The organism is Flavobacterium sp. MFBS3-15, from assembly GCF_026107645.2.
Lineage (GTDB): Bacteria > Bacteroidota > Bacteroidia > Flavobacteriales > Flavobacteriaceae > Flavobacterium.
Window position 1 is genome coordinate 1 of record NZ_JAPCHV010000020.1, and the last position, 88,997, is coordinate 88,997.

The 88,997-nt window shown below is 45.6% G+C and carries 66 protein-coding genes and 3 tRNA genes; 30 read left to right on the forward strand and 39 right to left on the reverse strand.

Features of this window, described 5'->3' with window-relative positions; genetic code table 11:
• Nucleotides 1-129: 129 nt before the first annotated feature.
• Nucleotides 130-3,420, reverse strand: coding sequence for a S41 family peptidase (locus OGH69_RS15775; RefSeq protein WP_265175456.1), 3,291 nt, complete (start codon nt 3,418-3,420; stop codon nt 130-132).
• 145 nt (nt 3,421-3,565) lie between these two features.
• Between OGH69_RS15775 and OGH69_RS15780 the strand changes: the two genes are divergently transcribed.
• Nucleotides 3,566-4,399, forward strand: coding sequence for a DUF2807 domain-containing protein (locus OGH69_RS15780; protein ID WP_265175457.1), 834 nt, complete (start codon nt 3,566-3,568; stop codon nt 4,397-4,399).
• A gap of 99 nt (nt 4,400-4,498) precedes the next feature.
• On the opposite strand, the gene trxB is transcribed toward OGH69_RS15780, so the two are convergent.
• Nucleotides 4,499-5,452, reverse strand: a complete 954-nt coding sequence (gene trxB / locus OGH69_RS15785; RefSeq protein ID WP_265175458.1) for a thioredoxin-disulfide reductase — start codon at nt 5,450-5,452, stop codon at nt 4,499-4,501.
• A gap of 230 nt (nt 5,453-5,682) precedes the next feature.
• On the opposite strand from trxB, the gene OGH69_RS15790 reads away from it, so the two are divergent.
• On the forward strand, nt 5,683-5,886 hold the full coding sequence (locus OGH69_RS15790) for a hypothetical protein (protein ID WP_265175459.1): 204 nt from the start codon (nt 5,683-5,685) through the stop codon (nt 5,884-5,886).
• A 58-nt stretch (nt 5,887-5,944) separates the two neighbouring features.
• On the opposite strand, the gene OGH69_RS15795 is transcribed toward OGH69_RS15790, so the two are convergent.
• The 5 genes from OGH69_RS15795 to OGH69_RS15815 all read right to left on the reverse strand — a co-directional run bounded on the left by OGH69_RS15795 (nt 5,945) and on the right by OGH69_RS15815 (nt 8,412).
• The gene (locus tag OGH69_RS15795; protein WP_265175460.1) at nt 5,945-6,772 is read right to left on the reverse strand and encodes an endonuclease/exonuclease/phosphatase family protein; all 828 of its coding nucleotides are present in this window, start codon (nt 6,770-6,772) and stop codon (nt 5,945-5,947) included.
• A 485-nt stretch (nt 6,773-7,257) separates the two neighbouring features.
• A tRNA-OTHER gene (locus tag OGH69_RS15800) sits at nt 7,258-7,331 on the reverse strand.
• Nucleotides 7,322-7,573 (reverse strand): GIY-YIG nuclease family protein, encoded by a 252-nt coding sequence (locus tag OGH69_RS15805; protein ID WP_265175521.1) that lies wholly within the window; start codon nt 7,571-7,573, stop codon nt 7,322-7,324. Before OGH69_RS15805 ends, OGH69_RS15800 begins: the two co-directional genes overlap by 10 nt.
• Nucleotides 7,574-7,627: 54 nt before the next feature.
• Nucleotides 7,628-7,702, reverse strand: a tRNA-Pro gene (locus OGH69_RS15810).
• A 170-nt stretch (nt 7,703-7,872) separates the two neighbouring features.
• Nucleotides 7,873-8,412 carry a hypothetical protein gene (locus OGH69_RS15815; RefSeq protein WP_265175461.1) on the reverse strand — a complete coding sequence of 180 codons (540 nt, stop codon included), beginning with the start codon at nt 8,410-8,412 and terminating at the stop codon, nt 7,873-7,875.
• Between the two features lie 206 nt (nt 8,413-8,618).
• Here OGH69_RS15815 and OGH69_RS15820 point away from each other — a divergent pair, with 206 nt between their 5' ends.
• The 4 genes from OGH69_RS15820 to OGH69_RS15835 all read left to right on the forward strand — a co-directional run bounded on the left by OGH69_RS15820 (nt 8,619) and on the right by OGH69_RS15835 (nt 10,786).
• Nucleotides 8,619-9,470, forward strand: coding sequence for an alpha/beta fold hydrolase (locus OGH69_RS15820; RefSeq protein ID WP_265175462.1), 852 nt, complete (start codon nt 8,619-8,621; stop codon nt 9,468-9,470).
• A gap of 27 nt (nt 9,471-9,497) precedes the next feature.
• The gene (locus OGH69_RS15825) at nt 9,498-9,950 is read left to right on the forward strand and encodes a VOC family protein (protein ID WP_265175463.1); all 453 of its coding nucleotides are present in this window, start codon (nt 9,498-9,500) and stop codon (nt 9,948-9,950) included.
• A 129-nt stretch (nt 9,951-10,079) separates the two neighbouring features.
• A complete protein-coding gene (locus tag OGH69_RS15830; RefSeq protein WP_265175464.1) occupies nt 10,080-10,322 on the forward strand; it encodes an iron chaperone in 243 nt (80 codons plus the stop codon).
• Between the two features lie 89 nt (nt 10,323-10,411).
• The gene (locus OGH69_RS15835) at nt 10,412-10,786 is read left to right on the forward strand and encodes a hypothetical protein (RefSeq protein ID WP_265175465.1); all 375 of its coding nucleotides are present in this window, start codon (nt 10,412-10,414) and stop codon (nt 10,784-10,786) included.
• A 22-nt stretch (nt 10,787-10,808) separates the two neighbouring features.
• Here the strand turns inward: OGH69_RS15835 and OGH69_RS15840 are convergent, their stop codons facing one another.
• The 7 genes from OGH69_RS15840 to OGH69_RS15870 form a co-directional block, all read right to left on the reverse strand.
• Entirely contained in the window at nt 10,809-12,188 is a 1,380-nt protein-coding gene (locus tag OGH69_RS15840; RefSeq protein ID WP_265175466.1) for a serine hydrolase, read from the reverse strand.
• 67 nt (nt 12,189-12,255) lie between these two features.
• Nucleotides 12,256-18,468 (reverse strand): T9SS type B sorting domain-containing protein, encoded by a 6,213-nt coding sequence (locus tag OGH69_RS15845; RefSeq protein WP_265175467.1) that lies wholly within the window; start codon nt 18,466-18,468, stop codon nt 12,256-12,258.
• Nucleotides 18,469-18,646: 178 nt separating this feature from the next.
• Entirely contained in the window at nt 18,647-24,511 is a 5,865-nt protein-coding gene (locus tag OGH69_RS15850) for a GEVED domain-containing protein (RefSeq protein ID WP_265175468.1), read from the reverse strand.
• 432 nt (nt 24,512-24,943) lie between these two features.
• On the reverse strand, nt 24,944-27,853 hold the full coding sequence (locus OGH69_RS15855; RefSeq protein WP_265175469.1) for an autotransporter-associated beta strand repeat-containing protein: 2,910 nt from the start codon (nt 27,851-27,853) through the stop codon (nt 24,944-24,946).
• A 289-nt stretch (nt 27,854-28,142) separates the two neighbouring features.
• A complete protein-coding gene (locus OGH69_RS15860; RefSeq protein WP_265175470.1) occupies nt 28,143-42,368 on the reverse strand; it encodes a GEVED domain-containing protein in 14,226 nt (4,741 codons plus the stop codon).
• A gap of 449 nt (nt 42,369-42,817) precedes the next feature.
• Complete coding sequence (gene ribH / locus OGH69_RS15865; protein ID WP_265175471.1) at nt 42,818-43,309, reverse strand: 6,7-dimethyl-8-ribityllumazine synthase; 492 nt, start codon at nt 43,307-43,309, stop codon at nt 42,818-42,820.
• Between the two features lie 2 nt (nt 43,310-43,311).
• A complete protein-coding gene (locus OGH69_RS15870; protein ID WP_265175472.1) occupies nt 43,312-44,097 on the reverse strand; it encodes a tetratricopeptide repeat protein in 786 nt (261 codons plus the stop codon).
• Between the two features lie 145 nt (nt 44,098-44,242).
• On the opposite strand from OGH69_RS15870, the gene OGH69_RS15875 reads away from it, so the two are divergent.
• The 8 genes from OGH69_RS15875 (at nt 44,243) to OGH69_RS15910 (ending at nt 52,382) form a co-directional block, all read left to right on the forward strand.
• The gene (locus tag OGH69_RS15875) at nt 44,243-45,322 is read left to right on the forward strand and encodes a DNA replication/repair protein RecF (RefSeq protein WP_265175473.1); all 1,080 of its coding nucleotides are present in this window, start codon (nt 44,243-44,245) and stop codon (nt 45,320-45,322) included.
• 62 nt (nt 45,323-45,384) lie between these two features.
• A complete protein-coding gene (locus OGH69_RS15880) occupies nt 45,385-46,056 on the forward strand; it encodes a DUF2461 domain-containing protein (RefSeq protein ID WP_265175474.1) in 672 nt (223 codons plus the stop codon).
• A gap of 135 nt (nt 46,057-46,191) precedes the next feature.
• On the forward strand, nt 46,192-47,205 hold the full coding sequence (gene murB, locus OGH69_RS15885; RefSeq protein ID WP_265175475.1) for a UDP-N-acetylmuramate dehydrogenase: 1,014 nt from the start codon (nt 46,192-46,194) through the stop codon (nt 47,203-47,205).
• Nucleotides 47,206-47,470: 265 nt separating this feature from the next.
• Nucleotides 47,471-48,115, forward strand: a complete 645-nt coding sequence (locus tag OGH69_RS15890; protein ID WP_265175476.1) for a hypothetical protein — start codon at nt 47,471-47,473, stop codon at nt 48,113-48,115.
• On the forward strand, nt 48,112-49,623 hold the full coding sequence (locus tag OGH69_RS15895) for a LytTR family transcriptional regulator (RefSeq protein WP_265175477.1): 1,512 nt from the start codon (nt 48,112-48,114) through the stop codon (nt 49,621-49,623). Before OGH69_RS15890 ends, OGH69_RS15895 begins: the two co-directional genes overlap by 4 nt.
• Nucleotides 49,624-49,706: 83 nt before the next feature.
• Nucleotides 49,707-50,813 (forward strand): glycosyltransferase, encoded by a 1,107-nt coding sequence (locus OGH69_RS15900; RefSeq protein WP_265175478.1) that lies wholly within the window; start codon nt 49,707-49,709, stop codon nt 50,811-50,813.
• Nucleotides 50,804-51,364, forward strand: coding sequence for an RNA polymerase sigma factor (locus OGH69_RS15905; RefSeq protein ID WP_265175479.1), 561 nt, complete (start codon nt 50,804-50,806; stop codon nt 51,362-51,364). The genes OGH69_RS15900 and OGH69_RS15905 overlap by 10 nt, the downstream gene beginning before the upstream one ends.
• Nucleotides 51,365-51,545: 181 nt before the next feature.
• A complete protein-coding gene (locus tag OGH69_RS15910) occupies nt 51,546-52,382 on the forward strand; it encodes an energy transducer TonB (protein ID WP_265175480.1) in 837 nt (278 codons plus the stop codon).
• Between the two features lie 34 nt (nt 52,383-52,416).
• Here the strand turns inward: OGH69_RS15910 and OGH69_RS15915 are convergent, their stop codons facing one another.
• Complete coding sequence (locus OGH69_RS15915) at nt 52,417-52,887, reverse strand: protease complex subunit PrcB family protein (protein ID WP_265175481.1); 471 nt, start codon at nt 52,885-52,887, stop codon at nt 52,417-52,419.
• Between the two features lie 144 nt (nt 52,888-53,031).
• On the opposite strand from OGH69_RS15915, the gene lipA reads away from it, so the two are divergent.
• Both lipA and gap read left to right on the forward strand, forming a co-directional pair.
• Nucleotides 53,032-53,922: a lipoyl synthase gene (lipA, locus tag OGH69_RS15920; protein WP_265175482.1), complete on the forward strand. Its 891-nt coding sequence runs from the start codon at nt 53,032-53,034 to the stop codon at nt 53,920-53,922.
• A 39-nt stretch (nt 53,923-53,961) separates the two neighbouring features.
• Entirely contained in the window at nt 53,962-54,963 is a 1,002-nt protein-coding gene (gap, locus tag OGH69_RS15925) for a type I glyceraldehyde-3-phosphate dehydrogenase (protein ID WP_265175483.1), read from the forward strand.
• Between the two features lie 9 nt (nt 54,964-54,972).
• On the opposite strand, the gene OGH69_RS15930 is transcribed toward gap, so the two are convergent.
• The 4 genes from OGH69_RS15930 to lpxK are packed head-to-tail and all read right to left on the reverse strand — an operon-like array spanning nt 54,973 to nt 57,288.
• Entirely contained in the window at nt 54,973-55,275 is a 303-nt protein-coding gene (locus OGH69_RS15930) for a type II toxin-antitoxin system RelE/ParE family toxin (RefSeq protein WP_265175484.1), read from the reverse strand.
• The gene (locus OGH69_RS15935; RefSeq protein WP_265175485.1) at nt 55,263-55,445 is read right to left on the reverse strand and encodes a hypothetical protein; all 183 of its coding nucleotides are present in this window, start codon (nt 55,443-55,445) and stop codon (nt 55,263-55,265) included. The genes OGH69_RS15930 and OGH69_RS15935 overlap by 13 nt, the downstream gene beginning before the upstream one ends.
• A 36-nt stretch (nt 55,446-55,481) precedes the next feature.
• Nucleotides 55,482-56,294, reverse strand: a complete 813-nt coding sequence (locus tag OGH69_RS15940) for a purine-nucleoside phosphorylase (RefSeq protein ID WP_265175486.1) — start codon at nt 56,292-56,294, stop codon at nt 55,482-55,484.
• Nucleotides 56,266-57,288: a tetraacyldisaccharide 4'-kinase gene (gene lpxK, locus OGH69_RS15945; protein ID WP_265175487.1), complete on the reverse strand. Its 1,023-nt coding sequence runs from the start codon at nt 57,286-57,288 to the stop codon at nt 56,266-56,268. Before lpxK ends, OGH69_RS15940 begins: the two co-directional genes overlap by 29 nt.
• A 239-nt stretch (nt 57,289-57,527) precedes the next feature.
• Here lpxK and OGH69_RS15950 point away from each other — a divergent pair, with 239 nt between their 5' ends.
• The gene (locus OGH69_RS15950; RefSeq protein WP_265175488.1) at nt 57,528-58,121 is read left to right on the forward strand and encodes a hypothetical protein; all 594 of its coding nucleotides are present in this window, start codon (nt 57,528-57,530) and stop codon (nt 58,119-58,121) included.
• A gap of 91 nt (nt 58,122-58,212) precedes the next feature.
• Nucleotides 58,213-59,307, forward strand: a complete 1,095-nt coding sequence (locus OGH69_RS15955) for a Nif3-like dinuclear metal center hexameric protein (protein WP_265175489.1) — start codon at nt 58,213-58,215, stop codon at nt 59,305-59,307.
• Here OGH69_RS15955 and OGH69_RS15960 read toward each other — a convergent pair whose 3' ends face one another.
• Nucleotides 59,308-59,847: a DUF6584 family protein gene (locus tag OGH69_RS15960; protein ID WP_372339343.1), complete on the reverse strand. Its 540-nt coding sequence runs from the start codon at nt 59,845-59,847 to the stop codon at nt 59,308-59,310.
• Between the two features lie 194 nt (nt 59,848-60,041).
• Here OGH69_RS15960 and OGH69_RS15965 point away from each other — a divergent pair, with 194 nt between their 5' ends.
• Nucleotides 60,042-60,821 carry a zinc ribbon domain-containing protein gene (locus OGH69_RS15965; RefSeq protein ID WP_265175491.1) on the forward strand — a complete coding sequence of 260 codons (780 nt, stop codon included), beginning with the start codon at nt 60,042-60,044 and terminating at the stop codon, nt 60,819-60,821.
• Nucleotides 60,822-60,860: 39 nt separating this feature from the next.
• Complete coding sequence (locus OGH69_RS15970) at nt 60,861-61,709, forward strand: alpha/beta fold hydrolase (RefSeq protein ID WP_265175492.1); 849 nt, start codon at nt 60,861-60,863, stop codon at nt 61,707-61,709.
• A gap of 5 nt (nt 61,710-61,714) precedes the next feature.
• On the opposite strand, the gene OGH69_RS15975 is transcribed toward OGH69_RS15970, so the two are convergent.
• A complete protein-coding gene (locus tag OGH69_RS15975) occupies nt 61,715-63,370 on the reverse strand; it encodes a S8 family peptidase (protein WP_265175493.1) in 1,656 nt (551 codons plus the stop codon).
• Nucleotides 63,371-63,460: 90 nt separating this feature from the next.
• Here OGH69_RS15975 and rluF point away from each other — a divergent pair, with 90 nt between their 5' ends.
• Nucleotides 63,461-64,336 carry a 23S rRNA pseudouridine(2604) synthase RluF gene (gene rluF, locus OGH69_RS15980; RefSeq protein ID WP_265175494.1) on the forward strand — a complete coding sequence of 292 codons (876 nt, stop codon included), beginning with the start codon at nt 63,461-63,463 and terminating at the stop codon, nt 64,334-64,336.
• Here rluF and OGH69_RS15985 read toward each other — a convergent pair whose 3' ends face one another.
• Nucleotides 64,337-65,320, reverse strand: a complete 984-nt coding sequence (locus OGH69_RS15985; RefSeq protein WP_265175495.1) for an SMP-30/gluconolactonase/LRE family protein — start codon at nt 65,318-65,320, stop codon at nt 64,337-64,339. It lies immediately after the preceding gene.
• A gap of 100 nt (nt 65,321-65,420) precedes the next feature.
• Here OGH69_RS15985 and OGH69_RS15990 point away from each other — a divergent pair, with 100 nt between their 5' ends.
• The 3 genes from OGH69_RS15990 (at nt 65,421) to OGH69_RS16000 (ending at nt 68,273) form a co-directional block, all read left to right on the forward strand.
• Complete coding sequence (locus OGH69_RS15990; protein WP_265175496.1) at nt 65,421-66,317, forward strand: helix-turn-helix domain-containing protein; 897 nt, start codon at nt 65,421-65,423, stop codon at nt 66,315-66,317.
• Between the two features lie 80 nt (nt 66,318-66,397).
• Nucleotides 66,398-67,240: an SDR family NAD(P)-dependent oxidoreductase gene (locus OGH69_RS15995; protein WP_265175497.1), complete on the forward strand. Its 843-nt coding sequence runs from the start codon at nt 66,398-66,400 to the stop codon at nt 67,238-67,240.
• 196 nt (nt 67,241-67,436) lie between these two features.
• On the forward strand, nt 67,437-68,273 hold the full coding sequence (locus tag OGH69_RS16000; RefSeq protein WP_265175498.1) for an oxidoreductase: 837 nt from the start codon (nt 67,437-67,439) through the stop codon (nt 68,271-68,273).
• A gap of 257 nt (nt 68,274-68,530) precedes the next feature.
• Here the strand turns inward: OGH69_RS16000 and OGH69_RS16005 are convergent, their stop codons facing one another.
• The 4 genes from OGH69_RS16005 to OGH69_RS16020 all read right to left on the reverse strand — a co-directional run bounded on the left by OGH69_RS16005 (nt 68,531) and on the right by OGH69_RS16020 (nt 73,942).
• Nucleotides 68,531-69,775, reverse strand: coding sequence for an aspartyl protease family protein (locus OGH69_RS16005; RefSeq protein ID WP_265175499.1), 1,245 nt, complete (start codon nt 69,773-69,775; stop codon nt 68,531-68,533).
• Between the two features lie 282 nt (nt 69,776-70,057).
• On the reverse strand, nt 70,058-70,942 hold the full coding sequence (locus OGH69_RS16010; protein ID WP_265175500.1) for a bifunctional 5,10-methylenetetrahydrofolate dehydrogenase/5,10-methenyltetrahydrofolate cyclohydrolase: 885 nt from the start codon (nt 70,940-70,942) through the stop codon (nt 70,058-70,060).
• Between the two features lie 259 nt (nt 70,943-71,201).
• Nucleotides 71,202-72,542 (reverse strand): signal recognition particle protein, encoded by a 1,341-nt coding sequence (gene ffh / locus OGH69_RS16015; RefSeq protein WP_265175501.1) that lies wholly within the window; start codon nt 72,540-72,542, stop codon nt 71,202-71,204.
• A gap of 326 nt (nt 72,543-72,868) precedes the next feature.
• Nucleotides 72,869-73,942, reverse strand: a complete 1,074-nt coding sequence (locus tag OGH69_RS16020) for a LamG domain-containing protein (RefSeq protein WP_265175502.1) — start codon at nt 73,940-73,942, stop codon at nt 72,869-72,871.
• 274 nt (nt 73,943-74,216) lie between these two features.
• Between OGH69_RS16020 and OGH69_RS16025 the strand changes: the two genes are divergently transcribed.
• Nucleotides 74,217-74,468 carry a hypothetical protein gene (locus tag OGH69_RS16025; RefSeq protein ID WP_265175503.1) on the forward strand — a complete coding sequence of 84 codons (252 nt, stop codon included), beginning with the start codon at nt 74,217-74,219 and terminating at the stop codon, nt 74,466-74,468.
• Between the two features lie 73 nt (nt 74,469-74,541).
• Here the strand turns inward: OGH69_RS16025 and OGH69_RS16030 are convergent, their stop codons facing one another.
• The 3 genes from OGH69_RS16030 to xerA all read right to left on the reverse strand — a co-directional run bounded on the left by OGH69_RS16030 (nt 74,542) and on the right by xerA (nt 77,421).
• Nucleotides 74,542-74,937, reverse strand: coding sequence for a response regulator (locus tag OGH69_RS16030; RefSeq protein ID WP_265175504.1), 396 nt, complete (start codon nt 74,935-74,937; stop codon nt 74,542-74,544).
• Nucleotides 74,924-76,441 carry a PAS domain-containing sensor histidine kinase gene (locus OGH69_RS16035; RefSeq protein WP_265175505.1) on the reverse strand — a complete coding sequence of 506 codons (1,518 nt, stop codon included), beginning with the start codon at nt 76,439-76,441 and terminating at the stop codon, nt 74,924-74,926. Before OGH69_RS16035 ends, OGH69_RS16030 begins: the two co-directional genes overlap by 14 nt.
• 80 nt (nt 76,442-76,521) lie before the next feature.
• Nucleotides 76,522-77,421 carry a site-specific tyrosine recombinase/integron integrase gene (xerA, locus tag OGH69_RS16040; protein WP_265175506.1) on the reverse strand — a complete coding sequence of 300 codons (900 nt, stop codon included), beginning with the start codon at nt 77,419-77,421 and terminating at the stop codon, nt 76,522-76,524.
• 90 nt (nt 77,422-77,511) lie between these two features.
• Between xerA and OGH69_RS16045 the strand changes: the two genes are divergently transcribed.
• Complete coding sequence (locus OGH69_RS16045) at nt 77,512-78,129, forward strand: porin family protein (protein WP_265175507.1); 618 nt, start codon at nt 77,512-77,514, stop codon at nt 78,127-78,129.
• A gap of 62 nt (nt 78,130-78,191) precedes the next feature.
• Here OGH69_RS16045 and OGH69_RS16050 read toward each other — a convergent pair whose 3' ends face one another.
• Both OGH69_RS16050 and OGH69_RS16055 read right to left on the reverse strand, forming a co-directional pair.
• A complete protein-coding gene (locus OGH69_RS16050) occupies nt 78,192-78,935 on the reverse strand; it encodes a LytR/AlgR family response regulator transcription factor (RefSeq protein WP_265175508.1) in 744 nt (247 codons plus the stop codon).
• A complete protein-coding gene (locus tag OGH69_RS16055; protein WP_265175509.1) occupies nt 78,932-80,752 on the reverse strand; it encodes a tetratricopeptide repeat-containing sensor histidine kinase in 1,821 nt (606 codons plus the stop codon). Before OGH69_RS16055 ends, OGH69_RS16050 begins: the two co-directional genes overlap by 4 nt.
• Before the next feature lie 152 nt (nt 80,753-80,904).
• On the opposite strand from OGH69_RS16055, the gene OGH69_RS16060 reads away from it, so the two are divergent.
• Complete coding sequence (locus tag OGH69_RS16060) at nt 80,905-81,108, forward strand: hypothetical protein (RefSeq protein WP_265175510.1); 204 nt, start codon at nt 80,905-80,907, stop codon at nt 81,106-81,108.
• A 50-nt stretch (nt 81,109-81,158) separates the two neighbouring features.
• Here OGH69_RS16060 and OGH69_RS16065 read toward each other — a convergent pair whose 3' ends face one another.
• Both OGH69_RS16065 and OGH69_RS16070 read right to left on the reverse strand, forming a co-directional pair.
• The gene (locus OGH69_RS16065; protein ID WP_265175511.1) at nt 81,159-82,577 is read right to left on the reverse strand and encodes an AMP-binding protein; all 1,419 of its coding nucleotides are present in this window, start codon (nt 82,575-82,577) and stop codon (nt 81,159-81,161) included.
• Nucleotides 82,570-83,406: an SDR family NAD(P)-dependent oxidoreductase gene (locus OGH69_RS16070; RefSeq protein WP_265175512.1), complete on the reverse strand. Its 837-nt coding sequence runs from the start codon at nt 83,404-83,406 to the stop codon at nt 82,570-82,572. Before OGH69_RS16070 ends, OGH69_RS16065 begins: the two co-directional genes overlap by 8 nt.
• Before the next feature lie 100 nt (nt 83,407-83,506).
• Here OGH69_RS16070 and OGH69_RS16075 point away from each other — a divergent pair, with 100 nt between their 5' ends.
• The gene (locus tag OGH69_RS16075) at nt 83,507-83,707 is read left to right on the forward strand and encodes a hypothetical protein (protein ID WP_265175513.1); all 201 of its coding nucleotides are present in this window, start codon (nt 83,507-83,509) and stop codon (nt 83,705-83,707) included.
• A 126-nt stretch (nt 83,708-83,833) separates the two neighbouring features.
• Here OGH69_RS16075 and OGH69_RS16080 read toward each other — a convergent pair whose 3' ends face one another.
• The 5 genes from OGH69_RS16080 to OGH69_RS16100 form a co-directional block, all read right to left on the reverse strand.
• A complete protein-coding gene (locus tag OGH69_RS16080) occupies nt 83,834-84,331 on the reverse strand; it encodes a hypothetical protein (RefSeq protein WP_265175514.1) in 498 nt (165 codons plus the stop codon).
• A gap of 2 nt (nt 84,332-84,333) precedes the next feature.
• Nucleotides 84,334-85,038, reverse strand: coding sequence for a hypothetical protein (locus OGH69_RS16085; RefSeq protein WP_265175515.1), 705 nt, complete (start codon nt 85,036-85,038; stop codon nt 84,334-84,336).
• Between the two features lie 74 nt (nt 85,039-85,112).
• Nucleotides 85,113-85,820: a hypothetical protein gene (locus OGH69_RS16090; RefSeq protein WP_265175516.1), complete on the reverse strand. Its 708-nt coding sequence runs from the start codon at nt 85,818-85,820 to the stop codon at nt 85,113-85,115.
• A gap of 61 nt (nt 85,821-85,881) precedes the next feature.
• Nucleotides 85,882-86,475, reverse strand: coding sequence for a hypothetical protein (locus tag OGH69_RS16095; RefSeq protein WP_265175517.1), 594 nt, complete (start codon nt 86,473-86,475; stop codon nt 85,882-85,884).
• A gap of 125 nt (nt 86,476-86,600) precedes the next feature.
• Nucleotides 86,601-86,674: transfer RNA gene (locus OGH69_RS16100), tRNA-Met, on the reverse strand.
• 150 nt (nt 86,675-86,824) lie between these two features.
• Here OGH69_RS16100 and OGH69_RS16105 point away from each other — a divergent pair.
• Nucleotides 86,825-87,217 (forward strand): START-like domain-containing protein, encoded by a 393-nt coding sequence (locus tag OGH69_RS16105; RefSeq protein ID WP_265175518.1) that lies wholly within the window; start codon nt 86,825-86,827, stop codon nt 87,215-87,217.
• A gap of 53 nt (nt 87,218-87,270) precedes the next feature.
• Nucleotides 87,271-88,113 carry an aminotransferase class IV gene (locus tag OGH69_RS16110; RefSeq protein WP_265175519.1) on the forward strand — a complete coding sequence of 281 codons (843 nt, stop codon included), beginning with the start codon at nt 87,271-87,273 and terminating at the stop codon, nt 88,111-88,113.
• Here the strand turns inward: OGH69_RS16110 and OGH69_RS16115 are convergent.
• On the reverse strand, nt 88,110-88,670 hold the full coding sequence (locus OGH69_RS16115) for a YqgE/AlgH family protein (protein ID WP_265175520.1): 561 nt from the start codon (nt 88,668-88,670) through the stop codon (nt 88,110-88,112). The genes OGH69_RS16110 and OGH69_RS16115 overlap by 4 nt on opposite strands.
• Nucleotides 88,671-88,997 lie beyond the last annotated feature (327 nt).

The following is an 88,997-nucleotide window of genomic DNA, read 5'->3' on the forward strand; positions in this document are numbered from 1 at the left end:
CTACTTTTGATTTATTATACACACCGCAAGTTAACAAACTTGCAGAATATAGGGAGCCCTCGGGCTCCCTTATTTGTTTAAAAAATTAGAGCTGCCTCACTTTTGAGACAGCCCCTTTTATATAGCGGTTTATTTCCTCAAAAGTTCTTCAACGGCTTTTTGCAATTGCTGGTCAGTTCCGGTATTCACATATCCAGGATCATTTTTCACTTTGATATCCGGCTCAAGCTGGAAGTTTTCCATTAGCCTGTCTTCTTTCACGGTTCGCATTCCTATTTGCGGTATACCGAATATGGTGCTGCCATCAATCATGCGTTCCCACCACACCGCCGTACCGGTACCCGGAACCGGCATACCAATAAGCTTACCTATTCCCAAGGCCTTATAGGTGTACGGGAACATATGCGCATCGGAATAATTACCTTCACTGATAAGTACAGCCGAAGGTTTTTGCCATTTAAATTGTGGTTCCGACCCCATCTTCTGCCCTCTTGGCTCAAATGTCATATATGGCTTACCACTAAGAAATGTCGCCAGGTCGTCATGAAGCCATCCTCCACCGTTAAAACGGGTATCTACAATTAATGCTTCACAGTCATTGTATTTACCCAACGCCTTTTCGAATACAACACGAAAACTTTCAGAGTCCATCCCCCTAACATGCACATAGCCAACTTTACCACCCGAAAGGCGCTCCACATCTTTTTCCCTGTTCTTCACCCAACGCTCGTAGGCCAACTGGCCTTCTCCTCCAAGAGATATGGGTTCAACAACCTCTTTCCAACGCTTTGCTGACTTTTCGTCAAACAGCGCTACCTGGATTTTCTTATCTGCCTTCCTGTTCAATAATGCATAATAATTTTCAGACTGGGTTATTTTAACACCATCGATAGCTTCTATGACCATCCCTGGCAGAATTTTCTGTTTTGCTTTGTGCATCGGGCTTTTGTCCATCACTTCAGCAATCCTGATACCATTGCCTGTATACGAATTATCAGGATAAATGCCCAATGATGCTGTTCTGTCATCAGATGGTTTTGGCTGTGGGCGGAAACGTGCCCCCGTGTGTGATGCATTTGTTTCACCCAGCATTTCACCTAAAAGGCTTGCAAAATCAACAGAGTTGTTGATATAAGGCAAAAACTTCGCGTACTCCTTCTTATAAAAATCCCAATCTACACCGTGCAGGTCCTCCAAATAGAATTTCTTTTTGAACTGCCTCCAGGCGTGCTCAAACATATAGGCACGCTCCGCTGTTTCGTTTAGGTTCATGTCTGAAGAGAAATTTACATTTTCCTTTTTACCTTCCTTCACGCTTATCTTTGCTATCTTCCCTCCTTTTTCGATAAGGAACAGGTTTTCCTCTTTGTTATCTAATACTAATTTAGAGTCACCACTGTTCAGGTTTACAAAAAGTTTAGTTTCTTTTTCCCTAAATTTTGTACGCCACAAATTAGTCCCCTCTTCAAAACGGGTCAGGTAGTAAATATTCTCCCCTTCCTTATCTACCACAAAATCTGAGAGCTTTGAGGAATGAATGGTTAGCTTTTCCTTACGGTCCTGCAGGCCTTCAAAGTCAATTTTCATCGGCTTTACAGGCTTTATACCTTCATCTTCTTTGGGACTGTCCTTTTCTTCCTTACCCTTATCCTTTTTGTCCTTCCCGTCATCTTTGCCTTTGTCCTTATCTTTTTTAGCATCATCCAGCTCTTTCCAAAGTGCATACTCAGCTTTATTCAACTGGAATTTCTTGTGCGCGTCCTCCGTCAGGAATATGGCATATACATCGCTTTCGGAACCCCAGCTTCCGTGTGAGCGGTAACCTTCCTTGTCCGATGCCCAATATACCATGCCCCCCTCCATGCCAAACTTTGGCTGACCATTGTTATAACCACTTTGGCTCAGGTTAATGGGGGCATTACCATCATTGACATTAACGAGCCCAATGTCACTGTTCCATCGGCTGTATGCCAGATAGGTTACCAAAAGCCACTTACTGTCAGGGGACCATGTAAAATACTGGTCACCGTCGCTATAGGAATAATTAAACTTACCCTCCAAAACGGTCCGGGTCTTTTTTGATTCTTTATTATATACTCTAATAGTAGTGCGCTCCTCTAAAAATGCTATTTCCCTGCCATCGGGCGAATATTGACCCTGGAATGATTCTTTTCCTGAATTAACAAGCACTGTCTCCGTAATTTGCGAAGCATCGAACATATATTTCTCATCCTTATTCATTATAGTCGATTCGTAGAGATTCCAGCAGCCGTCACGCTCTCCGGCATACAGTACACTCCTGCCATCCGGGCTAAATTCTATATTGCGTTCCTGCTCCGGCGTGTCGGTTATTCTTTTGGTAACCCCAAATTCTACTGACGCGACAAATACTTCGCCATGTACTATGAACGCAACTTCTTTACCATTAGGAGAAACAGAAAACTCATCTGCATCGTTGCGTACCTGCTCCATTACCTTTTCGTTATAGCGCTCATCCGACTGTATCGCTATCGCTACCTTTTGTGCCTGCCCTCCTTCAGTCATTGTATAGATTTCGCCATCCCATACAAAACACAATATCCCGTTGGCCGACCTGCTCAGGAAGCGTACCGGGTGTTTGGCAAAGTTAGTTACCTGCCGGGAGTTGCTTTCCTTATTACCCGAAAGCACAGCCTTCCATATATTGAAGGTTCCATTCCTTTCGCTCAGGAAAAAGTAATCATTGTTATTGCCGAAAACCGGATTGCGTTCTTCGGTCGTAGTTTCGGTTACCTGGTAGTAGTTTTTATCTTTTGCATCGAATAGCCACAGATCGCGTGTTACTGAAGATGTATGGTGCTTCCGCCACGGATCTTCATACCCTTTCCTGTCGTGGAAAAATATCAGGCTGCCATCCGAATTATAAACCGCATCTTCTGCCGGAGTTCCTATGACGCGCTTTTCCTGGCCGCCTTTTACTGCAATTTCATATAATTCCGGCAATACTCCTGAAGGGAATATTACCGTAGCCACATCATCCAGGCGTGAAGTAGAAAAGATAATCTTATCTCCTGATGGCGAAAATGCTGACGGCACATCATCCGCAGAATGATACGTTAGCCTATGTGCCACACCACCTGTTGATGGCAAAACAAATACATCCTTATTCCCATAGCGCATCGACGAGAAAGCAATCAGTTTTCCGTCCCGGCTCCACACCGGGTCGGCATCATAGGCATCATGGATGGTAAGGCGTATGGCCTGACCGCCTTTTGCCGGCACTGTAAATATATCCCCCTGATAAGAAAAGGCGATTTGTGAACCGTCGGGCGATATTGATGCATTGCGTAGCCATTTTGGGGCGCTGTCAATGCTTTGCGGTGCCTGGCCGGCTACTCCAATAGCAGATAGCAACAACCCAAACAAGATACTTTTTTTCATTTTTTGATTGATTTATGTTTCAAATATAAAGCTTTTGCAAAGTCTTGCCAATTATTACTCCTAAATCCATTTACTGCACATAAGGGCATTTTGCGAAACGCGTTTTTTATATATTTGCGATAACCAATAAACATCGTACCGCATAATGAAAAACTTCTATCCGCTGGTAATAGCAATCCTTTTTACCACAATAGCATTTGCACAAAAAAGGGAAAAAATAAAAGGGTCTAAAACCGTGACCGTTGCTCAAAAAGAAATTCAGGCTTTTGAAAATATTGAGGTAGAAGATAATCTCGAAGTATTCCTTGTAAAAGGCGGTGCACAGGGATTGGAAATTGAAGCCGATGACAACCTGCATGAAGTAATAATGGCTGAAGTTTCCGGAAATACACTCCGTATATATACATCCAAAGAAGTGAGCGGCGCAAAAAAGCTGAGCATCAGGATAACCTATACCGATGCGCTAAAATCAGTAACCGCGAAGCATGAAACTGTGCTGAATGCGCTGTCTGACCTTGAAGTACCGATTGTAAGCATAAAGGCGATTGACTTTGCCAAATGCTACCTCAATGTAAAATCAGGGAATTTTACCATCCAGATGAATGATAAAGCCAAGGGGGAATTAAATCTTAAATCAGAAAATGCCACAATTGAACTCAGCAAAAATGCAGAGCTGAAGGCTCTTATTGCCAGCCCCACACTTAAGTTCGACATGTATCAAAAAACAATTGCCGTTATCGAAGGGGATACCGCCAATGCACAGTTGAGGATTGACAATAATGCCAAATTCACCGGCAATAAACTCACAGCAAAAAACATGGTATTGGTTGCCGAAGGTTATACCACCTGCAAGGTTATGGCTGCAGAACTCATAAATATTACTGCAACGGGTAAAGCAGAAATAGAACTATTCGGCACACCAAAAGTAGAAGTAGGCAAGTTTGCTGACAGCGCGGTAATTTATAAGAAGGAGCAGTAAGCGGCTCCGGTTTTCACATAAAAAAAGCAGTACATTATAAAGTACTGCTTTTTTCATTTTAATCCGTCACTACAAACCGTGAAGGTTTGGGTATACTAGTTAGTGGCTTTCAAGTGTCGCAAGGTAGCGCTCGGCATCAAGTGCGGCCATGCATCCTGAGCCGGCTGCAGTGATAGCCTGACGGTACTCTTTGTCCTGTACATCGCCCGAAGCGAATATTCCCGGAAGATTTGTCTTCGTGGTTTTGCCCTGTGTAATCAGGTAGCCGGTTTCATCCATGTCCAACTGCCCTTTGAAAATGTCAGTATTCGGCTTATGGCCAATAGCAATGAACAGCCCTGTAATCGGAATATCGTGCTTTTCCTGTGTCTGATTATTTATAATACGCAGGCCTTCTACAACCTGGTCACCTAAAACCTCATCTACCTCACTGTTGTAAAGTACCCGAAGATTGGCCGTGTTTTCAACCCTGTGCTGCATGGCTTTTGATGCTCTCATGAAATCTTTACGCACCAACATGGTAACGCTTTTGCAAATGTTTGCAAGGTAGGTAGCTTCTTCGGCAGCGGTATCCCCCGCCCCAACAATTGCTACATCCTGACCACGGTAAAAGAACCCGTCGCACACTGCACATGCCGAAACCCCGCCACCCCTTAGGCGCTGCTCACTTGGCAGGCCAAGGTATTTTGCCGTGGCACCTGTAGATATAATAACGGTTTGCGCATGCACTTCCTTATTGCCGTCTATGGTTACTTTGTGCCATCCGCCGGCTTCTTTACTGAATTCTACAGCGGTAGCCATACCAATGCGTACCTGAGTGCCAAAGCGCTCGGCTTGTTGTTGAAGTTGTACCATCATTGTTGGCCCGTCGATACCTTCGGGATAACCGGGAAAATTATCAACTTCGGTAGTTGTAGTAAGCTGCCCCCCCGGTTCCATACCGGTATATACTACGGGATTCATATCGGCCCTTGCGGCATAAATAGCTGCGGTATACCCTGCTGGACCAGAGCCTATGATAAGGCATTTTATCTTTTCAATTGAATCTGACATGATTATATATGGTGATTTTTAATGCTACGCAAATGTAACATTAAATTAAAAACCGGACTACATAAACGTATTAGTTTTGCCTATGGAAAAATAAATTTCCGCAATTGGATTTTAAAACGTGCTAAAGTTTTATTAAGGCGTTTCTTCACAAAAAAACAGATTGCTAATTTTATATCGAAAGTTCAACAAAAACCTATAGTACCTAAATATTCAACTAAAATCAAAAAGCTATGTACATCTCTATTTTCAGGACACTTTACAAAAACGTAACTGACCACAAAAGGATTGAACGCCTACTTATGCGCAATGGCATCTCGTTTGAAAAAACCAATAACGAAATCGGCTCCCGCTATAAAATTGCCTACGACAACGAAGAAACATTACAAAACTTCAGGAAAAACCTGAGGATTATTTATCCGCAGATCTGCGTATAATTTTAATTCAAAATATAAAGCCTTCCTCAACGGGAGGCTTTATATTTTGGAATCTTCGTCATTGCTTGGCTTTCTTCTCCTCAGCCAATGCTATATCTTCACCATCTGCAAGCATAGGTTCCTGCTCAAGATGTGCTGAAGGCTCATATTGCAGATGAATGTATATGGGAAAATGATCCGATTTGAAATTTTTCAGCCTTTTTATCCCGATAAGCTTAAAATCAGTCGAGATAAAAGCGTGGTCCAATGGGAAACGAAGAAAAGGATAGTGCGCATGAAAAGAATTGAAAAATCCCCTTCCCCGCCTCGGGTCGAGCAGGCCACTCATTTTTAAGAACAATTTAGTTGTATAGCTCCATGCAACATCATTAAGGTCTCCAATAACCACAACGGGCAACTTGCTTTCTTTAGCACGATCTGCAATCAGCAATAATTCTTTATCCCGCTCTGTCGACCGTGGGTTTTCATTCGGCACAGGAGGAGTAGGATGGACTGCATAAAGCTGTACTTCGCGGCCACTTTTTAATACAACAAGAGTATGGATACTTGGGACATCCTCTTCCACAAGGTATTCTACTGTGCTGCATTTAAGCTCCAACCTTGAATACAATAGCATTCCATAAGTATTTTGCATGGGGACTTTAATGCTATATTGATAAATAGCAGAAAGTCCGGCCGTAGCCTGATGCCACGCCTCATCGGTTTCCAAAAGCAATATAACATCAGGATTCGCACTTTTTATCTCAGATAAACAGCCTTCATAATTCCTGTTATCCTGGTACACATTGGAAATTATTATACATACCTGGTCATCGGGCTTGCTATATTCAGCACGCAATACCTGTTTGGCAGAAAATATTGTAAATGGCCAAATGAGCCAACACAAATAAATAAGGTTTAAGCCTGTCAAACAAATAAATATTAAATATACATTTGAATGGGCCTCATAAAAATAAACCAGCAAAGCGAAGCATATTACAGAAAGTGTAAATTTCTGTAGCCGCGGATAATCGAAAATCCTGAAAACCCAGTAATCATTTTTAATAAGCGGTATTACCGTAAACAAAAGCAGCAAAGACGAGAAGATAATGAGAAAAATAGTCATGTAAGTAGTTTTGAAGGTAACCGTAAAGCTGTAAATTTAGGGTTTTACATCCAGGATTTATTTAAAATTAAAATTTGCAAATTAATATCAGGGATAGTATATAAAGCAACACTTCTGTCTTCCCCAAATGAACCGGAAGTAATAAACAGAGATGCTAAAGATAGATATTATAATTTGGATTTTAATTTGCTGTATAATATCTAGAGTGTGTACATTTAAAATTTTTCATAAACAAAAAAAGCCGGACATTACTGTCCGGCTTTAAGTCGGGGTGGCAGGATTCGAACCTGCGACCTTCCCGCTGAGGCGGGACGCGATGACCGGACTATGCTACACCTCAAAGTTGAAATTTACATCTTCTAGGTATCTCCTGATGCCTCTTTTCTTAATTTTTGTTTCGAGTACTACTGCTTCCGGGCGTGACCTAAATTCAATGGTGTGAATTAAAACCCATAGAATACCGGATTTTGTTGATTTGTTTTGTCCTGAATTGTGCCTGTGTAATCTATCTTCTATATCGTTTGTCTGCACTACATAAAATTTGGACTTTGACTTGCTGTATAAGATATAAACTGTGTACATAGGCAGGGCATTAAGTATAACAAAAAATCCTTTCTGCAAACAGAAAGGATTTTGTCGGGGTGGCAGGATTCGAACCTGCGACCTCCTGGTCCCAAACCAGGCGCGATGACCGGGCTACGCTACACCCCGATTCTATGCGGTATCGCATTAAGAGGGTGCAAATATACTATTAAAATTCATTTTTCAAAACAGATTTAAAAAAATTATTGCCCTAACAAAAAAACATACTATACAAAGTCAAAATAAAAAAAGCCCCTGCATTCGCAAAGGCTTCTCCTTCAATACAATTGAAAGGTTAGTTACTCTTTAGGAATAAACTTCATGATCATGTCGCCGGCATCTTTTGACGAAAGCTCAAGCGCATCTTCGGTAAGTTTGATTATAGTAGCATCTGACTTTTTGCTTTTATCCCGTTGTGAAACTGTAGTAAGTAGCTTACCATCATCGCTCAGCGTCCAACTTCCTTCATTTTTTATTTCCTGTCCGGCATTTTTAGTAATGTTTGTAAACGAACCATCCGGCTTAAATTCGAAAGTCATGTTGCCTTTTACTTTTGATATATTTTCAGTAATGGTCTTTTTCATTTGTTCCTGATCTTCTTTAGGCAATTTTGCAACCATTGCAGAAGCATCAATCTCGTCAATCACCCATATTTTGGCAATCATGTGTTTAAGTTCACGGACGGGGACCTGTTTTGTTGCAGCAACACCTCCAGTTTTAGGAATGTCAGTCGTTGTAGGTTCTGTGCCTTGAACATTAGTATCACCTTTTTGCATGTCATTGCATGATACCATAAACATTGTTGCAGAAATCGCAAGGACTATATATGTTAATTTCATAAATATTATTATTGGTTACAGATGCAAATGAAATAAAAATAATGACGCAAAAAAAATCAATAATAAGTTTATTAAACGATTTAATTAATAAGACAGCATTTATTAACCAAAACTAAAGTTGTCGCAATCGACCCCTCTAGTTGTCGGTTTTACCCCTTAATTTATATTTCAATACCAGTACTTTTACTTAATCAATCTATGTTATCATGAAAAAATTCATTTATGCAGGACTTACTTTAATTTTAAGCTTTGGCGGATATGCCCAAACTAAAAAAGGGTATGCACCTGTAAACGGCCTGCAACTTTATTATGAAATACATGGCAGCGGTAAACCTATAGTGCTACTCCACGGATCATTTATGACTATTGGCCTTAATTGGGACAAATTGATTCCCGAACTGTCCAAAACACAACAGGTAATTGCCATAGAAATGCAAGGCCACGGCCATACAGCTGACATCGACAGGCCTTACTCCTTTGAAACGTTGGCTGATGATGTTTCCAAGCTCCTTAAATACCTCAAAATAGAAAAAGCCGATATATTGGGCTATAGCCTGGGAGGTACTGTTGCCCTTGAATTTGGCATAAAGCATCCTGAACAAACCGGTAGGCTTATTATTATTTCGAGTGTCTACCAACACTCAGGCTGGTTGCCAGAGGTTAATGCAGCCATGAAGGAATTCAAACCCGATTTTTTTGATGCAACACCCCTTAAGCCTGCCTATGAAAAAGTAGCGCCTGAACCAAAAAACTGGAGAAAATTTGTATCAAAACTTATGGAATTTGACACAGAAGATTTCGATATAGGCCAGGCAAATTTAAAAGCGATGAAATCTCCGGTGCTTTTTATCATGGGTGATAATGATGGCGTTGACCTGAACCATACCGCCGAAATGTACCGGCTTTGCGGTGGTGGGGTATTTGCGGACATGACGGGGCTTCCAAAATCGCAATTGGCCATCCTTCCCGGTCAAACGCATGTTACCCTGATGATGGAAACTGAAAAAATAGCATATCTTATAAATACCTTCCTTAACGGGCAAAAAGCTAATAAATAACGAACCTATAACATAATATCAATCGTCATGAAAAAGATAACACCATTCCTTTGGATTAATGCCAACCTGAAAGAAGTAATGGAGTATTATACTTCCATATTCAAAAACTCAAAAATTACCAGTGCGCACGAAATGGGCGACGGTTCCTTCATGACAGTATCTCTTGAGCTTGAAGGCCAGCACCTGATGCTACTGAACGGCGGGCAATTTGAACTCAACGATTCATTTTCATTGTTTGTACGATGCGAAACCCAACAGGAAGTCGACTACTACTGGAGCAGCCTTACTGCTAATGGCGGTTCGGAAAGCATGTGCGGCTGGCTAAAAGACAAATACGGCCTGTCATGGCAGATCATCCCGAATGTACTGATGGAACTTATGTCTGCCGGTGGCGAAGGATCAAAACGTGTAATGCAGGCTATGATGCAGATGCGTAAGATTGAGATTTCAAAACTGGAAGAAGCCTATAATGCCAAATGATATGAAGAAGCCCGAAAACATCGACGAATATATAGCATCTTTTTCCGAGGATATTCAAAAAATATTGCAGCACGTGCGGAAAACAATCCAAAAAGCTGCACCCGAGGCTAAGAAAAGATCAGTTACGCATTGCCAACATTTCATCTTGATGGCAACCTTGTGCATTTTGCGGCATTTACCAATCACATCGGATTTTATGCATTACCTTCCGGAAACAGGGAATTTCAGGAAGAATTATCCCACTATAAAACCGGAAAAGGCTCCATACAATTCCCGCTTAATGAACCTATGCCCACTGCACTGATAGAGAAAATAGTAAAATTCAGGGTGCAGGAGAACAAGGCAAAAGCATCAATTAAAAAGAAAAAGTAGAGTCGACGCTCATTAATGCGTAAACATATAATAACCCACAAGCAACACAGTATTAAACTGCAAAGGATACTTTTGGGCAAAATCGAAATGTGAAAAAGAAAACATTCCGCAAGCTCGAAGTCCTTCTGCACATCCTGACTGCAGCCATACTGCTTTTAAAAGGGTTTGATGAAGTTGTAAAGCGCCTGTATTTTCCAGGATGCATTCTCCTTGGGCTGGGCCTTTTAGTACTCATTATAAGCCTTTTTTGGAGAAAGCTGGGCATAAAACCGAAACAGGCACGTATCATGTGCTATTATATTGAGGCACCTGCCTTATTTTTAATTTCTTACATGCTTCATCTTGAGAAAAAAGGTGCGCTGCCACAGTTCTTTCTCTTGGCAGGCATGCTTTACCCTATGCTCGGGTTCATTTCATCTAAAAAATTCAAGAAAATAAATAAGTCTATTGGGAATATGCTATGAAACCATTCTTATTATTCCCCTTTTACTTTCTCTTTTTAGCAGGCATTTCACGGCCATTCTGATAAAGCACAACACGTTCAATGTTCCCTGAATCATCTTTAAAAAATTCAAGTTGCGCATCGACTACTTTCAGAAAGAATTTAGTTTCGGTTTCGGGGAACAGCTCAAAGCGTTGCTGTCCGGGCAGCTGCGTTTTAAGGCCGTTATCATATGTAATCTGCATAACATACCCGGGTGCCAGCTCATACTCACCTACATATGATTTCATTATTTCTTCTGATACAGCTACTTCCTTGCTTTTTACATTAAGAGGCAACTCATAAAGCAAGCGGCGGATAGTGTTTACCGGAATCCTGGTTTCAGTGTCATTATTCCTGAGTACAATGATTGTCTTATCATTATCCATCTGCCTTTCTATGTAGGTAGAGTACCCTGGCCAGCCTCCGCTATGCTGTGCAATTTTACCAAAGTCTTTGTTGACATCAATCATCCAGCCGAAACCATAATCTGTTTTTTCTCCATTGGGCAAATGAGGAATACTAAATATCAATTCACGTGATTTCTTCGAAACAAGCTTGTCAGCATACAGTGCACGGTCCCACCTGAGCAATTCTGTGGTAGTAGAGTTCACCGTACCATCCCCCACTATTCCATCCAGCCAAACCACCATTTTAGTCTGGGAAAAGTTATCAGGAAGCACTTTCTTACCGGTAAAATCAGTAATGTATCCGTAAGCGTAATTTTTAATCTCTTTTGGGGCATACCTCCTGGTATAGACAAAGGTATTGTCCATTTTGAGCGGAATGAAAATGTTCTTTTTAAGAAAGTCAGCATAACTCATGCCGGAAGCCTTTTCTATAATGGAAGCCAGTAGCGCATAGCCGGTGTTGCTGTATTCATACTTTGTTCCGGCAGGAAAAACTATAGCTGGCTTATAGGTAGCCATCATACTAATGATGTCCTTGTTAGTAGCAATATGGTTATGGTCCCATTGCTTATCCATTAACTCCATATAATCCGGCAAACCACCCGTATGGTTCAACAGGTGCCTCACTGTCACATCTTTATAATAACCAAGCTCAGGAAAAAATTTTGAAAGCTTGTCATCATATTTCAGCTTGCCTTTCTCTTCAAGCATTACGACTGCCATGGCCGTAAACTGCTTGGAAACAGAGGCCAACTCAAATATCGAATTCTCATCCAGCGCTTCCCTTGTTTCCTCATTACGAAGGCCAAAACTCTTTTTATATACCGGATTGCCTTTTTCGGCGATGAGTACGTTACCATTAAACTGGCCTTTGGCGTGCATTGCTGTGAACAGGCTGTCAATACGTGAAATTCGATCCTGGGCGTTAACAGCAACCGAAAGTGCTATAGTTAGGCAAATTATTACTTTTTTCATTAGTTTGGGTTTTGTTCTTTCCTCTAAGACGATTCCTTTGTCCTGATAGTTGTACAGACCCAAAAGATTATCGTATTAACGAGAAATGCGCTTTAAATTCCCTGTCCAGGCCGTTAGTACGGTATTTAACTACAAACCAGTAATCCGTTGCCGGCAATGGGGCACCATTAAAAGTACCATCCCATCCTTCATAGCCCGGTTTTACGATAGCTATCACTTTACCATACCGGTCAAATATCGAAATTTCGGTTGTATAGTTATTTAGCCCGGTTATGTTCCATGTATCGTGTTCCCCATCGCCGTTAGGGCTGAAGAAATGAGGATAATTGAGCGCGCTCACTATTGTCTGGCCATTTCCGCATCCATTCACATCGCGTATGGCAACCGTATAAACACCCTGCGCAATATTATGGAAGTACGGTTCTGACTGCCATGGACCGCCATCAAGACTGTACTCGTAATTGCCCAACCCGCCTGTTGTACTGATACTTATTGTTTGGTTATTGCTAAACGCCGGGCCCGCTTCGGCCATAATTACGGGTGCCGAGGAAACACCAATGGTTGCTGTTGCCTGCCCTACACAACCTGTGGCAGTATTGGTTGCAGTAACACTGTAAACCCCAGGTTCAGCAATGACAATGCTCCCCAGTACATTTGCCTGCACTATATTATCCTTTTTCCATTCAAAGGTATAACCTGCCGAAAGCCCGGTATTCAGTAAAATTGCTCCATACTCGCCGGTTGTCAAGTCCTGGCAAAGGTAATCATCAGCAATATCAAGCTCAGGAAGGCCATTGACAGTAAATAACATACTAGCTGTATTTTCGCACAGTCCGGGAGCAGCGGGCACAGTATACGAAATCATGGTTACACCCGGTGCCAGGGCAGTAATCTCACCGGTTGCACTAATTGTAGCTACCGTTGTACTGCTGCTTGCCCAGGTTCCTCCGGTTACCGTATTGGCCAATTGAAGCGTTTCACCCTCGCAAACTTCCGTGCCGCCTGTTATGGTTCCCGGATCTACAGCTGCAGGGGGATTATTGATGACTATCGGAGGGGTTATTGAGGTACATCCTGAGGCATTTTTGACCGTTATTTGGTAAGTTCCGGGTAACAGATTGGCGAAATAAGTTCCCGTCTGGAAACTCACACCATTAATGCTGTAGCTCAACCCCTGCCCTGTCGGCGAATTTATCGTAACTGTACCTTTTGTCTCACCGCAACCGGGGTCTGCCACGGTTAAATCGGCGATTGCCGGCAAAGCCTGCGGTGGGTTTATTGTTATGCTCTTGTTAGAAGTACATCCATCGGCATTTTGTACAGTAAGGACATAGCTGCCCGGTGCAACATTGGCAAACGAAGTTCCTGCCTGGAACGCACCGCCAATACTATAGGTATACCCCGGGCCTGTCGGATAATCCACTGTAACGGTACCGGTACCAACACTACAGAACGGCTGTGTAACCGTAACCGATGCCAGGGCCGGTACCACCGGGGCCGGATTCACTGTATATGGTGTGGACACAGACGTACATCCAAAAGCTGTTTTCACCGTTATGGTATAGGTTCCGGAAGGCACTGCGAAGAAAGTTGTCGCTGCCTGGAAGTTGACCCCGTCAATACTATAGGTGTAACCTGCCCCAAGAGGCGATGTTATCACGATATTGGCTGCGGTAGTACAATTTGCCGGTGTAATTAAGGCTATTGCCGGAACTGGAGTTACCGGCTGTGGGTTGATGGTTACGGGTACGCTTACTATACAGCCATTGGCCGCTTTCACATAGATGGTATAGTTTCCGGAAGCCAGGTTTGGGAAGTTTTTCTCCGTATCATAAGTAACACCGTCTATACTATAGGTAATTCCGTTGCCTATCGGGGCAACAATCAATATCCCGCCTGTAGCAGATGTACAGGTAGTTTGCGTTACAGAGAGCAATGGTGTCCCCGGCCCGGCAAGGCCCGGTTGTATGGCATAGGGCCCTGAAGTTGCCGTACATCCGCCGGCGCTTTTTACTGTTACGGTATAATTGCCTGCAGGCGGATTGGTAAATACCGGATTGGTTTGGAATGTGGTTCCGTTGAGGCTATACATAAAACCGGCGCCTACCGGCGAAGTCACAGTAATGGTTCCGGGGGTGCCGCAATTGGGTTGTACCACTGTAACCAATGGAGCCGTAGGAACCACCGGTGCGGTGCTCATAGCAACAGGAACAGTTATAGAAGTACAACCTAACGGGTTGCGTACCGTTACACTATAGGCAAAGCCTCCTGTCAATCCGCTAAACACAGTACCCGACTGAAAGTTTAGCCCGTCTATGCTGTACTCATACTGTGGCCCAAGCGGTGCCAGTACAGTAAGTGTACCTGTAGCCGAAGTACAATCCGGGTGGTCGTCTTCCAAAGTAGCAACAGGAGGGGGGAGGGCTGCTGCACTTACCGTAACCGGATATAGTTGCGAGACACATCCTGATGCATTTTTTACATATACAGTATAATCTGCAGGAACAAGGTTGCTGAACATGGTTGATGCCTGGTAAGAGATGCCGTTGATGCTATAGGTATACCCGGTCCCGACAGGCGAATTGATGCCGATGCTACCCACCGGGGTGTCGCACACGGGCTGTACAACTGTTACATCGGGAACGGCAGGTATGGCAGGCTGCGGATTGATGGTTATGGCGGAAGTGGTAGAAACACATCCCGCTGCATTTTTGGTCGTTATGGTATAGGTTGCCCCGCCGGCCAGGTTGGTAAAGGATGTACCCGCCTGAAAGTTGGTACCATCAATACTATAAGTGAAACCGGTTCCTGTAGGGCTGCTTACCGTTATGGTGCCGGTAGCCGATGTACAGGTTGGCTGTATTACATTAACCGTAGCAACAGGCGGTGTGAGCGGTGAGGCATTGATAACCACATTGCTCAATGTAGAAACGCATCCCGTACCGCTTTTTACATATACGGTATAGGTTCCCGGATTCACATTTGAAAATTGCATGCCGGGTTGGTAGGTTGTCCCGTTTATGCTGTAGGTATAACCAGGGTTAGCCGGAAAATCAACGGTAATAGAACCCAAAGGCGAGCTGCATGAAGGCTGTGCTGTGGTTACGCTTGCCACTGCAGGCATTTCGGGTGCAGCGTTAAGGGTTATCGGCCCTGTAGTGGAAAGGCACCCCGAAGCATTTTGCACGGTAATGGCATACGAGGGAGCAGCCGGAAGATTGGTAAATGCGGCAGATGGCTGAAACGTTGTACCGTCAAGGCTGTAACTGTAGCCTGTACCCACAGGTGTGGTCACGGTTATTGTGCCGGTAGCCGAAGAACAGCTGGGCTGTGTTACCGTATAGGTAGCCACTGGCGGGATAACCGGTACAGGATTGACTACAACATTACCCAATTGGGAAATACATACGCCGGCCGCTTTTACATATACAGTATAAGTGCCGCCTGTCGTAACTGTAAACTGCGTACCCGGCTGATAGTTGGTACCATCGATGCTGTAAGTAAGTGCAGGGCCAAGCGGCGAATCGACGACAATGGTACCGGATGGTGCCAAACATTCCGGTTGCGTAACACTAACGGTTGGAACGGCAGGCACTTCCGGAGCAGCATTCAGGTGAATCGGCGCCGTCTGCGAAATACACCCTGACGCATTTTGCACTGTTACTACATAATCGGCGTCAGCAGGGAGGCCGGTAAATGAAGTACCCGCCTGAAAATAGCTTCCGTCCACACTATACATATAGCCGGTCCCTACCGGTGTGCTAATGCTAATGCTGCCGGTCGCAGAAGCACAGTTGGGCTGGGTAACCGTGTAGGTCGCAACCGCAGGTAATACAGGAACAGTGTTGATTATAATGTTGTCCTGCTGTGAAACGCATACGCCATCCGCTTTTACATATACACTATAATTACCGCCCGTAAGTCCGGTAAACTGCGCGCCGGCCTGGTAATTAGTGCCATCAATACTATAAGTAAGATTTGCGCCCAGTGGCGAATCTACAACAATTGTACCCGATGGCGCTGTACACTCCGGTTGGGTGACTGTAACTATCGGTACAGCAGGGACTTCGGGTGCAGCATTGATGTGTATCGGCCCTGAGTATAAAATGCATCCTGAAGGGCTCTGTATTGTCACCACATAATCTGCATCGGCTGCAAGGCCTGTAAATATTGGGGCTGCCTGATACGTTGTTGAAGGGTATAAACTATAACCATACCCCGTGCCTACTGGTGAATTAACAGTAATGCTTCCCGTAGAAGATGAACAATCTGGTTGGGTGAAGGTTACTAATGTAGACGTTGGAGCTATCGGCGCGTCATCAACCTGTATGTCATTCAGTTGCGAAATGCAATCGCCCGCACCTTTTACATATACTGTATAGGTACCACCAGAAAGTCCTGAAAACGAAGTACCTGACTGGTAATTGATATTGTTAAGGCTGTAAGTGAACGCTGCACCTAAAGGCGAATCAACGGTTATGGTTCCCGACTGTACGGTACAAGTGGGTTGGGTTACGGTTACCACAGGCACATCGGGTGTGTCATTTATAACAATGGGGGCACTGCTGCTTCCTCCTACAAGGCAAATGCTCAGGTCTTCCTCAATTTCGTAAGTAACGGTATAGTTACCCGGCGTGCTTGCCGCTATGTCAATTTCTCCGGTGGTGGTGTTGATTACAAGGCCGCTTCCACCGCTGAACTGCCCTCCTGTTGTAAAACCGCCTGCCAACACCGGCGAAACATTTCCGTCATCATTGCAAACTGTTGCCGGCAGCGTGAATGTGGTTACCGGCGGAGTAGCCGAATTCACAACGTTTACATCTATTGCCCCAACCACGCTTTCGCAACCGGAGGCCGATGTCTGGCTCACATAATAAGTCACGGTTCCTGTATCGGTAGTTGTTGGCACAGGCGCTCCCCCGGCCCCATCATCAGGATACCAGTTGAGTGTGTGTCCGGGCAGCGCAATTGCCGTTAGCGGCACTGCCGTCTGTCCCTGGCAATAGGTAACTGTTGCCACCTCCGGTGGGGCAGGATCCGCCCCTGCATAATTTATGCGCAGGGTGCTGGTACAATAGGCCGTAGTCCAGTCGTAATAATAAGCTCCCTGCTGGCCAAACCCTGTAATCGTTGTGGTGTTGCCTGTAGGACTGCCTATTACTGTAGCCGTAGGGTTATCGGCATGCGCCGACCAGGTTCCTGTACCGGCAGCAGATACATTCGCCGTACCTGTGCCGCAATTCATATTGTACGGGTTGGAAGAAAGTATGCCGTTATTGGCAGTAAAGGAAATCGCATCAAGGTAGTTGCCCACACTCGCGCCGCCCACACTGGAAACCGACTGGAATATAAACCGCGTGGTAGTCTGCCCTGAAGGAACAGTATAATTGCCGGTATAATATACCCATGCCGTATTGCCCGTAGTAGCAGTATGCACCGGGGTATATGGGCCTCCCGGAGGGCCTGCAAGCAGCTGGCAGGTATCAGTACCCTGCCTGCCCCTGTGTGCAAAGCCATAGCTGAAAACCGTTGGCTGCGGCGTAGCATAATCCTGGTATACGCCCGACACCAGGTTGGCGTTAAGCTCTATGAACTGGACACCATCATACGACGGTACATTCTCATAATTGGGCACGACCCAAAATTCCATCATCTGGTCGGATGCCGTAGTACGCCAACCCTGTACTGCATTATGGTTGGCAAACACCGGAAAGGTAGTTGGCGCAGGTGGTGGTGGCGATTCAAAACTGTAGTTGATCGTTGTTACCAGGCAGTTGGTTTGGTTGGCGCTCGAAGGTGCCGGCGGCGTAGTGACGCATACTGTAAAACCAAGGTTGTTATTTGGCGAGGCAAGATTATAAAACAACCTGAGCTTATATACGGTTCCGGCAGTTAGGCCGGTAGCCATGATAACATTGTTCACACTGCAGTAAAGGGGTGTCAGTGAAGCACAGTCCCCACTATACAGCCCCATAATGGCCGGCTGGGCAGTATTTAAGTTGAAGCCGGAAAGCGCAATGTTGTGCGCCGTCGAAGTTGCCGTAAACTGGTACCAGACATCACCGCCGTTCAACGTACTGCAGGTATTGGGCTGCGAAGAAACCGTAGCTGTGGAAAGCGATACTGCAGTGGTTGCAGTACACACCTGTGCTGTATTCACAGTGAGCCATGAGGCCGTAGCGCATTCGTCATTTACAGGAGGAAGCGCCAAACCCGCAGAAGCGTGTGCGATGGCAAAACTAAAGAGCAATGAAAAATACAGAAAGGTAATTTTTTTCATAAGCAGTTTTTTAGAACTTTAAAAATATGTTAATTTTTCTTAAGAAAAAAACCTGTTTTTGTTACTTTTCTGCGAATAAAACAGCGAAAATACCTCTATTAAAATAGTATAACAAATAAAAAATCCCCTGCCGCAATGCGGCAGGGGATTTCTGTAAATACATTTTGGGGGTATGCGCTTAGAATATTATTTTCTTGCTCACCTCGCCTTTTTGTGTGGCGATGGTAACAATAAGCACCTGCTTTTCTGCCTGAAGGCCGCTGATCACTGTTTCGGTAGCGTTGATGTTATCGCCGCTGTACAGCATCCTGCCCCTTGTGTCGTATACCTTAACCGAAGTCATGTCGGTAACGCCGGTACTGATATTGATGTTTCCGCCGTCTTTATACACCATTACGCTGGCAGTGCTCCACGCAGGGTTGCCGGTGCCTAGCGGCTGGGCATATATTACGTCGAACCTTCCGTTGATGGTTCCTGCCTCAGAAGTGAACTCATAGGCACCTCCCTTTAGGTCGTGCGTTGTTCCCAGCAAATTGTCCCTTAGGAAGATGTCCTGCCCCTGGGCAAACACACCGTCAAACTGGTCAAGTGTTATGGTATAGGTACCGGCAGCAGTAGCTTCATAGCTCATCGGAACCTCATCGGTATCTTCAAACGATGCCCTTGCCTGGATACCCAACTTGTTATCTTCAACTACAGAGTACAGCGTTACCGGGCCATCGGTCATTGCCTTACCGTCCCAACCGTAGTCAAGGCCTGTGGTGGTATTAGCCGTGTAGGCAATCATTGCCGGGCTGGACTCGCCAAGGGTATTTTTAAGGCTCAGCCAAAGGCGTGACGATGTTACCGTTTCATCCTGTGCCGTCCTGAACTGGAAGTCGTGGTTTTTGCCAAAACGCATCTCGTTGTCAAAAACAACACTGCCTGATTGCGCCTGTACGATGAAGCCTTGGCCTGTGTTTAGCACCCACTGGCCATTCTCAGCCACAGTAGCATATTCGCCATCGCTTGTATCGCCATTGTTGTTATCATTAGGTACGTTCAACCCGGCCATGGTGAGCTGTACATAACTTGATGTACCAGTTTCGTTCTTCTTCCTCCACAGGAAGATAGGCGAACCATTTACAAGATTGCCGCTGTTGCGTGCGAAGAACTCAGACACCTTGATTGGTGACGGATAAGGGTTACCCACAGCATTAAAGCCACTGTATGTTCCCGGGTTCCTTGGGGTTACGGCTACGTTTACATCGCCATTGAATGGTGTACCTACATAGGAACCTTCCCAGCGTTCCGCTGTCGAGGTTTCATCCACATAGGCAGGGTGGTTGTTGGCCACACGGATAAGGTAGCTTTCACCTTCTGCAAACGTAATTGTACCCTGGCTTGTCATTGAATTATTGTAGGCATCGGTCAGCGGGTTGTACTTGTAGAAACGGTTCGTGAGCGTTTTCGGTGAGAAGCCTATCAGCGTTTCACCTGCAACAGGCGATGACCAAAGGGCATAATCAAGCCTGAACATCGGCGCCGATTTCCTGTCAACCTTAATGAAGCCGGAATTGTTGGTATCATCTACCTGGATAAGGCCGGCATTGTTCTCTACCACGATCTTAGGGCCAACGATTACCGTTTCGCCCACCGGAGCACCGTAGGTTGCCTGTTCACCCTGAGCTACCACATGGGTAGTGTTGTTGATGGTTATCTGCTTCGTGATGGTAACGTTGTCACCTTCCTCAATGGTCAGCGTACCGTTTAGCACTTCAAGCTCCAGCGCTGTAATTTCGCCATCGGTGCCTGTATTATAATCATAGTTGATAGTCGCTTTATCAATCACTGTCGGCGCAACACCTGCAGACCATCCTGTAGACGTCCAGATGTTTTCGCGGCCGGTTTTAACCGGTTCAGTACCCGAATTCGCAGATGTAGAATTTACACCTACAGCCCTAACCCTATAGTAATACTGTGTATTTTGTGTAAGGCCGGCAACGGGTGCCGATGTGCCATTTATTTCAAGATCTTCATAGTTGGTTACAAAGTCAGGGACATACCCATGTGTACCCAAGTGAGACACATCATCCATATCATATTGCTCCCATTCTGTAGCCAGGGTAGGAAATCCAGAAACAGGACTAACGGTAACTCCCGAGGTTACAGTTGGTTTCCTAACCAAAGTTTTATTTTCCGTGGTAAAGCTTCCACTAGTCCAAGAGCTTCCCGGATCACTGCCAATGCTTCCAAAAATATCGACAAATGAACCGGTACTGATTTTATATAAAGCGATTGCGTCATCACCCCCGAAGCTTGTAGCGGCAATAAAAGTTGATGGACCAGAATAGATAGTTCCTGAATTACTGTATACCGCAACATCACCACTAGCAAGAGTACCACTCAATTGTATTGATTGGGTTACAGAAGTTGAGCCGTTAGCGTAAAGTCTTACTTGGTAATTGCTAAGGTTTATTGCTGATCCTGTACCGTTATAAATCTCTATATATTTATTACTAGACGAACCTTCAACATATTCTGATATAATTAAGTCTGTTGTTGTTGTCAAAAGGCCAAAAGTCGGCGATGTACTTACATCTAATCTGTAGCTTTCCGCGCCTTCAACTGATGACCAGTTTGCTTCGAAACTCACTGTGCTCACTTCAGACGCTGCGGTTACTTCGGGCGCAGGCATTGAAAGCGTAGTAAAGCTCAACTCCTCGCCATAAGCTGTACCATTGCCATTTATAGCAAAAGCACGCACGTAGTAAGTACTATTATCCTGCAAGTCCGTGATTACACCGCTGAAAGATCCCGTTCCCGAACCGATATTTTCACGCGTTACACCTGCTCCGTCGATAGCAGGATTAGCCGTAAGGCTGTATACCACACCTCTTGAAGTAATGGCGGATCCACCATCTGACGTAACATTACCACCTAATGTAGCAGTTGTAGCGGTCTGATCTGAAATTACTGATGTTGTAACTGTAGGGTAAATATTATTGGTTATCGTAATTGTATAATCTTCCGTTTCACCATATCCGTAATTTGAACACGGGTCAAGCGTCAGAAGGTTGCCATTTCCATTATCAGCTTCTCTCACACGTACCCTATGCTCACCTAAGGTCGCGTCGGCAGGTACCTGAATCGACAACACAAGTGTTTCGTTGGCGCCAACTAATGATGTATTCCTGAATCGTTCCGATGTGCTGAATGTCCCATCATTGTTAAAATCAATCCATACAGCAATGTTACCAGAAAAGTCTCCATTTTTAATTTGGGCTTCATAAGTAAGCCCCCTGAAAAGCGTTGTAGTGAACGAAGTGACAGGATAGTTTACATAAGCCTCAGGATTGCCATTACAGCCGGAGTCGATATTATTTATTCCATTCAACACAAATGATTCTATACCATCACCAGAATTGCAATCGTTAGTATACGTTGGAGAGCAATAAACCAGTACCGGCACCCCTGTAACACCCGTTCCCGAGCTCCAAAGGCTTCCCTTACGGGTAAACACTGTAAAATGGTAGGTAGACCCATTGGTAAGGCCGGTAACCGTTGTTGTGGCAGCCGAACCTTTGTACACTACATATTCGCCTGTAGCAATAGCTGTACCCGACCCAAAAGCTGGGTTTACCGTATAGGCTGTACCGTCACCCGAAGGCGTTGCCGTTACAGCACTGCCCAGTTTTGCCACAACAAGCACCTCGTCAAAACACGAACTGTTGGTCCAGTTCAGCTGAAGCTGCGCACTTGCCGGTAGCGTAACCGAAAGCGATGCAACGTTTACAGGCGTTACACACTGTGTAGTAAACGTACCCTGCGAAGAATATACCGTACCACCGTTATTGGTAGCAAATGCTTTATAAAAATATTGTGTTGACGGCGTTAATGAGCCAACGTTTACCGTAAAGGTACCTGTTCCAAATGAGCCGCTTTCAGAAACCTGCGTACCCGAACCGTTAGTAAAGTTATTGGTAAGACTGTACTCGATACCGCGCACGGTAGCGTTAGAACAGCCTATTGAGGTGATGTTGCCGCCCAGTACTGCTGTAGTTGCCATAACCGAAGTGCTGGTTGGCGTTGTTACCGTAGGCGCTGTATTTACTGCCGTACCCGTAACCGACTTGTTCAGGTTGGTATTTACTCCTACGCCCGAAATAACGATGGTTCCGTTATAATTGTCTGTCGTATTGAGTGGCGAAAACTTCACATATACGGTCTGGTTAACGCTACCGCCTGCGTGGCTGATGTTTAGTGTAGGGTTATATGAACCGCCCTGCGTAGCCGAATACGTATATCCTGTTACCGCTGCCAGGCTGATGTTGCCCGCTTTCGCATTACCCGTTATAGTAAAACCAACGCCTGTAGCAGTGGTGGTATTGATACACTGGCTGCCCAGTGCCACGGCATTGGCCGACGTAAGCGTCTCAACCACTGCCGTAATGGTAAGGTTGCCCGACACTAGCGGCTCGCTGGCCGTGATGTGCGACGATGGAATGGTAACGTTGATGGATGCATTGGTATCAAAATCACTATTGTCATACGCCAGGGTTACCGTAGCGTGGGTATCGTCGACCCTTGTAACGCTTGCTATAGATACGCCTGCCGGCGCACCGCCCAGTATAAACCCTTCACCGTTAAATGTTGGTTCTTCTATAAACAGTTCGCCTGCAAGGTTAATGGTAAAGGTATTGCTTGTCGTCAATGTGTCCTCATTTAGCGTACCGCTAAGGTTAGCCTGCGGGTTTTCGGTCAGAAAAGTGGTTGCTGCGCCATAAGCATAGCTGGTACCGTCATATACGTAAGCCGCATAGGTGTAATCGGTACCCGGCGTAAGGCTGCTGATTCCGGTTGAATAAGCTCCGGTAGTGATAGACGAACCGCCTACTTGTACCTTAGTGACACCTGTACCACCCACCTGCGGGTTAGCATTTGTAGCAGTAACCGAATATACAAATCCTTTTTCGATACTGTTGGCCGGGCATACCGCCGCGGTAACCGAGCCGTTAAGTGTAGCCGTTACAGCACCTGCCGTAAACAAGCCGGTTGTAGCTGCCTGGGCTACCGAAGCCGTAAGCACAATATCAGAACCATTGTTTGTGGAACTTACCACAGGTGTTGGGCTTGTATAAACAATACGTACCCTGTAGTTACCGGCAGTCAGGCCGGAAGGCAGTGTTGCAGTAACCGAAGTACCTGTAGACGATACCGTAGCCAGCATATTACTTGTAGCATCGGCAAAAGTACCGCCTGCTGCCGAACGCTGTACCGCAAAAGAACCGCCGCTGAATGTACCCGTGCTTGTGTACGGTACTGTTATGTCATTCGAAGTGTTGGCACAGAAAGAGCCAAAGCTCGTTGTTGTGGTAGATAAAGTCGGACCAGAAAGTGTACCGGTTACTTGAACATCATCAATACACCAAACTTCATTACTCGAATCATTCTTTACATTCAATCTAAGACCTAGACTAGTTGTACCATCAGGTACTGTAATAGTCAAAGTAGAATAAATAGTGCCACTATTTGTTGCTCCTCCATTTGTATTTCCAGTCCCTGATACAATAGTATTTGTTCCTACTGCTCCTGTTACCCCAGAATTACTATACCCCCACCTTGCATTATTATCACCCTTTACTACAATAGTTGCATTTGACTCAGTATCACTTAGAAAGTTATTTGAATTAAGTTTAACAAATGCTCTGACATAATCACTCGCTTCTGCTCCATTTCCTGTAGTTGTTGAAATACTAGAAATCCTTACAATAACTTTCACATCTGAATAACCTGAAACAGAAACGTTGTCAAAAGTAATTTCACTGGTCTGACCTGCCACCTGAAATGACCTCGATCCGGACCTAACCCTTTGGTTAGTTGGAGTACCGGAGTTAGTACTAGAAGCACTTCCGGTTGTAAAGTTATATGCCCAAACAGGAGACACAGGAGATGTTTCAAAGCCTTGTTGGGCTATAATATCCTGCCCCCAGGAGCTCGCTCCCGTGACCATTGCTGCAATCAGCAGCACTTTCGCTAAATGTAATCGTAATAATTTTCGCATAAATAGCAATTTGTTAGTTTTCTTATTTAAGTATTTAGTAGATGTTAAGAAACGGCAAATTTATATCTTTTTTACGATTAACGACACAAAACAACGATGAAATGCACATGAATTAATTTTTTACTAACCTTATACCCAGTAATATCGGGGAATTTCCGACATTATCACGCCTTTTGTTATCAAAATGTTAAATCTATATTATGAATAATTTTTTGCATGCCTCCCAAAAAGAAAAACCCCCTTCGTTTTCACGAAAGGGGAAGCCATTAAACCACACCTTACCTTAATTTAAATGGCTTTTTGCTTTGGGGACATAAACCATGCGCTATACCACTACATACGAAACCAACGCTGCCCTGGTTTTGGATGATGAAAAAAAATTCCCTTATCGCACCGGATAAGGGAATTTAAGATGGGGCATTTTATATTTTCTTAATATAAGGCCTTTTTGGATATTTTGCCATCCGGCAGCGTTACCTGCACAATCAGTGCCTGCTGCTGTGGCCGCAGGCCGGCCATGGCCAGTTCCCTGCCCCCTATGCCGTTTTGGCTGAAGAGCATCCTCCCTGTGAGGTCATAGACCGTTACCGCCTGCATGTCGGCATTCGCGGAGCGTACGGTAAGCACATTCCCCTCGTTATATACCATGACAGCGTTATTTTCGTCCATCACATCCTGTGTACCCAGCGCCTGTGCATATACCACTTCAAACCTGCCTTCGGCGGTTCCGGCTTCGGCGGTAAAGGCATACCCGCCCTGCTTCAGGTCGTGGGTTACGCCCAGCAGGTTATCCTTCAGGTAAATGTCCTGCCCCTGTGCAAATACACCATCAAAATGATCCAGCTCAAGGGTATAGCTGCCCGCCGTTTCGGCCATATAGCCCAGCGGCACGATGTCGCCGGCATAAAATGCGGCCCTTGCCTGTATGCCCAGCTTTGTGTCGCCGGCCAGTGAGTATATGGCTATGGAGCCATCGGTCATCGCCCTTCCGTCCCAGGCATAGTCTATCCCGTTGGTAGTATTGGGGGCATAGGCGATCATCGACTGGCTAAAGTCCCCTGCCGCATTCTTCATGTTGATCCACAGGCGCGACATGGTGGTTTCGCCATCCTGCGCCTCCCTGAAATGGTAGTTGTGGTTTTTTGCCACGCGCATTTCGTTGTCAAACGCAATGGTGCCAGTAGCGGCCTGCACTATAAAACCCTGCCCCGGATTGATGACCCAGTCCTGGTTATTGGCTACGTTGGCAAACTCATCGTCGCTGGTATCGCCCCAGGTGTTGCCGCTCTGCACGATAAGCCCGGTCATCGTCAGCGATACATAGCTCGACGTTCCGGCACCGTTCTTCTTTCTCCAAAAGAACAGCGGCGAATCGTCCACCAGGTTGCCTTCGTTGCGGGCAAAGAACTCCGACACCTTTATCGCAGAGGGGTACGGGTTACCCACCGCATTGAAGCCGCGGACGCCTGTACCGGTATTGCGGGGTACAACGGCAACATTCACGTCGCCGTTATTAGGCACACCTGTATAAGAACCCTCCCATACGACAGGTTCTGTGGGGTTGTCCTCGTATGAAGGGTGCAGGTTCGACACGCGTATCAGGTAGCTTTTGCCTTCATCAAATGCTACGGTTCCCCCGTTGGCCATAGACGCACTGTAGGCATCGGTAAGGGGGTTGTACTGGTAAAAGCGGTTGGGCAGTGTTTCGGGCGAAAAGCCTATAAGCGTCTCCCCTGCCACCGGCGACGACCACAGGGCATAGTCCAGCCTCCACATGGGGGCGCTCTCCCTGAATACGTTTACCAGGCCGGTATTGGCCACATCATTGGCCTGAATGAGGTTGGCATTGTTCTCTATTGTCAGTTTGGCACCTACTATCACTTCGTCGCCCGGTTCGCCTCCGTACAATTCCTCTTCGCCCGCAGCAATGGTATGCTGGAAGTTATCGACCGACAGTGCGTTGCCCACGGTAACATTCATGCCCGCAGGCACGGTGAGCTGCGCAGTCCCGAAAAGGGAAAGGTTATTGCCCACCCTGAGGCTGCTGCCCATGCTTTTAACCCCCGACCCCGAAAGCACGAGGTTGCCATACTGCTGGCCCGAATTGAGTATCCCAAGGGTTTGTGCGGCGCCGTTATACTCTACATTGCTTGCAACTCCTATTATATGTGTGGAGTAATTGGCAGGAAGTGTGCCGGTGCCGCCAATCTTCAGCGTTGCGCCATTAGCAATGGTAAGCGTGCCCCCTGCGGCTGTCCTGTCGGCAGAGTAGCCGCCAAGATCGAGCGTACCTCCATTAAGCGTCAGGTTGCCGGCCATAGTCCTGTTGCCGTTCAACGCAACAGTGCCGCTGTTGAGGGTGACTGATGCCGGGGCAAAAGAGGCAGGCCATTCAGCAGATGCTGTAACAGAACCCGCCCCGAGGTTGTATACCAATGCTCCGCTGCTGCCAAACCTGATGGCCGCGCCCGAAGCGAGGGAAAGCTGCGCAGGGTCGGTAAGGGTAAGCGTACCGTTGATGGTCAGCGCCCTTCCTGCGGCTACCGCCACCGTGCCGCCTGAAATGGTAAGGTTTCCTATGGTTTCATCATTATCGACGCTAAAAGTACCCGAAGAGAGTGTTACGGCTGCCGCATCAGGAAGTATGTTGGCCGTGCTGAGCCTTAGCGTACCGCCATTTATACTATAGGATGCAGATGCCATGGTGCCCGAAATCGCGATGGTTCCGGCCGATACGGTTGTGCTTCCTGTATAGGTGTTTGCACCTGATAAGTTAAGTGTACCCGATCCTGATTTTGTGATCGCCCCTGAGCCGCTGATAACACTGCCTACATTAATAGTATTTCCACCCACAAACTGGGCGGTATTGGATTGCAGGTTAATGGTGCTGTTAGAAAGCGACAGCTGGCCCGAATTTGCCGCAAACTGCACGGTTGAAGCATCGAGACGGAAAGGTATATTAAAGGTATGGTGTGCTGCCGCATCGTTATAGAGTCCGATTGTAAGGCCCAGCCCGCCTCCCTCAAAGCTATTAAATGTGCGATTTGTGGTGGCCGAATTTTGCAGGGTCAGGCTGCCAATTCCGAAAATAGCGCCATTTACCCTCATAACCGTATTAACATTATGGCCTATGAATACAGTGTTACGGATATTTTCAGGCCATGCATCCGGCCGTACTTCAATACTCTGCCATGTAAAATAATACCACGGCTTATTGTTATCATTCCACCAAAGGTCGGTACCGGAATTATCCCTGCTGTACACATTTTGCTGGCTGTATGTATATCCTGAATATGCCAGCGCTGCCATCACACTTACCAGATGGATTAATTTTGTCCTCATAACCATCGTTTTAAAGTTATCGAAACAAAATTAGCATCTATTTTATAACTAACAGGCAAATGTTAAATAGAGTAGCCAGCGACAACGTTTTCGTGTTAATAAGTTTTAATATTCCTAAACGAAAACATTTGAGAAAAACATAAAAACCATTTTTTTAAACATAAAAATGATAAATACCAAATAAGGAATCCAGTTGCGTAATTCAAATTATAAATAAAAAAAACCTCCTCCCCTTTGTAAAGGAGAGGAGGCTGCCAAACCATAGTTGGCTAATTGGGGGTTATAAAGGCTAGAATATGATTCTTTTAGTCACCCTTCCCTTATCGGTATTTATCTGGATGATAAGCACCTGCTGGTCAGAATGAAGGTTTTCGATAACCGTTTCGGTTGCATTGATGCCGTCTTTGCTGTACAGCATCCTGCCCCTTGTATCATAGATGGCCACGCCTTCCATGTTCAGTACCCCTGTATTGATGTTGATGGATGTACCGTTTTTGTACACTATCACATTATTAGGGTCAAGTACCGGGTTGTCTGTTCCGAGCACTTCGGCATACACCACTTCAAACCTTGAGGTATTGATTCCACCCTCAGTTTCGAAAGTATAGTTACCCGCTTTCAGGTCGTGCGTTACACCGCCCAGAAGATTATCCTTAAGGAAGATGTCTACATCGGTAGTAAACACGCCGTCGAAATGGTCAAGACTGATCGTGTATGTACCGGCAGCTGCAGCATTATAGCCCATTGGCACCACATCTGAAGCATCGAATGCCGCCCTTGCCTGGATACCAAGCTTCTCTTCTCCTGCCAGGGAGAATAGTGACATGTTGCCGTCATTCACAAAGGCCCTTCCGTCCCAACCGTAGTCGATATCCAGCGTAGTTACATCGGTGTACCCAATACCAGCCTGGGCAAACTGCCCTTCAGACCCGTTGATGTTCAGCCACATCCTTGACATTGTAACCTCGTCCTGGTCCTGCGCATTCCTGAAGAACTGCTGGTTGTTGAGGCCAACACGCATTCCGTTATTGAAATGAACGTTGCCTGCCTGCACCACCTTCACGATAAAGCCCTGTCCGGGGTTGATCACCCAACTTGAAGGGGTACCATCAAAGTAGCCTTCACCGGTATCGCCAAAGTCATTGGTCATGTTGCGGGTATACATCATCTTGGTTACACGGGCATAACTGCCTGTTCCAGTCTCATTTTTCTTCCTCCAGAAGTACAGTGCAGAGCCAGGATTGATCATTCCGGCGTTGCCATCAAAGAAGTCATAGATGTTTATCGGTGACGGATATGGGTTACCCACAGCGTTAAATCCGTTAAGTTGATTAGTCACCGGCACATCAATGTTACCGCTCCTTGGCCTGCCGGTAAATTCACCCTGCCAACGGGTACCTTCAGGCTCCTCTGCTTCTTCAGCAGGGGCAACATAGGCCGGGTGCGTATTCACTACCCTTATGAGGTAGCTTTTGCCTTCGTCCATCTCAGTGGTGCTTGGTGAGCCTATCAGGCTATAAGCATCGCTCGTTTCATTATATTTATAGAAACGGTTATCCAGTGTTCCTGACGAGAATGCTTTCAGCATCTGGTCCTCAACCGGAGATGACCACAGGGTGTAATCCAGCCTGAAGATCTTCGAGCTCAGCCTTTTGAACGTAATCTCGCCACTGTTCGGGTTGTTGGTAACATTTTCTCCCTGCACCAGGTGGGCATAGTTGTCAAATATCAGGCTACCGCCTTCTTCAACAGTTACCGCATTGGTAATATTCAGCACACAGCCGCCGTATACATTCATTACAGCACCGTCTTCGACAGTAAGGCTGTTTCCGAATACCTGCACATTTTGCGTGATCACCTCGTCTTCATCTTCTACATCTGTCCCAATCTGAGGCATAAAGCCTGCATCAGAAGAGATCACGATATTGTCCTGTGCGGTAGGAACCTGGCCGCCGCACCAGTTGGCCGCGTTATTCCAGTCAGAACTTGTACCGCCAATCCATTGTTTAGGAAGTATGGTTACCGTCGCTTCACTATCCGAAGAACATCCGTTGCCGTTATTTACGGTAGCAGTGTAGGTAGTAGTTTCCTCAGGCTTGGCATATACTGTAGACCTTGCAGTACCGGTATAAGGGACTGTAGCTGCAGCATCGGTATATAAGCCTTCTACAGGCGACCAAACCGGTGTTGGATTTGTAAAGGCGAATGTCATGTTCGGCCTTGAAGTGCTTACGGCTACCTGACCTCCTGTTGCCGCATCCATACCTGTAATTCCACCTGCAACATCATCCTGCATCCTGCTGTAGGTAGAGTTGAATGTTGTAGTCGAGTAACGCACATTGTTACCCGATTCCCAACTCAGGTCAGGATTATTATGTATAGTTTCAACAATAACGTTCGACGTACCATCCCACACAAATGGTGTTGATAATGTAAACGTAACGAGTCCTGTGGCCGTCGCAGTAAATCCGGCAGGGCCATACACATCAGATGTGCCTGACACAAACCCGGTCATTACATTTGTAGAGGTCGCCCCCATCCTGATGGTGAAGTTACTTATTACTGCCTCTGAATTAGTTGTGAATGCACCAAGATCGAAGGTTACTGCTGTAATCACGCTTCCTGAAGCCATATTCTGGGCAGTAAGTTCATTTGCCCTGAAGAGCATCTGCGCCTTCTGGCCTTCGTAATACCTGCTTAACGGGTTCGGTTTGTTGGTATCAGTATTACCGGCAATAGCAGTTCCGGTGCCCAGTATTGCTGTTCCGGATGCCACAGCACCCGATCCCGCAGTCAGCATTTGTATTACTCCACTGCAAATACTTGCGGTAGCCGGCGTTACAGGGTAAACAGGGTTGCTGAGTACTGTAGCGGTATAGGTTGCTGTCCTTGCACACGATCCTGAGTTTTGCGTAGCCGAGATGGTGTACACTGTATTTACAGTCGGGCTAAAGGTATATCCCGTAGAAGCATTGCCCGACCAGGCCGCTCCGGCAGGTACCGAAGTAACAACAAAGTTGTCATATGATGAACCGCCTGCTGTTAGCGTTACTACAGCTGATGACTGCCCTGCGCACACAGTTCCTGTTGCACTGCTAAGTGTAAGGGCAGGAGGTGCTGAAATGCTAAAGTTAGGCGTAGCCAAAGCTCCCGAAGTAGCAGTGCCGCCCGGTGTAGTTATTGAAACAACACCCGACACACCTGCGGTAACAGTAGCTGTAAGCTGTGTACCGGCCCCGTTTATTACAACAGGAGTTACAGGAGTTCCACCGATAGTCAATGTACCTCCCTGGAGATTTGTACCGGTAATGGTTATCATGCCTGAATCTGCGCAGTATGAAGCCGGAGTAAAGGCAGTTATCGATGGTCCCGAAGGCTGTCCTATCGTAATGATATACTCTACCGTTGTACCCCTTGCGTATGATGTACACATGTTGCCCGAAGTGATAATCTGGTTCCTCGCATTCCTTACCCTCATCCTTCTGCTACCCAGCGTAGCAGTCGACGGAATATTTATGCTTATTGTACCCGAACTTCCGCCGGCAATTGAGGCAGCACCCATGAATTCGTTGGCATCAGCAAAGTCACCATCGTTATTAAGGTCAATCCAGATACCTACACCCTGAGGGTTTGTATTTCCGCTTACTACCGACACTGTAGCCGTATAAGCATTAGCCTGCAGGAATGTAGCCGTATTATCACTGCCTGTTAAGAGCGCATAGAAGTTATTTGAAGAATCACCTACAGCACCCGGTGTAGAGCTAAGGGTAGTACCGGCAACAGATATTGCCGTCATGTAATCTGCCGTACCCGAAGTAGTTATCGGGGCTGTACAGTAATCTATCACAGTCATTGCTGCGCCTGCAGAGGTAACTGTACATCCGTCGGATGTTACTACAACACGATAGAAGTAGCCGCTGCCTGTGGCCGTTGTACCGGCATTAACAGTAAGCGTTGCAGATTGCGCACCGCTGTAAGTAGTTCCTGCAGGTGTACTGTTTGCCACATCGGCATAAGCACCGTTTAGTGTTGTAGCAAACTGCCATTGGTAGGTTGGCGACGGAGCAGAGGTAGCTACTGTGAAGTTAACCGAGTTGCCTCTTACTACCGAAGCAGCTACCGGAGCGCTACCTATAGTAGGATTATTTATTATTAGTTGCGCTGCAACCGAAGTTGCCGGGCCACATGGCGCTGTACCGTTAACAACCACGCGGTAGAAGTAAGCTCCTCCCACAGGTGTCGACGCAGTAGTTGTCACAGCCAGGGTTGCTGTAGTAGCACCCGAGTATGTAACGCCTGCAGGTGTAGCATTGGTTACGTTACTGAATGTGCCTCCAGCTGATGTAGCATACTGCCACTGGTAAGTTAAGCCTGTACCTGAAACATCTGTAGTAAAGTTCACCACAGAACCTGTTGAACAAGCTGTCTGGGCCATTGGTGCCTGGTTTATTACCACTGCACTATTTACAGTCAGCAAGGCATCATTCGAGGTTGCGGAAGCAGCACCTTCCTCAACATAGACACGGTATATCCAGTTGTTGTTAGCTGCCGTTATGCCAGACAGCGATAATACATTTGTATCTGCTCCGCTGTACGTTATATTTCCTGTAGTACCATTGTTTACAATTACCCATCCGCTTCCTGCATTCACCTGCCACTGATACTCAAGCGCATCGCCGGTTGCCACTACAGTAAAGCTTGCAGTACCCGCGCCATTGTCGCAAAGTGTAACACTTGCAGGATGTGACGTGATACCGATATCGCTAACCGATAGTGTTGCCGCGTCTGAAGTAGCTGCCGCACATGGTGCGGTACCGCTTACCACTACACGGTATTTATTGCCATCCATACCCGGAAGAACATTGGTGACAGTTAGTGTAGCCGTTGTTGCACCGCTATATGTACTGTCATTGCCCAACGCTGTATACGCGCCGTTGCTTTCAGAGACTTCCCACTGGTATGTCAGGCCGGTGCCTGTTGCTGCAACCGTAAACTGTGCGTTGCTGCCAGGTAGTACGATCTCAGAAGTCGGCATTGAAGTAATTACAACAGGCTCACTGAATGTAAGCGTTGTGCTCTCTGAAGTTACACAGCCATTAGTTGTTTTAGTATAAGCTATAGTAACGGTTCCTGCTGCATGAGGGGTTACAAGCCCTGTACTGCTTACTGTAGCAATGGCAGGATTTGAAGTTCCCCATATACCACCGGTTGTTACCATACCCAACTGTACTGTATTCGGCATACATACCGCTATGTCACCACCTGTAATATCATCAACTACAGGGTAAGGGTTTACAGTAAGTGACGTAAGGCTTGTGCCTGTACCGTCGGCAGAAGTAACAGAAATTGTTCCTGTTGTTGCCGATGAAGGAACTACAGCCGTAATTGATGTATCACTTACAATATTGAATACAGCATTTACACCATTGAACTTAACAGCGGTAGCACCGGTAAAATGAGCACCTGTAAGTGTAATGGTATCGCCTGCGCCTGCACATACAGCTGTAGGTGTAAATGAAGTAATACGCGGAGGTGCAGGAAGTACTGTAAACACATAGTCTTCTGTTTCACCATACGATATAATACCACATGCGGGTGGGTTGGTACTTAAGTAGTCTGATTTAACCCTCATCCTGTGGTTACCAACAATGGCACCAATAGGAACTGTAATAGATCCTGAACCTGTAGAGACATAACTTCCTGAAGCATATACTTTTTCAGAATCAGACAGAATCAGGTCGTCATTCCAGTCTACCCATACATTAATTCCGTGTGTAGATCCGGTTATACTTACCGAGATATTTACTGAATTGCCTTCAGACTGGCTTACTGCCATAGCAGGATTATATGAATAGCCGCCTGTAGCAAGAGTAGTACCTGTGTTAGAAATATTAGCTGTACCGCCTGTAGTAGTAACAGACTTAATATAATAACCTGTCGAAGAAGTTCCTGACGCACAATATCCATGTATAAATTGATATGTACTCCAATCGCTGTAGCCACTTGCGTCACAATTACTTCTTACATGAAGATAGTAAGTAGTGTTCATAACAAGACCACTGTAAGCTGAAACTGATGTTCCTGTTATTGCAGTCCCACTTGCAGGTGGTGTAGCAGATGTAGTAACAGCATATTCGTAACCGGACGGTACCGGAGCCGTTGCAGGGGCTGCCCATGATAAGTTAGCCGTTGTCGTTGTAACAGACGTTGTGCTGAGTGATGTAGGAACGTAGCATGTAACCGGAGATACAACTTTGAAAGTATAGTCTTCCGTTTCGCTATAATCAACCGTTCCACAAGCAGAAGGGTTTGCAGAATAGTAATCTGTCCTTAACCTCATCCTGTAACTGCCATTAGGAGTTCCCGCAGGAATTGTAATCGTTCCTGTTATTAAATCAGTGTATGTAACATAACCGTTCGAAGTATATACAGTTTCATTGGCATCATTAAAGTCAAGGTCATTATTCCAGTCAATAAACATGGCTAAACCTGTTCCATCTTCATAATAGTCTTCTACAGCTATTGAATAATTTACAGTGTTGCCCAAAGACTGGGAAACATTCATAATTGTATAATCAGAATATCCAGGGCCATCTGTAGCATTGTTGGTAATGTTTGTATATCCCCCTGTTGTAGAGAATGAATAGATATACTCGTAACCTGTATTATTAGTACCTGTCAAACAATAATTGGTATAGAAAGGTACAGATCTCCATGAGCTGTATGAACCGCTTCCGCAATTTGTCCTTACATGAAGGTAGTAATTTGTACTGGCCGTTACTGCATAAGCGCTAACAGATGTACTTGTAGTAGCCGTACCGCTTGCAGGCGGGGTAGCCGATGTCGATACAAAATATTCGTAACCTATTGCGGCAGAACCAGTAGCAGGCGCAGCCCAGCTAAAGTTTGCCGATGTTGTGCTGCTAAGGTTTACAGCCACGTTATCTGGCATAATACATGACGGTGTTTCGTGGATATTAACGTTATCCAATAGTATATCGTCATAGTATGCAGTATCCGAAGTTGATTTATCCACAACAAAGCGAAGCTGTACTGTAGTGCCTGCATAAGCTGACAGGGATAGTGTTACTGTCCTCCAGTTTACATCATCAGTAGCATTTGTATAAATATTAGTCCATATCGTACCATTGAAAACATCAACTTTAAAGGTACAGTTGGTACCCGTCGAATAATTGCTGAAATAATCAAATGAAAGTTCAGGTACCGTAAGCGTCGCAAGGTTGAGGCTTGGTGACAGCAAAGTAACATCCGTCACGGTTCCCGGTGTAGATCCGTCAACCCATGCAAATGTACCGGCAGCACGTCCGTTAAGAGCTCCTTCATAATCAGCCTGGCCAGCAAATAACCACAATCCTGCTCCTGATGGAGATGAAGATGTAGTTGTCCAGCATAAAGGTATAGTACCTGTTGCGAAATCCAATGCAATTGGAGCATCTGAAACCACACATGGCGTAGTGAAGGTAAGCGTAGGTGAGTTCGCGCTTATACAGTAGCCAGTTATAGCTCTTACCCTTACGTAGTAAGTTGTATTTGCTGTAAGGCCGGTTATGTCCTGATTAAGGCCCGACACCGGCAAGGCCTCGTAGCCAGGAACGAATGTCGTGAAACCTGTGTTGGTAGCTACGTCCATAATATAAGTAGCATCTGCCGTAGATGAAGCCGTCCACTGTGCACGGAACGATGTTGCCGTTGCAGCCGGAGTTGTAGCAGCTGTTAGCGTAGCAGGAGCACCTGTAGCAGCAACACATGTAGTAACCGATTGAACTAAAGGTGATGTCGTATTGTAAACAGGACCATAACAACCGGTGTTATTATAGCTGTATACGTAATATTGGTAAGTGTTTGCAGCGGTAAGGCCTGTTTGTGCAAAAGTTAGCCCTGTACCGCTATATACCACTGTACCTGCCCCCAAAGCTGCATTGGCAGCGTAAGCTGTATAGTCAACCGGGGCAGTTACCGTTGCAGCACCACCGGTAATATTGTAACGCACCACCAAATAGTGGCTCGGTGCACTCGGCGCGGCTGTATAAGCTACGTTAAACGATGTGTTGGTATGCGCTGAAGCCGTAAAGCTTGTTGGCTGGTCGGCAGGCGCTGTACATGGGTTAAGGTTTCCGTAAGCAAAATAACCTTTATAATCTGCAGCAGCTATTGCAGAGGTAGTACTAAGCATGCCTGCAGCGTGTGTTGTAACCGGTATGATCGGGCTGTACTCGCCCGCAGCAGACGGTGCCTGTATGATCTTGTTGCTTGCTACCAGTGTTCCGTCAAGCACCCTTACATAGGTACTGGTAAGGTTGGCAAGCCCACTGGTTATGAGTGCCTCCCATCTGTTTGAAGAAAGAGATGTAACCCCTACTCCCTGCGTACCTGCATTGGTAGTAAACGGCTCTACCCTTACAACTATGGCACCGCTCGCGGCAGTTGTAGGATCTACGTACATCGGCTGGTATGCCGATGAAGTCCCAACCGGGAACAATGCATTCAGGGTAAACGCTCCTGTAGAAGTCCTGCTTGCAGCAAATGTCCTTGCAAACGGCCCATTGATATATGCGGTTGCCGAACCTGCATTGTTCATTGTTCCGCCAGAAGTGGCCGTACCCAAAGTAAGCAGGTTGGTGGTGGTTGTATTTACTTTACCTGAGGTAAGGGTAAGCGTACCGCTCATTGTCAATGGGCTGTTCAATGTTACGCCCGAGGCATTATTGTTGTTCACCGTCAGGGACGAAAGGTTGGCTGTTACCGTACCTGTAGTATTTTGTATCGTACCTGCATTGGTAATGGTTTGTGCAACTGTATTCACTACTGTTGAAACACCTGAAGGCAATGCAAGGTTTAGCGTGGCATTCGCATAATATATGCTGCCTGCACCAATTGATATATTGCCCGCTACAGCAAGCTCATAGCCGTTATGGCTAAATTCACCCCCATTTTGAAGTGTAAAGTTTCCTTTAACACCCAATGGATAGCTATTTAATTTAACCACCCTGTTAGTTGCGGTTGCAGTTCCTGTCGCAGGGCCGTTTACCACAACATTACCAAAGTTGATTTTTCCTGAACCTACATAGTTATAGAGGTAATACCCGATAGCATTTCCACCGGCGGTCGAAGAAACTCCGTCACCAAACCTCGTAGTGTGCGATGGCGAAACCTCAGAGGTGGCAGAAGTCGAATAATAAAGTGTATAATGTGAAGTTGATGTGGTGACAGGAGGGTCAATAACCGTTATCGTACCACCTGTCCAGTTCACCACTGCGGCTAGGTAGAGCGCTGAACTGGCATTTGCAGCAACTGTTGAAGTTGCCACTGTTCCCGAATTCGGGTCAACGTTAATGTTACCTGCGCTTTGGTTAAAAACACCGTTGTGATAAAGGTTACCGTTAATGTTAAGCGTACCACCGGCAACAGTAAGCGTACCGCCGTTGGTAAACCTTCGGTCACCACCACCTGCAGGTCCAACATTTACAGTGCCGCTATTCAATGCGAATGTACCGCCGGAGTTATTGCTGATACCTGTAGTTGATGCACCGGCGGCGTTAATTGTACCACCGGCAACAGTAATTGTGCCTGTATTCGTCACAGTGGTTGCATTCACAGTACCGCTGTTTGCGTTTACGGCACCTGCATTTGTCAGTGTCGCTGATGCCAGCGTACCGCCTGTTACATTAATAGTACCGCCTGTTACAGTGGTAACGGCATTTGTAACTGTCAGCGTGTTCGCGCTAAGCGCTAAAACTCCCGTATTGGTTATACCTACAGCAGATGCCGCAGCTGTGTAGCTGCCATCAACTGTAACGGTATGGCCCGGCTGTATGGATACTACATCTGTAGCTCCTGGAACAGCATTCTTATTCCATGTTGCTGCATCATTCCAGTTACCTGTCTGTACAGAAAGGTATGGAATGTCTGCACTGTTGATACCCATGTAGAAATCATTTGTAGTGATCTGGGCATAGGTAAGGCCTGTCCTTTGGGCATGTGGCAAAGTAGTACCTGCCTGATGGGTACCTGCAACCCCTGTAAGAGTTATGATCCTCGCTGCAGCTGTCGATGGCGCAGAGCCAAATACTCCTGTAGCCGATAGCGCCAGCTTATATGTTGATGCCGCCATGTCTGTACCCAAAACACTCACCGACCATTTGCCGTTAGAGCGGGTATCCATCGTATAGGTATCATCGGTAATAGCTATAGGGCTTGTACCTGTCCCCGCTGTGTATGTTACAGCGAGTATGCCCGGATCTGTAGGTGTAACGCGCTCTATCCATGCGTGCCTGGCATTTCCGGCTGCATCGACCAACGGGAATTGTGAAGTTGTAGTTGTCGGAACTGCATTGCCCGCAAGCGATGAGCCTGTTTGGGTATTGTTCCATCCGCGGGCAAAAGCGCTGCCCGGAGCCATACCGCCCGATGTAACCGTAAGTGTTGTACCCGGCGCGGTTAAGGTACCCCATAGTAGTGCTTTGCCTGCCGTAGTGCTGGCTTTACCATCAAATACGATAATGCCTGAAACACTTGCAGCCACCGAAGTGTTTACCACAACCTGATTCAAAGGATTGATGGTAACACCATTAGCCGATGTATTCCTGAAGGTTACATTTGCAAAGTTGGTTGTTGGAGATGATGCCGCATTAATAATTACACCCGCACCATTTACAGTTACAGCTTGTGCTGATGTCTGGGCGGAAGCTGTAGTACCCGTAGTCGCAGTAAACACAGTAGTTCCGTTTGCTATAAAGGTACCATCATTTTCTACCGTTAAATTCCCCCCTATGTTAGTTGTAGAGGCGCTTTGGTGATAAACACCGGCAGTCACGGTAAGGTTGCCATTGATAACATTGGCATCTGCAGCTGCACCCGCCTGGGTAATCCTCCTTGTGGCTATTGCACCCGGGTTATTTACCACAAGGTTGCCAAGGTTAAGCCTGCCTGAACCTGTAAAAAGGTTGTAGAAGAATCCATAGTTACCGCCGCCGGCTTCTGTAGACGATCCGTTACCAAACTGTACTGTATGGTTCGAAGAAGCATTAAAGCTTACACTAAGGTTTCCATACAAAGCATAAGCGCTGGTGTTGGTCGTGGCTGTATGCGGGTCTACAATAGTAAGAGTACCTCCGCTAAGGGTTATAGTGCCTGTAGCAAATGGTGTACCGGATACCCCGAAGCCAACCAGTGGCGTTCCCGAAGCTACCGATGTAAGCGCATCGCCATTATTATTACCGTCAACCACTATGGCGCCATTGCTTTGGGTAAAGGTACTGCCTGTTGTAGTAACAATGTTACCGTTTACAATAAGTGTTCCTCCCGATACGTTCAGTGTACCGGAGTTAGCAAGCGTACTATTATTGTTAGCACACCCCACAGTAAGCTGGCCACCGCTTACATTAAGCGTACCACCGTTTTGTATTGTGATGCTGCTTGTCGTAAGGGTACCCGAAGTTACTGCCATTGTAATGCCCGATGGTATGATCGCCACCTGGCCGCATACCGGCCCGGTGCCGTTGTTCCAGTTGGCCGCAGTAGCATAGTCGCCTGAAGTTATTGCGGTAATCTGCGGCGATGCGAAAGAGGCGGATGTTACCCACGCGCTATATCCCGAGGCATCGCAATTGGTTCGAACGTGCAGGTAATAGGTAGTATTGGTGGCCGGAAGAGCTACATTACTCACTGATGTACCTGTTACCCCTGTACCCGATGCAGGTGGCGTAGCCGACGTGGTTATGGCATATTCATACCCTACTGGTGTTCCCCCTGCTCCCGCAGGCGGCGCTGTCCAGCTTATGTTGGCGGTAATTGTAGTCGGGTTGGTCGTAACTGTAAGTGCCGTAGGTACCACACAGTTAGGTGTCTGCGAAAAGCTCACATTGTCCATGAACATGTTATCCCCATATTCTGAGTGGAATTTGAAAGCTACCAGCACGTAAGGCTTGTTGGCAATCTCCGAAGAATAGTAAATTTTGGTGTTCCATTGGGCCGTACCTGACGCAAGGGAACTGTCATGCCTTGCATACAACGACCCCATGTTGGTCCAGCTAACACCATCTGTAGAATACTGCAGCTGCATGCCTTCATTAAGATGTGCGCCACTGTTGTAAGATGTACCATTCTCATTCCTCCAGTCAAACTTAATGGCCACATTGCTTATTCCTGTAGTATTAAGCGGAAGGCTGATCAGGCGTTCCTCTGACCCCGCTCCTCCGTTACTATTGGAATAAGAGTTATATTGTATCATATGGGTTCCTTCACTCGGGCTGGTAGTCGGGTTGGACCCGGACGTCACATACGACAAATAAGTACCGGTTTGAATGGCGGCAATATTCCTGCTCCAACATACCGGTATCGTGGTTGCATTAAAGCCCTGGCTCGACGGGAATGTCGTTGTAGGTGTACAAGGTGTCGTAAAGGCTGCACTTGTTGACCAAGCGCTATAGGTGCCGCTGCAGTCTGTACGCACATAAAGCGTATACTGCGTACTTCCTGTAAGAGCCGCCCCAAAAGTAACAGAAGTAGCTGAAGTGGTCGTACCACTGTCGGTAAGGCCTGTAGTCCCGCTTCCTCCGGCCCCACTTGTCCGCAGTTCCCACTGGTATCCTGAAGGTGTTCCTAAAGAAGGTGCTGACCAAGAACCGTTCCCAGCATTATAAGCGGTTGCTCCTGCGGTGACATTAACTGGAACACCACACGCCGGCGGAGTAGTAGTTACCAATATTATTTGAGCCAACGTCGATCCAATGGCTGTAGCAGTAGGTGGCGAAGCCGGACTCGGGTTTGTAGAATCGTTTCTATAATAAAGCCCCCTGTTGGTCGCAGTAAAACCTGCCCAGTTGTTTAAACCAGTAAAACTTGCCGAATTCTCGTCTACCGCCACAACCAAATTGCTTATCCCATCCCAAAGGAAAGGTGTTGTTAGTGTGAGTTCCACCCAGGAGTTTGCCGTAAGGTCCGGCATTGTACCTGAAAAAACCTGGGTCATTGCTGAAGCAGCAATCCAGTCAGTCGTTGAGCTAAAGGTTGTTTTTGCTGTATTTCCGATATATACTACCCAACTATTATAAGTACTAAACGGAGTGTTTGCTGATGTTGGCTTGAACCGTATTTTTGTGATGTAGTTGTTTCCGGCCGTGTTGTTAGCGTTCAGTTCGCTTGCAAGGTAGATCTGCTGCGAATAGTTATAGCCATAATTCGTGACAATTGGAAACTCAGTAACAGTTGTTGAGCCGCTGCCGATCTGGCCGGAAAACATAGTGGTGAAAGACCCGGCACTTGTAGTATAGTATGTCGTTCCGCCACTATTGGTTGCATACGACCGGTAATAATATGTTGTACCCGGTGTCAATCCGGAAATTGTTGTAGAAAAAGTTCCTCCTGAACTTCCGCTAAAACCTGAGCCTGCTACTAAAACTGTTGAAGCGTCTGCCGGGAAAGAAGAGCTTGTACTATATTGTATGCCATATGCTGTAACCGCAGAACAGCCTATTTGGCTTATTGTAGTGCCTGTAATGGTTGCACCTGTGCTTGTTAGTGTTCCGGTTGTGCCGTTGCCTGATAATGTAGGTGCGCTATTTATACCCGCCCCGGTTACGGCTATACTGCTGGCAGCGGCACTGCCCCCTGCTACCGGTATGCTGCCACTGTAACTCGCTACCGACGTTGGCGTAAGTTTAATGAATACTTGTTGGCTGATAGTTCCTGACGAAGGGGTTAACGTAAGGGTGCTGGTATATGTTCCGCCTGATGTAGTTGAAAAAGTATAACCTACGAACGGACCAACCGTTACGTCTCCAGTGAGGTTGACCCCGCTAACTGTAGTATTCTGTGGCCCGCCCTCAACATTGAGACAGACATTGCCAAAAGTACCTGATATTACACCTCCTGAAAGAAAAGGCCCGGTAGCCGGAGTATATGTCAAAGATATATCATCGATAGCTCCATAACCATGTGGTGAAACTGCATCGGCCTTATAGGTAAAAATAAGGTTTGTTGTCGTACCTGCAAGTGTATTTGATAAGTTAACGGTTTGGGCTGTAAATGTTGTAACTGCAGCGCTTGGATAAGGGCCGAATACAATACCTGTAGTGGGAGCTGTGCCTGAAGTTGGTGCAGCCGCATTGGTACTTACCAAAAGGTAATCATATGGCGTTCCACCAAAAACATCTGAAACTGCCTGCTTGTACTTAAAAGTAAGTACAATATTTGTTGCACCGGGCGGAATCGTGATACTCCTGTACATATGTGCAGTAGTTGCGATGCCATTAGTACCGACACTTGTATTGCTTGATCCGATAAAAGCGGCGCGGTTGCCGGAATAACCAGTCTGTGCCGTGCCTATGTACCACGCACGGCTGGTATTAGAACCATTTAAAATAGTCCAGTTGTTTGCTGCAAATGTAGCACCTGTCTCAAATCCTCCATCACCGGAAGCCGAGATGAGAGTTTGTCCAAAAGCACTACCACCCGCCCCTATAAAAATCAGGAACAGCAAGATGCAAGACTGCATCCGCGAGTGCTGTTTTTGAGCACGCTGATTTGCATCATCCTGTGCCGCTTTACTTCGCACCTCTAACGATCTCCTATCATTAGGTGACGAAATGTAATTTTTTACCATAGTTTTAACATTTTAGATGCTAAAAGTAAAGCAATTAACAACACCTTAACACTCCTAATAGTTATTTATTGAATAATTAGTAAAATAATAAATAACGAATAATTATTTAAAAAATGAGCTTAATATATTGTTAAAATTAACATTAAAGCAAGAATATGTTATAATAAAAACATAACGTCTATAGCTTTTTTCTTACACAAAAGTTAATTTTATGTCGTTTTCTTCTTAAGAATCAAAAAATTAAGCTAAAAAAAAAACATAGTCGCTAAATAATGTTATAATAATAACAATAAAAGCCATTCCTTAATAAGGAATGGCTTTTTATGTATGATTTAAATATTTTACTTAGTTTCTCTCCGCAAATTGGCCATCCTAATGCCTACAATGGCTGCTTCAGTACCTTTATTGCCATGAATGCCCCCACTGCGGTCGATGGCCTGCTGCATGGTGTTATCTGTAAGCACGCAGAATATCACCGGCACATCAGTTAACACATTGAGGTCCTTTATCCCCTGCGACACCGCTTCGCATACAAAATCAAAGTGCTTGGTCTCGCCCTGTATCACGCTGCCTATTGCAATTACAGCATCCACCTGCCGGGTATCAATCATCCTTTTACAGCCGTAAATCAGCTCAAAACTTCCCGGCACCTGCCAGGTAATGATATCATCCTCCCCCGCCCCATTCTCGAGCAAAGCCTCAACAGCGCCTTTATAAAGTCCGCCGGTAATATTTTCGTTCCACTCCGAAACAACAATCCCAAACCGAAAACCTTTCGCGTTTGGGACTGTAGTTTTATCGTAATCTGATAAATTCTTATTTATTGTAGCCATCTTTACTCAGCCATTGCAATGTAAGCATCAATGCTCACACCTTCCGGAGACGTTTCATACTTCTCCTTGATCTCATTAAAATATTTAAGCGCTTCAGCTTTCTTATTCATGCCCACCAAAAGCTGGCCGGCCTTGAACATGAAACGTGGCGTAGTAAGGTTGTTCTCGCTTGCCTTGATTGCTTTTTCATAATATTCCAGTGCAGAGTTATTATCTTTCAGCTGTGCAAAAGCATCGCCTGTGCCACCCAAAGCAAGTGCGCTGAGTATATCGTCTTCGGTCTTGAAATCTTCAAGGTACTGTACTGCCTCTTTGTACTTTCCAGTATTAAGGTAGGCCATGCCCGCAAAGTAATGTGCAAGGTTGGCTGCATCCGTACCGGGGTACGATTCGATGATGCCAAGGAAGCCTTTTTTGCCTTCACCGCCTTTTAATGAAAGGTTGTAAAGCGAGTCGCTTGCAGTCTGCCCGTTTACAGCCTGGTCAAAATACTGCTCGGCCTGGAACATTTCATTCGCTGCATCTTCCTGCTTTGGAGAAACAATGAATTTATCATAGAACATATAACCCACGATGCCCAATGCAATAACGCCAATAACAATGAATATCATCTTTTGGTTTCTTTGCACCCACTCCTCTGTCTTTGAAGCTCCGGCGTCTAATGAATTGAATACTTCAGCGGTAGTACTGTTACCGTCAAAAGTTTCTTCCTGTTCAATAACATTTTCCTCTTTAACTTCCGGTTCAGGTTTTGCAGGTTTATAGCCCCTTTTGTTATATGTTGCCATCTATCTTATTTTAATGAGCCGCAAAAATAAAATTTTTATTGAAATTTAAAATATCTTTTTGTCGTTATTTTTCGATAATTTGCACCTTCTATAAAAATGAGCCTGATAAAACACAAGGTTCTCACAATCAAGGATACGTTTACCGATGTACTTAAAGAATCTCTCGCTGCTCAATTATAAAAATATAACCGAGGCAGATTATGGCTTCGACAGCAAGATCAACTGCTTTACCGGCAGGAACGGTGTGGGCAAAACCAATGTGCTCGATGCCATATACCACCTCGCCTACGGTAAAAGCTACTTCAATCCCCTGGCGCTGCAAAACATAAAGCACGGCGAAGAGTTTTTTGTGATTGACGGGACTTTCGAAAAAGACGGCCGCAGGGAACAGATCGTGTGCAGCCTCAAAAAAGGGCAGAAAAAGGTACTCAAGCGCAATGGAAGGATTTATGACAAATTTTCAGAGCATGTAGGGCTCATACCGCTGGTAATCATCTCCCCTTCGGACAGCGACCTTATTACCGAAGGAAGCGAGACCCGCAGGAAATTCCTGGACAGCGTCATTTCACAACTGGATGCCGCCTATCTCCAGGAGCTCATCAATTACCAGAAAGTCGTCGCGCAACGCAACGCACTGCTCAAGTATTTTGCCCTGAACCATGCTTTTGACCGCGACACCTTATATATATATAACGAACAGCTGGACGTCATGGGGCAGGCGCTTTTTGAAAAACGCAAACAGTTCCTTGAAGATTTTATACCTATATTCAATAAGCACCACCGAGCCATTACCGAGAGCGCTGAAAGCGTAAGCCTCCGTTACGACAGCCACCTGCACGAAAAAAGCCTGGCACAACTGCTGGAAGACAGCCTTCAGCGCGACCGTGTGCTGCAATATACCAGTGTCGGGATCCACAAGGACGACCTGCTGTTTGAAATTGACGGGCATCCCATTAAAAAGTTCGGGTCACAGGGACAGCAGAAGTCTTTTCTCATAGCGCTTAAGCTCGCACAGTTCGAATTCATGAAAAAGCAGGGCGGAATATTACCGATACTCTTGTTTGACGATGTGTTCGATAAGCTGGACGAGACACGCGTGGCCAAGATCGTGAAGATGATCGACGATAAGGTATTCGGGCAGATATTCATTTCCGACACCCATCCGGAACGTACGGAGGCCATAATAAAGCAAACCCACCAGAGCTACAGGATTTTTAATTTATGATTTTCTATTGATTATTGCCCCAACGTTTGTAATTTGGCATTTGAAAATTGGAATTTAGCTTTATGATACAAGACTCTACCTTCGATTTCCTCACCGACCTGAAGAACAATAACCACAGGGAATGGTTCCAGGCCAACCAAAAAAGATATGATGCCTACAAGAAGGAATACCGGCAGCTTACCGAAGCCTTTATTGCCGAAATGAGCAAGGGCGACGAGAGCCTCAGCCAGCTGGAATTCAAGGATTGTTCTTTCCGCATCAACCGGGACATCCGTTTTTCCAAGGATAAATCGCCATACAAGACCAACATGGGCATCTGGATGAGCGCGGGTTCTAAAAACACCAACCTCGCAGGCTATTACGTACATATAGAAAAGGGTGCGTCGTTCATAGCGGCGGGGATACACTGGCCGGATGCTGCCGACCTGAAAAAAGTCAGGCGGGAGATTGACGGCTTTCACGAAGACCTGGAAGCTATAGTAGACGACCCCGAATTCAAAAAATTGTACGGTGTACTGGATCGCGATGAGAACAATTCGCTAAAAACGATGCCCAAAGGCTTTGATAAAGACCATCCTGCCATAGAATTCCTTAAGCTGAAATCTTTTACTGCAACAGCAAAGCTGGACGACAAGGACATTAGGGATAAGGACTTTGTAAAAAAGACATCAAAGAAACTATTGACATTAAAACCATTGGTTGAATTTTTAAACCGTGCGCTCACTACAGAATAAATTTTAGCCACCAATTTCACAAATTCTACTAATTTCCGGCTGTTGGAACTAAGCCCGGCAGACAATTGGCGAAATTCGTGAAATTCGTGGCCAAAAGAACTCCAAAACCTTACTTTTGCATTTCAAATCACAGCCATGGAAATCATTTCAAATTATCCGCTTAAAGACCTTAATACATTCGGAATCAGTGCGTATGCAAAAGAATTTGTACAGGTAACCACTATCGCCGGACTTGCCGAAACGCTTCGTGAGAACACAGGCAAAAAACTTTTTATCCTTGGCGGCGGAAGCAACATGCTGTTAACCAGGGATATTGATGCCCTTGTAATTCAAATAGGGCTTAAAGGCAAGGAAGTGGTTTGGGAAGATGAGGAACATGTGCATATAAAATCCATGGCAGGCGAAAACTGGCATGAGTTTGTACTCTACTGCATCGATAAAGGCTACGGCGGCATTGAGAACCTGTCACTCATACCCGGCAATGTAGGCACCACCCCAATACAGAACATCGGCGCATACGGCATCGAAATCAAAGACATATTTGTTTCCTGCGAAGCCATGGAAATCGCAACACAGCAAGTGCGGACATTCACCAAAGAGGAATGTGAATTTGCGTACCGCGAGAGTATTTTCAAAGGCCCCCTTAAAAACAGGTACATTATCACCTCGGTCACCTTCCGGCTTACAAAGGTGCATCATAAAATAAACACTTCGTATGGGGACATAGCTGCCGAACTGGCAAAGCAGGGCATTACAGTACCAACCATAAAAGATGTAAGCAATGCGGTAACAGCCATTCGCCAAAGCAAGCTACCTGACCCGAAAGAGTTAGGCAACAGCGGCAGTTTTTTCAAAAACCCGGTTATCACTGCGGAAGAATTTGAAAAAGCATACCTTCAGCACCCCCAAATGCCCCATTACACAGTATCGGATACGATGGTAAAAGTACCGGCAGGCTGGCTTATAGAACAGAGCGGCTTTAAAGGCAAACGATTTGGTGATGCCGGTGTCCATGCCAAGCAGGCTTTGGTTATAGTAAATTATGGCAATGCAACGGGACAGGAACTGCTCGAACTTTCTAAGAAAATTCAGGAAACCGTATTTAAAAATTTCGGCATAAATATCGAAGCCGAAGTCAACATAATTTAAGCTGCGGTAAAGCATCTGAAACAGTTTATTATGCCTTTTGCTTTTTTGGCCTGCAAAAAAGTAAAAGGCATAATTTTTATCCTTACATTTAAAATGTTAATTCTGAATAAAAAGAAAACTGCATTTCACGTCGTTTTTTATGCATTTCACGACATTTTTTTTCTTAATGTGTGAATTTGTTGTTGTTTTGGAGTATGAAAATCAGCCGACTGCCACCAAAGGCTGCTTTCAAACCAACCACCAATTATAACCTAAAACTAACACTATGAAACTACGTTACCTTTTACCGTTTTACGTCCTCCTGATAACGGTATCTTTATGCTGCCGTAAAATATCAAGTGACAAAGAAGAAAAAGCTAAAGAAGAAAAACAGGAAACCGTAAAATCCATGGCCGCTACCGCAAGCCAGCCGATAACGGGCACACTTACACTTGACAATGCTACAGGGATGATTTATGCCAACCTTACGATTAATGTCCCAAATGCCGACTTTAAATCTGACAATGATTTCATGGTACTGGAAACAACTTCAAAATACAAAGGCATTTCCTTCCGCTATCATGATGATGAAAAAAACTCTGATGACGACGGCAACGGCACCGTACCGATGGCAGTGAGCTTTAGCTTTAAAAACGACAACAGATGGGCAGAAAATGACTCCATTAGGGTGATGAGCTTTAACGATGAGGACCACAACATTTTTACCGGCCTGAAGCCTTATTTCGAAGAGCGTATGGAATATTTCAAAAATTCAACTACCACCTACTCTGCGCTGCTGCTTTTCAATGAGGACTGGAACATTGCCAACCCAACCAATCCGGTAGTGCCGGGTGATAAGTCAACGAAGAAGAATTTCCTCCCGAGGATAACCCGGGATGACAGCATACTCATGCTTACTGTTAAAAAATGAAAAAAATCCTGATTTTTCTTTTGCTGGCCGGGCCGGCACTCTACGCACAAAAGCTCGACGCGTGGCTAACCCGTGAAGCCGAAGAAGACCCGCAGGCATATTTGGCGAAAGCCTCTAAAAAAAATCCGGCCACCCCTGCAGAGGCGGCCGGAAACCTTTTTGTGCTGGGCAGGTGCTATGCCAACCTCAACCAGGAGGACCTGGCGCTGAAATATTACCTGCTTTCAAAAACAGCGTTTGAAAAGCTAAAGCTTTATGAACCTGCCAAAGACCTCGCACTTGAAATACACAATGTGATTTCATCGCAGGAGAACTACGATAAATACGGAAACTGTTTCCTTGACGAATACTACAGGTATGCCAAAGAAACAGGCTCCAAGGAAAGACTGGCAAATTCGTTTAACGAATTTGGGAAGAATGCTTATTTCCAGTTTGACCCCGACAGTAAAAAAGGCACTGCCGTACTGGACAGTGCAAAGGCAATATACATGAAAGGGCTGTTTTATGCAGCACAGGCCGAGAATACCACTACAAAAATCAAGCTGTACACCAACCTTGGCGCCCTGGAAACGACAAAAGGCAATTTTACCATTGCCCGGCAAAACTTTGACAAGGCCCGTGAACTGGTAATGGAAACAGGTGATAAATTTGCCTTATTCACAAATTATTTCAATTACGGGAACAGCCTGCTTTTGGAAAAAAGATATGCTGAAGCCCTGATATGGTTCCAAAAAGCGGAGCTGGTCCCTGTTCCAAAATTCAGGGAAAAAGGAAAGCGGCTGCTTTATAAAAAGATGGCAGAATCGTTTGATGCCCTTAACGACCAGCCCAACCGCCGCAAATACCAGCAACTATATCTGGACCTGGACCACAGGATTAAAGATGAAGAGCAAAATCTTGCCATACACGACATCAATGTAAAATACCAGGTAGAGGAAAAGGACAGGCAAATATCGGCGCTGGAGCAGTTTAAGGACAAATTTTATAAGAACCGGCTTATTTTTGGCATACTGCTGTTCATGGTGTTCCTGCTGGCGCTCTACTCCTTCGTACGATGGAAGAAGCTCGACCATCACAAACGGAAGCTGGAAGTTGAAAACGAGAAGATTTTGGCAGAAAAAGAAGAAATCCTTGCAGAGAAAGAAGAAATACAGGCAGAAAAAGAGGAGATTACGGAGATTCACAGCAAGACCGTAGAAGAGCTCGAAAAAGTAAAAGGCATTGTTACTGAAGGCTTTATAGTTTTAAAAGATAAAACCAAGCTATACCTGAACGACCTGATGTATATTAAGTCCGACGACCACTACCTGCACGCCTTTAGCAATGACGGGAAAAGCCACTTTGTACGCGGCAAGCTCTCGCAAATACTTGAAGAGCTGCCTCCTAATTTTGTAAAGCCGCATCGCTCTTACATTGTGAATACAAACTACATCCAGTCCGTACAAATGGGTTCGCTTACACTGAAAAATAAGGAGGAACTCCCGACTTCAAGAGGCTTTAAATTATAATTTGCCTTTTTGCAGATATATTTGTTTTCGCCGGCTTATAAATTAACCGTTTTCACTAATTTTGCCGCAAAATTGTAAGCCTGATGCTCAACATTATTTTTTACGTTTTCGTGGCTGTTACGGCACTCCAACTTCTCTATTATTTGGGGATGTTAGGGAAATTCGCATTTGCCAAAGCACAAACTTCTACACCCAAACGCATACCGGTATCGGTAATTGTGTGTGCCAAGAACGAGGCCGAAAAGGTAAAGAAATTCGTGCCCTTGCTCGCCGCACAGGATTATCCTGATTTTGAGATCGTACTCATAGACGATGCCTCCAGCGACGAAACCCTCGACATATTTGAGGAGTTTGAAAAGCAATACCCAAACATCAGGCTGGTTAAGGTAGCCAATAATGAAGCGTTTTGGGGCAATAAAAAATATGCGCTTACACTGGGAATCAAGGCTGCAACCAAAGAATACCTTCTTTTTACCGATGCCGGCTGCTACCCTGCCTCTAAAGACTGGATCGCGCAGATGAGCTCGCAGTTTACTCTGAAAAAGACTATCGTGCTGGGCTATGGCGCCTATGAAAAGATAAAGGGCTCATTCCTGAACAAGATCATCCGCTTCGATGCCATGCTTTCGGCGGCACACTACTTTTCGTGGGCAAAAGCTGCAAGGCCGTATACGGGCGAATCGCGCAACCTTGCCTATAAAAGAGAGGAGTTTTTCAAGATAAACGGTTTTGTAGACCACATGAACCTTCGCACAGGTGAGGATGCCTTGTTCATCAACCAGGCTTCCAACAAAAACAACACGACCATTTGCTTTTCACCCGAAAGCTTCACGTATTGCGAAGCCAGGCAAACCTACAAATCGTGGCGCATGCAAAAGCGAAGGGAGGTATTTACGGTAGCGTGGTTCCGCCCTTTTGACAAAATGCACATACGTTTTTTCCATATATCGCAGTTGGCATTCATAGTACTTGCCATACTACTTTTTGCACTGCAGTACAACTGGATGATGGTGGCGCCTGTTGTAGCCGTTCGCTATCTTTGCACATGGCTGGTGATTGGCTACAGCGCATCCAAACTGCGTGAAAAAGATACCGCATGGTGGTATCCGGCTATTGAAATTATCCTTATCTTCACACAGGTGAACGTTTTCCTGACAAACATTTTTTCAAAACCTGTGCATTGGAAGTAAATCCGGCAATCCAGCAAAATATCGAAAGGGCAAAAAAGGGCGACCAGGCTGCCTTTACCTTCCTTTTAGACCGCTATTGGAACGAGGTCTACGGCTTTATGCTCAAACGCACCCAAAACGAAACCGATACCGAGGATATTGCCATCGAAACCTTTGTTAAGGCCTTCGACCGCATTGCGACTTATAATCCCGAGTATGCTTTTAATACCTGGCTGATAGCAATTGCCAAGAATGTGCATATCGACCTGTTGCGCAAAAAGAAATCGGCACATACCATCGAGATAACCGATGAGGAGGACCGCCAGGCCTTCCGTGTGCCCGACACTTCCCCAACGGTGGAAGACCGACTCATCACCGAGCAAAATCTCTCCAGCCTGCTCAACTGCATTAAACAGCTGAAACCCCAATACCAGGAAGTGATACAGCTGCGCTATTTCCAGGAGCTCAGCTACCAGGAAATTGCCGACCAGTTGGGGGAACCCCTCAATAACGTAAAGGTAAAGCTGCTGCGCGCCAAAAAATTGCTGGCAGAAATCATTTCTAAAAAGTAGTTTTTGAGATACTGAGGTATTAAGGTGCTGAGGTGCTGATCAACTGAACTGCTAAGAAACTAAGGTACTCAGTACCTAAGCCCCTTCCTCCACAAACATTTATGATTTTCTTTGCAATATACTGAAACACTATATCGTTTTAGTGGTATAATCTGTTTTCAAACCAAAAATCACCACTATTATGTCAAAAGTAAATGTATTCGACCACGGATGGATCGACCTCGTTTTTGAAGGCCGCAACCATGAGTATGGCGCCTACCAGCTGCGCAAACAGGATTCAAGGACTACCCTGCTGGCCCTTCTTTCGGGCATTGGGCTAATGGCCGCTATTGTTGCCGTACCAATGGCAATAAATTATTTTAGAACTGTTCCTATTGACATCCCTGCAGTACCAGAACTTCCTCCCATGACCGACGAGGTTTACAGGGTTATAGAACTTCCTAAAAAAGCCGACCCGGTAATTCCTGAAACTCCGGCCGCTGCCGCTCCAGCAAAAAATACGGCAACCACAAAATTCCCTCCACCGGTAGCCTCAAGTGACCCGATTGTTGAAACGCCGCCCAAAACCGATGATTTTGTAAACTCCGATCCGGGGAGCATTACTTCGGCAGGTGAAACAGTCGGCACCCCTCTTGGCAATCCGAAGGGAACCGGCCCGGCAGAAAGCACAGGAACCGGAACCGGCACTGAAACAGGCACCGGACTTGAAACACTGGCAACTGTAGACAAAATGCCCGGTTTTCCCGGTGGCATGGAAGCTTTTTACGAGCAGGTAGGCCGCAGGTACAGGGTGCCCGAACTGGATATGTCGCGCACCTTCAAAGTATATGTATCGTTCATTGTGGAAACTGACGGTACGATGAGCGATATTAAGGTAGCCCGCGATCCCGGGCATGGACTGGGCGCTGAAGCCATACGGGTCTTAAAATCGATAAAGACCAAGTGGACACCCGGCAAGAAAAAAGGCAAGTCGGTACGGACGGCTTACAGCCTGCCCATAACGGTTAATGTAAAATAAAACCAAAGGCCCTTTGCGGGCCTTTTTTTTTTACTTATTCAAATACAACCGGCAAATCGGAAACAGGTATCTTTACGATATGAAAGGGCTGTGTGATTACAGTAGCACCGGCACCGGGCCCGCCCTCCGAGCGCTCTACATCCACTACTATGCGGTCGCGGTCATTGGAGACCGATACCACATCAATGGAATAGCCGCCATACATACGCACCTCATCGATTACCGCGATTACCCTGTAAAGCGAAAAATCGATCTCCGTTTCGGCAAAACCGGATGTATACTGGTTGAACTGGTCCATTTGCGCTTTCAGCGTGTTCCAGTCTTCAGCGTTATCAATCACCAGGTTGGCCTCAGGAACATTTTCAGCACCCATCATCTCATTCTTCCCGATTTGGGTAAATTCAACCGCAACGGGGCCATCATTAGTAGCGAGCAGCTCGCTTTCTTCGCTTTGGCATCCAAAAAGAGATAGGCCAAGAGCCATTGTCAAAATAATTCTTTTCATAGCATTGAAAATTAGTTGGTTAATATTCAGCTAATTTAACAAAAAACAAGACTACTATGCAATTTATTAAACATTTTGCCACAATGGCGGTTTGTGCAGCGATTATTCAAATAAACCGTATCTTTGCGGCGTAATGTTTTTACCATGGAAACAGTTTTAGATACCGCACGACCTGTAGCCGCAAACGGCCAGCTGACACCCAAGCCCAAATGGCTTCGCGTAAAGCTCCCTACAGGCCAGAAATATACCGAACTCCGCGGGCTTGTTGACAAATACAAGCTGCACACCATCTGCACCTCCGGCAGCTGCCCGAACATGGGCGAATGCTGGGGCGAGGGCACCGCAACCTTTATGATACTGGGAAACATCTGTACCCGTTCCTGCGGCTTTTGCGGCGTAAAAACCGGAAGGCCCGAAACAGTGGACTGGGATGAGCCGGAAAAAGTAGCCCGTTCCATAAAGCTCATGAACATCAAGCATGCCGTAATTACCAGCGTTGACCGCGATGACCTGAAAGACGGCGGCTCAATAATCTGGGGCGAAACGGTGAAGGCCATCCGCAGGATGAACCCCAACACCACCCTTGAAACCCTGATACCCGACTTCCAGGGTATAGAGCGCAACATAGACCGCATCATTGCTGTAGCTCCCGAAGTGGTTTCGCACAACATGGAAACCGTGAAAAGGCTCACCCGCGAGGTGCGCATACAAGCAAAATACGAGCGCAGCCTTGAGGTATTGCGTTACCTGAAGGACAACGGCATCAACCGTACCAAGTCGGGCATCATGCTTGGCCTGGGCGAAACGGAAGAAGAAGTGCTGCAAACCATGCACGACCTGCGCGCCGTAAACCTCGACGTGCTTACCATTGGCCAGTACCTGCAGCCGAGCAAAAAGCACCTGCCGGTTAAGGAATTCATCACTCCCGGGCAATTCGAAAAATATGAGAAGATAGGGCTTGAGCTTGGATTCCGCCATGTGGAAAGCGGGGCTTTGGTACGCTCATCGTATAAGGCGCAGAAGCATATTCTTTAAAAAGTTTAAAGTTGACGGTTCACGGTTGACAGTTTAGAAATGAAAAAAACCAAAATAGCCATTAACGGTTTCGGGCGTATAGGCCGCAACCTTTTCAGGCTTTTGCTAGATCACCCATCCATAGAGGTAGTTGCCATCAATGACATTGCCGACAGCCGAACCATGGCACACCTGCTTAAATATGACAGCATACACGGCATACTCCCATACGAGGTTTCGCATACCGACAATACACTGGTGGTGGACGGCAAATCGTACAGCTATTTCAGCAAAAAGAACGCCGAGGACCTTGACTGGGCTGCTTTGGGGATTGACATCGTAGTAGAATCTACCGGCAAATTCAAGACCCTTGAGGATGCCGAAAAGCATATTACGGCCGGGGCAAAAAGGGTAATACTCTCCGCGCCGCCGGAAGACGACCGCATAAAAACCGTAGTCCTTGGCGTGAACGGGCACATACTTGACGGTTCGGAAAGCGTAATATCCAACGCGAGCTGCACCACCAACAATGCCGCACCGATGATGAAAGTAATCAACGAGCTTTGCGGGATTGAGCAGGCTTACATTACTACAGTACACTCGTATACCACCGACCAAAGCCTGCACGACCAGCCGCATAAGGACCTTCGCAGGGCAAGGGCTGCTTCGCAGTCGATCGTCCCTACCACTACCGGTGCCGCTAAGGCACTCACTAAGATATTTCCTGAATTTGTGGGTAAAATAGGCGGCGGCGGGATACGCGTACCGGTGCCGGACGGTTCGCTCACCGACATTACCTGCTATGTAAAGCGCGAGGTGTCTATCGAAGAGATCAATGCTGCCTTTAAAACTGCCGCCGAAGGCGAACTGAAAGGCATCCTGGCCTATACCGAGGACCCGATCGTATCGGTAGATATCATCGGCAACCGCAATTCCTGCCTGTTTGATGCCCAGCTAACCTCTGTCATCGACAAAATGGTCAAGGTTGTAGGCTGGTATGATAACGAAATTGGCTATTCGTCAAGGATAATTGATTTGATTGGGTATTGGAGAGTAAGGTGAATGGGATAATTACCTGAATCGTTTGTTATTAATAATTAATCTGCTACTATGATGTACCGATAAAATATCTACGGCTTGTTCAGAGAATATGCGATATATTATCCGGTAATTCCCTAAAACTATCTCGCGGATATTTTTGTCGTTTAATTCCGGGACAATCCTTCCGGAATAAGGAAACTCTTCCAGAACTTCTGTTTCCTCAAAAAAACGCTCAACCTGAATCCCGGCATACTTTTCAGAATCTTCTGCAATAAATTCAGCAATCCCATCAATATCAGATAAGGCTGAATCAGTCCACCTTATTTCAGCCATTTTTTCAGTCTTTCTTTAGCTTCAGCGGTAGACACTACCTGCCCGGCATTAGATTGCTCTAAGCCAAGCTCTATTTTTTGCAATAACAAAATCCTGTCAAATAAGTCATCTACGGAAAATGTGTTAGGCATATCCCTCATTGCTTCAATAATCTTCTCTTTGGTCAACATAACAGTTCTTTTCTTTACTCAAAAATACGAAATATTTTAATACCTCACTATCAGTTCTTTTATCAGCGCGCGTACTTTAGGTTCGGCATTTTTGGCCGCCATCAGCACCTCGTCGTGGCTTACAGCATCGATGGTCCCTTCCTCGCCCATGTCGGTAATGACTGATATACCGAATACCTCCATGTCCATGTGTCGTGCCACGATCACTTCGGGAACGGTTGACATACCCACACAGTCGGCACCCAGTATCTTCACCATGCGGTATTCCGAAAGTGTTTCGAAGGTTGGCCCCTGCAGCCCGAGATAAATGCCATCCTTTACATCAACACCCTGCGCTCTGGCAATTTCCTTAGCCTTACTGATCATTTTTCGGCTGTACGGCTCGCCCATATTCACAAAGCGTGGCCCGAAGCGCTCATCATTTTTTCCTCTCAGGGGGTGCTCCGGCATCATGTTGATGTGGTCGTATATGATTACGATATCGCCTACCCTGTAAAAAGAATTCACCCCGCCCGAGGCATTGGAAACAATCAGTTTTTCCACCCCAAGGCATTTCATCACACGCACCGGAAAGGTAACCTCCTGCATGCTGTAGCCTTCGTAATAATGAAAGCGTCCCTGCATGGCCACAACGGTTTGCCCGCCTATCTTTCCGAAAATAAGCGCGCCCTTATGCCCTTCCACGGTCGAAACCGGAAAGTTAGGTATCTCATTGTAAGGCAGTGTAAATTCAATTTCAATGTCATCGGCAAAGCCACCCAGGCCGGAGCCTAAAATGACGCCGTATTTCGGCGCGAAGTCAGTTTTGTCTTTGATGTACTTAACGGTTTGCTGTACTTGTTCCCACATAATCGAGTATCGTTTTATCAAAATCATCGCCTCCGGACAGGAAACGGCTCCTTATGGGCAGGTAAAAAAGCTGCTCTTTAGGCAGCCTGCCTTTTAGCCGTACAAAATCCTTCTCGGTGGTGATGATCATTTTTTGGTTAGCTTGCTGGTTTATTTCTTCAATATCTTTATCTGTAAAATCATGGTGGTCGGGAAAGGTAAGCACAATGTCGCCCTCTTCACTCAAATGATCAAAGAACGGCTTCGGCTTGGCGATACCTGCTACGAGTACTTTCGGGTTGCCTTTTATTGCAGTAATGTCCCTGTGTCCTTCTTCAGAATGCACCTCCATATCGTAGTCGATATGCGTAAAATACACCTTTTGCCCGGGCTGTGCCTTTAACTTTGCCCTTATTTTTACCTGTTCACTTTGCGATAATTCCGGCGGGCACTTGGTTACAATGATAACATCGGCCCTTTTGGCCCCACTTCTCCCCTCACGCAGGTTTCCGGCAGGCAGGATGAAGTCGTCGGCATACAGGTCGCCATACGCGGTAAGCAGTATATAAAAACCGGCCTTTACCCTGCGGTGCTGGTACGCATCGTCAAGAAGGATCACTTCAGGCCGTGGTGAAAGCGACAACAGCTGCCCTATGCCGTTTTTACGGTCGGCATCTACTGCCACACGGATATTCGGGAATTTGGAATGGAACTGGTAGGGCTCATCGCCAAGGATGGCGGCATTGGCTGAATCACCGGCAAGCACATAGCCTTTTGACTTCCTTTTGTAGCCCCTGCTCAGGGTTGCCACCCGGTACCGTCCCGAAAGAAGCCGGATAAGGTATTCCGTTTGGGGTGTTTTTCCCGTACCGCCCGTACTGAGGTTGCCGATGGCAATTACGGGGACATCAAAGGTGTAAGAGGTAAAAAGCCCTTTGTCATAAAAATGATTCCTAATGGCAGTAACTGCCCAATACAGCCATGAAAACGGGAATAAAATTTTTCGCAAATCCATACTACGAAGATACGGTTTTCGGGACATCAAAGCATAAAAAATGGATTTGCATTACGTACAGACTTACATTTTTACAAACGATTTGAGATTAAAACCGCTAAAAACGCAATTCGGAGCAGCCTATACAAATAATAACAATTTTTATTCAATAAAAAACAATGTTTAACGTTATTATTTTAGGTTTTTAGAAACTTTTTTCATTTTTTTGCTCCACGCAAAACTATTAATGTTTATAACCAATGAAAAAACTAATACTCTCAATAGCCATTCTGGCAGTAATGACTTTCGTAGCCTGCTCGGAGGACGAAAAAGACTATACGCCCAACTACATAGGCTGTACGCATTGCGCAATTCCGGAGGAAGAAGGCTATGAGGTATGTGTTGACGAAAGCGGCAACGCGTTTGTTGGTAATGCCGATACCGGGATTCCTTTAGAGCAATATTTCGACCTATTTTGCGACAACGAGCCTAATATTGAAGGCCAGGAGCCTGTGTACACCGATTGCGTATTGTGCATATCTGAGGAGCACCCTGATGGTTTGAAAACCTGTAAAGGCTCTAATGGCAATGCCTTTACCTTTGTAGGCACTACCGGTACAGATACGCAATTTCCTTATGCTGAATATCTGGCAGCCATGTGCGACAGCACGGCAGAAATTCCTGAAGAGCCTGTTGAACTTACGAATTGTGTGGACTGTGAAGCCGCAGGAGTGTCTATGGGCGAAGTATGCAAGGGGCCAAACGGCCATGCCTACCTGGAGGGTACAGATACCGGTATGAGCTACAGCCAGTACATCAACTCAATCGAGGCTGCCGGCGGAAACTGCAACTAATCCCCGGATTTGAAAATATACTATAAACCGCTCTTTTAAGGGCGGTTTTTTTTTGAATTGGCTTAACTTTGAAGCAAGAACAGAAAAGGCAATGAAGATTAAAGACATTATCGCGATACTTGAAGCAATGGCCCCCACGGCCTATGCAGAGGATTTTGACAACGTAGGGCTGCTGACCGGCAATGACGGCGCCACGGCAACCGGCATAATGGTATGCCACGATGCGCTTGAAAGCGTTATTGATGAAGCCATCAGTAAAAACTGCAATTTTGTGGTGTGCTTCCACCCTATTTTATTTTCGGGGCTTAAAAAGATTACCGGCAAAAATTATGTAGAGCGTGCCGTCATCAAAGCGATAAAAAATGACATTACCCTGTATGCCGTGCATACTGCCCTGGACAACCACAAGCAGGGCGTGAACAAAATATTCTGCGATGCCCTTGGCCTTAAAGAGACCCGTATACTTATCCCTAAAGAAGGCTTCATCCGCAAGCTTGTGACCTATACCATCCCCGAAAATGCAGAAACCCTCCGGAACGCACTATTTGATGCAGGCGCAGGGAACATAGGCAATTATGAATATTGCAGCTTTACCAGCATGGGCAAGGGATCTTACCAGGGGAATGCCGACAGCAACCCCGAAGTGGGCGCGCCGGGTGAATTTGTAGAAACACAGGAAATAAAGATCGAAGTCACTTTTGAAAAGCATCTTGAAGGAAAAATACTCAAAGCGCTCTTCAGCAGCCATGTATACGAAGAAGCTGCCTACGAGGTCTATACGCTGGACAACCGCCACCAGAACATCGGCCTGGGCATGACCGGAGAACTTGCCAACCCGATGGAAGAAGGCGCATTCCTCCAGTTTGTGAGGGACACCATGAAGGCAAGGGGGATCCGCCATAGCGCCTATACCGGCAGGATGATAAAAAAAGTAGCCGTGCTGGGCGGTTCGGGCAGTTTTGCCATAAAGAACGCAATAGCTTCGGGGGCGGATGCCTTCCTGACCGCGGACCTGAAGTACCACCAGTTTTATGAAGCCGAAGGCAAGCTGCTGCTGGCCGACATAGGGCATTTTGAGAGCGAGAGGTTTACATCGGATTACATGGCAGGATTCTTATCGGAAAGGGTGCGCGAAATACCTGTAATACTGTCGGGTGTAAATACCAACCCGGTGTATTACCTTTAACTACCATTCAGTAATTATCCGCTTAACCTGTTTTAGTCCAAAAATAAAGATACTGCTGAATAATATTCCAAGTAGTATCACGAACAGGCATCCAATATTCTTTATCATCCTGTCTTTAAAGCTTTCAGGCGGAACATGTCGAATGACATTATTTTTCCTGGCGTTTTCCCTTGTCTGATCTTCTATCGCACGCTTCCGCACCTCCAATGCTTCAAGCTTCTCTCTTGCATAAACAGGGAGAGCCGTTGTATCACCCCTGAAATTAATGTCCTTCAGGATTTGCTGCGGGGAGTTATTTACAGATTCCTCATATAATGCAACGCATTCCTTTACATGGCCGATCACAGGATCGTCTAACATCCAGAAGAGGCCCGCGGCATCCAGGAAACCGGCATCATAATATAGCTGACCGAGATCAGTGCGCCATTGTATTTCGTGCGGATAGCTGTTAATAAGGCTACGAAGGCGCATAGCAGCCTTCATCTTCATTCCCCTTTTATTATCGTATTGAACTTTTCCAAGCGCATTATGATATCCCATTTTTATTTCCTCCTGATTATACGTGTAAATATATAAATACTTTTCGGCTGGCAGTATAGGAAACTATGGCCTCACAGTGCGCGAATGAAATATAAAATCTTTTCGAACTTGCCTGAGTTACGAAAAAAATCCCTAATTTTGCAATCATTTTATTTATCGGAAGGAAATATAAATCAAGTTAAGTACTTATACATATGGCGAATACCAAGGAATTGAGTGTTGAAGAGAAATTAAGGGCACTTTATGATCTGCAATTGATCGACTCCAGAATTGACGAAATCAGGAACGTAAGGGGCGAACTGCCTCTTGAGGTGGAAGACCTGGAGGATGAAGTTGCCGGATTGGGCACAAGGCTTGAAAAACTTAAATCCGACCTTGAATCCATCGAAGACCAGATCAGGGAAAAAAAGAACGCCATTGACGATCACAAGGCTGCCATCAAAAAGTATACAGAGCAGCAAAAAAATGTTCGCAATAACCGCGAATTCAACTCCCTGAGCAAGGAGGTAGAATTCCAGGAACTTGAAATACAGCTTGCAGAGAAGCAGATCAGGGAAATGAAAGCTTCTATCGAGCACAAAAAAGAAATCATCGAGCAGTCTGCTGAAAAGCTTGAATCCAAGACATCGCACCTGGGCCACAAAAAATCGGAGCTTGACGCCATCATGGCTGAAACCGAAAAGGAAGAAAACTTCCTTATGGAAAAATCAGCCGAGTATCAGGGCATGATCGAGGAAAGGCTTCTCAACGCCTATAAAAGGATCAGGACCAGCGTAAGGAACGGCCTTGCCGTAGTATCTATCGAGAGGGGCGCATCTGCAGGCTCTTTCTTTACGATACCTCCGCAAACGCAGATGGAGATTGCCGCCCGCAAAAAGATCATCACCGATGAGCACAGCGGAAGGATCCTTGTAGACAGTGCGCTGGCTGACGAGGAGAAAGAGAAAATGGAGCAATTGTTTGCTAAAATATAATACCAAGCCCTCCGCAACCGGGGGGCTTTTTTAATCGCCATGCAGAAAGCCCTTACCTTCGTCATCACCAAGCTTTTGGGACTCTACATTAATGCCCTTGGATATATTGCGCCAAAAAAGGCTACCGCCCTTGCCTATAAGTATTTTAGCGAGCCCAGGGGCGGCAGGCTGCTAAAAGAAGAGCTGCCCGCCATACTGACGGAAGCAGCGGCCGAAATGGTGACGCACGGCGAATTTGTTTTCCAGATGTACACCTGGAAAGGCAACGAAAATACGATACTGCTGGTACACGGATGGGAGAGCAACGCCTCACGGTGGGAAAACCTCATAGCCCACCTTAAGCGTTCCGGCAGCACTGTGATTGCGTTGGATGCACCGGCACACGGGCTGTCATCGGGTACGGAGTTTACCATTCCGCGCTATGCTGAATTCATAGACATACTGGTGCGGAAATACAGTCCGAAAAGCCTTGTAGGCCACTCTATAGGCGGTGCTACCATATTGTATTACCAATCCCACTATCCTAACGACATTATTGAAAAAATGATCGTGCTGGGCGCACCCTGCGACTTTAATACCGTACTGACCAACTATGCAGGGATACTGAGCCTTAACAGCAATGTGTTCCTGATGCTCAAAAAGCATTTCCTTGATCATTTCAGGATCAATACCGACAATTTTTGCGGCGACCTTTTTGCGTCAAAAATAAAGGTAAAAGGCCTCCTTGCACATGATGAGGACGATACCGTGGTTTCGATTAAGGAAGGCCGGAAAATAGCCAAAGCGTGGCCCGAAGCCGAATTTATTGTTACAGCCGGGCTGGGCCACAGCATGCACGATGAGCAGCTGTACAGCCGCATCTACAGCTTTCTCTTTGACGAAAAATAATATTGTTATTTTTTGATGACCCTTTTGGTCAGCGATATGTCACCATCGGAAACTTTTACAAAGTACACGCCTCCCGACAGCCCGCTAAAATCAATCTCCCGGCCTGCGGCACTAACATCCACAGCATTGACCAATTGCCCAAGCGAGTTATACACTTCGGCTTTCACGCTGCCGGCAAAGCCTTCTGCATTCACGGTAAGCCTGTCCTGCACCGGATTCGGGTAAACCGAAAAAGAAGCCTTTTCATGGGTTGGTGCCCCCAGCATGTTGGCTATTTCGGCAATGGCGGCTTCCATATTAGGCAGGGGCCCGATATGTGTACCCTGTGATGCAGCACCTTGCGGCGTTCCCGTTGCAATCAAAAGCTCCCTCATTTCCTGGCAGGTAAGGTATTCGCCGGTAAGGCCGTGATAGTATGACAGCAATACCGCTACGCATGAAGCTACAATAGGGGTAGCCGAACTGGTACCGGAAAAATTGGTATAGCCCTGGTTGAAGTCGCCGCCTATCTGAACTGCATTTCCATAGCCGGTCGTATAAACACCCTGTCCCCACCCATGTACATTTACCCTTGAGCCGTAAGTACTGAAATCAAGGCGGTTGTGCTGCGAATTATTAGCCCCGGCACCCACTATGATCGCCCCGCTGTCTCCCCTGTCCATATACGATTGGTAAGCAGGGTCGTCAAGGTCTTCCGCACCGTTGCCGGCAGCGGCGACTACAATTATTCCGGCATTGGTTGCTGCCTTGGTAAGGTCCCAGATTATATTATCATATTCTGCAGGGCAGTAGTCGCCGAGCGCCCCGGTCATTTGCAGTTCATAAACGATGATATCGCCCTCATCAGAATTATTGACTGCCCCAATGACCGCCTGCAGCCTGTTATAGCCCGAAACCGGATATTCGGTATGCAGCACCATCTGGTTCATTCCGTGTGCCATTCCCGAAACGCCGTAGGTTCCCTTATCGGCAAACATCACCCCAAAAACAGCGGTGCCGTGCTCTGCAAAATCAACAGTAACCTCTGAAGATATGGCAACCGCGTGGCTGACATTTTTCTCATTCAGGTCTTCGTGATCGAGATTGACACCATACTCCACATCCCTCACATTAATGCCCTGCCCGTTAAGCCCCATAGCCCATGCATCGGTCATATGCACGCCGTAGTCGGTAAGGTAAAGCTGCTGGTTTTCATACGATGGCGTTATGGGAGCAATGTCATAAGGAGGCTTCACCGGCTCGGCCGACATAAGGCTGCAATACTCGACCCCATTCATTTTTTCAAGTTTCCTTCCAAGTTCCATTAACCTTTCGTTGGTAGGGTTGGCAATCGAAAGCTCAAAAATATTGTCCAGCTTTGTCACCGATTCACCGCTGCCTGTATTTTTTATGGCAAGGGATTCCAGGCGCTCCATAGCCGCCCCGGAAAACGTAATGGCTTTAGTTGAAGATATTGAATATTCATCGACAAGTTTTTCAAAACCCGGCACCACAGCGGCAATGGCATTGTTGTAGCTGTCACCGTTCGCGGGAGCCATAATTGAAACATACAGCCTGTGGAGACTGCTTCCCTTTTCGAGTGTCAGATTGCTTTTCCTGTTTTGTGCAAAAGCCCCTGCAAACGTCAGGGCAAATATGAGTAAGGTAATTTTCAGTTTCATTGGCTGCGTCTAATAGTTAACATTATATCAAACAAAGATACACGAATAGAGGTATGGTTGCGCTTCATTAAAATATTTTACTTTTGCAGTATGGAAGAAGAATTGAAGCGGCTCAACAAATTCATATCGGAAACCGGCTACTGCTCCCGCAGGGAAGCCGACAAGCTCATTGAGGAAGGGCGGGTGACCATCAATGGCATTGTGCCTGAAATGGGGACTAAAGTAAGCGCTGACGACGAGGTGCGCGTAGACGGCAAACTGGTGCGCGAAAAGACCGGAAAGCACGTTTACCTTGCCTTCAACAAGCCCACAGGCATTGAGTGCACCACCAACCAGGAGGTGCGCAACAACATTGTAGACTACATCAATTACCCTAAACGAATTTTTCCTATCGGCAGGCTTGATAAGGCCAGTGAGGGGCTGATTTTCATGACGGACGACGGCGATATCGTAAACAAGATTCTCCGCGCCCGCAACAACCACGAAAAAGAATATGTGGTAACCGTAGACAAGCCGATTACCGACCGCTTCATACAGCGCATGGGCAACGGCATCCCTATACTTGATACCGTGACCCGCAAATGCCGGGTGGAGCAGATCAGCAAGTACATCTTCCGCATTGTGCTTACACAGGGCCTCAACCGCCAGATACGCCGCATGTGCGAATACCTGGGCTACGAGGTTACGGCGCTCAAGCGCATCCGCATCATCAACATATCGCTGGATGTGCCCGTAGGCCGTTACCGCGAACTCACCCCGGCCGAAATAAATGACCTCAACAAGCTCATCGAGCCATCAAGCAAAACAGAAGAGGCGAGCTTACCTAAAAACACCCTATCCCAAAAATCGCAAGACAGCACCGGAAAGCCAAAGGACACGAGGAACAATCCGAGGAATTTTGGGCAAAAGCCGAATGACAGGCCGGGCAACAGCCAAAGCAGGAGGCCCCGCCGCGAAGGCAGGTAATTACTTACCCAGCTTCACCCGGCACAGGTAGTGGTTGGCGGTAATGTACAGGTAGCCATCGGCACCAAAGTTGCAATTGGCCGTGGGTACCCCGGTTTCGATCTTTCCCAATAATTTGCCTTTCGGCGAAATCACCACGATGCCATTGGCCGCCGCAGCATAGAGGTTCCCCGCAGCGTCGGTTTTAATGCCGTCGGCGGCGCCTTTGCTAACTTCCTTATGTTCCCTGAAATCGAAAAAGATACGGCCTTTTCCGGCCACGCCATGCTTATCCAGTTCGTAGGCCATGATATACGGATTTTTGCCGCTGCTGTGGCTCACATACAAAAGTGTTTCATCCGGCGACAGCGCCACACCGTTCGGGCGCTCCGGATTGCCCAGTATTTGGGTTACCTTGCCGTTAGCATCGACACTGTATACGCCTTCTGCGTCAATTTCCCTGTTAGCGGTATCGTTCTCCCTGCCCGGCAGGCCGTATATCGGGTCGGAAAAATAATAGGTGCCGTTGCTGTGGCGGCAGATGTCGTTGGGCGAATTGAAGCGCCTGCCCTGCCAGTTATCGGCTATGGTCACCTTGCCCCCGCCCGCAAGCCTCATTTTGGAAATGCGCCGGTCGCCATGCTCACAGGCCACCAGCTCGCCCTGCGGATTGACAAGAAGCCCGTTGGAGCCCGGCTCATCGCTGTATGCCCCCAGGCCGGTATATCCCGATGGCTTCAGGAAGACCTGCAATCCTCCTTTTTCATCCCACCTGAAAATGGTATTTTGAGGCGCGTCGGAGAATAAAAGATAGCCGCCGTCTTTTACCCAAACCGGGCCTTCTGCCCATTTGATGCCGGTTGCCAGCACTTCTATTCTGGCACCTGACGAAACGATCGCAGCGAATGAAGTGTCGTCGTAGCTTATAATTTTACCAAGCGTTGGGTAGCTTTGCTGTGCATTCATAACTATGGGTAGTAAAAGGATCAGTAAAAATCTTGACATCGGAAAACCTGTTTAGGACTGCAATTTACCTTTTTTAGGGTAATTGACGGAGCAAGTTACATTTTGCTTAACTTTGCTTGAATTTCGTAATCACCGTGCCATGAAACATGAATCGCTTGAAGACTTTTACCAGATAAAAAACCTGCCGGCACCCGAAGGGCTGCATAATGGCGTAGGGCATTTCAATGTGTTTCGCATCGAGGATTGCATGATGCCGGGCAAGGACATACAGTATGCCCGCAGGGACTATTACAAAGTCAGCCTGATCCACGGCAATAACCGCTACCACTATGCCGACAAGAGTATCGAGATCGATGGCACTACACTGATTTTCTTTAACCCGCAGGTGCCGTATACCTGGGAATCGATAAGCGGTGAGGTTACCGGCTATTTCTGCATATTCACCTCCTCATTCTTCAGCGAGGGCGTGCGCAACAACCTGAGTGAACTGCCGATGTTTGTGCCCGGAGCCAAGCCTTCTTATATATTGACAAAAGAACAGGTAGCCAATGTTACCGGCATATTTGAAAAGATGCTGGACGAGATTGGTACCGATTATGCCTTTAAATATGACCTGCTGCGCAGCTACCTCAACGAGGTACTGCACGTAGCGCTAAAGACCGAACCTGCCGAAAACCTGTATGACCATCCTAATGCCAACTCACGCATTACCGCGGTTTTCAACGAGTTGCTGGAAAGGCAGTTTCCCATCGAAACGCCCGTACAGCGCTTTGCCATGCGGTCAGCAAGCGACTTTGCCAACAACCTGGCCGTACACGTAAACCACCTGAACCGCGCCGTGAAGTCGACCACCGGGAAAACAACCACCCAACTCATCACCGAAAGGGTGCTGGCCGAAGCCAAAGCCCTCCTGAAACATACCGACTGGAATATTTCGGAGATAAGCAACAGCCTTGGGTTTGAAGAGGCGGCACATTTCAACAACTTTTTCAGGAAGCAGACCGCCACAACCCCATCAAATTACAGGAATGTTTGATTTTTGCAATTAAGCGTTTGCTCAGGGCAATAATCCGCCCGTAGCCCTGCCCTACCTTTGCCATAAATAAAATAACATTTATGGAAAGTAAGCAAAACAAAAAAACATGGTTCGTTACCGGGGCCTCCAAAGGACTTGGGCTGGCGCTGGTAAAGCAGCTACTGGAGCTTGGGCAGAACGTAGCGGCAACATCCAGGAATCCTGAGGCGCTGACGGCTGCCGTTGGCAATGCCCATGAAAACCTTCTGGCTTTGCATGCCGACCTGGCCGATGACACCTCTGTAAAACAGGCCATCACCTCAGCCATCGGGAAATTCGGCTCCCTTGATGTAGCCGTAAACAATGCCGGCTATGGCATAGGCGGCAGCCTGGAAGAACTCTCTGACGAAGAGTTGAGGCAAAGTTTCGACATCAATGTATTCGGCACCATCAACGTAATCCGCAACGTCCTGCCCCACATGAGGGAACAAAAAAGCGGGCACATCATCAACATCTCCTCGATTGCAGGGTTTGCCGCCACTACAGGATGGGCAGCCTATGCCGCTACAAAATTTGCAGTGACCGGCCTTACCGAAGTGCTTGCCGAAGACGTACGTGAATTTGGCATTACTGCAACGGTAGTACTGCCGGGCGGATTCCGCACCAGCTTCCTGGATAAAGATTCTATTGTCATCGCCGAAAAGCGCATTGATGACTACACAGCCATGCGCGAAGCACAGCAAAGGCTGCTGCAGCTTGACGGCAAGCAGGGCGGCGACCCGGAAAAGGCCGCGACGCTGATGATCCGGACTGCCTTTGAAGAACACCCGCCTTTGCGACTCATCCTCGGCAGCGATGCCTACAAGCGTGCGACCACCAAAGTGGAAACACTGGCAAAAGAGCTGGAAGCAGGTAAGGAAACAACAATTTCAACAGACTTTTAAAAATTTCATTTACCACATAGAAGCATAGGTTTTATAGTTCTTTATAAATAAAATGGAAATAGTGAGCCATAGTGAAGCGAAGCTTCCTGCTCTGTGCTGCTATATTGAGCTTTAATAATCGACATTTAAGGCCTATGTATCTATGTGGTTAAATGTTTTCTCACATTTAAAACAAATCTTTAATTACAACAACATCATGAGTACAAAAACATGGTTTATTACCGGGGCCTCAAAAGGCTTCGGACTGGAATTCGTACAACAACTTTTGGCGAAAGGCCACAACGTAGCGGCTACCTCGCGCAAACTATCCGACCTGGAGAAAGCGGCAGGCAGTCATGAGAATTTCCTCCCGTTGGAAATGGACATCACCAATGAAGAAAGTGTTGCTAAGGCCATTAATGCCACCCTTGCAAAATTCGGAAGCCTTGACACGGTGGTGAACAATGCCGGCTACGGGCTGATCGGCGCGGTGGAAGAACTTAGCGACGCTGAGGCAAGGAAGAACTTTGAGGTGAATGTATTCGGTTCGCTGAACGTGATCCGCCAGGCCATGCCGCATTTGCGCGCACAAAAAAGCGGCCACATCATCAACATCTCGTCTATTGGCGGTTATGTAGGCGCTTTCCCCGGATTTGGGATTTACTGCGCTACCAAGTTTGCCGTAAACGGGTTTACCGAGGCGCTGGCCGTGGAGGCAAAACCATTCGGTATCGACGTAACGGTGGTAATGCCGGGGTATTTTAGGACCAACTTCCTGGAGTCAGATTCCATTGTGGTGCCGCAAAACCAGATCGACTCCTACCAGTCGACGCGCGATTCACAAAGGATACACCAACAGGAGATCAACGGCAACCAGCCGGGCGACCCGGTAAAAGGCGTGGCTGCCATCATTGAAGCCTCCGAAGCACAAAACCCGCCGCTATACCTGTTCCTGGGCAGCGACTCGGTAGCGATGGGTGAAGCGAAAAGCGACACCATCAAACAGGAGATCGGGGCATGGAGGGAATTGAGTACTGGTACGGATTTTAATTAATACCTTACACTCAATTTTACCACTAACTTGTCCCGCTATAGCGGAGGTACATAGGACTTTGATGGCGGTTATTAAAGTTCAATATAGCAGCACAGAGCATGAAGCTTCGCTTCACTATGCGGGTCTATACCTACTTCTACCATCATACACCTATGTCCCTCCCGCTATAGCGGGACAAGTTATGTGATTAAAAATATTGCCGTTGGCAAACTCATTGCAACAAAAATCCCGGTTCAGCTTTTTGAACCAGGATTTTTTTATGGGTTAAACAAATCCGTTTTCTCCAACACAAACTGCTTTTCTTCCCCATTCTCACCCTGTACCACCATTGGTACTTTTATGTCAGCATCCGCATTTCGCAGCAAATCAACAATAGCGCACCATTGCTCCTGCTGCATATTTTTGGAAGGTATGCCGTTTATCGAAATGATGGCATCGCCGGGTTCTACCCCATTTCGTGCTGCCACGCTGTTTTCCCATACCATGCCTACGTGCAGGGCATCCCCGATATAAAGTGGCGATATGCCGAGGGTTTTAAAATATTTGTCCTCTTTTATATCCTTTGCGCCCAGGTAGAGTTTCTTTTTATGCCAGTCCAGTATAACGGTACCGTACTTTTCAAACAGCTCATTGCCTATAAGGTACGAATCTCCTGCGGCAACACTTACAAACTGGTTCTTCAGCAGGTGGCCGCCCAAGCCTATGGTATCAAGGATGGCTGCATATTCGTAGTCTATTTTGCTGTCAAACAACGTCATGGAACTTTTGCCCCTGCCCCGAACCATCTTTATATCCTTGCTTTTCCGGGTGTCAAAGAAAAGGCTGTCGCGTATTTTGAACCCGCCGTTATAGCCGGTATCCATGGTGGAGTGAAAACTGTACCTGCCGATGACCTGCTCTATCAGGGGGCTGCCGGAAAAATTTTCGGTAAACCCGATCTCGGTTACTTCACCCTCCGGCCTGATCCTTTTATCGGAAAATGTTATTGTCTTCGCTTTGTAGTCGATCTTCCAATGGCAGGTGCGCATGATGTTGGTACCAAATATCCCATCGAGCTTCATGCAGAACAGCTTCTCAAACTTTTTCATGTCAATCGCCGTCCCTACAACATCTTTAAATACTACCGGCCCCAGCTGCAAGTCCCCAATACCGTAAAACCTCATCACTTCCACCTGCCCGGAACCGTCGGCCATGTTGTTGCTGAAAATGGTGTTCATGCCCAGCTCATCCTTCAGGTCAGACGACACAATGGTAGCCGCGCCCGTATCGAACATAAAACTGTAGGTTTTGCCCTTAATGACCACCGGCACGATGATCTGCCCCAGGTGGTAGTCAAACGGCAGGGTATGCGTAAAGTCCTTTTGGACGGGACGGGCCGCGAAGAGGTATTTGTCCCGGTTTTTAAACGACTCCTTCCGGGCCTGCTTTTCGGCTTTGGTCTGCGAAATTCCGGTGGCGGGCAAAAACAATAAAATAGCGAGCAGGGTAAAAAATGTATTCATTGATTGGGGTTTATTTTGTGAATATAGCCAAAATAAATTTTAACAAAAATCAGGCCAGTCACCTCGATTTTGCTTTTGTTAATTTGTGCACCGAATTTTAAAAAACAAGCCCAAAGAGTAAGCAACTCTTCGGGCTTTTATCATTTTTTGGTTCAAATCGGGAAGTGAGGACTTTTTATCCTCCGCGGTATACCCCAAAATCATCCTGTAGATGCTCAAAAATACCACGCGCGGGGACTTAAAATCACCTGTTTATCCCCTAAAAACCCCTATTTTGTGCATTTATTTTCGCAATCTCCTCTGCTCCCTTGCCAGCAAAGTATTTTTCAGGAGCATAGCAATGGTCATCGGGCCCACCCCACCCGGCACAGGCGTGATGAACGATGCCTTTTTGCTAACATTCTCAAAATCAACATCGCCGGTTATGCGATAGCCTTTTTCATTGGTTTCGTCCGGAACGCGGGTAATGCCCACATCAACGATAACTACGTCATCCTTAACCATTTCGGCTTTCAGGTAGTTGGGAACACCCAATGCGGTGATGATGATATCGGCCTGGGTGGTGATCTGGTTGATATTCTTGGTATGGCTGTGGGTAAGGGTTACCGTACTGTTGCCCGGGAAGCCCTTGCGCCCCATAAGGATGCTCATGGGCCTGCCCACGATATGGCTGCGGCCAATAACCACAGTGTGTTTACCTGCGGTATCTACGTTATAGCGTTCCAAAAGCTCCAGTATACCGAAGGGCGTGGCCGGGATGAAGGTACTCATGTCCAGCGCCATCTTGCCAAAGTTCTCAGGGTGGAAGCCATCCACGTCCTTGCTTGGGTCTATGGCCATTAGCACTTTCTGGTCGTCGATCTGCTTGGGAAGCGGAAGCTGAACAATGAACCCGTCGATGTTGTCGTCCTGGTTGAGTTCCTCTATCTTCTTCAGCAATTCCAGCTCTGAAATGGTGCTCGGCAATTTGATGAGTGTCGATTCGAAGCCTACGCGCTCGCAGGCTTTCACCTTGCTGCCTACATAGGTAAGGCTGGCGCCGTCGTTACCCACAATTACCGCTGCAAGGTGTGGCACTTTTTCACCGCGCTCCTTCATTTTGCTGACAACTTCAGCAATTTCGTTCTTAATGTCGTCCGATGTCTTTTTTCCGTCGAGTATCTGCATTGTGTTGTTTATGTTTAGAATAGATGTTTCGTTATTTACCATTTATTTTTTTACCACATAGGCACATAGCATCAGCATAATGATTTATAGAAGCTCCGGTTAAGCCACACACAGTTTGAAGCTTCGCTTCAACTATGTGGTAATATGCCACCTTGTACTACCTGCCGCCACAACTATATAACCTATGTATCTATGTGGTTAAAAGAAGAATGTGGCTTATGATTAAATAAAAAAAGACGCGTCGCCGCGTCTTGTATCCTTAAGGCCTCATGCCTTTCATTCCTCCCATCATGCGCATGAGGTTTTTTCCGCCTCCGCCCTGCATCATCTTCATCATTTTGCTCATTTGGTCGAACTGCTTGAGCAACTGGTTTACCTGCTGCAGCGATGTTCCGGAACCTTTCGATATCCTGTTTTTCCTTTTGGCATCAAGGATTGCAGGCTTGCTGCGCTCCTGTGGCGTCATCGAATGGATGATTGCCTCGATGTGCTTAAAGGCATCATCTTCAATCTCCACATCCTTCAGCGCTTTGCCGGCACCCGGTATCATGCCTACAAGGTCTTTCATGTTACCCATTTTCTTTACCTGCTGTATCTGTGCAAGGAAATCGTCAAAGCCAAACTCGTTCTTGGCGATCTTCTTCTGAAGCTTGCGTGCCTCTTCCTCATCGTACTGCTCCTGCGCCCTTTCCACAAGCGACACCACGTCGCCCATGCCCAGGATACGGTCGGCCATACGGTTCGGATAGAATACGTCGATTGCTTCCATCTTCTCTCCGGTACCGATGAATTTTATCGGCTTGTTGACTACCGACTTGATCGAGATGGCCGCACCACCGCGGGTATCACCATCAAGCTTGGTAAGGATCACACCGTCAAAATCAAGCCTGTCATTGAAGGCCTTTGCGGTATTCACGGCATCCTGGCCTGTCATGGCATCTACAACGAAAAGCGTCTCCTGCGGCTGGATTGCTTTGTGCACATTGGCAATCTCGTTCATCATCTCCTCGTCCACAGCCAAACGGCCGGCCGTATCGACGATCACCACATTGAAACCATTTGCCTTAGCGTGCTTTATTGCGTTTTGGGCTATCTCCACAGGGTTGCGGTTGCCTTCCTCGCTGTAAACTTCCACGCCCACCTGGCCACCCACCACATGTAGCTGGTTGATTGCCGCCGGGCGGTATATGTCACACGCTACCAAAAGCGGCTTTTTGTTCTTTTTTGTTTTCAGGAAGTTGGCAAGCTTACCTGAGAAGGTAGTTTTACCTGAACCCTGGAGACCTGACATCAATATCACCGACGGGTTGCCCGAAAGGTTGATGCCCGCCGCGTCGCCGCCCATAAGCTCGGTAAGCTCATCTTTTACAAGCTTCACCATCAGCTGGCCCGGCTGGAGTGTGGTCAATACGTTCTCGCCCATGGCCTTGTCTTTTACCTTTGTGGTAAAATCCTTGGCTATCTTAAAGTTAACGTCGGCATCAAGAAGCGCACGGCGCACTTCCTTTAGCGTATCGGCAACGTTTACTTCGGTTATCTTTCCGTGGCCTTTAAGTATATGGAGGGCCTTATCGAGTTTTTCGCTTAAATTATCGAACATAAAATCCTGTGATTTTCTTTATAGAGGTGCAAATTTAAGGATTTGATTTTGAAGTTAAAGGCAATACCAAAAAAAAAGCCCCTTACCCGGGGCTTTAAACATAAACTTAAATGTAATCTGAAGAAACCGGAACTACTAAATCCGATTTATTATAAAACATTTTTATAAGGATTAACCCTACCCAAAAAACCTAACTTTAACACATTTTATTATTGTTGTGTTATAAATAATTAAAAGAGTGCTATAAACCAGCTTTTTATAAAAAAATGAAACCGGCTTTGGGAAAGAGCCGGTTTCGGAAACTTGAATATTTAAAAAAAACACAACTATTCTAAACATGTACTGCAATCGCCCTCCAACTCGAAGAGCATTTGCACTTCCTGGGAGGTAAGCACCTTTTTATACACCCTCAAATCGTCCATCATTCCGATGAAACCCTGTCCTATGTAATAGTCTTCCGCAATAGTGCCTATGGAACCTGTACTGATCACGGTTTCACGTAATAGCCCATCACGGTACAGCCTCAGGGTGTTATCGACATCCAGCGTAATAACCACGTGGTGCCAGTTTTGCGTATCCTGCCACAAGTCCTGATCCTGGTTCCAACTGCTGTCCCACACTTGAGATTCAGACATCCCGAACATAGGGGTATTCACATCATAGGCGGAAAGGTAAAAGCCTTCCCCGTCTGTATTTCCTTTTCTGAAAAGGTACTCCAGGTTGCCCGCATCTGTATTCTGCATCTTAAACCAAAGGCTTATACTGAACCGGTCGCCTTCCACAAGGGCATTCGCCGTAGCCGATGTTACGTGCAGGTACTGCTCCCCGTTGAACGAAACAGCACAGTTGGCATTGCCGTTCCTATCAGTTACACCTTCCAGCTCGTATGGAGCCGAAACACTATTGCCTTTCAGGTCGAAAACCATTCCGTTGACAAAAGTCATGTACAGCATAAGATCAGCTGTAAGGACGCCGGGGTTGTCGCAAGTATTGGTATCACAGGCAGCAAATGCAGCATTAATTGCGAGCTCCAATTGCTGGTTATTGTTGAGTGCAACAGTTTGGCCGTCAACGATGATGGTTACCGGATAATTTACCGAATAATATTCATTCGCATCTAACGCCTGCAATAAAGCATTGAGTTCGGCATCACTGTTAATCACATAGGCCTGCTCCACCTGAAAACTGCTGTTATAGCCGTACACAGTTACAGGGTAAGCCAACGAAATACATTCGTCGGTAACAGGATCCTGAGCAATGGAAATCAACAATTCAGTAAGCGCGGAACTGCTGTTTAGCGTACCGGAATTATCTTCTGTTACCGAATCGTCCTGACAGGAAAACAGCAGGAAAACAGGCAGAAGATAAAGCACTCCTGAAAAATATTTTGCAAACACCATAGTAAAGCTTTTGAGTTAAACAGTTTATTTATGAAAAACCCTACCTGTTCTAAAAAACTAAGATCATTACAACCATTTTCTAAGATAGTAATGTATATGCACAAATTTTGATTCAAATATTACGCAAAAGTTAACATTTCAATATTTAACACTCAAAAACTCAGTAAATTAGAAAAAATTATAGCCAATCAAAATTTAAAAATAACAGACGATTATTTTTTTTATTTAAAAATAACTTATAGATTTGCCCCGATAGTTTTAAACCCCCAAAATTATGAAAAGCAGTTTACTGAAATTGTACATCTTTGCATTCTTATTTGTTGGAGACTTTGTAATGTTTGCCGAGGAACCTGGAGCCGAATGTGAAGACGAAAATGGCAACCCAATCGAGGGATGCCTTGAAGACGGAAGTAGTGATCCAGTAGCCCCAATCAATACCAAATTGATATGGCTTGCGCTAATAGGTATTTCATTTGTTGTATACTACTTCAACAGAGGGCAGGAAGACAAGAAGTCCCTGCAATAATCTGAACATACATATAAAAAAGAACCTCTTTTTACAAGAGGTTCTTTTCGTTTCCTTTATATGAAAAAATTATTTAGCCAATGAAGATCTTCTCGATGTCTTCTTTGCATATCGGCTTCAGGAAATAGTCCTTAACGGTAGCATTGAATTCTTTAGCCTTATTGATGTCTACCTCATTATTAGACGAGCTTATCATATAAATCACCGGCTTCCGTGAAATACCATTACCCAGCTTTGCAAATTCTTCCAAAAACTGCCAGCCATCCATTATAGGCATATTTACATCCAGGAGGATAAGGTCGGGAAGATTTTTGATGTTATCTCCCTGACTTATATAATCTATCGCTTCCTGCCCATTGACAAAGAAAGTACTCTCAATATCAATTCCATTTTGCTTTAAAAGGCTTTTCAATAGAAAATGGTAGATTTTATCATCATCGATAACATAAAGGCTGTTAACTTTCTTCATCAAAATAAATTTTAAATGTTGTCCCTTTATTCATTTCACTGGACACCTCAATTTTGCCTCCCATTGCTTCCACCTGATTCTTGGTGATGAACAATCCTATTCCGCGGGAGTTTTGATGTTTATGGAATGTTTTATACATTCCAAACAATGAATTTTTATGTTTTTTAAGGTCAATTCCCAATCCATTATCAGTAACTGAAAGTATTTTAATCCCGTCAACAATCTCAAAATCGTAAGATATTAAAGGGCTCCGGTCCGGGCTTGAGTACTTAATTGCATTTGTTGTAAAGTTAAGCAATATACTTTCAAGATAAGCAGGATTATAATTTACAGTTACATCCAAAGGTATGTTAATTTCTATATTTATGCCATACTTTGTAATTTCATTATGCAGTATGGTTAAAATATGCTTAAGGTAATGTCTCAAATTAAGGTCTTCCCTTACGATTTTAATTTCATTCTGTATTTCGACCAACTGCTTGAGATGGCCTATTGTGATCGACAAACCATCAGATATTCCCTCAAGATGCTGTAACAGCACTTCTTTTTCCTCATCCGCGGCATTTTTAAAAATATCCAGCAGCATTTTGAGGTTTCCGGCATGTGAGCGAAGGTTATGCGATACAATATGCGCAAAATTACTTAGCCTGTTATTTTGATCCCCGATTATGTCAATGGTATTCCCAAGCTCAACCTCCTTCTCTTTAAGCTGGGTAATATCTTTCAGCGTTCCTATTGCCCTCAAAGGCCTGGACTTCTTATCAAAAATAGCACGTCCTCTGCTCAGCACCCAGCGGTACTTGCCCTGATCGGTCATGATCCTGTATATGTGCTCAAACGACCCCGATTTGTTGTCAAGATAGGCATCCCTCATGTTTTTGTAGCTTTTCAGGTCATCAGGGTGTATTCTGGAAAGCCAGAAAGTATTGGGATGATAGGCTTCTTTCTCCTCAGCGCCCATAATCTTCATGAGTTGCGGAGAGTAATAAACCATGTTTGTAACCATATCCCAATCCCAGAGCCCTTCCGAAGCGGCCTTCAGGGCATATTCGTAACGCTGCTCGGAATGAGCGATTTTGCTTTCCTGGTCTTTTTGTGTGGTAATGTCTGTCACTCTTCCGTAAAAGCTTACAGTACCTTCAGGATCAGTTTCGGGCTTGGCAGAAACCCGTATCCACCTCAGGCCTTTTTGTGGAAGCTGAACCCGGAATTCATGATCCCAAAGGGTTAGTTTACGTCGGGCTGTTTTAGCCGATTTTATAAAACTCTTAATATCTTCCTTTACAATCCGGTCAGTAAAAAAGAAATTGGTATTGTGCTTGAATTCATCAACCGTCATTTCATATATTTCATTAACGGTTTCACTAGCATACACGATACTATAGTTGTCCCCACCCATCCATACCATCTTGAAAATGAGATCCGGAACCAGGTTCAACAGCTTTTTATAAAATGCATCCAGACTCTCACCATCACGAACATCCGGTATATCGAAAAATTTCATGCTCAATTCTTTATCACAAAAATACATTTAGTTTTTTATTAATCCCGAATATTCGAAAAAATCTCAATAAAGATACACTCCTATTTCCTTGGATGATAAGACGTTAAAACTGAACTCAAAAACTTCCTGTCAAGATGCATATAAATTTCAGTAGTAGTGATGGATTCATGTCCAAGCATAAGCTGTATCGACCTGAGGTCAGCTCCGTTCTCTAACAGGTGCGTCGCAAAAGAATGCCGGAAGGTATGCGGGCTTATAGTTTTGTTGAGGCTTATCTTTTCTGCGAGCCTCTTAATAATCGTAAATACCATGGCTCTTGTAAGCCCCTTACCGCGCCTGTTAAGGAAAAGGGTATCCTCATGCCCTTTTTGGGGAGCAACATTTATGCGGGAATAATTTTTGTAAAGCACAATATGCTTTTTCGTCGACTCCCCTATCGGGACAAAACGCTGCTTGTTGCCCTTGCCGGTAATTTTTATAAAACCCTCCTCAAAAAAAAGATCCGATATCTTTAAGCCTACCAGTTCCGACACCCTTAAACCGCAACTGTACAACGTTTCCAGCATGGCTTTGTCGCGCTCTCCCCTGCCGTCTGCTGTAAACTCAATCGCTTCAATCAGGCTGTCGATTTCCTTAACAGAAAGCGTATCGGGCAGCTTTCTTCCGATTTTGGGTACCTCAATAAGTTCCATCGGGGTATTTTTCCGGTAATCTTCAAAAACAAGATAGTTAAAAAAACCCTTAAGCCCTGAAATTAGCCGTGACCGGGAGCGCGGGTTTAAGCTTCCTGAAACATGATAAATAAATTGCTGGATCAGCTCTTCATCTACATCAATGGGGGAAACCGATATTGAATTTTCCTCAATAAATGCGGCTAACCGCTGAATATCGAAGGCATAGCTGACGATGGTATTTGCAGACAGCCCACGTTCAATCCGAAGATAGGATTTGTATTCATTTATGGATTTTGTCCAGTTCATCAGCGGTTAAAGTTGTGTGAATTAAGAATTATTTGAGAGTGCCACAATTTTAATGATAATACTTTTGAACTACAAAACTAATTCTTATAAATGATGAAACTATTTAAAGTATTTACAGCAGGAGCTGCATTGTTCGGTGCTGTAGCAGTATCAAGCGCGCAGGAAGATGCGAGCAACATGGATTCGATGTCACCAAGCTTTGGTGTAAAAGGAGGGGTTAACTTTGCTACTGTAACAGGTAACGATGTAGATTCGCCCGACTCCAGGACCAGCTTTCATGTTGGTGTAGTTGCAGAATTCCCGCTTGCAGACATTTTTTCCATCCAGGCAGAAGCGCTTTATTCAGGACAGGGATTCCAATTTGATTTTGACGGCCCTGACGGCGACAAAGCAGAGTTCCAGCTGGATTACATCAATGTACCTGTGCTTGCAAAAGTGTATGTGGTAAAAGGGCTTAGCATTGAAGCAGGGCCACAGTTCAGCTTCCTTGTAAACGAAGAAGTTGACCTAAACCCTAACTCTGATGATGGTGACTTCGATCTTGACGAAGCAGAAACTTTCGAATTTGGCATTGCTGCCGGCCTTACATTCCAAACTGAGATGGGGCTGTTTGCTACAGGCAGGTATAATGTTGGCCTGACTGAGATCTACCAGGATGTAGACGCTAAAAACTCAGTATTCCAACTGGGCATCGGCTATAAATTTTAATGATCCGATTTCGGGTTAAAAAAGAGCCTTCCGGGATTCCGGAAGGCTCTTTTGCTATTTTATCATTTAAAATTCCTCAAAAAATCCTCTTTATAGGTTGGTGAAATTTCTACCTCAGCCCCATCTTCCAGGGTTATGTAGCCGCCTTTGTTATACTTTTTAATAAAATCGAGGTTCACGATGTGCGACTTGTGTACCCGCAGGAACGGCAGGGGCAGCATGTCTCCAAAATGCTTGAGGAAGCGGCAGGCCATTTTCTTGGTGCCATTGGTCAGGTACAGGTCGGTAAAGTTTCCGTTACCCTTCAGGCGTACTATTTCCTCCATTTTTACCACCTCAAAACCATCCATCGTAGGCAATATGACCTGTTGCTTTTCGGGTTTTGGCTCCCGGAAGTTCTCCACGATCACCTTATTGCGGTTAAAGATTTCCTTGTTCATCACCTCTTGCTGCACTTTGTTTACGGCTACAATAAGTTCCTCTATGCTTATGGGTTTGAGCAGGTAGTAGGCAGCACTGCGGTTAAGCGCCTTTAGCGAATATTCCGAGAAAGCAGTTACAAATATGGTTTCGAAAACCAGGTCGCCGCACGCTTCCAGCACATCAAACGCATTGCCGAAAGGCATCTCCACATCCAGGAAAACCAACTGTGGCTGTAATTCATGGAGCAATGCGATTGCCTCGCGGCTATTTTGCGCTTCACCCACTATCTCTACCTGTGGGCAGTATTTGGTAAGATATGTACGAAGCGCTTCTCTTGCACCAACTTCATCTTCAACAATTACGCTTTTTATTTTAGAAATCATGGTTTGTGTATTATCGGGAACGTAACCCTCACGATTGTTCCTGTTTCAGGCTCCGTTTTCTCGGTTACCGTAAAGTCAATATTCTTTTTGTACAATTCATTTATAAGGGTCATTCGCTCGCGTGTATTGGTTAGCCCACGCGACTCATGCGCCTTTTGGTTATGTGTTTTCAGTTGCTGGCTTTTTGTGGGGCCTATACCGTCATCATCTATGGTTACGAGCATGTTTTTCCCGTCAGGCTTAAAGCTCAGCTTCAGGATGCCTTTGCCTTCCTTGTAACGCAGCCCGTGCCAGATGGCATTTTCCAAATGCGGCTGCAGCATCATGTTGGGTACCCAAAGTGTTTCACGATCCAGTTCATCATCCACTAATATTTCAAAATCGAACTTATCCTTAAACCGCAGGTGTTCCAGCTCAAGGTACTGCGTCAGGTTCTCGATCTCATTGCCCAAAGTTACAAAATCCTTGTTGGAATTCTCCATCGTGTTGCGCATCAGGCCCGAGTAGGATGTCAGGTACTTGTTCGCCTGGAGCTCATTGTTCTGGGCTATGAACTGGTTCACGCTGTTAAGGCTGTTGAACAGGAAGTGCGGGTTCATTTCCCTTCGAAGCGACTGCAGGGCTATTTCCTTATTCTTATTCTTGATGGCATACAACGCCTTCACGATGGATACCATCATCAGGATAAGCACGGCAAGGAACCCCAACAGAAGATAATTGAAGGTGTTCTTTTTGTCGATGAGCTCATCTTTGAGGGTTTTTTCGCTTTCCAGGCGCCGAATACGCTCTTCCGTCACCCGAAAGGTCTTGGCATCAGTAAGGCTGTTGTCGGAAAGGATTATACGGTCAAGGTTTTTAAGAAATTCCTCATACACGGCCAGGCCGGCCTTGTCGTCTCCAATGTTTTTATAATATTCGGCCAGTTGCAACAGGCTTTCTTTGGCTTCAAAGGTTTTGCCCGCAGCAGCAGCCAGTTTATAGGATTCCTCAAGCGACTTTACCACATTTTCCCAATCCTCCATCAGGAAATAAATGGTGGCAAGATACCGAAGCTGAATGATCTCAGCGTCCAGGTCTTTAAGTTTACGGGCCAGGTCCAGCAGGTTGTTCATAGCACTTACACCTTCGGCATACTCCTTCCGCGCCACATGAAGCTTTGCTATTTCGGTATATATCTTTATCGCTTTAAGCGGCGGATCAACAGCATACGGCAAAGCCAGGCTATAATTTTCAAGAGCTGCAACCGTGTCCTCCTGCTTTAGTTTGATCAGTGCTTCCTGTATATAGGTATCGGCTACTTCACCCTTTTTACCCATTTTTTTTAAAAGGGCAATATTTTCCTCAAGGTATTTGCTTTCGGCTTCGGCATTATCCTCATTTTGCAGTCGGGCATAGTCGTTTGCATTGATTATTTTTATCGCTTTTTCCGAAGCTTCATCAGATGCAGCCTTGTAGTTACGGGCCGCAGCCTTCAGCTTTCGTTGCGCCTCCTGTGCTTTTGCGATATTTCGCAGTAATCGTGGCCGGTTTTTGAGGGCTTTGGCGTTAGTATAGATTTCGATCGCTTTATAAAGGTTTTCTTCTGCTTTGCCAAAATCGCCCTTATCCATCTGCTCTTTTGCGAGCTGCTCATAATTCCCGGCTATTTTGTAGTCATCATTTTCAATAAGTGATTTTTCCAGATCGGTAGCGGCTTTTTTTATCTCCGCAGGGGCATCCTCCTTGTCCTGTTCATGCGGCTGTGCGATAAGAACCAAAGGGCTCAAAAACATAAGATAAAGCAGTATGAGGGCATTAAGGCGACGCATAGTATTCATATTGAAGTGTAAAGTAAATCAATTTTACATGGTTTTCCTATCACTTTTACCAAGTGGAAAGCCCGTTTCACCCGTTCTGCAAAAAAGCATTGCATAATCGCCATACATTTGTACTATCAAAATTGATCTACTAATCTATAATTTTAAACATTATGAAAAAGCTTATCGTACTTAGCGCTGTATTCGCTTCACTAACACTTGCAAGCTGCGGCGACAAAAAAACTGAAACTGAAACTACAACTGTAGATTCTACAACTGTTGCAACTCCTGCTGAAGCTCCTGCTGCTTCTGAAGATTCAACAACTGTTGTTACTGAAACTACAACTGAAGTTGAGACTGACACAGTTAAGCACTAATTTGCTGAGACAATATAAAAGGCCGCCTGAAAGCAATTTCAGGCGGTTTTTTATTGCATTAATTTTGAAGGCGGTTCTTGTTTAAGAACAGAAATGGATTTAGGCATAAGGTATCCCGGCACCTGTACCGAAAGCCATTGCCTTAATTCATCCTCATTAAACTCATTCCCTTTAGACAGCACCAGTTCAATGTGAATGCGGATTGCATCATCAACCGCAACACCACTTGCCTTTGCCCATTGTATCAAGGGATGCCTGAACAGGATGTCCTCAAGTTCTGCCGGATATACATTTTCCCCGCCTATAACCATCATGTCATCGGTCCTTCCGTTATAGAAGTAATATCCTTCTGCATTTCGGGTAATAATGTCACCTGTCGCAATATAACCTCCATTCCTGCTATCCGATGACCATTCACACTGTACAAGCAGCTGGCCATTATGATCTGTTTTTGCGGAAACTCCTTTTATCATTTTGCCAATAGTACCGGGATGGGTGGTAAGATCATCATCAGTAGCAATGGTGCACACGCCAGTTTCAGAAGTACCATACAGATTATAGATTTTAGCGGTAGAAATTTTCCGTAGTTTTTCAATAGTACCGGTGGGGAGCATATCGCCACCCGAGACTACTGTTTTGAGTGTACTTATTCCTGGTTTACGATTAGACAAAACTTTTTGCAGCATGCGTGGCACAATGATCCAGCAATCCTGTTTTTCATTAGTAATGATATCCTGTGCTTTTTCTGCATCAAATTTTTGGGACAGCCGTATTGATTTGCCAAGAAACACAGACAACACAAGTGCTGCCAGTCCATAACCGTGAAAAACAGGGACGGACAGGAATACCGACTCCACACTTTCCAAACGGAGTTTATCTATGATTTCGGTAAGTGGATTGACGAAGCTGATGGCCGATACTTTTCTCCTTTCTGACTTAGGCATTCCGGTCGAGCCGCCGGATAGTATCGTAACCGTTGCTTTTTTTCGCTTTGTGATGGATTTTAACGGACCGGGAAAGGTGTCAATCTGCTGTTTGTGATCGAAAAACGGGACATCCATTCCCAACAGCTCTCCTGCTACAGCACTGTCGCCGATTACCAGATCGATTTTTTTAGCAGCAAATAATTTACTGAAATAGACAGCTTTCTGGCTGGGGTTAAGCAGGAACAAATCCCCGCCCAGTCCCGACACCGCAAAGAGTGATCTTACCATTGCCGCTGAATTCGTTCCTACAATGGCCACCCTGCTCCCGGAACTGATGCCGTATTTTTGGTTTAGAAAGTGCGCAAGTTGCAACGATTGATCATACAGGTCACCATACGATAGCACTACATCATCATCTTTAATGATTGCTTTGGAATACTTCACGGCATCCAATAGCGCCAACAATGTAAAGCCATGCTTACGCACGGAGGCCGCCATAAGCAGTATCCGCCTAAACCCCAATATTTTTAGGTTATTAATCATTCTGCCTCCGGATGCGGTACAATGAATATCTTTCCCATAACCCCCTCCCAAAGAAACCCCCAGCCTGTACGAATATCGCCCACCACGGTTTGCTGCTATTGCTACCTGAACATACCAGTCGCGCGATACGTACCGCTGCCTGTTGCGGCTGCATGGCCGGATAGTTTTTATAATTTTCGTTTGGCGCTATCATGCGGGTGCGTACTAATGGCAGGTAAATGGTTTTAACCTGTATTCGCATCGATTTCCATTCGGCGCTGTTGCTGCGGAACCATTGGTCGAAAGCAGTTTTCGATGCTTGGTAGGCAGCCCAGCCAGAAGCTGGTGGCAGCAGCACGTTAATTGCCGACACATTGATAACCTGGCCTTTATTCGCTTTAAGCTTTGGGGTCATGGCCAAAAGCAGCCTGACCGGAGCAAGATAGTTTAACGAATTGGTGCGGGTAAAGTCGTGGTATCTGTCCAGTGAATTTTGAAGTGAGCGATTGATGGATTTACCCGCATTGGAAATGAAAATGTCAATGCAGTCAAGTATTCCCAGTTCTTCAATTACCCTTCCCACTTCGTTTTCCCTGTAGAGGTCGGCAGGAATAAGTGTGCATTTCGAGCCATTGCTCCGCACGGTTTCTGAAAGAGTGAGCAGCTTTTCTTCTGTCCTGGCAATCAATACCAAGTGTACTTCATATCCTGAAAAGAGAAGTGCCAGTTCCTCCCCTATGCCATAGCTCGCCCCCGTGATGACAATGGTTTTCCCAAAAATAGCTTTGCGCAGCCGCTCGTGGCTGATGGTGGATTTTGGAAATAAAAAGCGTTCAACTATTGTTTTCAAAAGAGGTATGCTAAAAGATAAATATAGTGTTTTGAATAGAAATAGTAAAACGCTAAACAGGCAAAAGGTATTTTATTTAAATTGCCTTAAAATTGGCATAATGAACCCCATCCTTGATTATTACAACGCGTTAGCCGGCAACTATGATACCAACCGCTTCGGGAACTCATACGGGCAGTTCATCGACCGGCAGGAACGACAGGTTTTGGACAGGCTGGTAAAAAGGGACAAACTATCCAAAGGAAAATTTGAAGCAAACCGCTTCCTGGCAGAGCCGACAATCTTTGGTGTACGAAACTGAGGATTCACGAAATGCGGTTGTTGTGAGCGTCAAATATGGAAAAGGCGAATTACTTAATCGATCGGAGTATATAAAACTGTAAGGCAAAAACGACGTGAATCAAGAAGTTTTTACTGTAGTAATAAGTTAGCACTCCACCAACAACCCGTTCGTAACATGGTCTATCAGCTTGAGGTTGGCTACCTTGAATTCCAGTATGGCATATTCCTGGAACGTATCTTCCATCGGTTCAATTCCAGATACGCTGAAGTCTTTAATCACCTTATCAGCGAAGAACTTAAACTTCGTTTCATTGTTGAGTATAGTCACATCGTCACCATCTTCAGCCCTCAAGGTTCCTTTTAGCAACGCCAGGCATTCCTTATAGAACTGGTGCGAGGTTTCATCCAGGCTATTGAATAGCGATTCGGCCTGTTCGCGTGTTAGCCCACCGTCAAACGACATCACCTGATGGCCGTGCAGCGATAGCTTGCGGTAGGTATCCACCAACAGAAACAGGCAGAACTCCTTGTTGTCGGCAACGCTTTCTATGCCGCCTTCGTACAGGCTGTACAGGCTGCAGGTTACATAATTGTCATAACCATTATTCAATATTATGTCCCCAAATCTTGCGGATGGTATCATGCTTAATCGTTTATTTCATAATTATTATCCCAAAAATCACTCCAACGGAACACCAGGAAATTCTTTTTCCTTGCCTCCCCGATTACTTCGTCAAAAGTATACCCCGGAGCAAAGCCGTAGTGTGACTGCACCGAGTAGCCGTCCTCGCCATCATCCAATACTTTGAATAGCATGGGTAATGCAAACGCATCCGATTTAGCCACGTGGTCTACCCAAATGGTTTTCAATGCTGCAAATCCAACGTCGCAATCCTCATCGCTGATGGGGTCTTCGTCCGGGAATTTCATTGCCGCTTTTTTCAGAGATATGTCGTAAATGTAAAAAGGGCTGTCATAAACTACTTTAGATATGTCAAGGTCCAGCTTGCCGAACGTCGCTTCAAACTCCTGCAGGGTAAACACGATGGCACCCGGCCTGTCGGAACTGAATTCATTGGTTCTGTTGGCACAAAACACGTCGGCAAAAGCATCGTTGTTGTAGCCAAGTACCATGCCGTTGGTGGCATAAGTAACAGCTTTGAGGAATACGTCCTGCAGGGCTTCCCATTTTTCAAAATGTTCACTTACCTCAATGGTCAGTTTTTTGTCAAATTCATCAACTTTAAAAAGGGGCTGTGAGGCTTCCTTTCCGATCAGGTGCGTTACTTCTTCCAACTCGGCATTACTCCCGAAGTAAAGCGATCCTTTATAATGTACAGTAGCCGGCATATGTTAGGTATATTAGTTGGTGTAAATATAAAGGTTTTTTAAAAATGTAAGATGAAACTTTCAAATGCGTATTATTAATTCCTGATTACATATTTATCATCCCAAAAATCACTCCACCGCAACACCATGAAGTTGCATTTTATCGCTTCTTCAACCGCCTTTTCAAAGCTATAGCCGGGCGCAAAGCCATAAGTACCTTTTACCGCGTGAACTCCGGGTTTGCTTCCTTCATACAGTTTGAAAACGATAGAAAAAACAGGAGAGCCGGAATGTGCGACGTAATCCTTCCAGATTTTTTTCAGGATTGTGAAACCAGTATCGCAATCCTCTTCACTGATTGGGATCTCATCTTCAAATGCGGGCCCTATATCTTCCAGTGATTGCTCATAAATATAGAAAGGGCTATCATAAACCAGCTCCGGGATTTTCATGTGAAGCTTTCCAAAAGTTTCTTCAAATTCCCGAAGTGTAAACATGATGATACTGCACCTCTCAGGATTAAATTCATTACACCTGTTGGCACAAAAAACATCAGCGAATGTACCGTTGTCATAAGCCAGTACCATACCACTCGCCGCATAAGTGGCGGCATTTGAGAAAATGGCCTGCAGGGCATCCCTTTTATCAAAAGTCCCGCTCAGCTCAATGCTCAGCTTTTTACCCGATTCATCAACATTTAATAGGGCGTGCGAGGTTTCCTTTTCTATCAGGTGTATTACTTCCTGCAATTCTGCAAGGCTTACAAAGTAAAATGAACCTTTATAGTATATAGTAGCCGGCATGGGTTAGGTTTTATTGAGGAAAATTTATGTATTATGTTTTTACGATTTGGGTATCATGCAATTATAAATAGTCTTCGATATCTTTTCTTACATTTTTCAAATGTTTTTTATAAATTTTGACAAGTTCATCGTAGTTACTTTGCAATTGACGAGTTCTATCTTTAATTTGACGAATCTTCCTATCAACTTCTTCCTGAGTATCAATTATATTTGGCATTAAATCAATCAATTCTCTATTTATATCTGAGGTTCTCTCATTAATTTCCATCGAGCGTTGTTCGTCAAAATCATAGAATATATTGATATGGTGGTGTTCGAAATGGGGAAATGTTTTTAATTTATTTGAATAAAAATCAATCTCTTTTTGAAGATTAATGTTTAGTTCCTCATGTTTTAATTCACCTTTTTCATACATTTCAAATTGATGTTTCAAAAGGTTAAAATAATTTATTGTTTCCAAATAAAATTCTGAGGCTTTTTTCGCAGCCGCTAATTTTTCCTTCCAAAAGAATGTCTTAAGCTCTTTATTATACTTAGACTTCTCTACGAAGAATTGAAATAAATTATTTATAAACCATCCTAACGATCCAGAAACAATTGCTATAGAAGCAGTACCGATTTCAGGATATTCTTTTAAAAATTCAAAAAAAAGCATGAGAATATTGTATATTCAAATAAACAAAATAAAATAGTATTTTCAATGTAAATAATGAATATTATTATCATATAAATACAACAAAAAACCCTAACTGTTTAGTTTCCAGTTAGGGTTGTTTTTCGTAGCGAAGACGGGAGTTGAACCCGTGACCTCAGGGTTATGAATCCTGCGCTCTAACCGACTGAGCTACCTCGCCATTTTTATCGGTTGTGCATCCTTCAATGCGGGTGCAAATATAAAACTTTATTTAATCGTTCCAAATATATTTTTCAGAAAAAAAATTATTTCCCAAAAGGCTTTTTTATGAATGTTAAATATTATATATTTCCCGAAATTTAACTAACAAATGGACGAAAAAATAAAATATGAGTTGGAGTTTCCCATCATGTCTTCACCCCAGCTTCTCTATCAATATATCTCTACGCCTTCAGGCCTCCAGGAATGGTTTGCTGACAATGTAAATTCACGTGGTGAGTTTTTTACTTTCGTGTGGAATGACACCGAGGAAAAAGCAAGGCTCTCTTCCAAAAAATCGGGCGAAAAAGTAAAATTCCGCTGGGTAGACGATGAAAATAACGATGGAGATTATTATTTTGAGATGCGTATCCTTGTAGACGAAATTACAAAAGACGTATCGCTTATGGTGGTAGACTTTGCGGAAGAAGGCGATGTGGCCGAGTCCAAACAGCTTTGGGAAAACCAGGTATCCGACCTTAAGCATGTTTTAGGCTCTGTTTAGGAAATGGTTTTTATATAAAGTATATTTGCCCTGAATTTTTCAGGGCTTTTTTTATGATCAATTATAACGGCGACCTCGTTTCCGATTCCAATATATCCGTCCACGAAAACAGGGGCTTCCTGTTTGGCGATTCTGTTTTCGAAACCCTGCGCGTTCTCGGCGGCAAGGTACTTTTTTCAGAAGACCATTATTTCAGGCTCATGGCTTCCCTACGCATCGTCCGTATGGAAATACCCATGCATTTTACCATGGAGTATATGGAAGAGCAGGTGCTAAGCCTTGTAGCTGCACTCGACAATGCACCGGCATACCGCGTCCGCATTTCTTTTTTCAGGAAAAATGGCGGATTCTACCTCCCAACAGATAATAATGTTGGTTTTATAATTACAGCTGCACCTTTGAACGAGGCGCTATATTCCTTTAAAGAAGAGAATTATGAAGTAGACCTGTTCCGTGATTACTTTGTATCGAAACAGCTGCTATCAACACTGAAAACTACTAATAAGATGGTGCAGATAACCGGCAGCATCTACGCTCATGAGAACGACCTGCAAAACTGCCTGTTGCTCAATGATGAGAAAAATGTAGTAGAAGCCCTCCAGGGCAACGTGTTCATGCTTATGGGAAATAAATTAATCACACCTCCGGTAAGCGATGGATGCTTAAACGGCATCATGCGGAAGCAGGTTTTGGAACTGGCTAAAAAACTGGAAGGAATTGAAGTGACAGAAACGTCCGTTTCGCCATTTGACCTGCAAAAGGCTGACGAGATTTTTATAACCAATGTGATTCAGGGAATAAGGCCGGTAACCAAATACCGCAAAAAGGAATATGGCAGTGCCATGGCATCGGAATTAGTGAAAAGACTTAACGCAAAAGTACGATTGGGTAGTTAATTCAGTGCCGGATTTTCAGGCGCATTGGACCATATTAAGTATTCGCCTCCCAACTCCATTATTTTTTCTTTCCAAAAGGAAGTGCTCGACTTGCCTATGATCTTGTTTTGATAACTGTTTTCGGTTACGATCCAGGAGTTATCTTCAAGCTCGTCTTCCAACTGCTGGGCATCCCATCCGGTGTAGCCCAGGAAGAAGCGTATATTGTTCTTCCTGATAAGCCCTTCGTTAATCAGCTCCTTAGTCAATTCAAAGTCCCCTCCCCAGTAAATTCCGTTCGAAATTTCGATGCTTCCTGGGATAAGTTCGGGCACGTTATGGATAAAGTAGAGATTGTCCTGCTCTACAGGGCCGCCATTGTAGATCTTAAAGCTTCCTTTAATTTCCGGAATAAGGTCATGAATGGTATATCCGAGAGGTTTGTTCAGGATGAAGCCCACGGAGCCTTCCGGGTTATGGTCAGCTATCAAAAGCACTGACCTGTTGAAAGATAGATCTCCGATTGTTGAAGGCTCTGCTATCAGCAGGCATCCTTTTTTTGGTTTTTGTGAAATCATCTTTTGGCAATTTGAAATAAATTTAACTAAAAAATCCAAACAGGCAAAGAAATTCACATATTTTTAATTAAGAAATACCTTCGAATTTGGTGCAATTCGATTTTTATGCAAATGTGTTAATGTATAAAAATACACTCATATTTTTCCTGGCACTTTATAATTACCGCAGCAATATTATGTAAAGATGCCGGAGTCACCATTTTTTAATAAAAAAAGGGGCTGTCTCAAAAGTGAGGCAGCTCTAATTTTTTAAACAAATAAGGGAGCCCGAGGGCTCCCTATATTCTGCAAGTTTGTTAACTTGCGGTGTGTATAATAAATCAAAAG

Excerpts from the sequence above, each read along its gene's own strand:
- murB (WP_265175475.1), top strand. The coding sequence starts at position 46,192 with ATGGAAATCATTTCAAATTATCCGCTTAAAGACCTTAATACATTCGGA.
- OGH69_RS15805 (WP_265175521.1), bottom strand. The coding sequence starts at position 7,573 with ATGTACACAGTTTATATCTTATACAGCAAGTCAAAGTCCAAATTTTAT.
- OGH69_RS15845 (WP_265175467.1), bottom strand. The coding sequence starts at position 18,468 with ATGAAAAAAATTACCTTTCTGTATTTTTCATTGCTCTTTAGTTTTGCC.
- OGH69_RS16000 (WP_265175498.1), top strand. The coding sequence starts at position 67,437 with ATGAGTACAAAAACATGGTTTATTACCGGGGCCTCAAAAGGCTTCGGA.
- OGH69_RS16020 (WP_265175502.1), bottom strand. The coding sequence starts at position 73,942 with ATGGTGTTTGCAAAATATTTTTCAGGAGTGCTTTATCTTCTGCCTGTT.
- OGH69_RS16105 (WP_265175518.1), top strand. The coding sequence starts at position 86,825 with ATGGACGAAAAAATAAAATATGAGTTGGAGTTTCCCATCATGTCTTCA.
- OGH69_RS15935 (WP_265175485.1), bottom strand. The coding sequence starts at position 55,445 with ATGTTGACCAAAGAGAAGATTATTGAAGCAATGAGGGATATGCCTAAC.
- OGH69_RS16035 (WP_265175505.1), bottom strand. The coding sequence starts at position 76,441 with ATGAAATTTTTCGATATACCGGATGTTCGTGATGGTGAGAGTCTGGAT.
- OGH69_RS16115 (WP_265175520.1), bottom strand. The coding sequence starts at position 88,670 with ATGATTTCACAAAAACCAAAAAAAGGATGCCTGCTGATAGCAGAGCCT.
- rluF (WP_265175494.1), top strand. The coding sequence starts at position 63,461 with ATGGAAGAAGAATTGAAGCGGCTCAACAAATTCATATCGGAAACCGGC.
- OGH69_RS15975 (WP_265175493.1), bottom strand. The coding sequence starts at position 63,370 with ATGAAACTGAAAATTACCTTACTCATATTTGCCCTGACGTTTGCAGGG.
- OGH69_RS15990 (WP_265175496.1), top strand. The coding sequence starts at position 65,421 with ATGAAACATGAATCGCTTGAAGACTTTTACCAGATAAAAAACCTGCCG.
- OGH69_RS16030 (WP_265175504.1), bottom strand. The coding sequence starts at position 74,937 with ATGAAGAAAGTTAACAGCCTTTATGTTATCGATGATGATAAAATCTAC.
- OGH69_RS15890 (WP_265175476.1), top strand. The coding sequence starts at position 47,471 with ATGAAACTACGTTACCTTTTACCGTTTTACGTCCTCCTGATAACGGTA.
- OGH69_RS16005 (WP_265175499.1), bottom strand. The coding sequence starts at position 69,775 with ATGAATACATTTTTTACCCTGCTCGCTATTTTATTGTTTTTGCCCGCC.
- OGH69_RS15910 (WP_265175480.1), top strand. The coding sequence starts at position 51,546 with ATGTCAAAAGTAAATGTATTCGACCACGGATGGATCGACCTCGTTTTT.
- OGH69_RS15930 (WP_265175484.1), bottom strand. The coding sequence starts at position 55,275 with ATGGCTGAAATAAGGTGGACTGATTCAGCCTTATCTGATATTGATGGG.
- ffh (WP_265175501.1), bottom strand. The coding sequence starts at position 72,542 with ATGTTCGATAATTTAAGCGAAAAACTCGATAAGGCCCTCCATATACTT.
- OGH69_RS16075 (WP_265175513.1), top strand. The coding sequence starts at position 83,507 with ATGAACCCCATCCTTGATTATTACAACGCGTTAGCCGGCAACTATGAT.
- OGH69_RS15950 (WP_265175488.1), top strand. The coding sequence starts at position 57,528 with ATGAAAAAACTAATACTCTCAATAGCCATTCTGGCAGTAATGACTTTC.
- OGH69_RS15775 (WP_265175456.1), bottom strand. The coding sequence starts at position 3,420 with ATGAAAAAAAGTATCTTGTTTGGGTTGTTGCTATCTGCTATTGGAGTA.
- OGH69_RS16045 (WP_265175507.1), top strand. The coding sequence starts at position 77,512 with ATGATGAAACTATTTAAAGTATTTACAGCAGGAGCTGCATTGTTCGGT.
- OGH69_RS15955 (WP_265175489.1), top strand. The coding sequence starts at position 58,213 with ATGAAGATTAAAGACATTATCGCGATACTTGAAGCAATGGCCCCCACG.
- OGH69_RS15870 (WP_265175472.1), bottom strand. The coding sequence starts at position 44,097 with ATGGCAACATATAACAAAAGGGGCTATAAACCTGCAAAACCTGAACCG.
- OGH69_RS16085 (WP_265175515.1), bottom strand. The coding sequence starts at position 85,038 with ATGCCGGCTACTGTACATTATAAAGGATCGCTTTACTTCGGGAGTAAT.
- OGH69_RS15940 (WP_265175486.1), bottom strand. The coding sequence starts at position 56,294 with ATGTGGGAACAAGTACAGCAAACCGTTAAGTACATCAAAGACAAAACT.
- OGH69_RS15780 (WP_265175457.1), top strand. The coding sequence starts at position 3,566 with ATGAAAAACTTCTATCCGCTGGTAATAGCAATCCTTTTTACCACAATA.
- OGH69_RS15815 (WP_265175461.1), bottom strand. The coding sequence starts at position 8,412 with ATGAAATTAACATATATAGTCCTTGCGATTTCTGCAACAATGTTTATG.
- OGH69_RS15900 (WP_265175478.1), top strand. The coding sequence starts at position 49,707 with ATGCTCAACATTATTTTTTACGTTTTCGTGGCTGTTACGGCACTCCAA.
- OGH69_RS16025 (WP_265175503.1), top strand. The coding sequence starts at position 74,217 with ATGAAAAGCAGTTTACTGAAATTGTACATCTTTGCATTCTTATTTGTT.
- OGH69_RS15880 (WP_265175474.1), top strand. The coding sequence starts at position 45,385 with ATGATACAAGACTCTACCTTCGATTTCCTCACCGACCTGAAGAACAAT.
- OGH69_RS16060 (WP_265175510.1), top strand. The coding sequence starts at position 80,905 with ATGAAAAAGCTTATCGTACTTAGCGCTGTATTCGCTTCACTAACACTT.
- OGH69_RS15860 (WP_265175470.1), bottom strand. The coding sequence starts at position 42,368 with ATGCAGTCTTGCATCTTGCTGTTCCTGATTTTTATAGGGGCGGGTGGT.
- OGH69_RS16065 (WP_265175511.1), bottom strand. The coding sequence starts at position 82,577 with ATGATTAATAACCTAAAAATATTGGGGTTTAGGCGGATACTGCTTATG.
- OGH69_RS15965 (WP_265175491.1), top strand. The coding sequence starts at position 60,042 with ATGGCGAATACCAAGGAATTGAGTGTTGAAGAGAAATTAAGGGCACTT.
- OGH69_RS15825 (WP_265175463.1), top strand. The coding sequence starts at position 9,498 with ATGAAAAAGATAACACCATTCCTTTGGATTAATGCCAACCTGAAAGAA.
- OGH69_RS15850 (WP_265175468.1), bottom strand. The coding sequence starts at position 24,511 with ATGCGAAAATTATTACGATTACATTTAGCGAAAGTGCTGCTGATTGCA.
- xerA (WP_265175506.1), bottom strand. The coding sequence starts at position 77,421 with ATGAACTGGACAAAATCCATAAATGAATACAAATCCTATCTTCGGATT.
- OGH69_RS16080 (WP_265175514.1), bottom strand. The coding sequence starts at position 84,331 with ATGATACCATCCGCAAGATTTGGGGACATAATATTGAATAATGGTTAT.
- OGH69_RS15915 (WP_265175481.1), bottom strand. The coding sequence starts at position 52,887 with ATGAAAAGAATTATTTTGACAATGGCTCTTGGCCTATCTCTTTTTGGA.
- OGH69_RS15820 (WP_265175462.1), top strand. The coding sequence starts at position 8,619 with ATGAAAAAATTCATTTATGCAGGACTTACTTTAATTTTAAGCTTTGGC.
- gap (WP_265175483.1), top strand. The coding sequence starts at position 53,962 with ATGAAAAAAACCAAAATAGCCATTAACGGTTTCGGGCGTATAGGCCGC.
- OGH69_RS16090 (WP_265175516.1), bottom strand. The coding sequence starts at position 85,820 with ATGCCGGCTACTATATACTATAAAGGTTCATTTTACTTTGTAAGCCTT.
- lipA (WP_265175482.1), top strand. The coding sequence starts at position 53,032 with ATGGAAACAGTTTTAGATACCGCACGACCTGTAGCCGCAAACGGCCAG.
- lpxK (WP_265175487.1), bottom strand. The coding sequence starts at position 57,288 with ATGGATTTGCGAAAAATTTTATTCCCGTTTTCATGGCTGTATTGGGCA.
- OGH69_RS16050 (WP_265175508.1), bottom strand. The coding sequence starts at position 78,935 with ATGATTTCTAAAATAAAAAGCGTAATTGTTGAAGATGAAGTTGGTGCA.
- OGH69_RS15855 (WP_265175469.1), bottom strand. The coding sequence starts at position 27,853 with ATGAGGACAAAATTAATCCATCTGGTAAGTGTGATGGCAGCGCTGGCA.
- ribH (WP_265175471.1), bottom strand. The coding sequence starts at position 43,309 with ATGGCTACAATAAATAAGAATTTATCAGATTACGATAAAACTACAGTC.
- OGH69_RS15960 (WP_372339343.1), bottom strand. The coding sequence starts at position 59,847 with ATGGGATATCATAATGCGCTTGGAAAAGTTCAATACGATAATAAAAGG.
- OGH69_RS15840 (WP_265175466.1), bottom strand. The coding sequence starts at position 12,188 with ATGAAAAAAGTAATAATTTGCCTAACTATAGCACTTTCGGTTGCTGTT.
- OGH69_RS15895 (WP_265175477.1), top strand. The coding sequence starts at position 48,112 with ATGAAAAAAATCCTGATTTTTCTTTTGCTGGCCGGGCCGGCACTCTAC.
- OGH69_RS16110 (WP_265175519.1), top strand. The coding sequence starts at position 87,271 with ATGATCAATTATAACGGCGACCTCGTTTCCGATTCCAATATATCCGTC.
- OGH69_RS16095 (WP_265175517.1), bottom strand. The coding sequence starts at position 86,475 with ATGCTTTTTTTTGAATTTTTAAAAGAATATCCTGAAATCGGTACTGCT.
- trxB (WP_265175458.1), bottom strand. The coding sequence starts at position 5,452 with ATGTCAGATTCAATTGAAAAGATAAAATGCCTTATCATAGGCTCTGGT.
- OGH69_RS16010 (WP_265175500.1), bottom strand. The coding sequence starts at position 70,942 with ATGCAGATACTCGACGGAAAAAAGACATCGGACGACATTAAGAACGAA.
- OGH69_RS15875 (WP_265175473.1), top strand. The coding sequence starts at position 44,243 with ATGTACTTAAAGAATCTCTCGCTGCTCAATTATAAAAATATAACCGAG.
- OGH69_RS15995 (WP_265175497.1), top strand. The coding sequence starts at position 66,398 with ATGGAAAGTAAGCAAAACAAAAAAACATGGTTCGTTACCGGGGCCTCC.
- OGH69_RS15970 (WP_265175492.1), top strand. The coding sequence starts at position 60,861 with ATGCAGAAAGCCCTTACCTTCGTCATCACCAAGCTTTTGGGACTCTAC.
- OGH69_RS15985 (WP_265175495.1), bottom strand. The coding sequence starts at position 65,320 with ATGTCAAGATTTTTACTGATCCTTTTACTACCCATAGTTATGAATGCA.
- OGH69_RS15790 (WP_265175459.1), top strand. The coding sequence starts at position 5,683 with ATGTACATCTCTATTTTCAGGACACTTTACAAAAACGTAACTGACCAC.
- OGH69_RS16055 (WP_265175509.1), bottom strand. The coding sequence starts at position 80,752 with ATGAATACTATGCGTCGCCTTAATGCCCTCATACTGCTTTATCTTATG.